Here is a 111022-nt window from a genome sequence, read left to right as displayed (position 1 = left end):
ACTACGCGAAGATGGACTCCGAAGGCCAGCGGCGCATGGCCGCGCTGCATGGCGGCGACCGCAACAAACTGGAAGTGGCGCCGAACCTCTGGGCCGGTGTCGGCCTGGTGCGCGGCGGTGCCGGCACGGCGCTGGTGGGCGATCCGCAGACCGTGGCCGCACGCCTGCTCGAATACGCTGACCTGGGCGTCGACAGCTTTGTGCTGTCCGGCTACCCGCACCTGGAGGAAGCCTACCGCTTTGCCGAGCTGGTGTTTCCGCTGCTGCCGGGTAAAGGCAAGGTCACCGTCGACGGTGCTTTTACCGGCGGTGCATTTGATGTGCGGGCCAACAAGGGCAAGGAGCAGGCGGCATGAAAATCATCGACCTGCGTTGCCGCCCGGCGTTCCTTCATCCGTTCTTCGGCGCGGTGCCGGGTTCGCCCGAGCACACCACCACGCGCTGGCTCAATCGGCGCGTCGGTACCCGTGGTGCGGACAACCACTTCGAGCGCTCACTGACCCAGCAAGGCTTTCTTGACGAAGTCCGTGAGGCGGGCCTGTACAAGGCGGTGGTGGTAGGCCGTCACACGCCTACCCAGCACCTGCCTAACGACCTGATCCACTGCGTGGTGAACGGCCATGCCGAACTGATCGGCGTTGGCGCAGTGGAGCCGGTGTTGCAGGGCGTGGAAGGTGCGCTGGCGGAAATTGACCGGGCGATCGATGTGCTTGGTCTCGCCGCCATCGACCTGGAACCCGGCTTCGCCGAGCCGGCGCGGCATGCCGATGACCCGCTGTACTGGCCGATCTACGCGCATTTGCAAGCGCGAGGCGTGCCGCTGTTCGTCATGAGCGGCCCGACCACCCCGGACCCGGCCTATAACGATCCGGGGCGCCTGGCCGCTGTGGCCCGTGCGTTTCCTGAGCTGAAGATCGTGGTCAGCCATGGTTACTGGCCAAATGTGCAGCAGGCAATTGGCGTGGCCTTTCTGTACCAGAACATCCACCTGTTGCCGGACATGTATCTCTTCCAGGCCGGTAGTGAAGCCTATGTGCAGGCGGCCAACGGTTTTCTCGCTGACCAGCTGCTGTTTGGCTCGTCCTACACCTTCAGGCCGATCCGCCAGAGCATCGAAGATGCGCAGCGGTTGGGCCTGCGTGATGAGGTGCTGGAGAAGTTCTTTTACGGCAATGCGGCGCGGGTCTTGAACATCGAGTGATGCCCTTCGTGGCACCCTGTGGGAGCCGGCAGCGCCGGCGATGGGCAGCGCAGCAGCCCCAAGGCCAATCCGCGCAGCACGACCGCTGCGCGCTCGATCGCCGGCTGCGCCAGCTCCTACCGCCTTCGGCCAGAAGCATGAATGACGTGTACCGAAACCTGTGGGAGCCTGGCTTGCCGGCGATCGGGCGCGCAGCGGCCGCAACACCGGCGACCCCGGCTGGCCTGACACACAGCATCAGCCGCCACTGCTGGCGCTGCGCACTCGATCGCAGGCTGCGCCAGCTCCTACGGCCTTCGGCCAGAAGCATGAATGGCGTGTACCGAAACCTGTGGGAGCCTGGCTTGCCGGCGATCGGGCGCGCAGCGGCCGCAACACCGGCGACCCCGGCTGGACTGACACACAGCATCAGCCGCCACTGCTGGCGCTGCGCACCAGATCGCAGGCTGCGCCAGCTCCTATAACAGCAGCGACACACCAGGCTAGCGAACCCGCTCCACCCGGTCAGCCAGGCCTTCTACCCGCTGCAAATCCCCACCCCGCACTGCCAGGCGCAAGCGGCCCAGGGCCCGGCCTTGAATCCGTTCTACCCCGCCTTGCACCAGGCGCAACCCCGGCAGCAACGCCGACAGCGCGGCCAGGTCAGGCTCCAGGCCGCGCTCACCGGTAAAGTGCAGATCCACCAGCGCTTCATCCTCAGCTACCGACCCCGCCTCCTGCACATGCGCCGACCCCGCCAGCAATAGCCGGCTCACTTCATGACGCGGATCCCCAAACACCCGCCACACCTCACCCTGCTCGACCACCCGCCCGCGCTCGAGCACCGCCACGCGGTGGCAAAGGTCGCGGATCACTTCCATCTCATGGGTGATCAAGACAATGGTCAGGCCCAGCCGCCGGTTGATGTCGCGCAGCAACTGCAGGATCGCCTGGGTGCTTTCCGGGTCCAGCGCCGAGGTGGCTTCGTCGCACAGCAGAATCTGTGGCTCCAGCACCAGCGCACGGGCAATGCCGACCCGCTGCTTCTGCCCGCCGGACAACTGCGCCGGATACGCCGCGCGGCGCTCTACCAGGCCCACCAGTTGCAGCAGTTCATCTACCCGCCGCGCCCGCTCCGCTGCTGGCACACCGGCCATGCGCAGCGGCAGTTCGATGTTCTCGGCCACTGTGCGGGTGGCCATCAGGTTGAAGTGCTGGAAGATCATCGCCACCGGACGACGCAACGGTTGCAGTTGCGCCCCGGTCAGGGCGCCGATGTCCGCACCATTGATCAGTACCTGGCCTTCAGTCGGGGTTTCCAGGCGGTTGATCAGGCGCAACAGCGACGACTTGCCCGCGCCGCTGCGACCGATGATGCCGAAGATTTCGCCGCGCTGAACCTGCAGGTCAATGCCCTGCAGCGCGGTCAGTTCGCCATAGCGTTTGCCAATGCCGCGCAGTTGCAGGGGCACGGCACTGGCAAGGAGTTGCTGGGAAAAGTGCGTCACGTTTGCAATGCCCCGTCAGCTGGAAATAACAAAGATCAGAACCCGGGCGCAATCTGCCCTTTGTAACGGGTCAGGATGAAGTTGCGCACTTCAGGCGTATTCAGCGCCTTGGCCAGTTTCTGGATGCCCGGATCCTGAAGGTTGTCCGGCCGCGCCACGAGGTACTCGACGTAGAGGTCTTTGCCTTTCTCGACGATCAGTGCGCTGTTGGTATCGATACCGGCTTCCAGCGCGTAGTTGGCGAAGACGAAGGCCAGGTCAACCTGGTTCACCGCACGGGCCAGCAGCGCGCCTTCCAGTTCGCGGATTTTCAGGCGCTTGGGGTTTTCGGCGATGTCGCGCTGGGTCGCCAGGGTGTTGCTCGGGTCCTTGAGCTTGATCAGCCCGGCTTCGTGCAGCAGCACCAGGGCCCGACCGGTGTTCACCGGGTCGTTGGGAATGGCGACGCTGGCGCCATCGGGCAGGTCCTTCAGGTCCTTGATCCTGGTGGAGTAGGCACCGAAAGGCTCGATGTGCACGCCCACCACCGGCACCAGGTCGGTGTGGCGGGTCTTGTTGTAGTCATCGAGGAACGGCCGGTACTGGTAGTAGTTGGCGTCGAGGTTTTTCTCTGCCAGTTGCTGGTTGGGCTGGATGAAGTCGGTGAAGACTTTGATGTCGAGGTCCACGCCTTCCTTGGCCAGCACGGGTTTGACGAACTCGAGGATTTCCGCGTGTGGCACCGGGGTGGCGCCGACGGTGAGCTTTTCGTTGGCATGCGCCGAGAGGCTGATGATCGCGGCGGCCAACACCGCCAGAGACTGCTTGAACATGGTCTGACTCCTGAGCAAAAAGGTGGGCCGTCGTCTGGCGAACGTGGGGCCGGTGCGGCAGCGAATCCCGGCTGCCGCAGGCGGGTAACGGAACATTCAGCGGCGGGTGAAATACCGCACCAGGCGGTCGCCGCTCATCTGCAGGGCCTGCACCAGCACGATCAGCAGCAGCACGGTGACCACCATCACATCGGTCTGGAAGCGCTGGTAACCAAAGCGGATCGCCAGGTCGCCGAGGCCTCCGCCACCAATCACCCCGGCCATGGCGGTGTAATCCACCAGCACGATGGCCGTCACGGTAACGGCAGCAATCAGCCCGGTGCGCGACTCCGGCAACAGCGTGTAGCGGATGATCTGCCAGGTGCTGCCGCCCATGGCCTGGCTGGCTTCGACCAGCCCGCGGTCGACTTCACGCAACGCAGCTTCCACCAGCCGCGCAAAGAACGGCGTACAACCCACCACCAGCGGTGGAATGGTGCCGCGTACCCCCAGCGAGGTGCCGGTGAGTAACGTCGTCACTGGAATCAGCACGATCAGCAGAATGATGAACGGCAGCGAGCGCAGCACGTTGGCCACCACCGACAGGCAGCGGTACAGCACCGGGCTGGACAACAGCTGGCGCTGGCCGGTGAGGTACAGCAACACCCCCAGTGGCAGCCCGAGCAGCACGGTGAACGCCAGCGCCGCACCGAGCATGCTCAGGGTTTCCAGGCTGGCCTGGCCGACTTCGAACCAGTCCAGGTTGACCAGCCATTCGTTCATTCGCCGGCCCTCCGTCGCAGGGCAGCCACCGGGTGCGGTGCGCACAGGCGATCGCCCTGGCCAAACAGCTTGTGGCGCAGGGTGCCCTCGGTGTACTCGCGCTTGAACAGGCCGCGTGCCTGCAACTCCGGCACCAGCAGGTCAACCACGGCGACGAAGGTCTCCGGCGCCACCACGCTGGCCAGGTTGAAGCCATCGACGCCGGTTGCCTCGACCCATTCCTGCAACTGGTCGGCCACCGTTTTCGCCGAACCCACCAGCACCGGGCCGTCGCCGCCAATCGCGCAGTAGTCGGCAATTTCGGCGGTGGTCCAGGTACGGGTGGGGTCGGCGCGGGTGAAGGCGTCCACCGCCGACTGAATGGCATCGCTCGGCACTTCTCGCAGCACCTGGTCCGGGTCATAGCGGGAGAAGTCGATACCGGTCCAGCCCGACATCAGGGTCAGCGCGCCACTGGCGCTGGCGTACTCGCGGTATTCGCGCAGCCTGGCAAGCGCAGCCTCATCGGTTTCGGCAACGATCACCGTCAACTGTTCGAGGATGACGATATCGTCCGCCGCGCGCCCGGCGGCGACGGCGGCAGCGCGGAATTCGTCGACCTGCTTTTTCAGCACCGCCTTGCTTGGCGCGGCAACGAACACACACTCCGCATTGGCCGCGGCAAAGGCCCGGCCTCGGCTGGAGGCGCCCGCCTGGTAGAGCACCGGGGTGCGCTGCGGCGACGGCTCGCACAGGTGAAAACCCGGCACCTTGAAGTAAGTGCCTTCATGCTCGATGCCGTGCACCTTGGCCGGGTCGGCGTAGACGCCGCTGTCGCGGTCGGCACGCACCGCGTCCTCGTCCCAGCTGCTTTCCCAGAGCTTGTAGCACACCTGCAGGTATTCCTCGGCCAGGGCATAACGCTGGTCGTGGGACAGCTGCTCGCGCTGCCCGAGGTTGCGCGCACCGCTGCTCAGGTACGAGGTGACGATGTTCCAGCCGGCACGCCCTCCGGTCAGGTGATCGAGGGTCGACATGCGCCGGGCGAACGGAAACGGGTGCTCGAACGACACCGAGGCGGTGACGCCAAACCCCAGGTGTTCAGTGGCGGCGGCCATCGCCGGCACCAGCTGCAGCGGATCGTTGACCGGCACCTGAGCGCCATTGCTCAGGGCCGCATCGGCGTTGCCGCCATACACGTCATACACCCCCAGCACGTCGGCGATGAACAGGCCGTCGATGCGGCCGCGTTCCAGGGTCTTGGCCAGCTCGACCCAGTAATGAATGTCGGTGTAGCGCCGCGACTGGTCGCGCGGGTGCCGCCACAGGCCGGGCGACAGGTGCCCGACGGTGTTCATGGCGAAGGCATTGAGGCGAATGTGTTTGGGCATGGCCACTCCTCAGTTCCAGTCGTGACGTGCCGGCTTGATGCCGTTCAACGCCCAGTTGCCGACCAGGTGGTACTTCCAGCGCACCGGGTCGTGCAGGGTATGCACCCGGGCGTTGCGCCAGTGGCGATCAAAGTTGTGCCGGGCCTGGGAAGAGCGGGTGCCGCCGAGCTCGAACAGGCGGTTGGTGGCTTCGATGGCCGCCTCGGTGGTCAGCACCTTGGCCTTGGCCACTGCCACCGACGCAGCGGCGACGTTGTCTTCATCCGGTGCCGGCTTGGCCGCATCCAGTACCCACCCCGCACGCTCGAGCAGCGCTTCGGCGGCTTCCTGGCGGATCTCCAGGGAGCCGATCTGGATGATGGTCAGCGGGTCGTCACCGGCCTTGTCGACCTTGGCATCCACCCACGGGCGGGCGTACTCGCGAACAAAGGCGATGGTGTCGTCCAGCGCCGCGCGACCGATGCCGGCATCGATGGCGGCAGTGGTCAGCTGGGCGAATGGCCCGGCCAGGGTCGGGCTTTCATAGGAGCGGTAGCTGGCGAACAGGTGGAAGGCCGGCACGCGCAGGCCATCGGCGATCACTGTGCCGCTGGAAGTGGTGCGCTGGCCGATGCTGTCCCAGTCGTCCACCACCACCAGCCCCGGCGTGCCGCGCTCAACAAAGGCCAGTTGCCCGCGGCCCTGCTCGTCCAGCGCCAGCACGCCGATCCAGTGGGCGTACAGCGAGCCGGTGCAATAGCCCTTGCGCCCGTCGATGCGGTAGCCATCGCCTTCGGCCACCAGGCGGGTGCTGATGTCTTGCACGGTCTTGCCACCGGTTTCCGAAAGCGCATTGGCGAAGCGATGGCCCTTGAGTACCAGGACAAAGAAGAAGCGTTGCTGTGCGTCGCTGCCTTGCAGGCGAATGTCTTCCAGCAGGCAGTAATGGTTTTGCGGGATCTGCCCCAGCGACGGGTCGGCGGCAGAAACGATGGCAATGACCTTGGCCAGGGTGGCGAAAGACACTTCGGCGCCGCCGTAGCTGCGCGGCACGGTGATGCCCCACAGGCCACTGTTGGAATAGGCATCGACTACATCGGCCGGCACCTGACGATTGCGGTCGCGTTCACTGGCGCCCTCGCGCAGCAGCGCAGCGACGCGATGGGCTACGGCGATGGCTTCGGCGTCATCGCGAATGATGTGGGCATCCGGTTGGCGGATATCGTAATGGGCACTGACAGCGGGCGTAGACATGGACGTTCCTTGGATCTGGGTACAGAGATGCCAAGGACTAAGGCACAAGCCATGCCAACGAATAAAATCCTTTAATTTCAATTAGTTGAAGGATTCATCCAACAATCCTACAACCCTGCAGAACAGCAAAGTGTTGCCCTGCTGTTGCTGGGCAAACAGTTCCATGTTCAACAGCCAGTCAGCTTGCGTGCACCATCGCAGCGCATCCGCCCGCTCCATGACGCTGCACGATCCGCCGCGATGATGAACATCGACACATCAATGAATGGGCCCAGCGGCTCTGGCCTGCGGCTCGGCCAATAATCTGACCAATTGGCCATGTTTTTGCTTACAGCCCAGTACCGCAAGCCATTACCGAGCCGCCTCATGTCCCATTCCGCCTCTTCGCTGCGCCTGGAACTGCGCGCCATCACCAAGCGCTACCCGGGCACCCTGGCCAACGACCGTATCGACCTGCGCATCCAGGCGGGTGAAATTCACGCCCTGCTGGGCGAGAACGGTGCCGGCAAAAGTACCCTGATGAAGATCATCTACGGCGTTACCGCCGCCGACAGCGGCGAGGTGCTCTGGCAAGGCCAGCGCGTGCAGGTCCGCGATCCTGCCCAGGCCCGGGCGCTGGGCATCGGCATGGTCTTCCAGCATTTCTCGTTGTTCGAAACCCTCACCGTGGCCGAGAACATCGCCCTGGCGCTGGGCCGCGACGCCGGCACACCGAAGCAGCTGGAGGCGAAAATCCGCGAGGTGTCACAGCGCTACGGCATGGGCCTGGAGCCGCAACGCCTGGTGCACAGCCTGTCGATTGGCGAGCGCCAGCGGGTGGAGATCGTGCGCTGCCTGATGCAGGACATTCGCCTGCTGATTCTCGATGAGCCGACCTCGGTACTCACCCCGCAAGAGGTCGACGAGCTGTTTGTCACCTTGCGCGCGCTGGCCGCCGAGGGCTGCAGCATCCTCTTCATCAGCCACAAGCTTGGCGAAGTGCGCGCCCTGTGCGACAGCGCCACGGTGCTGCGTGGCGGGCGCGTTGCCGGTGCCTGCGTGCCGCGCGAGTGCAGCGACCTGCAGCTGGCACGGCTGATGGTCGGCGATGCCGAGGGCCTGGAAGCCAGCTACCCGAAAGTCGGCGGCGGGCTGACGCGCCTGCGCGTGGACGACCTCAGCTGGCGCAACCTCGACCCGTTCGGTACCTCGCTCAGCCGCCTGCGCCTGGAAGTGCGCAGTGGCGAGATCGTCGGTATTGCCGGTGTGGCAGGCAACGGCCAGGACGAGTTGCTGGCCCTGCTGTCTGGCGAAACCCGCCTGCCGCGCGGCGAGCGCGAGCGCATCACCCTCGACCAGCAGCCCATTGCCAACCTGCACCCGGATGCGCGCCGACGCCTGGGCATGGCCTTCGTGCCCGCCGAGCGCCTGGGCCACGGTGCGGTGCCGGACATGAGCCTGGCCGACAACGCCCTGCTGTCATCCTTTCACCAGGGCCTGGTCGGCCACGGCATGGTCCGTCGCGGCCGTGTCGAGGCCCTGGCCGAAAACATCGTGTGCCGCTTCGGGGTGAAGACCCCGGACATCCACACCCTGGCCCGCAGCCTGTCCGGCGGCAACCTGCAGAAGTTCATCCTCGGCCGTGAAGTGATGCAGCAACCGACGCTTCTGGTCGCGGCGCACCCGACCTGGGGCGTGGATGTCGGTGCGGCGGCGACCATCCACCGCGAGCTGATCGCCCTGCGCGATGCCGGCGCAGCAATCCTGGTGATTTCCGAAGACCTCGATGAACTGTTCCAGATCAGCGACCGCCTAGGCGCCCTGTGCAGCGGCCGCCTGTCGCCGCTGAAGGCCACCGCGCACACCACCCTCACCGAAGTCGGCCGCTGGATGGCCGGTGAGTTCGACAACCCTGCTGCCGCCTGAAGAGAATCCCATGCTACTGACCCTCGAACCCCGCCTGCAGCAGTCACGTCGTCATCTGTTGCTGTCACCCCTGCTGGCCGCGCTGCTGACATTGCTGTGCGGTGCCCTGCTGTTTGCTGCCCTCGGCCACGATCCGCTGGCGACCTTCCACACCCTGCTGATCGAGCCGGTACAGGATTTTTACGGTGTCTCGGAGCTGTTGATCAAGGCCATCCCCATCCTGCTCTGCGCACTGGGCCTGGCAGTGGCCTACCAGGCGCGCATCTGGAACATCGGCGCCGAAGGCCAGTTGCTGATCGGCGCGCTGGCGGGCAGTGCGCTGGCGATCAACCTCCTCGATTGCGACTCAGTGCTGGCGTTGCCGGCGGTGATCCTCACCGGCGTACTCGCCGGTGCGTTGTGGGCAGCGCTGGCGGCGTGGCTGCGCACGCACTTCAATGCCAACGAAATCCTCACCACGATCATGCTCAATTACATCGCCCTGAACCTGCTGCTGTACTTCGTCCACGGGCCGCTGAAAGACCCCGAGGGCTTCAGCTTTCCGCAATCGGCAATGTTTGCCGATGCCAGCCGCCTGCCGACCCTGTTCGACGATGTGCGCCTGCACGCCGGTTTCTACCTGGTGCTGCTGGCGGCAGTAGCGGTGTGGGTGCTGCTGTCGCGCAGTTTCCTCGGCTTTCAGGTGCGTGTGCTCGGGCTCGACAGCCGCGCCGCCGGGCTGATGGGCTTTCGTGAAAAGCGCCTGGTGTGGCTGGCCCTGCTGATCAGCGGTGGCCTGGCCGGGCTCGCCGGGGTCAGCGAAGTCACCGGGCCGATTGGCCAGCTGGTGCCGCAGGTGTCGCCGGGTTACGGCTACGCCGCGATCACCGTGGCCTTTCTCGGCCGCCTCAACCCGCTCGGCATCATCGTCGCCGGGCTGCTGATGGCGCTGCTGTACCTCGGTGGCGAGAACGCCCAGATGACCCTCAACCTGCCGCAGTCACTGACCGAGCTGTTCCAGGGAATGATGCTGTTCTTCCTGCTTGCCTGCGACCTGCTGATTCTCTACCGCGTGCGCCTTGGCAGCTGGTTCAGGCCGACCGCCCGCCAACACACCGAACACGCCCCGGCCTGAGCGCACCCGCCTTACTTGGAGTCATCCCATGGACCTCGATCTGATCAGTAACATCCTCTACGCCATGGTGCGCTGCGGCACACCGCTGTTGCTGGTGGCCCTCGGCGAGCTGGTGTGTGAAAAAACCGGCGTACTCAACCTCGGCCAGGAAGGCATGATGCTGTTCGGCGCGGTGATTGGTTTCATCGTTGCCTTCTCTACCGGCAGCCTGTGGCTTGGGGTACTGCTGGCGTGCCTGGCGGGCATGCTGCTGGCCGCATTGTTCGCGCTGGTCGCCCTCGGTTGCCAGGCTAACCAGGTGGCCACGGGCCTGGCCCTGACGATCTTCGGCATCGGCCTCTCGGCCTTCGTCGGTTCGGCCTGGGTCGGCAAGCCGCTGACCGGTTTTGAACCGCTGGCCATCCCGTTGCTCAGCGACATTCCACTGATCGGCCACATGCTGTTCAACCAGGATGTGCTGGTTTACCTGTCGTTCGCGCTGTTCGCGCTGATCACCTGGGCGCGGCTCAAAAGCCGCCTCGGCCTGATCCTGCCGGCCGTCGGCGAGAACCCGAACGCGGCCAGCGCCATGGGCCTGCCGGTGATGCGCGTGCGCACCCTGGCGGTGCTGTTCGGCGGCGCCATGGCCGGCATGGCCGGGGCTTACCTGTCGCTGGCCTACACACCGATGTGGGCCCAGAACATGAGCGCCGGACGTGGCTGGATCGCCCTGGCCCTGGTGGTATTCGCCAGCTGGCGGGTGCTGCGCGTGCTGCTCGGCGCCTACCTGTTCGGCCTGGCGAGCATCCTCCACCTGGTGGCCCAAGGCATCGGCATCAGCATTCCGGCCAACTTGCTGGCCATGCTGCCGTATGTGGCAACCATCGTGGTGCTGGTGCTGCTGTCGCGCGATGCCGTGCGTACCCGCCTGTACGCGCCCGTGTCCCTCGGCCAGCCATGGCGCGGCGGGCACTGAGGCCTGCACCAGATTCATCCGCGCACGGCGTTGCGTGCTCGTTTATTGACCACTTCGACAACTTATTGCCCCGGCAGCCCGCAGGTTTCATGCGGGTTGCAGCAAATTTTCGACTTGTTGTCCTGTTGGTCAATTTTTTGCAACACGGCTATCGCCACCTTCGGCCCAGAAGAACAACACGACCCACACGGAGCCCCACCCTTATGTCCATCCCTTCCCTCAAGCGTCTGGTACTCGGTGTCGCCGCGGCCATTGGCCTGACCGCCACCCTTGGCGCTCACGCCGCCGACCCGCTCAAGGTCGGTTTCGTCTACATCGGCCCGATCGGCGACCACGGCTGGACCTACCAGCACGAGCAAGGCCGCCAGGCGCTGATCAAGCAGTTCGGTGACAAGGTCCAGACCAGCTTCGTCGAGAACGTGGCCGAGGGCGCCGACGCCGAACGGGTGATCCGCAACATGGCCAAGGGCGGCTACGACCTGGTGTTCACCACCTCATTCGGCTACATGAACCCGACTGCCAAGGTCGCCAAGCAATTCCCCAAAGCCACCTTCGAGCACGCCACCGGCTACAAGCAGGACAAGAACCTCGGCACCTACCTGTCGACCTCCTATGAAGGCCGCTACGTCGGTGGCTTCCTGGCCGCCAAAATGACCAAGAGCAAGAAGATCGGCTACATCGCCTCCTTCCCGATTCCGGAAGTGATCCGCGACATCAACGCCATCCAGCTGGCCCTGGACAAGTACAACCCGGGCACTGAAATCAAGGTGGTGTGGGTCAACTCCTGGTTCGATCCGGGCAAAGAAGCCGACGCGGCCAACGCCCTCATCGACCAGGGTGTCGACGTGGTGTTCCAGCACACCGACAGCCCGGCGCCGATCCAGACCGCCGAACGTCGTGGCGTCTACGCCATCGGCTATGCCTCGGACATGGCGCACTTCGGTCCGAAGGCGGTGCTGACCTCCATCGTCAACAACTGGGGCCCGCACTACATCCGCAGCACCCAGGCAGTGATCGACGGCACCTGGAAATCCCAGGACTACTGGGGCGGCCTGGCTGAAGGCACCATCGAGCTGCCGATCAGCCCGCTGGTACCGGCGGACGTCAAAACCGAAGCCGAGCAGATCATCGCGGGCATCAAGGATGGCTCGTTCCACCCCTTCGCCGGCCCGATCCTCGACCAGAAAGGCGAGGTGCGCATTGCCGCTGGCAGCGTGGCCAGCAACGCCGAACTGGCAGGCATGAACTACTACGTCAAAGGCATCACCGCGCAAATGCCGCAGTAAACCCCGTTACCCGGGCGTCCTTCGGCGCCCGTTCCGCTGCCCTGGGTACGAGAAGACTCGCAGCACCTGCCCCCACCAGGAGCAACCATGAAGACACTGCCGATCATCGATATCGCCCCGCTCTATGCCAACGACCCCGACGCCTGGATGGTCGTTGCCCAGCAGATTGACCATGCCTGCCGTGAGTGGGGGTTTTACTACATCAAGGGCCATCCGATTTCGCCGTCGCGCATCGCCGAGCTGAAGGCCGCCGCCGAGGACTTTTTCGCCCGCCCGGCCGAAGAAAAGCTGCGCATCGACATTACCCGCACGGTCCACCACCGGGGTTACGGCGCCGTTGCCACCGAACAACTGGACCCGAGCAAACCGAGCGACCTGAAAGAAACCTTCGACATGGGCTTTCACCTCGCCGCCGAGCACCCTGACGTACAGGCCGGTAAACCCCTGCGCGGGCCCAACCTGCACCCGGCCATTCCCGGCTGGGAAGCGTTGATGCAGCGTCATTACGAAGATATGCACGCGATGTCGCTGACCCTGTTGCGTGCCATGGCGCTGGCCCTGGGGATCGAAGAAGACTTCTTCGACCGGCGCTTCGCCGACCCGATCAGTGTGCTGCGCATGATCCACTACCCGCCCCGCCAGACCGCCAGCAGCGCCGAGCAACAGGGGGCCGGCGCGCACACCGACTATGGCTGCATCACCCTGCTGTACCAGGACGCCACCGGCGGCCTGCAGGTGCAGGATGTGCGTGGCGAATGGATCGACGCGCCGCCGATTGCCGACACCTACGTGGTGAACATCGGCGACATGATGGCGCGCTGGAGCAACGATCGCTACAAGTCCACCCCGCACCGGGTAGTCAGCCCGTTGGGGCTCGACCGCTACTCCATGCCGTTTTTCGCCGAACCGCACCCGGACACCGAGATCAGCTGCCTGCCCGGCTGCCAGAGCCCTGAATACCCCGCCAAGTACGCGCCGATTTCCTGCAGCGACTACATGCTCTCGCGCTTTGCCGAGACCTACGCCTACCGCCGCGAAGAAGTAGATGCCTGAGTCAAGGCACGCCACAGATTGGCGCAGCACTGCGCCAATTGACCAACACGACAGGTTCAGAGAAACCTACCCCCATGATTAGGAGCGCGTTAATGAAGTGCACCACCCCCTCGCTACTGCTGCTCGGCAGCCTGTTTGCCGCCCAGCACAGCCAAGCCGGCGACCTGCTGCAATGGCAGGACAACAGCCTGACCTACCTGAACGGCGTCGACTTCACCGTCGATCCTCCCAAGCAGCAAACCGTGACCTTCGAGCATGCCAGCGGCTGGAGCTTTGGTGACCTGTTCATGTTCGTCGACGGCATCAAATACAACACCGACGCCACCAACGGCGCTGGCGATGGCCATACCTTCTACGGCGAGTTCAGCCCGCGGTTTTCCCTGAGCAAGCTGACCGGCACCAATTTCTCCTACGGGCCGATCAAGGACGTGCTGCTGTCCACCACCTATGAGTTTGGCGAGGACGATGTCGAGGCGTACCTGATCGGCCCGGCGGTTGACCTGAACATTCCGGGCTTCGACTACTTCCAGCTCAACACCTACCTGCGCACGCCGGACGGCAAACGCGACGGCAACAACGTCTGGCAGATTACCCCGGTGTGGAGCTACACCATCCCGGTCGGCAATTCGGACCTGGTGATCGACGGCTTCATGGACTGGGTGGTGGACAACGACAAGAGCTACCACGCCAACCTGCACTTCAACCCGCAGATCAAGTACGACGTAGCCAAGGCGTTCGGCTACGGCAAGAAGGTGTATGTCGGGGTCGAGTACGACTACTGGAGCAACAAGTACGGGATCGATGACGATGGCTTCGTGGGCTCGGAAATTCTCGGTGGCACCGACCAGAGCGCCATCAGCCTGCTGATCAAAGCTCACTTCTGATGCATTCGCGGGTAAACCCGCTCCCACAAGGATTGCATTTGTCCCCTGTGGGAGCGGGTTTACCCGCGAAAGCGACTAACGCGTCACTCTCAGGCGTTTGGCTTTTACCCTTCTGAGCATGTCCATGAGCGGGCGCAGGAACATCAGCCGGTCGAGGATGGACAGGTCGTGCAGGTCGGTGCGCGACGGGCGCTGGTAGCCCAGGTTCCAGGTGAAGTAATACGCCGCGATATCCTTGTTCTTGTGAATCAGGGTATTGAGCGCAGCGTCAAAATGCATCGAACCACCGTCAGGATGCCCCGGCGGACGCTCCTTCACCTGCACCAGAAAATCCCTCAGGGTCTCGAAGCATCGGGCATTGATCGCATAGAAATGGGTCAGGTGAATCGGCCGGTCGACCTGTTTCCAGCCGGGTGAATTCGAATCGACATCAAACGGATGCCCAAAATACAGGACATCCCACTCCATCCCCTGCAACGACTCGACAGCCTTGCGGCCATGCTCGGCGATGGCCCTGGAAAACTGGATGTCGTCTTCCATGACCAGGACGTTTTTCGCGTTCAGGCGCATGGCTTCTTCCAGCACCCCCAGGTGACTTAAAAAGCAGCCCCGAACACCAATGCTCGGGAAGCCTTTGCCTTCACTGACCGTAATCGCCTTGAAGAAGCCGGTTTTTTCGCCGTCAATGCCAAAGCCGTTGCGCGCGAACTCTTCTTCGGTTTCCAACCGGCGGTCCTTGCGTGACGCCATGTTGATGATTCTTGCCCGATCAAAATACTCGATCACATTCATGTGCCAGGTCCTCAGACGCCCATTAGCCTGCATTCAGGCAAAAAGTCGGGTTACAAAAGCCCCGGCCAAGGCACCGAGCACCATAAAGGGCAGCACCACCAGTTCACGTTTGATGCTCAGCATGCCCAGCTGGTGGCTGACCTTGAAGATCAGGAACAGCGTGAAGTAGGTATGCAGGGCCACGCCCCAAAGCCCCCAGGTCACCCCGCCGATGGCCAGCAGCAACGGCAACAGGGTGAACAGCGCCACCACCCGGATGATGTTGTCCATGGCCATGTACTTGGTCAGCCCGAGGGCCATCCAGATCTGGTGCGTAAGGCTGTAGCGCAAGGTAAAGAACGACAGCGAGAGGATCGCCATCATCTCGCCGGCGCCGGCATAGCGCGCGTCGTACAGCCAGCCGATGATCAACGGGCTGGCGGTCAGCAAGAAGCCGCAGGCGAACAGCGAAACGAAGTCGAACAGCAGGCGGAAGCGAAAGTACAGCTTGCGCAGCCGGTCCATGTCGCCACTGCGCGCCGCCTCACTGAAGGCCGGCAAGGCGACCGCCCCGGCCAGGCGCAACAGGCTGGTCTGGATCGCCAGCAGAATGCCCACGGCGATGGAGTACACCCCGAGCTCGGCCACGGTCATGGTGCCGCCGAACCAGATCCGGTCACCCTGCATGGCCAGCACCCCTACCGCCGACGACAGCAGGATCCAGCGGCCGTAGTTGAAGATCTCGCGAAAGGCCTCGGGGTCCCACTGTATGCGGTTTCTCGGGCCCTGGAACATGGTGTGGCTGAGCACGGTCAGCACCAGGGTACTGACAAGCCCCGAGGCCACCATCGACCAGATCGAGCGGGTCAGGTAGCCGGCCACCAGCATCACCACCAGGCCGGCAATCTGCGAAATCAGCTCGGCGAGCACCACCCGTTTTTGCTGGAACAACCGGATGGCCACGTCGATGTTCGTCGACTGGAAGGCATACAGAATGGCGAAGAACCCGGTAACGGCCAGCACCAGCGGCAGCTGCGGGTCGGCATAGGTGGAATGGGCGGGCCACAGTTCCATCTGCTGGGTGACCCAGGAGGTCAGCGCCACCAGTTGCATCACCACAAACAGGGTAAAGCCGCGAATGATCTGCACGGTCCAGATGGTGTTGAGGAACGCCGGATCGTCGCCACGCGCACTCTGGATGACGTTCTGTCGCAAACCGACATCGGACAGCAGCAACAACAGCACCGACACGGCGGTGGCGATGGCCATCAGGCCGAACATCTCCGGTATCAGCAAACGGGTGACGACCAGGTTACCACCCAGGCGTATCACCTGAGAGGCCAGGATAGACCCGATATTCAACGCCCCGGCCCAGATAACACGCCTGCGAAGGCTCTGCGGTGACGACAACTCTATCGTAGACATAGCAGCATCCCTGACCCCGTTTTTTAGACGTTACTATAGTCTCGATCTGCCATGCTGCTAGGGCGTCTGGACGATTCCCCCTTGATCGCCTGGATGAAAAGGGCCAGCAACTCAGACTGGCTGCCGATCTCCAGTTTTTCATAAAGATTCTTGCGGTGAACCTTGACCGTCGCCGGGCTGATCCGCAGTTTCTGCGCAATCGATTGGCTGGAGTGTCCCTGCAGCAACAGCCTGACCACTTCACACTCGCGCTCGGTCAATAAACCCCGGCCGAAGTTGGCAAACGCCTCCTGGACCAGGTGGTCGTGTTCATCCACGGGCCGCTCGGCCGCCAGGCTGTTTGCCTCCCAGGCGGCGCGCACGGCGGCACTGACCACCGGCATGGCACTCTCCAGTTGCCTGATTTCATCCTCGTGAAAGCGCGTGCGCCCGCGGCGGCGCATCAGCGACAGCACGGCATGGGTATCGGCCCGCAGGGTGATGAAAAACCCGACCTCTTCACACAAGCCGAGGTGGTGGTAATAGGTCAGGAAGTATTCGCTGTTGTAGAACTGGTCCGGCGCCAGCTGGCGCATGCTGTACACGCCCTCTGACTGTGCCGGATGACCCGCCAGGTAGAACGGGTCGAGCAGATAGGGGCCGGTCTGGTACTCGTCGATGAAGATGCAGCGCTGTTCGTCGGTAAAGGTGTCGAACAGCGATAACGGGCGATAGCTGCCTTCATAGACGAACAAAACGAAGTGATCGGTAATGCTCAGGCGCCGCAACCAGGCGGCAAGCGCCTGCAGTTGCTGGCGCCCGGCCGGGTGCGCGAGCACATCGACGACGCTGCGGGTCCAGTCAGTCAGGTGCATTTGCATGTCGACAAGCCTCCTTGCGCCCCAGGGCTTATTTCAGGTACCAGCCCCAAGCCTGGTCACTGTCGTAGCGGGTAATCTGCTTGACCTCCAGGTAGTTGTTCAAGCCCCACTCGCCCAGCTCGCGGCCGATACCACTGTGCTTATAGCCGCCCCAGGGCACTTCGGTGAAGGTGGGTTGCGAGCAATTGATCCAGACGATGCCGGCACGCAGCTTGCGGGCAACCCGCTCGGCGCGCGCCAAGTCCTTGGACATCACTGCCGCCGCCAGGCCGAAACGCGAATTGTTGGCAGAGCGCACGGCCTCCAGCTCATCGTCGAACGCGCGGATACACACCACCGGGCCGAAGATTTCTTCACGCCAGATCCAGCTGTCTTGCGGCACATCGGCAAAGATGGTCGGCTGCAGGTAGAAACCCTTGTCAAAGCCGGCCGGACGCGCACCGCCGTACACCAGACGAGCGCCCTCCTCCTGCCCGGCGGTAATCGCGGTGAGTACCTTGTCGTACTGCCCCTTGCTGACCAGCGGCCCGAGCAGCACGCCGGCGTCCATGCCGTGACCGATGTGGACCTTGGCGGCTTCCTCCTTCAGCCGTTCAAGCAACGGCGCATACAGCTCGCGCTGAACCAGCACGCGCGAGGTGGCGGAACACACCTGGCCCTGGTTCCAGAAAATGCCGAACATGATCCATTCGACGGCCGCTTCGATATCGCTGTCGGCAAAGATGATGAACGGCGACTTGCCGCCCAGCTCCAGGCTGATGTTTTTGATGTCGCGGGCGGCCGCCTGCATGATGCGGCTGCCGGTGGGTACGCTGCCGGTGAACGCCAGCTTGTCGATCCCCGGGTGCTCGGCCAGCGCGGCGCCGGCGTCCTGGCCCAAGCCCGGCAACACGTTCAACACCCCGGCCGGCAGCCCGGCGGCATCGGCAATACGTGCCAGTTCCAGCGCGGTCAGCGGCGTCAGCTCGGACGGTTTGAGCACCATGCAGCAACCGGCTGCCAGGGCCGGTGCAACTTTCCAGGCGGCCATCAGCATGGGGAAGTTCCACGGGATGATGGCCCCGGCGACACCCACCGGCTCCTTGCGCACCACCGCACTGAAACGCTCATCGGCCAGCGCGACAGCATGCTCCTGGTTGCTGTCCAGGCCTTCGGCAAGGTCGGCATAAAAATCGAAGCAGCCGGCGGTATCGCCGATGTCCCACAGCGCCTCGGGCAGCGGTTTGCCGTTGTCGCGCACCTCAAGTTCAGCCAGTTCCTGCTGCCGGTCGCGGATGCCTTGCGCCATCCGGCGCAGCACGACAGCACGGGCCGAACCGCTCATCTGCGGCCAGGGCCCTTCATCGAACGCCTCACGGGCAGCCTGCACGGCCAGGTCGACATCGGCGGCGCTGGCAGCGGCGACCCGGGCGATCAGCGTTTCATTGCTCGGGTCGAGGGTGTCGAAGGTCCCGCCCTTGATCGGGTCCACCCAGTGGCCATTGATGTAAAGCTGAGTATCGGCATTCATGCTTGCGCTCCAGATAAACAACGCGGTGGGCCTTATGCACCCACCGCGCCGGGGTCAGGAAATTTTCAACACTTTGCGGCCTACCACCGTCCCTTGGCGAATCCGGTCGAAGATTTCGCCGATCTCTTCCAGGGTGGTCAGGCTCGCCTCGACCTTGACCAGGCCATTGGCAGCAAACTCCACCGCCTCATGCAGGTCCTGGCGGGTGCCGACGTTGGAGCCGCGGATCGACAGCTCCCAGTTAACGATACGGTCGATGGAACTGCGCACTTCATCCGCCGCGCCGCCCGGCTGACCAATGTAGATCGCCGTGCCGCCCGGACGCAGCAATTTCACTGCCAACTCGAACGCCTTGTTCGAGGTCGCCGTCACCAGCACGCCGTGCACGCCACCGAGTTCGGCATGGATGGCACTTTCCGGGTCTTTCAGTACGTTGTACACACGCTCGGCACCCAGGCGATGGGCCAGCTCCAGTTTCTCGTCGCTGACATCACCGGCGACCACCCGCAGCCCCATGGCCTTGGCATACTGCACGGCAACGTGGCCCAGGCCGCCAATGCCGATTACGGCCATCCATTGCCCCGGGCGCGCCCCGGAGCGCTTCAGCCCCCGGTAGGTGGTAACCCCGGCGCAGAGGATCGGCGCCAGCGCGTACAAATCAGCGCCTTCCGGCACCTTAGCGACAAACGCCGCCGGCGCGATCATGTACTCGGCATAACCGCCAGGCTTGGTATAGCCGGTGGCCTCGCCTTGCTTGCAGATGGTTTCCATCCCCGCCCGGCAGTACTCGCAGGCGCCACAGGCGCTGTACATCCAGGGCACACCGACGGTATCGCCTACCGCGTAGCCGCTCACCCCTTCGCCTAACGCGGCGATGTGCCCGGTGACTTCATGGCCGGGAATCAGCGGCAGGTTCGGCGGGCTTGGCCAGTCGCCGTCGCAGGCATGCACATCGCTGTGGCACACACCGCAGGCCACCACCTTGATTAGAATTTCGCCGATCCCCGGTACCGGTACCGGCACCTGCTCAAGGTTCAGCGGCCCGCCCAGCTCACGGAGTACGGCGGCGGTCATGGTTTGCTTGTTCGATTCCAGCATGGCGACATCCTCATGAAGTCATTTTTTGGCAACACAGGTCCCTCACGCACAGGCCGCAGCCTGTGCACGGTTGACCGATTGATTGCGACGCTCAGCTTGCGAGTGCTATTGCACTGTTGGCTTGGAGAATCAAAGAAATTTCGTGAATCAGCAGCACCGTGCTGTCCACCTCTGCGGGGGTCGGCTGGCGCCCGTATTTAACCGGCGGTATGAGCATCCACACGAAGTCGCCGTAGTTGGGACGCAGCACCACCTCGCAGCAGTGCTCGGCGGCGTGGTAATGGATACTCAATTCCCCGAGTTCCATGGCCATGCACAGTGGCAGCAGCACCTCACTGGCGTTCAGCTGCTCGCACAAGGCACTGCTGTGCGCCGGCCCGACAAACCCGGCGGTTCGGTTCGACGGTTTCCAGCCGCGGTAACGCAGGCGGATCACCGTCGACGTGGTGCCCAGGTCCACCGCCACCTTCCAGCGCCAGCGGCAGGTGTAGATGCGGCCAATCAGCTTGCTGGACAGCCGATGCTCAAGCACCAGGTCATCCGCTGCCAGGCGATGGTCAAGGCCCGCCACCTCGCGTTCGCCTTCGGTAGCCTCAGGCCCGATGTAGGCGTCAAAGCGTGAAACCGTATCGCGCAGCATCTGTTGCGCGCGGCGGTCGATGATCGAATAGAGATCCATGTGCACTCCGGCGTCGGCTTACTGGCGTTTCAACTGGGCGAGCAAGGCATTCTCGGCGCCATCACCTGGCTCATCGATCGACTCCGAACGATGCACAATGCGGCGCAGTACCTCTTCCAGCGGCACCGGCTGGAACAGGGCCTGCCCGGTCTTCTTCAGGTAAATGACCCCAAACGCCAGGATCAACGCCGAGCACACCACGGCGATGCCGAGGACCTGGGTGTCTGCCACCAGCGAACCGATCATGTACAGGCACGCGGCGATACCGACCAGTTGCGGCAGCGGGTAAAGCGGCGTTTTGAACGGACGGTGGGCATTGGGGTATTTGGCGCGCAGCACCAGCACGTTCACTTGCGCAATCAGGTACGACATCAACCAGGTGGTGCAGGCAACGCTGATCATCATGGTGATCAGGGCGATGTCGGCATGGTTGGCCATGGCATACAGCAACACGATGAGGATCAACGCCACCACGAAGAAAATGCTGAACCAGGGCGTTCTGGCCGTCGGGTGCAGCCAGGAGAAAATCTTTGGCAGCATGCCTTCGCGCGACAGGCCGTAGAGCATGCGCGGCACTGCAATCAGGTAGGTGTCGCAAGTGGTCACCGCTGCCAGGATCGAGATGCTGCCCATCAGGATCAGACCGGGTTGCCCGAGCATCGCCGCTGCGCCGTCGACATGCGGGATGGTCGATGCGGCCAGCTCTTCCAGCGACAGGTAGCGGGTGATGCTCAAGCCGAACAGCAGGTCGACCAGCCAGATACTGGCGCAGCCGAAAATCATCGCCAGGGGGATGGTGCGCCCCGGGTTCTTGACCTCTTCGGCCAGGGGGGCGACGAATTCCATGCCGATGAACAGCCAGATCGCCAGGCTCAGGTGGCCAAGCTGGTCTTGCCAGGAAATCACCGAGAACGCCGGTTGCTCGGCCAGTTGCGGCGCGGTTTGAAAGCCGGACAAGCCCCAGACGCCCACCAGGCCCAGCATCAGCATCATGGCGATGGCCAGCGTCGTTTGCACCCGCCCGAACAGGTCCACGCCCTTGAGGTTGATGGCCACCAGCACCGCAAGGATACCCAGGGAAAACAGGTACCAGGGCATGCCGGTCAAGCGTTCCAGCGACTGGCCGCCGATGATCATGTTGGTACCGCCGTCGGTGCCGACCAGCACGATGTAGCCGGCGAGCACCGCAAACAGCGCCGGCAGTTTGCCCAGTGCCGGCAGCGTGTACTCCCCCACCATGCCGGCGCCCGGCAGCATCGCGGCCAGCTCGGAATAGGACATGGCGATGCACAGGATCACCACCAGCGCCAACAGCGCCACCACACTGAAAGCGGGCCCGGACACCCCGTAGCCGTTACCCAGCGCTACCATGGCCGTCCCTGAAACCACCAGGCCCACCGACGTGGAGTAGGCCGCCCAGAACCCCAGGCTTCGGCTCAACTTCAAACTACTCATAACGCACCCCTCCACTGTTGTTTTTTTAATGAAAAGCGGTGTGACGTAAACAGTACGTGGGGGTAACGCTATCAATGCGGGCTTGCGGCTGTACATACACCGCTGGGGGTAGATGGGAAACTGTCTTTCTGGACGTTGTCCAAGTGAGCGCTGCGCGCTCAATCGCAGGCTGTCGCCAGCTCCCACCATGTGTGTGTTTGTAGGAGCTGGCGACAGCCTGCGATCGAGCGCGAAGCGGTCGCCAGCGCTACAACACGCTGCCCGCCAGCCTCACATCCAGCGGCGCCGGCTGCGATTCGGTAGCACTGTGGCAGGCAACAAAGTCCTCCTTGCGCAACACCACCAGGGCAATCAGCGACACCACGCCGGTACCGATATAGAAGTACCAGGGCGAGGAAATATCCCCGGTCTGCTGAATCAGCCAGGTCGAAATCAACGGCGCACTGCCGCCAAACACCGCCACCGGAATGTTGTACGCCACGGCAATACCCGTGGAACGAATGCGCGTCGGCAGCAGTTCACTCATGGTCGCGTAGGTAGACGACGCGTACAGCCCGAACAGGATCGCCACCGCCATCAGCGGGAAAAAGAACGAGCCCGCCGTGGCCGTGGGGGCGGCCTTGAAGAACCAGTACATCGCCAGCGTCGCCAGCACGCCCACCACCATCAGGAACGGCTTGCGCCCATAGCGGTCGGTGAACATGCCGCCAAAGGGCATGACGAACGCCGCCGTCAGGCTGGCAATGAACACGTAGAGCAGCGTAGTACCACTGTCGAACTTGAGGATGCGCGACATGTAGGTCGAGGCAAAGGTCAGCACAAGGTAAAAGATCGAGCTGTGCAGGGTGATGATGAAAAACACCAGGGTGATCGCCCGCTTCCACTGCCACACTTCACGCAGCGGCGCCTTGGAGGTTTCCCCGGCTTTTTGCAGGGCGAGAAACTCCGGGCTGTCTTCCAGCTTGAGGCGGATGTACATGGAGATCAGGCCCATCGGCCCGGCAACCAGAAACGGAATGCGCCAGCCCCATTCCTGCATCAGCTCGGCACCCAATGCCCAGGTCATGCCGTTGGCGACCACGCCGCCGAGCACCAGCCCCAACACTGCGGTGACCATCAGCCAGCAAGTGGAAAAGCCCCGGCGCCCCGGCCCCGCGTACTCGGAAATGAAACTGGTAATGGTGCCGATCTCGCCACCGGCAGAGAAGCCCTGCACGCAGCGGATCAGCACCAACAGGATCGGTGCGGCGATGCCGATGGAGGCATAGGTGGGCAGCATGCCCAACAGGCAGGTGGAACCGGCCATCATCACCAGCACGGTGATCAGGGTTTTGCGCCGGCCGATCTTGTCAGCCAGCGGGCCGAAGAACAGCCCGCCCAATGGCCGGATAAAGAAGCTCAAGGCAAAAGCGGCAAAGCTGCTGAGCAAACTGGTGGTCGGGTCATCGGAGACGAAAAACGCCTGGCCGATGTACACCGCCAGAAAGCCGTACACGCCGTAGTCGTACCACTCGATAAGGTGCCCCGAGGTCGCACCGATAAAGGCGCGCCGCCGTTGCCGGGCCGGGTTGTGCTGTTGCGTTGCCATAGCTGTATTCCTGTCTTGTTCTTATTGATGGAAACCAGGTGTGAAGGAGCCTTTCACGAAATCGCGGCAGTGCTTGCGGCCTCCTTGAGCCAGTGACGCAGTTCGGTCTTGAGCACCTTGCCGTAGCTGTTCTTCGGCAGTTCGGTGCGGAACAGGTATTTCTTCGGTTTCTTGAACGAAGCCATGCGTGCGGTGAACCAGGCCGTGAGTACGTGCTCATCCAGCAGTCGCTCATCGCGGGCAACCACAAAGGCCACCACCGACTCGCCCCACTCGGCATCGGCCTCGCCCACCACACACACTTCGAACACGTCGGGGTGCAAGGCCAGCACCTCTTCCACCTCGCGCGGGTACACGTTGCTGCCGCCAGAAATGATCACGTCCTTGCAGCGGTCGGTGAGGGTCAGGTAGCCGCGTTCGTCGAAATAGCCGATGTCGCCGGTCAGCAGCCAGCCATCGACCAGCGTCTCGCGACTGGCGGCTTCGTTGCGCCAGTAGCCGTGCATCACGGTCGGCCCGCGCACCACGATCTGCCCGGGTTGCCCGGCGGCCAGCGGACACAGGTCGGCGTCGACGACGCGTACATCCACGCAGGCATGCGCCAGCCCCACGGACGAGGCGATACGCGCCCAGTCCGGGTGCTGACGATCGGCAACCACCTCGCGGGGCAAGGCGCTGATGGTCATCGGGCTCTCGCCCTGGCCGTAGATCTGCACCAATCGCGGGCCGAAGGTATCGACGGCGTCCTGCAGGTCGGCCAGGTACATCGGCGCGCCACCGTAGACGATGGTCTTGATCCCTTCCCCGCCGTACCCGGTCAGGCGCGCCTGTTCGACCAGGCGCTTGACCATGGTCGGCGCGGCAAACAGCGAAACCTCACCGAGGCCGCTGGCGAGCTCGAACACTTCTTCGGCCTTGAACCCACGGGACTCCGGCACCACATGCCGGGCGCCGCAACGCACATGAATGAAGTTGTACAAGCCCGCGCCATGGGACATCGGCGCGGCGTACACCACCGCCTCATGGCCGCTGAGCACATCGACGTCCAACGAATAGCACAAGGACATCGCCGTCAGATTGCCGTGCGAGAGCATCACCCCTTTCGAGCGCCCGGTGGTGCCCGAGGTGTAGAACAGCCAGGCCAGGTGATCGGCGTCGCAGGTGTACGGCGTGGCCAGTGCAGCGCCGACGCCCTCGACGACGCGCCCGTGACCGGCCTGCTCGCGGCAGTCGCCCGCCAGTTCACCGGGGGCGAACACCTGGCCGTCATCGGTAAAGATCAACCGTGCCTGGGCGTTGTCGGCGATCCAGCCGGCCTCGCTGCGGTGCAGCTTGCAATTGATCGGCACCGTTACCGCGCCGATCCACCACACGGCGTACATCAGCTCCAGGTACTCGCAGCAGTTCTTCATGAACAGCGCCACACGATCACCCGGTTCAACCCCGTGTTCGTGGATCAGCTGATACGCCAGGCCGCGCACGTTGGCGGCAAAGGTCTGGTAATCGGCAATCTGCGTTTGCCCCGCAAACAGCGCCGGGCGTTCTGGCCAGCGCTGGGCGGCGCTGTGCAACCAATTGGCAATGTTCACACTCACGCCCTCCGTGCCTGAAGCACCGAGGCGTAGTTGGCCACCGCCATACCGCCCATGTTGAACAGCAACCCGAACTCGGCATTTGGCGCCGCCAGTCCGATCGGGTTGCCGGTCAGTTGCCCGAACGCCAGGGCATGCATCGATACGCCCGTCGCCCCCACCGGGTGCCCTTTGGCCTTGAGCCCGCCGGAAAGGTTCACCGGCAGCGTGCCGCCGTGCTGGACGATGCCCTCCTCCAGCGCCCGATGGCCCTGCCCATGCGGGGCCAGGCCCATGGCTTCGTAGATCAGCAGTTCGGCGATGGTGAAGCAGTCGTGCACCTCGGCAAAGTCCAGGTCGTTCAAGGTCACCTGCGCCTTGCCCAGGGCGGATTGAATCGCTCGCTGCGGCCCCTCAAAGGCCAGCAGGTTGCGCTGCGACAACGGCAGGAAATCGTTGACCTGCACCAGGCTCCTGATTGCCACTTCGCGGCGGAACTGCCGGGCACGCGCCGGCGAGGCCAGCACAATTGCCGCCGCGCCATCGGTGACCAGCGAACAGTCGGTCAAGCGCAGTGGCCTGGCGATGTAGGGATTGCTTTCAGATACCGTGTTGCAGTGCTCAAAACTCATCGCCTTGTGCATCTGCGCCAGGGGGTTGCTCATGGCATTGGCGTGGTTCTTTGCGGCAATCGCCGCCATGGCCGAAAGCGGGCTCTGGTACTGCTGCTCGTAGCGCGCCGCCGCCAGCCCGAACAGCTGTGGGAAACTCAGCCCGGCTTCTTCCGCATCGTGCTGATAGCCCGCCCCGGCCAGGGCCGTGGTGACGTGCGCGGTGGAGTTGCAGGTCATCTTCTCTGCGCCCACCACCAGCCCCAGCTCAGCGCTGCCGGACAAGATCGCATTGATCCCCGCCTGAATCGCCGCCGAGCCCGAGGCACAGGCATTCTCGCAACGCGTAGCGGGCTTGAAGCGAAGCGCCGGGTCGGCCTGCAACATCAGCGACGCCGCAAAACCGTCCGGCACCAGCCCGGAGTTGAAGTGGCCGAGAAACAGCGCGTCGATTTCCGACGCGTCCACCTGCGCATCCGCCAGGGCGGCACGAGTGCCATCGACAATCAGGTCTTCGAGGGTGGCATCGGTCAAGCGGCCAAAGCGCGAATGCGCGGCGGCGACGATGCTGACGGAATCGCTAGCCATGGTTTTTATCCTTCTGGTTGAACAGGCGCTCCTTACAATGGCCCCAACCTTGAAGCCCTCGCTATTCGTGCAACTACGTATAGGGATGAGTATCCCGACTGGTGGATACTGCAGGGCGAAAACTCACAAGAACGAGGGAGGCCTGCGCCATGACCGACCCAGCCCGACAGTTGCAAGACCTTGAACGCCTGGCCTTCCAGGTATCGCCTGCGCCGCAAGTGATCACCGGCAACCGCCGCATGCTTGACCTCAACGAAGCCTTCCAGACCCTGTTCGGCTACGAGCGCGAGGAACTGCTGGGCGAACTGATCCTCAAGCTCTACCCCTCACAGGCCGACTTCAACATCATTGGCGAGCGCAGCCTGAGCTGGCTGCGCCATGCCAAAAACGGTGCCTACTCGGATGAGCGCTTCATGCAGCACCGCAGCGGCGAAGTGTTCTGGGCGCGAGCCAACGGCTACACCCTGACCCCGGACGACCCGTTCCAGCTGATGGTGTGGCACTTCGAGCGCATGGACCGGGTTTTCCGCCCCACAGTCAACCTTACCCCTCGGGAGCGGGAGATCTCCGCGCACATCGTCAACGGCCTGACCTGCAAGGAGATCGGCCGCAAGCTGGCGATTTCGCATCGCACGGTGGAGGTTCACCGGGCGCGGTTGATGAAGAAACTGCAAGCGAAAAACAGCGCGGAGCTGGTGTCGAAGATCATCGTGCTGAACTGATCACACCCCAGCGATTTGGCGGCTGTGCCGCGGGAACTTCAGGTTGCCGAACCAGTCTATTGGGCCCAGCCGAGCAATGCTTAAGGCCCGTAGCGCAACGGTGCCGCCCGAGATCAGCCGAGTCCGTCCCTGATGCCCACCCTGAATTTTTTGCCAGGCCTGATCCTGGCGTGCTGCGCCGCCACGTCGCTGTGCGCGGTGGCTGCCGAGCGTGGCAGTGCCTCACGCAGCAACACCGCCTCCACCACCCTGATTGAAACCGCCTCGCAGCAGTATGCCGATGGGCAACTGGACCAGGCCGCGGCCACGCTGGAGCGGGCCCTGCAGATCCAGCCGAACAACCCCGCGACGCTGCACTACCTGGGTGTATTGCGCCTGCAGCAGGGCCAGTACGAGCAGGCGCAAACCCTGGCCGCGCGCTCCAACCTGCGGGTGGGTCGCAATGTGCAATTACGCAACCGCAACTTCCAGCTGATCCAGGCCGCGCAAAAGGCCGAAGCAGCGGACGCTACAGCCAATGCCGAAAAGGACCGGGCGACCGTTCAAAGCCTTGCCAGGCGACTGAGTGATGGCGTGCATGCGCGCCCTGGCCTGGCTTACTGATCGCCGTCTGATCATCAACGTTCCGTTCAAGATCCTGTAACGCTGGGGTTTAGTGTGCGATCCCCATGGTGCCAGCCGAGGTCTTGCGGATCAGCGCTACGTCGATATGGTAATTGGAGAAGTCACTCGACCTTGCGTCGGTGCGCAAGGTGGCGCTCAAGACCACGTCGTGCTTGATTTGCAGTTGTTCCAGGGTGCTGGAAAACTGATGTTCATGCACCAGCAGGAGCAACACGCACTCGGCACCTGAGGCCAGCTTCTGCTGCATTTCGGCAACGCTGAACACCAGCTCGACGCCGCGCTGGTAGGCGGCGACAAGGTCGCGGGTAGGCTCGGTATCCAGGTTCAGGACTCCGCTGACCCGGCGCAGGTTGGCCACACGCGACTGCGTGAGGACATGGCCGCAAGCCTGCAAAAACAACGATTCATACCACTCCACATCGATCTCCTTGAAATTGGCGCGACACCAATACCGCACTTCAAGGATTCATGCCAGCCCGTCGCACCTGTAGGCGCCAGGCTTGCCGGCTCGATACGTCTGGTGCAACGTGTGCATAGGGTTTGCTGCCGCTGTGCGGCAGATCGCAGGCTGTCGCCAGCGCCTACAGGTTCGGCAGGGATTTTGAGAACGGTGATGTACCTGTGGGAGCTGGCGATAGCCTGCGATTGAGCGCGAAGCGCTCACCGGCCTAGTCGCGTTTGAGTACCCGGCGGGCGGCGGCGATGACGGGGGCGTCGATCATTTTGCCTTCGAGCCTGAATGCACCCGGTGCGCCCTCTGCCGCCTGCAGCACCTTGCGCGCCCACTCGATCTCCTGCGCCGACGGTTGAAACACCGCCGCCGCCACCGGCACCTGCGCCGGATGGATGCACAGCATGCCGCCAAAGCCCATGTGCAGGGCATCCCGAGCAAAGGCTGCCAACCCCTCGCTATCGGAAAAATCGGGGAACACCGTATCAAGCGGCCTGGCCAATCTGGCCAGCCGGGTGTTGAGCAGGATGCTGTAGCGCACCTGATCGAAGATCCGCACCGCAGCGGTGCTGGTGGCCTGCAAACCCAGGTCCAGGCCAAGGTCCAGTGCACCAAACGCCAGGCGTTCAACGCCGTTGGCGAAGGCTATTTCAGCGAGGTTGCGCAGGCCCTCTGCGCTTTCGATCAAGGGCCAGATGCGCTTGCCACTCAGGGCGGCATGGTTCACCTGTTCGGCCGACTCGGCTTTGGGCAACAGAATCGCCGAGACCTGAGCGAAGCCCCTGCAGAACGCCAGGTCTGCCTCATGCTCCGGGTGGCCGCAGGCGTTGACCCTGACCACCACCGTCACCTCAGGGTTGGCGGCAAGGAAGGCCGCAAGGTTCGCCCGCGCCTGCTGCTTCAGCGCTTCTTCAACAGCATCTTCAAAGTCAACGATCACCCGGTCGGCACCCGTGGCGAGTGCTTTGGCAAACCGGTCAGGACGACTGCCCGGCACGAACAGCGCGGTCTTGACCGAGGGTTCCAGCGCCATGCTCATATCACCCCCGCCGTTTTCAACTGCTCGATGTCGTTCACCGAATACCCCAGCTCGGCGAGTACCGCTTCACTGTGCTCACCCAGCCCGGGGATGGCATCCATGCGCGGGGTGAATGCGCTGTTGACACCCGGCGGCAACAACGCCGGCAGCTCGCCCTTGGGGCTACTGACATCCACCCAACGCTTGCGCGCCTGCAATTGCGGGTGCTTCCACACGCCGTGCATGTCATTGACCTTGGCGTTGGCGATGGGCGCCTGATCGAGGCGGCTGACCACTTCCTGAATGCCGAGGTCGGCAAACACGCTGACGATGATCGCACGCAGCGCCTGACGGTTGGCGGAACGCTTGGCATTGGAGCTGAAACGATCATCAGCCAGCAGTTGCGGTTGGCGCAGCACGCGTTCGCAGAATAGCGCCCATTCACGCTCGTTCTGCAGCCCAAGCATGATCGTATCGCCGTCGCCGACGGGAAATGGACCATACGGATAAATGGTCGCATGCGCGGCACCGGCCCGCGCCGGCGGCTCAGCACCGTCGAATGCGTAGTACATCGGGTAGCCCATCCACTCGACCAGGCTTTCGAGCATGCTGACATCCACGCGGCTGCCAACCCCGGTTTTTTCGCGCAGCATCAATGCCGACAAAATACCGGTGTAGGCGTACATGCCGGCAGCGATGTCGGCAATCGAGCACCCCGCCTTGGCCAGTTCGTTCTCCCCTACGCCACCGGTCACCGAGAGAAACCCGCCCTCGCTCTGGATCAGCAGGTCGTAGGCCTTCTTCTGCTCATACGGCCCGCCCTCGCCGTACCCGGAGATGTCGCAGACAACAAGCCGGGGGAAGCGCTCGCGCAGCGCTTCGAAGGACAGCCCCATACGTGCCGCCGCGCCGGGTGCGAGGTTCTGCACGAGAACGTCGGCCTTGGCCAGCAGCGCTTCGAGAATCGTGTCGGCACCGTCTTTCTTCACATCAAGCGTGAGGCTTTCCTTGGAGCGGTTGGTCCACACGAAATGCGACGCCAGGCCCTTGGTGCGGGTGTCGTAGGCCCTGGCGAAATCACCGCCCGCCGGCCGTTCGATCTTGATCACGCGGGCACCCAGGTCCGCCAGCTGGCGGGTGCAAAAAGGCGCCGCAATGGCGTGTTCAAGGCTCACCACGGTGATGCCGTCCAACGGACGTGGGGAAGCGTTTTGCTCACTCATGGTCGAACTCCGTCAGCGCCGCCAGGTTGCGCGTGTCGTCCAGGGACCACACGCGATTGATCAGGGTGTTTGACTGCACCGGGTCCAGCGCATTCGAGAAGCGCACCAGGCGCGCGAACTTGTCTTCCAGCTCTGGCCGGCTCAGGGTGTTGCCCGGGTCGCCCTTGGGTTCATCGATGGCACCGGCGACTACCCGGCCTTCGTTGGTGGTGATGCTGACCCGCCCCAGCCAACGCTCGGGGTAGGCGCCGTCGACCTCCGGGTCCAGTTGCATGCTGACCCGCTCGCGAAAGGCGACGACCTCAGGGTCGGTGAGCGCCAGCGACTGGAACTCGGTCAGCCCGGCTTTGCCGTGCACGGCAATCAGCGCCAGCACGGTGCCCATGGAGAACTTGGCCTGGTGCACGGTCTGCGGCACCGTCACCCGCCCCAGCACATCGATCGCGCCCTGGTGCACATGGGTGACCACCGAGGCGATGTCGGCCGCCTTGAGGTTTTCCTTTTGCATCACCGCCAGCAGCGCATCGGCGGCCGGGTGGGTATGCCGGCACGAGGCGTGGAACTTGAAGGAGGTCTCGGCCAGGGCCCAGCGCTCGCCGAGGCGATCGGCGAGCTTCGAAGGGTCGGCGTCAGTGGACATCCCGGCGGCCATGCCCTGCTCGCCCTCAAGAATATTCCTCGCGCCAGTCAGGCCGTCTTCGGTCAGGTACGCGGCGAGCAAACCGTCGGCCGCCGCTTTGGCGGTGTGCAATTGCTTGGAGTCTGCGGCATCGCGGAGGAACTCCCAAAGACCGGCGGCTTGCGTGCCGGCGTTGCCGAACAGGTTGATGAACTGTTCCTTGTTGAAGCCCAGCAGCTTGCCGACCGCGACTGCAGCGGCCAGGGTGCCCACCGTCGCCGTGGTGTGGAAAATCCGATAGTGCGAGCGCCCGAGGAATTCGCCGATGCGAATGCCCGCTTCGTAGCCTGCCACCGAGGCCACCAGCAGCTCCCGCCCGGATTTGTTCAGCTCCTGGGCCGCCGCCAGCACCGCCGGGAACACCACCGTCGCCGGGTGCAGCACCGAGCTGTTATGCAGGTCGTCCTGCTCCACCAAATGCGAGGACGCACCGTTCACTAGCGCGGCGAAATACGAGGAGGTTGTCTTGCCGCTGACGATAATCGTCGAGGCGCCGCGATCAGGGCCCATCAGTGCCGCATAGCGCTCGAACAACGGCACCGGGTGCGAGCCTTTGCTGGCCAGCGCAGAGCCGAGCCAGTCGAGAAACAGGTCCTCGGCGCGGCGCATCACCGATGACGGGATGGCCTCGAATTGCAGGTCCGCCAGAAAGCCAGCCAAAGCGTGGGTATTGTTCATGGCCGTCTCCTTAGAAGCTGCGGGGCAGCTCAAGCAGGTGCTCGGCTACGTAGGCAAGAATGAGGTTGGTGGAAATCGGCGCGACCTGGTACAGCCGGGTTTCACGGAACTTGCGCTCAACGTCGTATTCACAGGCAAAGCCGAAGCCGCCATGGGTTTGCAGGCAGGCATTCGCCGCCTCCCACGAGGCCTTCGCCGCCAGGTACTTGGCCATGTTGGCGCTGGCGCCCGCCGCCTGGCCGCTGTCGTATTCTTCGCAGGCACGCCAGCGCATCAGGTCGGCCGCTTCGACCTCGATGTGCGCCTCGGCAATGGGAAACTGGATGCCCTGGTTCTGGCCGATCGGCCGGCCGAACACCACACGTTCCTTGGCGTAGTTACGCGCCTTTTCGATGAACCAGCGGCCATCGCCGATGCACTCGGCGGCGATCAGGGTGCGCTCGGCATTCAAACCGTCGAGGATGTAGCGAAAGCCTTTGCCCTCTTCGCCGATCAGGGTGGATTCATGCAGCTCGAGGTTGTCGAAGAACAGCTCGTTGGTCTCGTGGTTGACCATGTTGGCGATCGGCTGAACCGACAGGCCATTGCCGATGGCCTCGCGCAGGTCGACGAGGAAGATCGACATGCCGTCCGACTTCTTCTGCACCTCGGCCAGCGGTGTGGTGCGGGCCAGCAGAATCATCAGGTCGGAATGCTGGATGCGCGAAATCCACACCTTCTGGCCATTGATGACGTATTTGTCGCCGCGCTTGACCGCCGTGGTTTTGATCTTGGTGGTGTCGGTACCCGTGGTCGGCTCTGTCACCCCCATCGACTGCAGGCGCAGTTCACCGCTGGCGAGTTTCGGTAGGTAGTAGTGCTTCTGCGCTTCGCTGCCATGACGCAGCAAGGTGAACATGTTGTACATCTGCCCGTGGACGGTGCCGGAGTTGCCCCCGCAGGCATTGACCTCTTCGAGGATCACCGATGCTTCGGTCAGGCCCAGGCCCGAGCCGCCGTACTCGGCGGGGATCATCGCCGCCAGCCAGCCGGCTTCGGTGAGCGCGGTGACGAACGCCTCGGGAAAGCCTTTGTCTTCGTCGATTTTGCGCCAGTACGCGGCATCAAAGCCTGCACACAGGCTTCTGACGCCTTCACGGATCGCATTGATTTCTTCGTTGTTCTTGTAGTTCATCGGTAACGGCTCTCGTGTGTTCGACCCGAAGGTGCGGCTCATTCAAATTCCACGTCGGCGACCTGCGCCATGCCCGCCTGATTGCCGGCCCACAGCTGCGCAGTGCCGGGCGCATCGATCCGCCCACCGACCTCGAAAGGCTCGGGCGAAAACAGCGGACGGACGCCGCGATAGGCAAACTTGCGCACCACGCGGGTGGGGTTGGCGCGCAAGAAAGCGCGCAGGTTCAGCGTGGCGATCAGCGGGCCGTGCACAACCAGGCCGGGGTAGCCTTCCACCTCGGTGGCATAGGGGAAGTCGTAGTGAATACGGTGCCCGTTGAAGGTCACGGCGGAGTAGCGGAACAGCATTGTTGCCGAGGCTGTTACCTGCTCGGCCCACTGCCCTGCGGGCACTGCTTCGGAGGAACGCAGCTTTGGCGCTGCGGGCTCGCGGAAGACGATGTCTTGTTCTTCACGCACCCGCACATCACCGTGCTGGACGTACTCGTGACAGACCGTCACGAACAGCAGCTTGCCGGCCTGGCCGGTCTTTTCTTCGATGCACAGGATGGTGGAGTTACGGCTTGCCGGCTCACCCGCGATGAGCGGCGCGAAGAACTCCACCCGGCCGCCCGCCCACATGCGCACACGGTGCTCGGCCGGGGGCAGGAAACCACCTCTGGCCGGGTGACCGTCGGCGCCCAGCACGGCCTCATCGACCGGCGCCTGAAAGAAGCACCAGTGCCACAGCGCGGGCAGCGGCTCACCTGGCGCCGGGGGCACTTCACCCAGGGTCGCGGCGATGCGCTTGAGCTGCGCCTCGTCCAGCAGATCGGCGACCGTTTCGGTACGCCCGATCCATGCAGTGAAATTCGAGTGGGACATCAAATCTCTTCCTGACGGTTGTTGTTATGTGTCGATCATGAGAGCCTTGTATCGTTCTGAGAAGTAGCGTTTCTTAAACCCGGCGTTCTGCTTTGATTAACGCTAGCGCCACGTTGGAATGACCTCATGCACCTGGATCTCACCGACCTTCGCCTGTTCATTCACATCGCCGAGGCCCCCAGCCTGACGCAGGGCGCCAAGCGCGCATTCATCTCGCCTGCCGCTGCCAGCGTGCGCATCAAGGCCATGGAAACCCAGCTCAACTGCCACCTGCTGTACCGCGACAGCCGCGGCGTGGAACTGACCGATGCCGGGCAGCGCCTGCTCAAGCACGCGCGCCTGATCATGCGGCAGTTTGGCTACCTGAAAACCGAATTCGCCGAGTACGGCACCGACGCCTCCGGCCACATCCGCATCTTTGCCAACACCACGGCGGTGACCGAGTTTTTGCCGGAAGTGCTTGCCGGTTTTCTCGCGCAAAACCCGGGCGTGACGGTTGACCTGCAAGAGAAGCTGTCCAGGGATATCGTGCGCGGCGTGCTGGAAGGCTCTACCGACATGGGCATCATTGCCGGGCCGGTTGTCGCCAAGGACCTACAGGTGCTGCACTTCAGCACCGACAGGCTGGTGCTGGTCGTGCCCAAAGGGCACCCGCTGGACACCGGCAAGGCGCTGAAGCTCAGTGCTGCCCTTGGCTACCACCACGTTGGCCTGCAGCAAGGCAGTACCCTGCAGGCGTTCATGCAGGAGCAGGCTGAAAAGCTCGGCGTGCAGCTGTCGTGGCGCATTCAGGTTTCAAGCTTCGAATCCATTTGCCGCATGGTGGAAGTCGGGGTGGGCATCGGGGTGATCCCCGAGTCGGCTGCCATCCGCCACAGCAAAACGATGGCGCTGGCCATCGTCCAGCTTGACGAAGCCTGGGCCGTGCGCGAGCGCAGCATTCTGGTACGGCAACTGGATGCGCTGCCTGGCTGCATCCGGGCACTGATCGCGCTGATGAAGCCCGGCGAACAATAAAGCGAGCACCCCAAGGCGCCCTGTCGTGGGTAGGCGCCTTGGGGTGTCGGTGTGTTACACCACGCGACCGCCGTCGACCGGCAATTCCACGCCGTTCAGGAATGCCGCAGCGTCAGTGGCCAGGAACACCGCAACCGCAGCAATATCATCCGGCTTGGCCAGGCGCCCCAGGGGAATGGTGGCGAGGAACTTCTTGCGGTTTTCCGGGGTGTCCGGCATCCCCATGAAGTCCTCCAGCAGGGCCGTCTCGCCCATCACCGGGCAAATGTTGTTGACCCGGATGCCATCCGGGCCCAGCTCCACCGCCAGGGACTTGGACAGCAGGTTGACCGCACCTTTCGAGCCGTTGTACCAGGTCAGCCCCGGACGCGGACGAATCCCCGCCACCGAACCGACGTTGATGATCGAACCGCTTTTGCGCGCACGCATCAGCGGCACCACGGACTTGGTCATGTGGAAGATGGATTTGACGTTCACCGCAAACACGCGGTCGAAGGTCTTTTCGTCAACGTCCATCAGCGGCTGGTTGCGGTGGGTGGTACCGGCGTTGTTGACCACCACGTCCGGCACACCGAACGTGCTGACGCACAGGTCTACTGCCGCCTGGACCTGGTCGGCCTGGGTGACATCGCAGGCCGCAGCAATGGCGTTGGCACCGAGTTCATCGGCAAGCCTGGCGGCCGCTTCAAAATTGATATCGGCGAGCACGACTTTCGCGCCCTCCTCCACGTAGCGACGAGCAATACAAGCGCCGAATCCGCTGGCGGCGCCGGTGACGATGGCGACTTTATTATTGAGCTGTGCCATTTTTCTCTCCGTTGTGGGTAAAACCGTCGTGTGTTGAAAATGCCGGGCCTAGCCGTGATGGCTGACGACCGTTTTGGTGATGCTGAATTCTTCGAGTGCCAGCAGGCCTTTCTCCCGGCCATGGCCGCTCTTGCGGATACCGCCGAAGGGCAGCTCCACACCGCCGCCTGCGCCGTAGCAGTTAATGAATACCTGGCCGCCTTCAAGGCGCTTGGCCATGCGCTGCTGGCGCGCACCGTTCTCGCTCCAGATCGACGCCACCAGACCATAATCGGTACCGTTGGCCAGGGCTACCGCATCGTCTTCGTCATCGAATGGCAACGCCGCCAGCACCGGGCCGAACACCTCTTCCAGCGCCAGCTTGTGATCCCGTGGCACCGGGCCGAACAGCGTCGGCCGCACGTAATAGCCGGTCGGCGGCAGGTCGCTGTCCATCTTGCCTTCGGCGATCACCGGCAGGTCGGAGTCGATGCAGTCCTTGATGAACTGCTTGACCCGGCCGAACTGGGCCTTGGTGATGATCGGGCCACAATCGGGTGAGGTCTCCGGCAGCCCGACGCGCACCTCACGGAACTTGGCCGCGACGCGGGCGATCACCTCGTCGAACACTTCACGCTGGATGAGGACGCGACTGCCTGCCGAGCAGGTTTGCCCGGCGTTCTGAATGATCGCGCCGACGATCACCGGCACGGCCTTGTCGAGGTCGGCATCGGCGAAGACCACCTGCGGGCACTTGCCGCCCAGCTCGAGCACGCATTTGACATGATTGGCGGCGGCCGCCGTCTGGATGGCAACGCCCACCTCGGGCGAGCCGGTAAAGGTGATGAGGTTGATCCCCGGGTGGCCTGCCAGCGCCGCGCCGGCTTCACGGCCATAGCCGGTGACGATGTTCAATGCGCCAGCGGGCAGCCCGGCCTCGGCGGCAATTTCGGCAAAGCGCAGCGAGGTCATGCAGGCATCTTCGGCCGGCTTGACGATCGAGGCATTGCCCATCGCCAGGGCTGGTGCCAGGGTGCGGCCGAGCATCTGCGCGGGGTAGTTCCAGGGGATGATGTGGCCAACCACGCCGCAGGCTTCGCGCACGACGCTGACGCTGTAGCCGGAGAGGTACGGGATGACCTCGCCATGCACCTTGTCGGCAGCACCGCCGTAGAACTCGAAGTAACGCGCCAGGGCTTCGATGTCTTTGCGCGCCAGGGCAATCGGCTTGCCGGTGTCTTGTGCCTCGATGGCGGCAAGCTCGTCGATGTGTGCCAGCACGCCATTACCGATGCGCACCAGGACACGCCCACGCTCGGTGGCGCTGAATTTGCCCCAGGGGCCATTCACTGCCGCACGGGCGGCCTTTACAGCGCGATCGATGTCTTCAGGCGTACCCCGGGCAATTTCGGCATAGGCTTCGCCCGTTACCGGCGAATACACGGGAATGCTCTGCCCGCCAGACGCGGGTACGTGCTGGCCGTCGATGTAAAGCGTACTCATGAATGTGCCTCCAAAGGCAGGTATGAAGGGGTGTCGGGACCCACCGCACTGGCGAACTTCGTCACCGCTGAAAGCTCGCCGCGCTCGATGTGCAGCACGTGGTCGGGCACGTCCTTGAGCAGGCTGCCGTTCGATTCGGTGACCACGATGCACAGGTCGGGCATGCGCAGTTGCAGGTTCTTCAGGGCGTTGCTGTATTCCGTGGCCAGTGCCGGGGCCAGGCCCTGGAACGGCTCGTCGAGCAGGATCAGCTTGCTGCCGATCATCAGCGCACGCCCCAAGGCCGCCATCTTGCCCTGGCCGCCGGACAGCGCCGCACCGGAACGGCCCAGCATCGGCTTGAGCTGGGCGACGACATCGAGGGTCATCTCCAGGCGCTCATCCACCTGCGCCTTCGACATGCCGGCCACCTGGCACGGCAGGCGCAGGTTCTCTTCAATCGACAGGGTGGGAAACATCACCCGCTCTTGCGGCGCGTAGCCGATGCCCAGGCGTGCCCGGCTGTGCGCGGCCACCCGCTGCAGGTCGCGGCCTTCGAACAGGATCTGGCCCTCCTTGAGCTTGACCAGGCCCATGATGGTGCGCAGCAGCGTGGTTTTGCCGGCGCCATTGCGCCCGACAACGGCAATGATGTGGCCGCTGCGCAGCTCGGCATGCACCCGGCGCAGGATAGGCGCGCGGACAATGTCGACGCTGACGTGGTCAAGCTGGAGCAAAATGTCGTTGTTCATTCGCCGAGTACCTCACGCTGGATCAGCGGGTTGGCCAGCACCTGCGCCGGCGTGCCGTCGGCGGCGATGGCGCCGCTGATCCAGGCCGCTACGCGGGTGGCATAACGCTTGACGATGTCGACGTCGTGCTCGACGAAAATCGCCGTGACCTGTTGCTCGTCGAGCGCACGCATGAGGATCTCCATCACGCCATGCTTCTCTTCGGTGGACACACCACTGGTGGGCTCATCGAGGATCAGCAGCTTGGGTTCGAGCATCAGCGACATGCCCACGTCCAGCAGCTTGCGCTGCCCCTCGGGCAAGTTGATGCACAGCTCGTGCTGGCGCTCGCGCAGGCTGATCAGGTCGAGCATGCGGTCGATCTCTTTGCGGGTGCTGCCCGCCGCCAAGGGGTTCCAGGACGACAGCTTGCCGCCGCGCGCCACCGCCGACAGCTCCAGGCACTCGCGCACCGTTTGCTCCAGGAACAGCTGCGGCAGCTGGAACGAGCGGGCCATGCCCCGGCGCACGATGTTGCGCGGCGAACGGCCGGTGATGTCGTTGCCGGCAAAGCTCACCGTGCCCTTGCTGGGTTTGAGCAAGCCGGTGCAGATGTTGATGAAGGTGGTTTTACCGGCGCCGTTCTGGCCGATTACGGCCAGGCGCTCGCCCTGCTCCAGGCTGAAGTTGATGCCGTTGGCGACGACCAGGCCGCCAAAGGCCAGGGTCAGGTCAGTGGTTTGCAACAGCGCGGTCATGCGGCACCTCCTTCGGCGCCCTTGCGCTTGCCAAACAGGCCGGTGAGGCCCTTGGGCAGGAAGTAGATGATCACGATAAGAATCGCCCCGAGGATCAACTGCCACGAGCCGCTGACCAGCACCGCCGCGTACATCTTCAGGAACTCGTACAGCAGTGCCCCGACGAAGGCGCCGACGGCATGCCCGGCACCGCCCAGGATGGCGATGAAGACAAACTCGCCGGAGCGCAGCCAGTAGCCCATTTCCGGCGTGACCAGCCCTTGGGACAGCCCGAACAGCGCGCCGGACAAACCACACAGCGAGGCCGACAGCACATAGCCCTTCCACAGTACTTTCTTCGCCGAGATGCCGAGGTATTCCAGGCGGGTTTCGTTGGTTTTGATCGCGGCCAGCGCCTGCCCGCCGCTGGAGCGGAAATAGCGCTGCACACCGAAGGTGGCGATCAGCGACAACGCCAGCACCACCAGCAGCAGGCCGATTTCGTACGGGTCGCGGGTCAGCTCGAAACCGAACAGGGTCGGCCGGTTGATGCGCACGCCATCGGTGCCCCCGGTCAGCTCGTAGAACTTGCCGAGCACGGTGAACAGCACCATGGAGATGGCGAGGTTGAGCATGCCAAAGAAGATCTCCCGGTAGCGCACCACAAACGCCCCGATCAGCATGCCGGCGACAACACTCGCCAGGGTGCCAAGGGCGATGAGGACGATGCCGTCCAGCGCCGGGTAGTGTTTGCCCACGAAGGCCACCACATAGCCGGAGATGCAGGCATACATCGCATGGCCGAAGGAGATTTGCCCGGCCTTGAGCAGCACGACGATACCGAGTGCGGCCAGGCCATAGCAGAGCGAGAGGATCAGCGGGATTTTCAGCCAGGGGAACGTCAGCGCGACGCCCAGGATGACAACAGCGGCCGCAAGGGCAAGCAACAGTGAGCGCATCAGATTTTCCTCGCCTGGACGACAGTGAACAGGCCCTGCGGGCGAATCAGCAACACCAGCACCATGATCAGGTACGGCATCACCACTTCGAACTCGGGCGCCAGGTACACACAGAAGGAACGCGACAGGCCGATCAGCAGCGCGGTGATCAGCGCCCCGGTGATTTGCCCAAGGCCGGCACTGGCCACCACCGCGAACGACAGCACGATCATGTCGGCACCGATGCCGGGCACCAGCGAGGTCGTCGGTGACGCCAGCGCGCCGCCCAGCGACCCCAGCACCGCCCCGACCACGAACGTCAGGTAACCGATGCGCCGGGCGTTGATGCCGAGCGCCGTCGCCACTTCGCGGTCATGGGTGACGGCGACAATCTGCCGGCCCGCCAGGGTGCTGTTGAGGAACCACTTCAACAGGAAGTACACCGCCAGCGCGGCACCCGGTACGAACAGCAGCTGGTAGTTCATGTACACCACCCCCATCAACTCGGAGGTGCCCAGCTGGTTGACCACATCGGCGACAAAGTAAGGCTGCGTGCCCCAGATCATGCGCTGCAGGTCTTCAAAAATCATGAACGCACCGAAGGTCACCAGCAGCTGCAGGATCGGGTCGCGGTCCTGGAACTTTTTCAGCAGCAGCATCAGCACCGTACCCAGCACCACCCCCATGGCGATGGCACCGCTGATCAGCAGCGCCACCGACACCAGCGCAGAGTCCGAACCCTGGCCCCACCACAGGCCCAGCGAGGCGGCGCCATAGCCGCCGAACGCGTAGAGGCTGCCATGCGCCACGTTCAGAATCTTCACCACGCCGAAAATGAAGGTGAGCCCCAAGGCGACGAGGAACAACAGCCCGGCGTAGGAAATACCGTCGAGCATCGCCAGGATCAGGATATCGCTGCTCATTGAGCTGCACTCAGCGGCTGAACCTGATCAAGCAGCGCCGGGGTTACGGTCTTCACCCACTCGTGCGACTTCTCGCCGGGCGGTGTGGTGACCTGGTCGGCCTGCACCAGCATGATGTCTTTGAGCACCTTGAACTTGTAATCCGGGCTGACGGTGGTGATCCCGAACAGCTGGGTTTCAAGGCCCTGCCCGTCTTCCGGGCGGATGTGCACCGGGCTGGTCAGGCCACGGAAATCCAGGCCCTTGAAGGCACCCGCCAGTTGCTCTTCGTTCGGCCACTGGCCGCCGTTGGCCTGAATGGCCTTCTTGTACGCCGCCGTCATGCCATCAAGCGCCTGCACCATGTGGTACACCGAGTAGATCGGGTAGCTGCCGGTACGCTCATGGAACTTGGTAACGAAGGCTTTGTGGCGGGGGTCGTTGGCGTATTGCGGGCTGAGGAAGTAATGGTCGCCGCGGGCACCGATCAGCACGCCCTCTGGCAAAGTGTTGCCGAGCCGCTCCAGCGAGGTTTCGCCGAGCGCGAGGAAGAACTGCGAGTTCTTCAGCAGGCCACGTTGGCTGGCCTGGCGTACAAAGGTGTCGAGGTCGCCACCCCACGAGGTGGAGAGCACCACATCAGGACGCAGCACCTGCAGACGGCTGACTTCTGCGGAGAAATCCGACGCGCCGAATTTGGGGAACAGCTCGGCGACGATTTTTACGTCCGGCTTGAGCTGCTTGAGCACCGCACTGAAGATGTCCCACGAGTCACGGCCCCAGGCGTAGTCCTGGTTGACCACGGCGAGGGTTTTGAAATCCGGGTTTACTTTCAACAGATAGAGAACGCTGGCAACCATCTCGGTGACGGCGTTGGCCTGGGTGCGGAACACATAGTTGTAGGTGTGCCCTTCCAGCGCCTTTTCGGTACCGCAGTCCCAGAGGATGTTCACCACCTTCAGGTCTTCGGCGACCGGCGCCAGGGTGTTGCAGTTGCCGCTGGAGATAGACGCGACCATCACCTTGGCGCCCTGCTCCTGCACCACCCGGCGGTACTCGGAGAGCAACCGGTCACCGCCCACCCCTTCATCGACATAGATCGGCTCGACCTTGACGCCGTCGATACCGCCCGCTGCGTTCAGCTCCTCGATGTAGATTTCGGCAGCGGCCTTGGCCGGCATCCCGAACACCGAAGCCGAACCCGACATAAAGGTGGTGATGCCAATTTTCAGGGTGTCGGGCTTAGCGGCGTCTGCATAGGCTGGCAAGGTCGATAACCCGATTGCTGCCGTGGTGAGGAGCCGCGCGCACAGGGGGAAAAGCTTGGATTTGACCATTAGGAAGTTCTCTCGGCTTTTGTTTTTGTTATGACGCTGTGTGCCGAGAATGCCCCCGAGGCCCCGTTTATGGAATTTGCATTTCTGTAACCCGGCGTTAAGCAAAGCGGAACACCGAATACACCAGGCTACTGATCAGGCGAATGGGCTTTTGCATTCGCCTGGGCTTAAGGGTGGCTTACACAAATGTTGATTCGATAATTTTTCGTGCCTCGGTACTGTGAGCCCGCACCGCCAGCAACTTGATTCCTAAGCACAACAAAAACAAAACAGGAAACATCAATGAAGCATTCCTTCTTTACAGGACGCGTCGCGTTTTTACTGTGCGCGGCCAGTGCCTCCCATGCCGTTCATGCCGAAGGCTTTTTTGACGACGCAAAAGTTAACCTCAACTTGCGTAACTTCTATATGAACCGCGACTTCGTCGACAACGGCCGCTCGGTGGTTGTGCCGGGGCCGACGGATCGCGGTATGGCCGAGGAATGGACGCAGAGCTTTATTCTCGACGTGAAGTCGGGCTACACCCCTGGCGTAGTCGGCTTTGGTGTCGACGCCATCGGCATGCTGGCGATCAAACTGGACGGCGGGCGTGGCACCTACGGTACGCAGCTGCTGCCAACCCATGATGACAACCGCCCTGCCGACGACTTCGGGCGCCTGGCCGTGGCCGGTAAGGTCAAACTTTCCAATACCGAACTTAAAATTGGTGAGTGGGCGCCGATCATTCCGCTGCTGCGATCGGATGATGCGCGCTCACTGCCGCAGACCTTCGAGGGCGGCATGATCACCTCGAAAGAAATCACCAATACCACCTTGTATGCAGGGCGCTTTACCGGCAATAGCCAACGCAACGATGCGAGCATGCAAAAGCTTTCGTTCAACAACGCCGGCACGGTTGTGCACGGGCGCAATACCATTGAATCGGATCGCTTTAACTTTGGCGGCGCCGAATACACCTTCAACCAACAAAACACTTTAGTTGGCGCCTGGTACGGGCAACTGGAAGACATCTATACCCAGACTTACCTGCAACTCAATCACACCCAACCGGTCACGGATAACCTGAGCCTGGGTGCCAACATCGGCTACTTCTTCGGCAATGAAGATGGCGAGGCACTTGCCGGCACGCAAGACAACAAAACCTTCTCCGGGCTGTTTTCACTGAAAACCGGTGCCCATACCTTTTATATCGGGCTGCAGAAAGTAGCCGGCGATGCCGGGGTGCAACGGATCAATGGCACCAGTGGCACCAGCCTTGCCAACGACAGTTTTGCCTGGAGCTATGACGGCAAGCACGAGAAGTCGTGGCAGGTGCGCTACGACTACAACTTTGTGGGCCTGGGCATCCCGGGGTTGACCATGATGAACAGGTTTATCAAGGGCACAGACGTGCACGCTGGTGCGATTACCGACGGCGAAGACCGCGGCCGGGAAACCGAAGTGGGTTATGTGGTGCAGAGCGGCGCGCTGAAGGCGTTCAACGTGCGCCTACGCCAGTCCACATTGCGTCGCGACTATGGCAACACCAACAGCTTCAACGAGACGCGGATCATCGTCCAATACCCGATCTCGATCTTTTAAGCCCTTTGCTCACGCTTGCGCGCCACGAAAGCACGGCAGTGCCGACTGTGGCGCGAGCGCTTGAGCATGCCAGCGAATGGCTTACTTGAGCTGCAACCGCAGGTTGTTCAGGTGCTCAAGTGCAGCCTCCTTTTCTGCGGTGTCGGGCGGGCCCTCGCTGCCCATGATCGAGGCGTAGGCATCCTCGTAGACCGTCGCGACAATCTGGGCACTCTCAGAGCGTTTCAGGAAAGCCATTAGCAGGTGTTCTACTGCGTCAACTTGCGCTTGATTCAAGCTCACTACGACCTCCTGATCCGGCACCATGCCGGTACCTCCGTAATACCCCATCCCACCCGGAATTGCCACTGTGCCCCCGATTCGGGGTGACATGGGTCAAGCCACCCGGGTCACCCGCCGCCGCGATACAGGTAGATGGCTACCAGGTCCACTGCCAGGGCAATCACCACCGCGGCTGTATCGACATAGATCTCCATATCCACCATGAACCTGCCCCCAGTGCGATCAAGTCTGGAGACCGGAGCAATATCCATTCCAGTTCTTATGCTCTCGTCTTTGTAGGAGATTCGCGGGCAAGCCCGCTCCCACAGAACCCCTGCAGGACCTGTGGGAGCGGGCTTGCCCGCGAAGGCGGCGGCCTTTTTGCTGCCCTGTCATGCGCCTGTCACAGCGCTGGCGGACTATGACCAGGCCAAAGGGACTTGGCCCCATCTGCAAAAACACCCGCCAAGTGCGGGTGTTTTCATTTCGACTCGCTTACGTCGCCCAAACAATCCCGCGCCACCTGGCGAAGCTTGTCACCGGACAGAAAGCTGCCTTTGTAAAACGTCGCGCGGCTGCCCTCTTTGTACTCGACCACCTCCAGCACCTCATCAGACGCCACGGCACTCGGCGCAATGATCCGGTAGCCCTTGCTGATCGATTTTTGCGTGGTTTGCGGGGCGATGGCCTGCCACCTCGGCAGCACGCACGCGGCGTACTCCTCCGGGGTTTTGGCCGTTTCCTTGCTGCCGGTGGGGTTGCCGGGTGAAGCGCACGCGGCCAGGTTTGCGACCAGCGCGCAAAGGAGCAGAATCCGGTAAGTAGGCATAGGGAAGTAACCGAGGGGGGACTGAGCTGATTTTAGCAACCAATACAAAGGCTGCACTAATCAACCAAAGTCGAGCCCGGGGCGCTCTTCGCTTAGCGCACGCGTGGCTGCTTGTGCGTTTCCAGTTGCCGGGCAACCCTGGCAAACCAGATCCCCACGCCGATCACCATCAGGCAGATGATCACGATATCCCAAGCCTTGTGCTCAACCGCCGAGTAGATCGCAAAAAACTGCAAGGCTGCAGCCCACCACAAAAACGGTGTGATCTTTGAGTAGCGCATAACCCACCTCACTACCCCCACTATTTGCAGTTTAGCAACGCTTGCCGCGCCACGGTGCTGCCGGCGCTCAAGCGCGCATGTGCGGCTGCAACGTCGCTTCCATCGACACAAACCTGCGCGCCTGGGCAACACCCCACGCCAGCGCCTGGGTCACGGTTTCGGGGCGGGAGTCATACGCGATTTCCAATACCCCGACCCCCTCGGATGAATACACACCAATGAACAGCTGAGTGACACCGGCAGGGGAACGTCGAGCTTTCACCTCGATCATGCTGCCGCCGTCAGCCGTTTCTTCATGGGTGATGTAATCGAGCTCGGGATCCTCCCAATCACGATACATGCTGCCTCTGATTCGCATTTTCAGCCTCCACCGATTTGCATTCAGTAAGGCACACGACCGGGAGAACGGCCACACCACTCCTCCGGTTCTTTGAACTACTTCGAAATCTGGATATGAAAATTGGGCGCTACAGCCGGGCCTATATTGATCAGGACTCTGCTTGCGCAGGTAGATTGCGCCACTCAAGTGCGACAGCAATACAGGCCATCACGATGGCCAGCGTGTACGCAAACAGCCCGAGGTTGATCCCCAGGATCATCTTTTCGGAACCGTCGGTGAGCACCATCGACCCGCCATAGCCGTCGCGCAGCCAGTACGCCATCAAGAACCCGCCTGTGACGAACACCGTGAGCAGGCTCGCCAGCTTGAGGTTGTCTTTGCCCCACACCAGCCAGACACTGAAGGCGCCAAGCGCCGTGTTGGTAAACAGCTGCCAGGTTTCATGCAGCCGGGCGTGAGGCTCCCATGCCGGGTTGAACACATGGGAGTCGTTGATCTCGAAGACCGGTACGACCACGGCGTAAAAAATGATTCCGACTGTCACCAGCAGCTTGGCGAGCATCAGCAACCTCCTTGTCTGTAATGTGGGCGCTACCTGCCCTTCGTTGCACTGTAACGTGGTGCCGGGAGGTGATCCAGAAGGCTGACTCACTCAGCTTGGGCCTTCGAGCACAGTAACCCTTACGCCCGTGGCCACGATCACGTACTCCGTCTCGGAAAGCTTTTTCACGTCGCCACCAAATTGCATTTCGAAATGCTTCAGGCCTTCATGACGAATCATGCCGCTTGACGAGCGCTCAACGGTCTCGTCCTGATAAATGTTAATCACGTACTTCAGGCTGTCCGTGCCAACGCCCACTATTTTTCCAACATATTTATCTGCCATGCGGAAACTCCTTACGTGGAAATTCAACGTACTGCATACCGACTGAAACCCAGACACCAGCACCTAGGGCTTCGATCAATCGAGGCAATGGCACTCGATGCCACCGGTCGCCTCGGTGAGTGCTCGCTTGCGACCTTCAAAGCAGGTGACTACTACTAAAGTCTATATCTGCCTGGGGAGGTACGAAAAATGCAGAAGCGATTCGTCACTGTGCCGGCCGTTCCCATCGAAGAAACCTCTTTCCGATCAGGCGCCCGCTTCTACGCCAACACCGTGCCGGGCGGCTACGACATCTACGACAACCAGGAGAAGCTTCGCCTCAAGCCAAGCTACCCCGTCAAGGCGACGGCAGATGCCGTATGCGCAAAGATGAACATGGAGTCACGTAACCCTGACGAGCTCTTCATGCCCCTGCGTACGTGTTGACCCACTGAGGCGACCGCGCCGTACGTTGACGGTCGCCATGACGAAAAAGCCCGACACAATGGCCGGGCTTTCATAACGTTAGAGCACAGGACCCTTTAACGTTGCCGTGAACTTAAAACAGTAAGTCATGGCTTGGTAGACTACCGATCGCGCCGCTTGGGCGATGGCGCCCTCTCGAAACTGAATCGTTCTGCGTTTGAGGCAGCGATGTAAGTGATGCGGTCAGGTTCACGCGTCGTTTCAGTTTCATCAGGCGTGTAGCCGAGGTTATCGTCCTGCTCGTCAGGTTGGTATTGTGATTGATGGCCTTTGGCACCTGATGAGAGCTCCTTCTCATCCTGTTTTTCAGTGCCTGGAGGAACAGTTCCTTTTCCATTCTTTTCACTGGTCATACTTACCTCTCAATTGCCCAGAAGCTCTGAGCTGACTGGAGTATGCGCGTCATGAATTTGAATAAGGTTTATACCGGACCACCGGTGCAGTTATTTTTCCAGAATATAAAATCGGCATTAACGCTCCCCTTCATTTTTAGTATGCGGTGTTCAACTGCAGTGCTGGAGCCGCTATAAAACGCCTCCACCACCACCGTAACCGTCTTACTGTTTTGCCGGCAGCCCAAACGCCAGATCCTCGACCAGCGCCTTGGCCATCCCCGCCAAATAGTGAGCGGCCCATGCGGACGTACCGTCCTGCTCAATACCGGCCTGCAAGGTCAGCTTGTGCACACAGTCGATCAGCACTGACGCCTGCTCCAGCACATAGCCCGCACTGTGCCCGGCCTCAACACGAAACAACCGCACAGCACCTGCCCCGCCCTCGCCTTCACCGAATGTGCCGACGCCAGACGTCTTGAACCCCGAAACACCGCCCACCCGAAAATTCTCACCCATCCCAACCTCCCGGCCAGCACCAAAGCTACGGCCAACACCAATCCCTGTAGGAGCGGATTCATCCGCGATCGAGCGCATAGCTCTCGCCAAGCCCCCAACCACGAACAACCCGCCATAACTTGCCACCCAATCAGTGCAACGCCTGCACCTTGCTCAACGCCACCTCAACCAACGCCCGCGCATTGTCGATTTCATGCATCGTCGACAACGTCAGCACCTGGCCTGAGGAAGAGGAATGAAGCAGGACGGTCTGCTGTGCCACGGTCAGGGCGCAGACCAGGTATTCGGAGATCTGGACGAGGATATCTTCGAGGGATTGGTTGGGGTAATGCGGTGGGTCTGGGACGATTTTTAACATAGCGAGCTCCTTTGCTTTAGGGAGCCACCACACACCTGCTGTCAAACAAAAGGTGGCGGCCATACATGGGTTGACAGACCGAGAAAGCAAAGGAAACCCGGCGCACACGAAGGTGCCCCATGTACAGCCGCCATAACGCGAGCACATGCGGAGTTAGCTTTGAATTCGGCCTGTCACAACCGGTCGTTGCATTAGCAACGACTGGGGGAGACTAGAGCGCTATCGGAAGCACCGCAATGGCTTGAAAGCCGCGGGAGTATGATTCGGAAATGGACTACAGGGTATCGGGAAATTCTGAAAATTCGCATGTCACGGATTGCAAATCCGTCGACAAACGAGACTGAAGGCCCATCACCATGCAATGTGGCGGGTACTGGTTCCTGCGCTGCAAGAACACGAACAACTTGACGTAGGAATAGCCCTTCAGTTTTGTAGGATCTCGCGCTATCTTCGCTGGCAATAGGCCACGAATTTAGGGACACGAGATGCAGTTTTTCTGGGTAAACCTGGGTACGACTCACAAGGAAGTGAAAGAAGGAAAATTTCTCTGGGCCCCGCTGAGCTCGCGTTCACAAACAGGTAAGGAAACAACCCGCCGTCATTGGGACAACGTTGGTAAGGTTGAAGCTGGAGACTTGATCTTCTGCTACCACGACAACTACCTGCGTGCCATTGCAAAGGCCGAGCGAAATGCGTATCGCGCAGAGCGCCCCCCTACCCGCTCGTTCAACGAGTGGAAAAACGAAGGGTACCGTGTCGACATTACACTCACCAACCTCAAGCACCCGATACGCAGCAGCGACATTGCACCAACCTATCAAGCGCAATTCGACCTCCGCACAGAGCCCGCTTTGTTCAACAGCAAAGGCAGTGTTAATCAGATCTACATGGCGCAGGTGCCTGCTGATGCCGCACTGTACTTGTTGGAGCAAGCCGAAGTTATTGCTGACTACGAAGACCTGCTCATTGATGCTGGATCGCCGGGAGACACTCCTTCCGCTACAACTCGAGAAACGCTCGTAAAGGCTCGAGTTGGCCAAGGCGCATTTCGAACAGGGCTGTTCAAACGCTGGGAGAAAAAGTGTGCGTTGACCGGGCTGAAAAATCCCAATCTGTTAGTCGCGTCGCACATTCACGCGTGGGCCTTAGCCGACAACCACGCCCGTCTGGATACAGACAATGGATTGCTGCTGGCCACCCACATTGATCGACTTTTTGACTGCGGGTTGATTTCTTTTGGTGAGAATGGGCAACTGCTGGTCAGTGACGACTTGGCAGCAGAGGAGCAAAAAATCCTAGGGCTGGATCAGTACACATCGATTCTTACTTTGAGCGAAGGCAATCGACGTTATCTTGAGGAGCATCGGAAGCGATTTAATTTTTCATAGGGGAAATTTTCCAGTTCGGATAAGAATCCAGAATGGTGAATGAGTCATAGCGCTTAAGGTCAAATGCGAAGCCGCGAAAGGCAGACAAGCTGCAGGAAGAACATCTGCGCTTGAAGTTTCGACCGGAGACTAAGCAGGTTGCCGGTATTGAGGAACAGGGCGAGGCGATGACGCTGATGATTCATCATTTGCATGGGCTTGGCTCCGCCGGCACGCTTCCGCTGCTTGAACCGCCGCGCCACGAAATCACGGTATCACCGTCTGTGGCGCGGAAGCTTGAGAGTTTCCGGGCGCGTGAAGAACTACGTATATGCGTCGACCATTAAGCAGAGCACTAGCCTTTCCTCTACTCTGAAAAGCCCTCGATTACCCAGACAATCATCCAGGCGGTGCCATGCACTGCCACAAAGGCCAACATACTCGCCGCCAGAAATAGCAGGCCCATTGCGAACAAGTCCTTACGACTACTGTAATGCTCCGTTAGCTCCGTTAAACCGGCAACAATGCAGGCCAGGCCGAACAGTGCCAGCGGGACGAATGCCGCTAGGCGAACGATTTGCAAGATTCGCCAGTAGCCTTCGTTTGGAATCCAGCGTGGTTTTTGCTTAGCCAATGCGAATACCTGCTTCATGAATCTGTGCCCTTTGCCGATTAATCGCCTGTAATACCCCATCCACTACCAAATTGCCACCATGCCGCATCCGGCCTCGGAGGGCGGCGCTTACTCGGTGTTGATTTGCACGCCAGGTACAGACTGCATTGTCGGGCGAACTAACTCGGGGTCGCCTGAATCAAGGCAACGGAACTGTAATTCTGCATTCGCGGGGATGCTACTGACCGAGGTGGCGTAGCCTGAGATACCGTCCTTTGATCTCTCATTCACCGGCATTAGCTGCTTTCCTTTGGACTCGCAAAAGGCATTAGCTCTCCGATAAAGATCAGCTTTAACGGCACTACCAGAGGTGCTGAATTTGTCTTGTTTCGTGATCATGTAGGTGTCGAGCCCCATTGGCACTACATCTGAAAATGTAGGTGGCGATGTCAGCTCAGCACACCCGGTAATGAGCAGTGCAATCATTGAAACCAGCAAAGGCCGCATTCGTGCTCTCCCTACCTGAGTGATAGCGAACCTTAGAACTATAGCTTCACTGCTTGACCAACTTCCTTTTCAGGGTCCGCAAAGTGCTGCCAACCAGCGCCTTCCCCTATTTAGCGATAACGAATACTTGTGAGGACGCTCATAGGTGGACAGAGGCTATTGACCTGTTACCGTTTTGAAAAAATAGTAGGCCGCAAATAAAAAGACACCGAGAAACGCAAATCTCACAATCTGCCTCAGAACAGTACATAACCAGTCCAGGCGCGTCAGCAGCCAAGTTGTTGCGCATCCTGCCGCGATGGGAGCAATGACGTACCAGTCATTTCCCAGAACCCCAGCGACGTACATCTGCCAACACACATAGCCCGCAACGATCAGTCCAAGCAGCGCAGAAAATGCGTGATTGCTAGAGAGTAAGCCTCCGCTACCACCGCCACCGCCACCGCCACCGCCACCGCCACCAATATTAAGATCAGCGACCCACCGCGTTCCATGCCCGAAGCAGCGAGGACACTCAACATCCCCCCTTGGAGTCGGTTTCACGCATCGCCCATGACATTCGTCACATATTACCTCTGGCATGGCAGCCTCCTATATTTGACTGATCTAGAAGCCCGCTGCACCTGACAGGAAAAGTTGCAAATACCAAAAGCGATCCGGTGCCGTTCGCTTAACTCTTTATTTTAGATCTCGATCCCAGTTTCAACGAGATAACCCATGTCCAGCAATTGACCTACTCGCCGATCTCGGCGGATGGAACACCGGCGCGCGCGCCGCTGGCGTCCAGGTTCTCTGGGCGGCAAACCACTGGCCTGAGGCCGTGAAATGACACGCAGCCAACCACTAAAAAACTGAGCACGTCTATCAGGACCTGCACCTGGCCAGATGGGAGCAGGTGCCAAAAATTGCCCGCCTCATGGTAGCCGCTCATCGCATCAACAGCTTGACTCTCCCGCCTTCATCTGTTCTTTCAGGGTCATACTGCACTCGTTGCGACAAAATGAATCAATCCCTAACTTCGAATCGAAAACATGAGGGCTTGCCAACGGCAATATTCGACCACAATCGGTCAAAAATGTGTGCCAACCGACCGGCCTGGTTAAGCGTGTATCGATGAAAGTAAGCTACGACGACCTAATAAACTCGCATCGACACATAATCCTTCATAACGACCGTGGGAATCTGCCACTTGATATCGCATCAAAATGCGCTGAAGCCTGTGACAATTAATCCCCCTTGCATTCGAAACTAAATGTTCCAATTATTCGAACGGGGTCATGACCATGATTCCAAAGATTAATAAAGAGGCCAGCAGGAAGATAAAATTCATTTCGTACATTACGCATCAAAGTTACGCTGGCGCCATGTGCGCTGTACCATTCCACTATCTCACGATGGAGATTGTCTTCAACGAAAATTTTATTAGGTTTTACTCTATTAGGCAGATTAAAGTCACGACTAGAATAACTAAAATCAGGAGCATTATAATTATGCAAGCTAACGTTCACCGTACTATCCCAATTCCCAAATGAAAAACTGCCTATAACGACGCACTCAGCACCCGGCGGCAATTTTATTTCTGGATCCAGAGTCAACGGCTTCGGACTGAGATAGCCAATTGCACCTGAACCATTTATAACCTCGTTTATCTCCACGGTTGTTAATGATGTCTGATTCACGTCAAACCAAATGTAAGGCTGCTCTATATCGAAGACTGGCTCTGACATTTTTTTTACTTCTTGAGAGTTAAGCCATAAATCCGCCCCCAGCATAACGGCTGCCACCAAACAAAATACCAAATTTTTACGCCCTACACCTGTCCGCTCGGTAGATTCCTGTGAGCTAGATGAATTCTGGATTTCGCTGAAGGGGAAACTCCGATTCGCCGCAATCCATTCAGCACATGCCGTAATTAGGCCATCATCAGCGTAAAACATCGAATGACGAAGACCTCGTAAATTTTTTGGAGGTAAACACCCTATTTGTTGATGATTCTGAGAATTCGCCCACAAAGGAATAGCCACAGGTTTGATTCGTAGTGTGGCAGCACTAATTACCCCCTCAAAACCAAATGCCAAACGTGAGCCTCGGATAACGGAAACTAGCGGCGCTACCACCAGCGGCGCAACCAAAACAATAAACGAGACCCATAAAGGTGCAGAGAGCAACAGCTGGTCTGCATTCAAGTTTGATATGGTATCGCCATAAATATAATCTCTTACAGACATAGTTACTATGCACCAGACTGCAAAAAAACCCACAGTCTGCACTGCAATTCCGTACAAGCTCCACGGCGCTTGCGCCATACTGTCGATAGCTCTCAATAAGAAGCCCGCCTCATCCCAACGCACAAATGCTATAACAGATGGGCATTTAGGTTCCGGTTGCCCGAGGCGTTCCCTCGTGTTTTGTTGAAGCCGTTGTAAAATTGCGGTAAGTTGCCGATGCAACGCGCTCCGAAGACGCGGCCGAATTATTAAGTAACTAATCACTAGCACTTGGTTGCCCACAAACAACATAAATGCGAACGCTAGCGGACCAAAAATTGACCCAATCAAATCCATTAGCCCCATCATGCCGAATGGCAAAAAAACAGGGAATAGTAATAACCAAGATAGCGTTTGTGTAAAAATTGCTGAGAACTTTTCAACTGATCGATTGAAAATCGTGAGGAATGGAGTGCCGAGAAACCAGATCCCCGAAACCATCTTAAGCATTTGTAGATTTCGAAGTGAATACAGTGCGACATTACCTCCGTGACTATGAGCCACAAGAAAGATTTTACGACACCCTTGTTTATTGAGTTTCTCTCCAACAGCAGCAAGATCATAACCCGCCTTGATCCGAGCGGTAGGTGAGTTAATACCCGACCATCGAAAGGGAATTACTTGAATATCTTTAGATTTTTCGCGAATGGTTGCTGCTAACACACCATCATCATCGATCCAACTGGCGTCTCGCGCAAATGTACCATGAATTAATATAACAACTTCAGATGAGCAAAGACCCACACTTTTCTCAGCTGCTGCCGATTCAGTACCCATTCCTAGCCTCATGCATTACAAGCAACATCGACCAATGGAGAACGATATAAACTACCAAATCAAACAAATCCAGCATATTTAAACATTTTAACCAACTTAACCAACTTAACCAACTTAACCAACTTAACCAACTCTTATTTTCAAGCAGATCGCGCTACAGCCTCATGGCGGCACCCCGTATTTATTATCCCCAACAGTTCCAGGCTTCATATGAATAACCGCCAATGTAAACAATCCGAATACAGGTATTATCAACAACAGGAACCACCACGGACTGTAATTTATATCGTGCATTCGTCTTATGCTAACGGCCAACGTTGGGAATATCATTAGCGCAAGAAGCAACTTAAACGGACGTAGTATCTCTCCCAGCCCGAACAATATGAAAAGGAAGGCAATCCAAAACCAAAACTCAGATCGGCTAGCACGCCCATCGTAGTCCAACCATTTTACTAAGCAGGTGTAGATTGCTGCTGCTGGGTTCATCACCTATGTCCTGATAGTCATTAAAGTTAACCAAGACTTTTTTCACATGCTTGGAAGTATAGCCAGATTTTTAATAACCGCCGTTCAGCAGCAGCGGATGCCGTAAGGGCGAGCCACAGCCAAGCCATCGGTCTCATCGACCTGGGTACAGACTGATTTTGGTCGACTTTCGTTAGCTGCCCTTGGAGGGTCCCTCAATGCGGCCTCATTTTAAGGGCTGGAGGTGTCTACGAAACCCGGGGCGATTCAGAACACGCTCTGGACCATGTCGCAGCGATGCGACTTCAAGTTCGTGCCGGGCGTGCAAGGCGGCCGTGATTCGCCCTACACCGACGCCTCGGAAGACGCCAAGCTGGCCGATCGCATCACCGCGCTACGGGACGTAGGCCTGAGTCGGTACCAGGTGCAGAAGCAAATGACCATCTGCAACCGGACGCTCCTGCGGATCATCAAGGCGTTCGACATCGACTTCCCAAGGGCGAAAGGCAAGCGCTGCGACGGGCCGATCTGAGGATGAGTCATGAGCAAACGCGACGATATCCCGCAGACCTATTACGAAGGTCGGGAATGCCGCCAGCGCGGCAGCAACAAGCTGGCCAACCCATTCAGCGCCATCAGCATCAAAGCGCCTGGTGGCTTGCAGGCTTCAACGACATGGACATGGAACTCACCCATGAAACTCAAACGAATGGCCCTGCAGCGCCACCAGCGCCGGGCACAGGTTCACTTGCCGCCTAGCGGATTTAAGGGGGTGCCGAATGGCGATGACGTAAACACAGCGCGACGAGCGTCGCCGAGAGAAAGCAGCCAAGTTGCAGGAGGAAGACCTGCGCTTGAAGGTTCGACCAGGTACTAAGCAGGCCCTGCTGGAGCTGATGAAGTGGGCCGGTATCGAGGAACAGGGCGAGGCGATGACGCTGATGATTCATCACGTGCATGGGCTGGGCCCGGGCGGCGCGCTACCGCTGCTTGAACCGCCGCGCCACGAAATCACGGTGTCACCGGCCGTGGCGCGGAAGCTTGAAAACTTCAGGGTCCGAGAGAGCCTAAGAATCAGTTCCGGCAATTAAGGTTTCAGACCTCCAGGCCAATAGGCATCAGATCTCCGAAGCCCCATATACCTGTCGCGACCAGCCCTAGAAGCACCGCTAACTTCTTGAACAAACTGATTTGATTTCCATACCTTTCTAGCAAATCTCCAAAGGTTTGACCTACGTATCCGTTTGGCTGGAAGACATCGCTCATCACCTGCGTAGCAAAAAGAGCCAAGAAAGCAAAACCAGTGCTTACTGCTCCTGATCGAGAAATCCAAGAGACTGGTGTGCCGTACCAAAAACATATGGCAATAGCGGCGATAGGGGTGATGACAGCCAGGCACCCACAAATTAAGAAGCCAAGCCTAGCCCTGCGTAACGGACGCTCATAAATATCGAGGTTTAACTCTTCCGACAATTCGCTTCATCCTTAGCAAAACCAATATCAATAGCTGATCTAAAGCCAAATTGCCACCATGCCGCATCCGGCAACGGAGGGCGGCGCATGCACGGAGAAAGCCATGGACAAGCACACCAAGATCCTCATCGCTGAGATACCTGGCGAATGGATCGAACGCACCCGCTCCGGCCACACCAACATCTGGAACGGCAAGAATCACGACCGGCCGCACCGAAACGGCCTCCCGGAAGTGAAACTTGAACCGCCGGAAAAGGGCCTGTACGCCGAGCGTATCGACGGCGCCTGGTACTGGGTTTCGGGCTGCAACAAGTGCAACGGCACAACGGGAAAGTGGAGCTACATCGTCTGCGACAAGCACAACGCCTGTCACCACTGCGGGACCCATCGTTCGAAGCTTACCGAGACGCCCTGGGGGCACTCCGAAGGCTTTACCTGTAAGCCTTGCCAAGACCGCATCGACGCCGCCGCCAAGGCTGAGGCCCTGGCCAAGTTTGCCGAAGCAGAATTCGACGGCTCGGACTTCGAGTATCAGGACGAGTGCAAGTGCCCCCACTGTGCAACCACCACCCACCTGGAGTCGGAAGACCACAAGGACCAGGAGATGGAGTGCGACGTATGCGGCGGCGGCTTCGAGCTGACCCTGAACTCGAGGTCACCTACAGTACCAAGGTGATCGGCGAGCGAGTCACTGCCTGACCCTCCGGCGCTGCCCGCCAGCGCCTTCCCTCATGCCGTTTTCGAAACGATAAGAAGGATGGCACCTATCGCCGCAGCAATTGCAGCAGCACTGTTCCATCGAGCTTGAGCTCGCAATGTCTTAATGAGATCAGCTCCATTTACGACTATTCCGTCCCAGTAGTCGCCGTCCGGTTTCCCCCTCAGGTTTTCCGGTGGGTCGACCTTCACAATCGCAGCGGCCAGCCAGCAGAACGCCGAGATGGCACCAAAAGCGACCGACCCGTAATCAGCAAGCATCACCAAATTCATATCGCGCTCCTTCATTTGCGCGCCAGGAATACCCCACTTCAACGAATCACGCCACCCCGGCGAGGAATGGGCCCTCACACTTCGCAGAGAGCCCATTGCCACCTTCGTCTTCCGCCCTCCTTGTTAGCTAAGGAGTTGGTAGAGCTGGAGGAGTTGGTTGATCAACTCGGTGATCGCGGCGATCAGTTCCAGCCAGTTAGTCAGTCTTGCCATCGGCATCTCCATTGGTCTTGGGGAATTTCCCTCTTGGAGATGCGTAACGCACACCTATAAATCGCGAGCGGATCTACTCGCCAACATCGACCACGAAGGATCACTCATGACCACAGCAATCGACCTGTTCGCCGGCCTCGGCGGATGGAGCACAGGCGCGCGCGCCGCAGGCGTCCAGGTTCTCTGGGCGGCAAACCACTGGCCTGAAGCCGTGAAATGGTATTCAGCCAACCATCCTCATGCTGAGCATGTATTCCAGGACCTGGGTACCTACCTCCGTTAGCTACCCCGCGCATCTACTCTACGGCCAGATAGTGGGGAGGCACCCGTCACGGTTAACAACTCGCAAAAATCACACATATACAGGAATAAATTTGGCATCTGTCAATGGCTCCATAAGATCAAACTTTAAAGTTGAAGCCCTTACACCAACATCATCCCTGCAGATCATCATAGTATGCTTCTTCAAACCAACACCGTGATGCACGAGCCATTTCAAAATAACATCCGAACCCGACTTTACGAGAAACTGGTCATCTAGCGATCGTGACTTAGACGTAAAATAGTTTTCAATAGCCCCACCCACCAGGTCGGGAATACTAAGCAAATCGAGAAAGCTACTATCCTTTTCTTCAAAAGGAACGGCCCCTCCGACCAAGGCATACCTCTTATCCGAATAATGCCCAAGCACCCGACAAAAGTACGATAAGGCATCAGCGAATCGCTCTGGATTTGCTGCAATCGAGTCATGATCAGTCATCCAAAATACTTTCTGATCTTCTTTTGAAAGCAGCGTGACAAGGAAGGATAGATAATGGATGACTCGAAAAAGCTTTTCCGCAACAGCAGGTTTCAAATAGGACATCCCTATCTGGGCCAGCGCGTCACTCATTACCTGCGAGTGGCTCAGCTTTCCTTCAACAAATAATGACTCTATATCTTTTTCAACCACCACCGTTAAAACCAATCCATTTATCAAGTTTTGCGCCATCACCAAATACGGCTCAAGAATCCTTCTTGTAGGGCCATGATCAAGTCTCTTATATGCAATTTCTTTAAATGGCGAATCCAAGCCAAACTGCCGCCTAAGCTCCAGCATCTTGTCTTGAAAGCTCTGCAATTGACTATAAGCAACAATCAAAAAACTGTAAGTGTGATATTTACTTGCCGAATGCTCCCCACCATAATCACTAAAAATCGCAATAGTTTCATTGCGATCCTGAAGATTAGGTAGCAAAAGTTCCTTTCTACCCTCGCTTGCTTGCAAATGTCGTTGAAACTCACGAATAAACCAAGGATAGCTGTCATTATCCGAAACAACATTCAAATCAGGATTGCGAAGAATCAAACTCTCAGCATATTTCCGTAGCGCTTTATTTTGATTCATGACAGCTCCTATATTTTGATAGCCGCAAAGCTTACTTTAATCAACTAAATTTTTGTATCACCCCTGAAAAATAACAACCTCGTTATGACCTGGTTGTCTACTGAGCTTGATGAGTACATCTGTACTCTTTCTGCTGTAACCCCTCTTCCCCTCTATTCATTGCCGCGATATGGCGGCGAGGTATCCCCATGCCCACAGAAAACCGATCCAGCAACACCGAACAGATGGTCAGCGTACCGGCCAGCAAGCTGAAAAAGATCCATCGTGACTTGGACGCCTGTCAGAAGGTGATCTGGCTACGCGGCGGGTTCGACCCAGCCTACTGCAAGGACGCCCAGGATTCGCTCAAAGACATCGACGCACTTCTCATCCAGCCGCCCGACCAGGGCGAGCCGGTGGCATGGCTGAACATAGTCAGCGGCAATACCTTCGACAATGCGGAAGCAATTGAGACAGCAGGCAGAAAGGCCTTTCCACTGTACAGTCACCCAGCAACCTCCGACGGCTACAGCGCCGGTGATATGGCTGACCAGGGTGCCAAGGCATTCTGGGAGGGGCAGCAAACACGCGCCACAGAAGACGATCGTCGATTGATCGAGGCCATGGCTGAAGCAATCTACAACCAGTGGAAAAGCCAAGCCGGGTTTGTCCGCTGGGTGCCTGGTGGGAACTCGGAGAAACAAGAGGATGCACGCTGCATCGCCCGGCGCGCACTCACTGAATCTCGCCAAGAATGACCAAGGAGTACAAATGTACTCCACACCGATTTAACCCCTCTCCCCTCTATTGAATAGCCGCTATATGGCGGTACCTATTGTCATGGGATGAGCAGTCGATACTCTTCGGGGAGTTGCCGGACCACCTGCACAAAATGGCCCTGTTCAAAGTGAACACAGTCTGTCGAGAGCAGGAAGTCTGCAAGCTGAGGTGGGAATGGGAGATTTCGGTACCCGAACTGGGAACCAGCGTGTTCCTGATCCCGGCTGAGTTTGGTGGTCGACACGAGAACTCTGGCGTGAAGAACCGGGACGAGCGCCTGGTTGTGCTGAACAAGGTCGCCAGCCTGATCATCGAGAAGCAACGTGGCATCAGTAAGGAATGGGGTTTCCCTTACAACGGTACCGGGATGCACAGGATGAACGACTCGGCCTGGAAGAAAGCGAGGGTGCGCGCGGCAAAGCTCTGGCAGGAGCAACACTTGCGGCCGGCACACCCTGGATTCGCTTCCATCAGGATTCACGACCTGAAACACACCTTTGGCCGACGACTCAAAGCAGCTGGCGTGACAGAGGAGAATCGGAAGTCGCTGCTTGGTCACAAGAACGGAAGTGTGACCAGCCACTATTCTGGCGCTGAGTTGGGTCAGTTGATAGAGGCGGCAAACAAAGTTTCAGCAATGGACTCGCGTGGGCCGGTGCTGACAATCCTGAAGAGGAGGCAGGCGTAAAAAACTGAGAAGTCACGCAAAAGTCACGCACATGAAAAAGGCCACTCCTTGCGGACATGGCCTAAGTCATTGGGATTATTGGTCGGGACGGAGTGATTCGAACACTCGACCCCTTGCACCCCATGCAAGTGCGCTACCGGGCTGCGCTACGCCCCGACTGGGCTTGAAGCATGTTCCCCTAGTTGCTGAGAACGTTGAAGAATGTACCCTAACCTTTTGAATTATGGAAGCATTTTTTCCAAAATTCCGGGCCCGATAAGGGCTACTTCTTCAGCACCACCAACACGTCTTCCAACTCGACAATCATCTGCCGGATCAGCTGTTTGTACTGGGTGGTGTCGTCCTTGGCTTCATCGCCAGAGAGGCGCAAACGCGCCCCGCCGATGGTGAAGCCCTGGTCGTACAGCAGCGCGCGGATCTGGCGGATCATCAGCACGTCCTGGCGCTGATAGTACCGTCGGTTACCGCGGCGTTTAACCGGGTTGAGTTGGGGGAATTCCTGCTCCCAGTAGCGGAGCACATGCGGTTTTACCGCACAAAGCTCGCTCACTTCACCAATGGTGAAGTAGCGTTTGCCTGGAATCGGCGGAAGCTCGTCGTTATGACTTGGTTCCAGCATAGGCCTCAACTCGGGCTTTCAACTTCTGCCCTGGACGAAAGGTGACGACTCGACGCGCCGTGATCGGGATCTCTTCCCCCGTCTTGGGGTTGCGGCCCGGCCGCTGGCGTTTGTCCCGCAGGTCGAAATTGCCGAATCCGGACAATTTGACCTGCTCGTTGTCTTCTAGAGCGTGCCTGATTTCCTCAAAGAACAGCTCAACCAATTCCTTGGCTTCACGCTTGTTCAGGCCCAGCTCCTCGTACAGCCGTTCGGCCATCTCAGCTTTCGTCAGAGCACCCATACGCTATTTCCTTAACGTGGTGTTCAACCTTTGTTCGAGCGAGGTGAGGATGTTTTGTGTCGCGGTATTCACCTCTTCATCATTAAGAGTGCGCGACGGATGCTGCCAGGTCAAGCCTACGGCGAGGCTTTTTCTATCAGGATCAATGCCTTTACCCTGATAAACATCAAACAGCCTGAGGTCTGTCAGCCATTCGCCTGCATTGTCACGAATTACTTCAAGCACCGAGCTCGAAGCAACATCACGTCCTGCCACCAAGGCCAGGTCACGACGCACTTCAGGGAATTTCGACAGCTCGCTGAACTTCGGCAGGCGGCCATCGGCCACTTCACCCAGTACCAGCTCGAAGACGAACACCGGACGGTCCAGGCCCAGGGCTTTGGACAGCTCCGGGTGAATGGCGCCCAGGTAGCCGACTTCGCGACCGTCACGCTCGATGCGTGCGGTTTGGCCCGGGTGCAGCGCCGGGTGTTTGCCCGGTACGAAGCTGAACTCGGCCAGCGAGCCGGAGAAGCCCAGTACGGCCTCTACGTCGGCTTTCACGTCGAAGAAGTCGATGGTGTCACGGCCGTTGGCCCAGCCTTCCGGCAGGCGGCTGCCACACACGACACCGGCCAGCATCGGCTCTTGCTTGAGGTCGCCCAGCTGGCCGACAAAGCGCAGGCCGCTTTCGAACAGGCGCACGCGGTCTTGCTGACGGTTGAGGTTGTGCTGCAGCGACTTGACCAGGCCAGGCCACAGGGAGGCACGCATGGCCGCCATGTCGCTGGAGATCGGGTTGGCCAGCAGCAGCGGCTCTACGCCAGGGCTGAACAGCTCGAACAGTTTCGGGTCGATGAAGCTGTAGGTGATCGCTTCCTGGTAGCCACGGGCAACCAGCAGACGGCGTAGGGCCGGCAGTTCGCCACGGGCTTCGGCCTTGGCCTGCGGGGCCAGGCGCGCTTGCGGGTAACGCACTGGCAGGCGGTTGTAGCCGTACAGGCGCGCCAGTTCTTCGATCAGGTCGACTTCCAGGCTGATGTCGAAGCGATGGCTAGGTACTTCAACCTGCCACTGGCCTTCACCAGCGGTGGTTTTCAGGCCCAGGCCGTTGAGCAGCTGTTCGACTTCGGCGCTGGCCATTTCCATGCCCAGCATCTGGGTCAGGCGCTCGGCACGCAGGGTGATCGGCGCTACCTGTGGCAGGTCTGCCTCGCTGGTGACGTCGATGACCGGGCCGGCTTCGCCGCCGACGATGTCCAGCAGCAGGCCGGTGGCGCGCTCGATGGCTTCGCGGGCCAGCTGCGAGTCGACGCCGCGCTCGTAGCGGTGCGAGGCATCGGTGTGCAGGCCGTAGGAACGGGCCTTGCCAGCGACGGAGATCGGCTCGAAGAAAGCGCTTTCAAGGAAAATGTCGCGGGTGGTGGCGGAAACACCGCTGTGCTCGCCACCCATGACACCGGCGATGGCCAGGGCGCGGGAGTGGTCGGCGATGACCAGGGTGTCGCTACGCAGGGCGACCTCCTGACCGTCGAGCAGGACGAGCTTCTCGCCCTCCTCGGCCATACGCACACGGACGCCACCGTTGATCTCGGCGAGATCGAAGGCGTGCATCGGCTGGCCCAGCTCGAGCATCACGTAGTTGGTGATGTCGACGGCAGCGTCGATGCTGCGCACGTCGGAGCGACGCAGGCGCTCGACCATCCACAGCGGGGTCGGGCGCGACAGGTCGACGTTACGGATGACGCGGCCCAGGTAACGCGGGCAAGCGGCCGGGGCCAGTACTTCTACCGGGCGCACTTCGTCGTGGGCGGCAGCAACGGCCGGCACCTGCAGGCGGGTGACCGGTACGTCGTACAGGGCGCCTACGTCGCGTGCCAGGCCCGCCACCGACAGGCAGTCGCCACGGTTCGGGGTCAGGCCGATTTCGATGCTGGCGTCGTCCAGGTCGAGGTAGACGCGAACGTCTTCACCCACCGGCGCGTCGGCTGCCAGTTCCCGCAGGCCGTCGTTCTCTTCGCTGATCTGCAGTTCTGCAGCCGAGCACAGCATGCCGTTGGACTCAACGCCACGCAGCTTGGCTTTCTTGATTTTGAAGTCGCCTGGCAGTTCGGCGCCGATCATCGCGAACGGGATCTTCAGGCCGGGGCGCACGTTGGGCGCGCCGCACACTACCTGGAAGGTCTCGCTGCCGTTGCTGACCTGGCACACGCGCAGTTTGTCGGCGTCCGGGTGCTGTTCGGTGCTCAGCACCTCACCGACGACGATACCACTGAACTGGCCGGCAGCCGGGGTTACGCTGTCGACTTCAAGGCCGGCCATCGAAAGACGGGCAACCAGCTCGTCTCGGGATACCTGCGGGTTGACCCAACCGCGCAGCCAATTTTCACTGAATTTCATCCTGCTCTCCTGAAAGATTCGTTACGGGTGCGCGACCTAGCGAAATTGCGCAAGGAACCGCAAGTCGTTGTCGAAGAACAGGCGCAAATCGTTGACGCCGTAACGCAGCATGGCCAGGCGCTCGGCACCCATGCCGAAGGCGAAGCCCTGGAACTCTTCAGGGTCGATGCCCGACATGCGCAGCACGTTCGGATGAACCATGCCGCAGCCCATGACTTCCAGCCAGCCGGTCTGCTTGCACACACGGCAACCTTTGCCGGTGCAGATGACGCACTGGATGTCGACTTCAGCCGAAGGCTCGGTGAAGGGGAAGAAGGACGGACGGAAACGCACCGCCAGTTCCTTTTCGAAGAACACCCGCAGGAATTCTTCGATGGTGCCTTTGAGGTCGGCAAAATTGATGTCGCGATCGATCAGCAGGCCTTCGACCTGGTGGAACATCGGCGAGTGGGTCAGGTCCGAGTCGCAGCGGTATACGCGGCCCGGGCACACAATGCGGATTGGCGGCTGGCTGGACTCCATGGTCCGCACCTGCACCGGCGAGGTGTGGGTACGCAGCAGCATGTTGGCATTGAAGTAGAAGGTGTCATGCATTGCCCGGGCCGGGTGGTGGCCGGGAATGTTGAGGGCTTCGAAGTTGTGGTAGTCGTCTTCGACCTCTGGGCCTTCGGCGATGCCGTAGCCGATGTGGGTGAAGAACTGCTCGATGCGCTCCAGGGTACGGGTGATCGGATGCAGACCACCGGAGGTCTGGCCACGGCCCGGCAGGGTCACATCAATGCACTCGGCCGCCAGACGGGCGCTGAGTTCGGCTTCTTCGAAGGCCGCCTTGCGCGCGTTGAGCACCTCGGTGACGCGTTCCTTGGCGTCGTTGATCAGCGCGCCAACTTTTGGCCGCTCTTCGGCAGGCATGTTGCCCAGGGTCTTCATCACCTGGGTCAGTTCGCCTTTCTTGCCAAGGAATTGAACCCGGATCTGTTCCAGGGCATTGATGTCTTCAGCGCGTTCCACGGCCTCCAGGGCTTGGGAGACCAGCGCGTCCAGGTTTTCCATGTACAGACTCCAGATACAAAATAGGGGAAGAGCGCAGGCTCTTCCCCTATTAAGACGTTAACACCTGGCGCCGGAAATGACGCCGGGTGATTGTCGGGGTACTTAAGCCAGCGAGGCTTTAGCTTTCTCGACAATCGCAGCAAACGCCGCTTTTTCGTTCACTGCCAGATCAGCCAGAACCTTACGGTCGATTTCGATCGACGCTTTTTTCAGGCCAGCGATCAGGCGGCTGTAAGACAGACCGTTGATACGCGCACCAGCGTTGATACGAGCGATCCACAGAGCGCGGAACTGACGTTTTTTCTGACGACGGTCGCGGTAGGCGTATTGGCCTGCCTTGATGACCGCTTGCTTGGCAACACGGAAAACGCGCGAGCGAGCGCCGTAGTAACCTTTAGCCAGTTTCAGAATTTTCTTGTGACGCTTACGAGCGATGACGCCACGCTTTACACGAGCCATGAGTAACTTCCTCTATCTAGAACCAAAAATTAACGAAGGCGCAGCATGCGCTCGACTTTTGCAACGTCCGACGCGTGCAGCATGCTGCTACCGCGAAGTTGACGCTTACGCTTGGTCGACATTTTGGTCAGGATGTGGCTCTTGAAAGCGTGCTTGTGCTTGATGCCGTTAGCCGTTTTCAAGAAACGCTTGGCTGCACCGCTTTTGGTTTTCATTTTTGGCATGTTCGGATACTCCGCATTCAGTTGATAAACATAACCGCAAGGCCTGCCGTGCCCTGGTGGTTATTTCTTTTTCTTGGGGGCGATGACCATCAAAAGCTGGCGTCCTTCCATCTTCGGATGCTGTTCAACGGTCCCGTATTCGGCGAGATCAGCTTCGATCCGCTTCAACAGTTCCATACCCAGCTCCTGGTGGGCCATCTCACGACCACGGAATCTCAGAGAGATTTTGGTCTTGTCCCCATCTGTAAGGAAACGTACCAGGTTGCGTAGTTTTACCTGGTAATCCCCTTCCTCCGTCCCTGGACGAAACTTGATTTCTTTAATCTGGATTACTTTCTGGTTCTTCTTAGCTGCAGCCTGCTGCTTTTTCTTCTCGAACAGGCTCTTGCCGTAGTCCAGTACTTTACAGACCGGTGGAACGGCGTCAGCAGAGATCTCTACCAGATCCAGCTTCGCTTCTTCAGCGATACGAAGCGCTTCTTCGATCGAGACGATGCCCAACTGCTCACCGTCAGCGCCAATTAACCGAACCTCGCGTGCCGAGATATTCTCGTTGATCGGGGCTTTCGGTACAGCTCGTTTATCGTTTCTCATATCACGCTTAATAGTAATTACTCCGAATCTTGGCGACCACGCCGGGAAACCGCTTGCGCGAGCAGCTCCGCGAACTGGGCGACGGGCATCGAGCCCAGGTCAGCACCTTCACGGGTACGCACAGCGACAGTTTGCGTTTCGACTTCCCGATCCCCGATAACCAGGAGATAAGGAACCTTGAGCAAGGTATGCTCGCGGATCTTAAAGCCAATTTTCTCATTTCTCAAGTCGGACTTGGCACGGAAACCGCTTTCGGCCAGAGTTTTTTCCACTTGTTGAGCAAATTCGGCCTGTTTGTCGGTGATGTTCATCACCACAGCCTGAGTAGGCGCCAGCCAGGCCGGGAACGCACCTTCGTAGTGCTCGATCAGGATTCCGACGAAACGCTCGAACGATCCGAGGATCGCGCGGTGCAGCATGACCGGGTGCTTGCGACCGTTGTCTTCGGACACAAATTCTGCGCCCAGACGGATCGGCAGGTTGAAGTCGAGCTGCAGGGTACCACACTGCCACACACGACCCAGGCAATCTTTCAGGGAGAATTCGATCTTCGGACCGTAGAACGCGCCCTCGCCCGGCTGCAGGTCGTACGGCAGGCCGGCGCTATCGAGTGCGGAAGCCAGTGCGGCTTCGGCGCGATCCCACAGTTCATCGGAGCCCACACGCTTTTCAGGACGGGTCGACAGCTTCATTTCGATGTCTTTGAAGCCGAAGTCGGCGTAGACATCCATGGTCAGCTTGATGAACGCGGCCGATTCGGACTGCATCTGCTCTTCGGTGCAGAAGATGTGCGCGTCGTCCTGGGTAAAGCCACGTACCCGCATGATGCCGTGCAGCGCGCCCGACGGCTCGTTACGGTGGCAGGCACCGAACTCGGCCAGACGCAGCGGCAGCTCGCGGTAGCTCTTCAGGCCCTGGTTGAACACCTGCACGTGGCACGGGCAGTTCATCGGCTTGATGGCGTAGTCGCGGTTTTCCGACTGGGTGGTGAACATGTTGTCGGCATAGTTGGCCCAGTGACCAGACTTTTCCCACAACGAACGGTCAACAACCTGCGGCGTCTTGATCTCGAGGTAGCCGTTCTCACGCTGCACCTTGCGCATGTACTGCTCGAGTACCTGGTACAGGGTCCAGCCGTTCGGGTGCCAGAACACCATGCCCGGCGCTTCTTCCTGGAGGTGGAACAGGCCCAGGCGCTTGCCGATTTTACGGTGATCGCGTTTTTCAGCTTCTTCAATGCGCTGAATGTAGGCAGCCAGCTGCTTCTTGTCGGCCCAGGCGGTGCCGTAGACGCGCTGCAGCTGCTCGTTCTTGGCATCGCCGCGCCAGTAGGCACCGGAGAGCTTGGTAAGCTTGAAGGATTTCAGGAAACGGGTGTTCGGCACGTGGGGACCGCGGCACATGTCGACGTATTCTTCGTGGTAGTACAGGCCCATGGCCTGTTCATCCGGCATGTCTTCGACCAGGCGCAGCTTGTAGTCTTCGCCACGGGCCTTGAACACTTCGATTACCTCGGCGCGCGGGGTAACCTTTTTGATCACGTCGTACTCGGTCTCGATCAGCTGGTGCATGCGCTGCTCGATGGCAGCCATGTCGTCCGGCGTGAAAGGACGCTCGTAGGCGATGTCGTAGTAAAAGCCTTCGTCGATGACCGGACCGATAACCATTTTGGCGGTCGGGTACAGCTGCTTGACGGCATGACCCACCAAGTGAGCGCACGAGTGACGGATGATCTCCAGCCCCTCTTCGTCCTTTGGCGTGATGATTTGCAGGCGGGCGTCGTGATCGATCAGGTCGCTGGCGTCAACCAGCTTGCCGTCGACCTTGCCGGCCACGGTGGCCTTGGCCAGGCCTGCGCCAATGGATGCAGCGACCTGGGCAACGGTTACGGCGTCATCGAACGAACGTTGACTGCCATCGGGAAGAGTAATGATGGGCATGGCGCCTCCTCTCCTAGTGGTGACCCCTACCAAAGGTCACGTGGGTTGGGATGAGCCAGTACGCGATCCGCCCCTGTCTTTGCCTGCGCAAAGCCTGCCTCACAGTGGCAGAAGCCCGAAAGCCTGCCAGGGAACGAACCAGAGTGACTGGAATAGGTGAATAGTATTGGGAGCTACAAGCCGCGAGCAGCAAGAAAAAACGCTGCGGCGAGCTCAAGCTGGGCATGCTAGCACAAAGCGTTGTGGCGATTGCGGGGAACTTGAGCGGAAATTTCCCCGTCAGAGTGCGTGAAGCGTCCTACTCTTGATGAGAAACCGACAACCCAAGGAGTGTTTGGTTATGCGACTTCAGTCTTTACTGGCCCTGGCGGCAGCTTCTGCCCTGTTGATCCCGCTCAGCGCTACGGCCGCCAAGCTACCTGCCGACTATCAGATGTCTTGTATGACGCAGGCGCAAAAGCAGGGCCTGACCAAGGATAAAGCCGAAGGCTACTGCAGCTGCGCCGGCAAGGTGTTGGAAAAAAACCTGACCGACGCGCAGATCAAAGACCTCAATACCCTTGAGGATGGCGTGGATGCGGCGGTAATGAAGAGCGCGCAAGAAAAGGTTGCAGCCGCCTGCGCCCCGAAAAAATAGGCCTTTGGGCCAGTAATCCATCGCTATTTTGCTCCAGATCAGCAATCTGCGAAGGTAATAGGGGCTACAAGCCCATAATTAGACTATGATGGTCGGCGTGCACCCTGTTGGCCTCGGCAACACCGCACTACTGAAAATCATGTTTCTTGGAGATACACCCATGTCTAATCGCCAAACCGGCACCGTAAAATGGTTCAACGATGAGAAAGGCTTCGGCTTCATCACTCCACAAGGTGGCGGCGACGACCTGTTCGTTCACTTCAAGGCTATCGAAACCGACGGTTTCAAAAGCCTGAAGGAAGGCCAGACCGTTTCCTTCGTTGCCGAAAAAGGCCAGAAGGGCATGCAGGCTGCACAAGTTCGTCCAGAGTAAGCTCTGACCGAATAAAAAAACCCGTCCATGTGACGGGTTTTTTTGTGCCTGCGGTTTGGGTTTTGCGCTGTTACTCGGTCAACTGTGGGAGCTGGCGCTAGCCGGCGATGGGGCGCAACGCGGCCCCAAAAGATGGGCCTGCTGCGCAGGCCATCGCCGGCTAGCGCCAGCTCCCACAGTTTGATCCAGGTGACAGACAGTTCCTGCAGGGGGAGATGTCAGCCGCAGTTGACGCTCTTGACGATGCCTTGGGCATCGGTGTGCAGGTTCAGGCGCTCGGAGCGGTAGTCCATGGTCATGACATCATTTGGCCCGAGGGCATGGGCCATCTGCGAACCGCTGGCCTTGCGCGCCTGCTCGACCAGTGCCGGGGTGGCCTGCTTGCCAATGGCAAACTGGGCGCCGCTGGCTTCGCAACGACCGTCAGTGTTGGCCGCCGCGGCCTCGGGCGCTTTCGACGACGAACCGTCGGTGCTGCAACCTGCCAGAACGGCAACCGCCAACAGGCTCATCAATGATGCACGGAACATGAATCCTCCTTTGAATACACAAAAACTGCTGTCCATGTGACAGCGTCGCTGGTTTTTCGTTGCAAAACCCGTCAAGTCTGCCTGAGCCAGCGCACCCAGGTAAAAACGCAATCGTCACGGGATTTTGCACAATGTGAGCGGTCGCTCAGTACAGGTCGATGTAGTCGCTGACCGGTTTCGGCCAGTTGGCCTTGAGCACGTTGAACACCTGCATGACCCAGCGCTCGTCCTGCGCAGCCTGTTCACCCACGCAGCCAGAGCCGGCCGACCAGGTTTCCAGACGAAAGGCCAAGCCCTCCAACTCGCGCCCGCCCACCACCTGAGACAACCAGGCAATACCGCTGCGGTTGACGCGCAGCTGGTTATGCACCGCGTTGTTGCCAGCGGCAAGCAGGTTGCGCACGGCCTCAAGGGTGAACTGTTCGGGGTTGTTCAAATCGATCTGCACAGCACTGTTCCGACACGCTGGAAACCGTTAGTTTGCCACGCCCTTGCGCTTATGCCTAAGTCGCAGTGCCTTGAAGGCCGCCGGCATGATTTACTTCAGCCTGGGCGCAGTGTGTTCTCCCCTGCCCCGTCAAACGCCAGGGCCCGGCATTTGAACCCCACAACGCAGACAGTTTTCATTCGGAACAGCTCATGACAAGCCACATCATCGATGCCGACATCAAAGTCAAATGGCCCGAAGGCCAAAGCGCCTACAGCCCTGCCAGCGCTGAAGAACTGATGCTGATTGCGGTCGACCTGCTGGTCAAAGACCTCGGCCACGTGGCTGCCAAAAGCTTCGTCGAACAGGTTTTTGAACGCTATTCGCACACTACTGCAGACGCGCAAGCCGCGTACTGAGCAGGTCAAAAAAGCCCTGGGCGTCTGCACTGGCGATCCACGTGACGTTGCCCGGCTGCCCAAGGGCGTTGTGCCAATCGGCAATAGTCTGGCCATAGGTCGGACCTTCGCGACTGTCGACCTGCAGGTAAATCTGCCGCCCTGCGAACAGCTCCGGCTTGAGCAGGTAGGCGATCACGCTGGCATCGTGCACCGGGCCGCCGGGCAGGCTGTAGCGCTGCATGTCGGTGGCGACGTAGGCATTGAGAATATCCACCACCACCCTGCCCGCCTGGTTGCCCAGCGCCGCCAGTTGCTGAATGCGCGCGTCACTGGTCAGCAGCGTGTGGGTGAGGTCCAGCGGCAGGTAGGTCAGTTTGACCCCACTGCTGAGCACCACCTCGGCGGCTTCCGGGTCGGCGAACAGGTTGAACTCGGCCACCGGGGTGATATTGCCACCGTTGAAGTGCGCACCGCCCATCACCACCACTTCCTTGATGCCCAGGGCAATGTGCGGCGCCTGGATCATCGCCAGGGCCAGGTTGGTTTGCGGGCCCAGCATGGCGACGGTAATGCTGTGGGGCTCGGCCGCGCCCAGGGTGTCGATCAGGTAGCTGACTGCGCCGCCCTGGGCCAGGCCTTGCCGGGGCTCATGCACCGCGACACCGGGCAAGCCCTCTTCACCGTGAATGTCGGCGGCATAGACGGGTGCGCGCAGCAGCGGCCGCGACGCGCCGGCATACACCGGTATTTCTTCGCGCCCGCCCCATTCCCTGGCCAGCCGCGCATTGCGCGAGGTTTTGTCCAGCCGAACGTTACCGGCCACGGTGGTGATGGCGAGGATGTTCAGGGTTTCCGGCGATGCCATGGCCAGCAGCAAGGCCACTACGTCATCAGCGCCCGGGTCGGTGTCGATGATCAGGTCGACCGAAGGCCGCAGCATCAGAAAGTAACCCCGGCGATCAGCACGATGTTGCTGTAGGGCTGGCATTCACCGGTACGCACCACCGCGCGGGCGCCGCGGCTCAATTGCTTGAATTCGGTATGACTGAGCAGGTTGCGCTTGCCCAGCTGGCCATGGGCAAAACATTGCTCGACCACGGTCAAGGCCGGCGGGTTGGCCTTGAACATTTCGTCGGCGAGCACATGGCTTTCCACCTGCATCTCGCTGAGTACTGCGCGCAGGGTGCTGGCAAAGTCCGGCACGCCCGGGGTCAACGCCAGGTCGATCAGCTCGACGCCCGGCGGCACGGGCAAGCCCGCATCGCCAATGACGAGGATGTCGCCGTGCCCCAGCGAGGCAATGACCCGCGACAGGGCGATATTGAGCAACGGGGTCTTTTTCATGGCTGCAACTCGGCCAGGTAGGGAATTGAAGGCTGGGCACCGGCACGGGTGACCGACAAGGCTGCCGCACGCTGACCAAAGGCCATGGCTTGCTCCTGCGATTCACCACGTGCCAAGGCTGCCGCGAACCCGCCGACAAAGGTGTCGCCGGCAGCGGTGGTGTCCAGCGGCTGTACCACGGGCGCTGCAAAGTGACGCATGCCCTGCGGGCCGGCCAGCAACGCGCCCTGGGCGCCGAGGGTGATGATCACGTTGTTGGCGCCAAGCTGGCGCAGCTGGCTGGCCGCCACTTCGGCGCTGGTCAGGTCGGTTACCGGTTGCCCGGTAAGGGCCTGGGCTTCGCTTTCGTTGGGGATCAGGTAATCGATGGCGCTGTACCAGTCGGCCGGCAGAGGACCGGTGCAAGGCGCCGGGTTGAGGATCACCGTCTTGCCCAGGGCACGGCCACGGGCCAGGGTGTAGGCCACGGTTTCGTGGGGTACTTCGAGCTGACAGATGATCACCTCGGCGCCTTGCAGCAAGGCATCGAACGCCTGCACCGACTCCGGCCGCAACAGGCCGTTGCCACCGGGGATGATCACGATCGCATTCTGGCTGCTGGCATCCACCACGATCAACGCCAGGCCGCTTGATACGCCGGGGCACACCGCCACGCCCTGGCAATCGATCTGCTCGTCGAGCAAGGCCTGGCGCAGCTGCTGGCCGTAGGCGTCGTCGCCGACATTGCCGATCATTGCCACGGACGCCCCAAGGCGCGCCACCGCCACGGCCTGGTTGGCGCCCTTGCCACCCGGCACGGTGGCAAACGATTCGCCAGCCAATGTTTCACCAGCACGCGGCAGCCGCTGGGCGCGGGCCACCAGGTCCATGTTCAGGCTACCTACCACTATCACCTTGGCGCTCATGGTCGTCGGCTCTCAGCGGTAATCATTGAAAAGGTCCGGACGCGGCGCGGTGGATTCGCGCAGCACGATTTTCGGCGCGACGATGCGCTGCTCCGGCGCACCTTGCAGCGGCTGGGCGATGCGCGACAGCAACAGCGCTGCAGCACTTTCGCCCAGCTCGCGAATCGACTGGCCAACGGTGGTCAGCGCCGGGAACACATAACGGCTCAGCTGGATGTCATCGAAGCCGATCACCGACAGCTCGCTCGGTACGCAGATATTGCGCTCGGCCGCCGCACGCAGCACGCCAATGCCGATCATGTCGTTGCCGGCGAAAATTGCCGTGGGCCGCTTTCCTTCGAGCAACTGCGCAGCGGCGGCGTAACCACCCAGGCTGGTGAAGTCGCTGTTGACGATCCACTCACGGGCGACCGGCACGCCTGCTTCGTCCAGCGCACGCCGGTAACCGGCCTCGCGCAGCTGGGCAACGCTGGTGCTGGCCGGGCCGCCAATGTAGGCGATGGCCTGATGGCCCAGATGGAGCAGGTGCTGGGTGGCGAGGTAGGCGCCCAGCTCGTGGTCGATGCGTACCAGGTCGGCCTCTACGCCTTCGAGTGCGCGGTCGACGATCACCATCGGCGTGCGCACGCTGGCCAGGCTGCCCTGCAGGTCGGCGTCCTCACCTACCGAGGCGACGATCAGGCCGTCGATGCGCTTTTCCAGCAACACGCGCAGGTAGCTGCGCTGCTTTTGTGGATCGTCGTCGGAGTTGCACAGGATCACGCAGTAGCCCTTACGCTCGCAGCCATCCTCGATGCCACGGGCCAGCTCGGCGAAGTACGGGTTGACGCTGTTGGGCACCAGCAGGCCGATGGTGGCAGTGCTGCGCGCCTTCAGCGAGCGGGCCACGGCGCTGGGCACGTAGTCGAGTTCGGCAATCGCCGCCTCGACCTTGATGCGCACCTGCTCGCTGACCGGTCGGGTCTTGTTCAGTACATGGGACACGGTGGTATAGGAAATCCCCGCCAGTGCTGCGACGTCTTTAATGGTTGCCATTGTTCAGTTCCGCCGACTCGCACGTCGGCTACGGTAGGTGTCGAGAACCACGGCGATCACAATGACCGCCCCGGTAATAATGCGTTTGGTCGGCTCGGACGCGCCGATCTGTGCCAGGCCTGCAGCCAGCACGGAAATAATCAGTACGCCGAAGAAGGTGCTGATGACCGAGCCGCGCCCGCCCATCAGGCTGGTGCCGCCGATCACCACGGCGGCAATCACCTGCAGCTCAAGGCCGGAGCCGGCGTTGGGGTCGGCCGCTTCCAGGCGGGAAATCTGGAACAGCGCGGCAAGGCCGGCCAGCAGCCCCATCAGGGAGAACACCAGAATCTTGTAGGGGCGCGGATCGATACCGGCCAGGCGCACCGCTTCTTCGTTGGTGCCGATGCCGATCAGGTAGCGGCCGAACACGGTGCGGGTAAGTACCAGCTGGGCGAGGATGATCACCAGCAAGGCGATGATGAACGACGGGGATACGCCGAATGCCAACGGGTCGGAGAGCCAGGCAAAGGCGTCGCCGATGTAGGCCGTGCGCGAATCGGTGAGCTGGTAAGCCAGGCCACGGGCCATTTCCAGCACACCGAGGGAGACGATGAACGACGGAATGCGCCAGGCCACGGTGATCGCGCCGGTGACGCTACCGGCCAGCGCCGCCACGCCCATGCCGAGCAAGGCTGCCGGCAACACGCTCCAGCCCCAGCCGAGAATCGCCACGCTGACCGCCGACGCCGCCAGGGCCAGCACCGAGCCCACCGACAGGTCGATACCGCCGATGATCAGGACGAAGGTCATGCCCACCGCCAGCACCATCAAGTCGGGGATCTGGTTGGCCAGGGTGCTGAAGGTGGCGTACGACCAGAAATGACTGCTCAGCAGCGAGAACAGCACGATCATCGCCAGCAAGGCACCGGCAAGGCCGAGGTAGGTGCCCAGGCCGTAGTAGCTTGCGCCGCGTTTCGCAGTCGCCGAGGTGGTGTCCAGCGGTGAGGTTTTCATGGGAGTGTCCTGGGGGCTGCCTCATGCAGCATCGCGTCACGGTTCTGATAGCCGGCGAAGGCCGCGGCCAGTAGCTGGTCCTGGGACCAGGTTTCACGCTCGAAGGTGTCGATCAATTGCCCGGCGCTGAGCACACCGATACGGTCGCAGATCAGCATCAGTTCGCGCAGGTCGCTGGACACCACCACCAGCGCCTTGCCCTGGCGCGCCAGGTCGGCGAGCAGGCCGTAGATGTCGAACTTGGCGCCGACGTCGATGCCACGGGTGGGCTCATCGAACAGCAGCACGCTGCAGTCGCGCTCCAGCCAGCGACCGATCACCACCTTCTGCTGGTTGCCACCCGACAGCTCGCCAACCACTTGCTCAGGGCCTGAGCTGCGAATGCGCATGGCGCCGATCTGACGCTGGGCCAGGGCCCGTTCGGCGCCGCGATCGAGCACCCCGGCGCGGGAAATCGCCGGCAAATTGCCCAGGGCGATGTTGGCGCTGATCGATTGCGACAGCAGCAGGCCCTCGCCTTTGCGGTCTTCGGTGATCAAGGCAATGCCTTCACGCACGGCGGCCACGGGCGAATCGACCTGCACGCTGCGCAGCGGGCTGCCCAGTTCGACGGTGCCACGGTCGGCGCGGTCGGCGCCATAGATCAAACGGAGCAATTCGGTGCGCCCGGCACCGATCAGCCCGGACAGGCCGAAGATTTCCCCGCTGCGTACCTCGAACGAGACGTCGCGCACCTTGTCGCCACGGCTCAGGCCACTGACCTTGAGGATCGATGCACCGATCTCGCGCTGACCCAGGTCGATATGTTCGGCCAGCTCGCGCCCCACCATCAGGTTGACCAGCTGCGTGCTGGTGTAGCGTGCCATGGGCTCGACACACACCAGCTTGCCGTCACGCAGCACGGCAATGCGCTGGGCAATGCGCTTGAGTTCTTCCAGGCGATGGGAGATGTAGACGATGGCCACGTCGCGCTGCTGCAAGCGCTCGATCTGGGTGAACAGCAGCTCGACCTCGCGCGCGGTGAGCATGGCCGTGGGCTCATCGAAGATCAGCACCCGGCAGTCGCCGATCAGGTTGCGGGCGATTTCGACCATCTGCTGATGGCCGATGCCCAGCTCGCCGACCGGGGTATCCGGGTCGATGGTGTCCAGGCCCACCTGGGCCATGGCAGCCTGTGCCAGTTGGCGCAGGCGCTTGCGGTTGATCCAGCCTGCACGGCTGGGCAAATTGTCGAGAAACAGGTTTTCGGCCACGGTCAGGGTCGGCAACAGGTTGAGTTCCTGCATGACCATGCGCACGCCTAGGCGCTCGGCCGCCGCACGGCTGCCGGGCTGGTAGGGCTGCCCCTGAAAGTGCATGTGGCCGGTGGTCGCCACTTCAAGACCGCCGATGATTTTCGACAAGGTGCTTTTGCCCGCGCCGTTCTCGCCGGTCAGGGCCAACACCTCGCCCGCGTGCAGGCTCAGGCTGATATCGCCGAGCACCGGCTGGGCGTAGGTCTTGCCGATTGCGCTGACGGTGAGCACGCCTTCGCTGGTCGCGGTCATTGCCTGTTCTCCTGGCGCGTGTGCACTTAGGGCTGGGTAACCAGTTCGACCGGGGTCTGGATGACGTTGTCGGCATCCACGTTAGGCTTCTCACCCTTGAGCACTTTGAGCGCCGCTTCGATACCGAACACCGCCTGCTTGGCGGCGTACTGGTCGGCGGTGGCGAGCACGCGACCGTCCTTGAGCATCGGTTTGATGGCGTTGATGTTGTCGTAGCCCACCACCTGCACCTGACCGGCCTTGCCCGCCGCACGCACCGCCGACACAGCGCCCAGGGCCATGCTGTCGTTGCCGGCCAGCAGCGCCTTGATGTCCGGGTTGGCATTGAGCATGGAGGCGGCGACGGCATTGCCCTTGGCAATTTCCCAGTCGCCGGACTGCACCGAAACCACCTTCATCTGCGCCGCTTCCATCGCATCCTTGAAGCCGGCGGTACGCTGCTGGGCGTTGGTGGTGGTCGACACGCCTTCGATGATGCCGACCTCGTCACCGGCCTTGAGCTTCTCCTTGGCCAGGTACTCGCCCACCAGGCGCGCGCCTTTACGGTTGTCGGGACCTACGAACGGCACGTTGAGGTTCTTGCTCTTGAGCACCTCAGGGTCCAGGCGGTTGTCGATGTTGATCACGGTGATGCCCGCGTCCACGGCTTTTTTCACCACCGGGACCAGGGCCTTCGAGTCTGCAGGCGCAATCACCAGGGCGTTGACCTTGGAGACGATCATCTGCTCGACGATGCGAATCTGATTGGCCGAGTCGGTCTCGTCCTTGATGCCGTTGGAAACCAGGTCGAATTCGCTGGCGTGTTCTTTCTGGTAAGCCTTGGCGCCGTCTTCCATGGTCAGGAAGAATTCGTTGGCGAGGGACTTCATCACCAGGGCAACTTTGGGCTTTTCATCTGCCTGGGCCTGGGACAGCGGCATTGCGAGGGAAAGGGAGGAAAGTACGGCGACCGCCAAAAGGCGTCCTGCGAACGGCAGCTTCATCGATTTACTCCGGTTTTTGTGATTTTTGTCGGATCGCAAACGTTTGCGTTAAGCAACTATGCAAATGCAACCCGGCTTTGTCAAATACAGCCCTAAGCACCAGTGTAAGTTGCACTCAGGAATTATCCTCAAAATCACCGGAAAACCGAACAACCCAACTAATAATAATCGGGATTCCGAGCCCAACCATTGCGCTGTTGTTTTAACGTGACAAAAAGACCTTACAAATCAGCGGCTTAAAATAGAATACGACGAACGGTCATGCTGGCCCGTTTTCTGCTCTTTCAGGGACGCTGCAACGAAGTCCATCAATAAGAGAGAAAACAATGAAAGCTGCGTTTACTTCCTTCGTTCCGGGCACATTGGCCCTGCTGCTGTTGCTGCCTGTCGGCGTCAACGCCAAAGAAGCCGAGACCCAACAGAAACTCGCCAACGTGGTGATCCTCGCCACCGGCGGCACCATTGCCGGCGCGGGCGCCAGCGCTGCCAACAGCGCCACCTACCAGGCGGCCAAGGTCGGCGTCGACAAACTGATCGCCGGCGTGCCGGAGCTGGCAAGCATTGCCAACGTCCGCGGCGAGCAGGTGATGCAGATCGCCTCCGAAAGCATCAGCAACGACAACCTGCTGCAACTGGGCAAACGTGTCGCCGAGCTGGCCGACAGCAAGGACGTCGACGGCATCGTCATCACCCACGGCACCGACACCCTGGAAGAAACCGCCTACTTCCTCAACCTGGTGGAAAAAACCGACAAGCCGATCGTGGTGGTGGGCTCGATGCGCCCCGGTACCGCCATGTCGGCCGATGGCATGCTCAACCTGTACAACGCCGTGGCGGTTGCCGGCGACAAGTCGGCGCGCGGCAAAGGCGTGCTGGTGACCATGAACGACGAGATCCAGTCGGGTCGCGACGTGAGCAAAACCATCAACATCAAGACCGAAGCCTTCAAGAGCCCGTGGGGCGCACTGGGCATGGTGGTCGAGGGCAAATCCTACTGGTTCCGCCTGCCCGCCAAGCGCCACACCCTGGATTCGGAATTCGACATCAAGCAGATCAGCAGTCTGCCGCAGGTGGACATCGCCTATGGCTATGGCAATGTCACCGACACCGCCTACAAAGCACTGGCTCAGGGTGGCGCCAAAGCGATCATCCACGCCGGTACCGGCAACGGTTCGGTGTCGTCGCGGGTAGTGCCTGCCCTGCAGGAACTGCGCAAGGAAGGCGTGCAGATCATTCGCTCGTCCCACGTCAATGCCGGCGGCTTTGTGCTGCGCAACGCCGAGCAGCCTGACGACAAGAACGACTGGGTTGTAGCCCACGACCTGAACCCGCAAAAAGCCCGCATCCTGGCCATGGTCGCGCTGACCAAGACCCAGGACAGCAAAGAGCTGCAGCGGATCTTCTGGGAATACTGATTCCTGTCGCTTAGGGTCACATGCGTTCTTTCACCGACGAGCTGTTGCGAAAATGCCTACAGTAAAATACTGTATGCGCATACAGCTAACAAAGGAACGCATCGTGGCCACCACTTCCGCCCCTACCAGCAGTTACGAGCAACTGGGCATCCGCATCCAGAAGATCATCAACGCCCCTACCGCACAAAAAGCCCGGGCTGCGCTGATCTTCCGCCTTGAGCATGAATCCCCTGACGACTGGGCGACCCTGCTTGAAGAAATTGCCGAGAACGACAACGTCACCCTCGCCTATCGCGACGACGGTGGCGTGCAGATTTTCTGGGTGGTGCCGAAGGAAGACTGACTGCGCATGAGAGTTCCGTTTTTTGCAGTCGCCTGCCTGCTGTTCAGCGTCACCGCCCACGCCGATGCACCGCGCACGTTCAGCGAAGCCAAGAAAGTTGCCTGGCGCCTGTACGCGCCGCAGTCCACCGAGTTTTACTGCGGCTGCAAGTACAACGGCAACAAGGTGGACCTCGCCGGCTGCGGTTACGTGCCGCGCAAGAACGCCAGCCGCGCCAAGCGTATTGAATGGGAGCATATCGTTCCGGCCTGGCAGATCGGTCATCAGCGCCAGTGCTGGCAGAACGGCGGGCGCCAGAACTGCTCGCGCAACGACGCGACTTACCAGCGCGCCGAAGCCGACCTGCACAACCTGGTGCCGAGCATTGGCGAGGTGAATGGCGACCGCAGCAACTTCAGTTTCGGCTGGCTGCCCGAGCAACGCGGGCAGTATGGCTCGTGCCTGACGCAGGTGGATTTCAAAGCCAAGAAGGTCATGCCGCGCCCGTCGATTCGCGGCATGATCGCGCGCACCTACTTCTATATGAGCAAGCAGTACAACCTCAAGCTCTCCAGGCAGGACCGCCAGCTTTACGAAGCCTGGAACAAGACCTACCCGCCGCAACCCTGGGAACGCCAGCGCAATCAGCGGGTAGCCTGTGTGATGGGGCACGGCAACCCGTTTGTCGGCCCGGTGAACCTCAGCGCTTGTGGTTGAGGGTCAGGGTTTAGCGACTTTCCCGGGCAAGCCGAACACGCTATCGATTTCTTCCCTGAACGCTTGAATTAACGGCTCTCTTGACCGCCCATTTTTGACAATCAGTGAAAATTCCGCCGAATAACCAAACTCCTCCGGCAAGATCCGAAGCAACCGCCCCTCTTCCTCCCAACGCCTGGCGAGGTGATCGGGCAGATAGCCAATGTAATTGCCGGACAGTATCAGTATGAGTTCCGCCTCCATGCTGTCGATGGTGGCCGAATAACGCGTAAAGCCGTGACGCAGGCCCTCTGCATTGGACCAGTAGCCGCGCTTGATCAAGGCATGGGCGGTGACACTCTCCACCGTACGATCGGCCAGCGCGTAAAGCGGATGGTGATCACTGCAGTAAAGCCAGTGCTGCTCAATGTACAACGGAATATATTTCAACCCGCTCATCTTCGTCGGCAGCGAGCCAATAGCAAGATCGATTTTGCCTTCAAGCACTTCTTTCTGAAGCTCAAAGGGGCTCAAGATCTTCAGGTTCACATGAATTTTATCGCTGCGCTTGCTAAAGCGACCCAGCAGGTCTGGAATATTGAACTTTTCATCGGTCAGCATCGAATCGAGAATTCCGAACGTTATCGTACCTCGCAGTTCGCCTTTTAACTCTGCAACATAATATTCAAAACTATCAATCTGGCCAATTAGCTTTTTAGCTTCTTCATAGACAAGCGCGCCTTTACTTGTCAGCCCGAACCCTGCCCGCCCGCGATTACACAACTGCATACCCAGCTGGGTTTCAAGTTGATTCATATGGGTGCTGATGGCCGAGGTCGACATATTCAAATCTTGTTGCGCCGCAGAGAACCCCTGATTATCTACAACCGTGAGAAATATCCTCAGCAGGCGGAGATTATATTGCGACTCTTTCATCAGCTTCCCCGTTTTCATTGTTTTAGGGCACACTAAAAGCCCGTCACTATAGTCGAGCAACGTTCCCCGGGTACAGCAGCATGCACTCGCTATGCGTGAACAGGCATAGTTAAAGAAACCTTGAACAATCAGATTGAATACACAGGATTTTACAGCTCACCCACTTGGGTTTGAATCGGTCGAAACAACACCAAGGGGAAGCACATGCCTGAGACAACCATGAAGAAAAACGCTATCGACGGTTCGTTCTACGACCCACAAAAGCGACCACGCTTCAATGAGATTGCCTCCTTTATGCGTGCCCCCGTCGCGGAGTCACTGAACGGTGTCGACATCGGCCTGATCGGTGTCCCCTTTGATGGCGGGACCTCGTTTAAACCCGGCGCCCGTCTTGGGCCACGCGGCGTGCGCCAGCAATCGTGCCTGATGCGCACCAAAAGCCATTTTTCTGAAGTTGCGCCCTTTGAGCTGTGCCAGGTCAGGGACCTTGGCGATGTGTTCATTGACCACATGTACAACATCGAAGACGCCCACGCCTGTATCGAGCGTTACTACCAGGAGATCTGCGCGCACAACATCATGCCCCTGACCGTAGGCGGCGATCACTCCATTACCTACCCGATATTCAAGGCCCTGGCCAAAGACGGCCCCATCGGCATGGTGCACTTCGACGCCCACACCGACACCTGGGATAGCCTGTACGGTTCCAAGTTCTTCCACGGCGCGCCCTTCAGACGCGCAGTTGAAGACGGGTTGCTGGACCCGCATCGCACCATCCAGATCGGTATCCGCGGATCAGAACATGCAGGAACCCCCAACTTCAGCATTGAATCCGGCATGCGCGTGATTTTCATCGATGAGTTTGATGAACTGGGCGTTGACGGTGTACTGAAAGAGATAAGGCGTGTAGTGGGCGATGGCAAAACCTACATTTCGTTTGACGTAGACGGCCTGGACCCCGCCTACGCGCCAGGTACCGGAACGCCAGAGTCGGGGGGCATCACCATGCGCGAGGCACTAAGAATGATCAGGGGCCTGCGCGGCCTTAACCTGATCGGCGGCGACGTGGTTGAAGTCGCGCCTGATCTCGACCCCTCGGGCATTACAGCGCTCAACGCGGCAACCTTGATGTTTGACATGCTATGCATTCTTGCTGAAGCCCGCACTCAACACGCGAGATAACAACGCCCTGACCCTTGCACACCCAGGCACCCACCGCAGCCGAAATGATTCCGACTTCTACTCTGCCAAACCAACAATTCCAGAGGTAGACATGAACACTCACGTCATCAGCGCACTGCTCCTGAGCACAGCCGCTTCAATTGCCACGGCGAACGAAATTACCGTTGTTTCATTTGGCGGTGCGGGCAAGGATGTCCAGACCACCGCGTTCTACAAACCCTTCGAAAAAATTACCGGCAATAAAATTCTGGCCGGCGAATACAACGGCGAAATGGGCCGCATCAAAGTCATGGTAGACACCCAAAGTGTCAACTGGGACGTCGTTCAGGTAGGTGGCGCTGAACTGAAGAGCGGCTGCGAGGAAGGCTTGTTCGAACAGCTGGACACGGCAAAGATAGGCCAGCCCGGTGACTTTATGCCGGGCACACTTTCAGATTGCGGTGCCGGTGTACTGGTATGGTCGACAGCCATGGCGTACAACGCCGACAAACTCACTACTGCACCGACCGGATGGGCCGATTTTTGGGATACGCAGAAGTTTCCCGGCAAACGCAGCTTGCACAAAGGCGCCAAGTACACGCTGGAAATTGCCTTGATGGCCGACGGGGTGCCCTACTCAGACATCTACACCGTGCTGTCGAGCAAGGAAGGCGTCGACCGGGCCTTTCGCAAGCTTGACCAGATCAAGGGCAACCTGCAGTGGTGGGAAGCTGGCGCGCAACCCATGCAGTTTCTCGCCAGCGGCGATGTCACCATGACCAGCGCCTTCAATGGCCGCGTGTTCGCCGCCCAAGCGGCGGGCACCAACGTACACGCCATCTGGCAGGGCAGTATTTACGATATAGACTCGTGGGCCATTCCCAAAGGCAGCAAGAACAAGGCGGCCGCAGAACAATTCATCGCCTTTTCCCTGCGCCCGGAACAGCAAAAGGTTCATACCGAAAAGCTTGGCTACGGTTCAACCAACCTGCACACCGAATCGCTGCTGGACCCTGCAGTGGCGGAACGGCTGAACACCTCGCCGGACAATCTGAAGCAGGCAATGCCCATCGACAATGGCTTCTGGGTCGATCACGGCGAAGAGCTTGAGCAGCGCTTCAACGCCTGGGCAGCCAAGTAATCAAACCGCAATCGGAGCCCTCGATACCACTGGCGCGGTCAATCGAGGGCAGCCAGATTCAGGCCAGTGCCTGCAAGTAGGCGCTGGCCTGCTGGTAACGCGCCAGGCGTGCCATGTCGTCGGGGCCGGGCATCGCGATGCGCGACAGGTCGCTGTTGTCGGCCAGGTCAGCCAGCTTGACCACCCGCGCCAGCGGATCGTCGCCCAGGCGGATGACGAAGGCCTCGTAGCTTTCCTTGTCACGCCGGCTGAGGGCCTGCACCGCCGCCAGGATCTTCAGCGCAAAGCCTTCGCGCGCCAGGTCCGAGAGGGTCATGGGGGAATCTTCAAGTACATCGTGCAGCACTGCGACGATGCGTTGTTCAACGGTCGAAACCCGCAGCATCACCCGCAACGGGTGCAGGATGTAGGCGGCGCCGCCCTTGTCCCGCTGCCCTTCGTGTGCCCTGGCCGCCACCGCAATGGCCCGCTCCAGCGTAGACATAAGGCCCTCCTGCTCAACGTTCGCGCTGTGTCAGACGCGCCATGCTGCATACGTCGGTCAACCGGCCGTCATGCACAGCATAGCCAAGCAATTGTCCTTCGACTTCAACGCCATGGCGCTTGTATGCAGATATTTGTAACGCCCGACGGGTTACTGGCGAATGACCGTGCAGCGCAGGCTGCAGGCAAATGGCGGGGGATGATTCCTTCATCACGGCTCTCCTTGCGTTGAGCCGTGAGTGTACGGGGCCGGGAACCGTGCTGGCTAGCGCGTTGCGCCATGCTGGATGACGATCGAGTCGGTGCCCAGTGCTGCCATGACATCTGCCTGCCGGGCTTCGGCGTCGGCCTTGGTCGGGAACGGGCCCAGCAACACCACCGGCTTGCCGTCGCGGTACTCCACTGACGACGGGATCTGCTTCTCGATCAGGCGTGCGGTCATGTCGCTGAGCGCGCCCATGTTCGCGCCCTGGACGATCTCCACGTCCCAGCCCTCAGGCGCCGGCTGGTCGGCCAAAGCGTCGGCGCGGCGCTGCAGGTCGGCGCCACCGCAAATCTCGCGGATCTGCAGGTTGCTGCCCTTGTCGGCGAGGATGATCTGGTAACCGTCGGCCCCTTTGATCGCGACATAGCTGCGGTACGGCAGAAACTTCCCGGCGTCGTCCTTGCTGCGGACCTGACCACAGATGGCGCCCTGCTTGTCGATCCGCACGTTGCCGAACTTGGCTGTCTTGGGGTTGGGCAACTGCTCGGCAATTTGCTTGTGCACGCCTTCGACTTCATTTTCGCAGCCGGCCAGAGCCAATACCGCCATTACCATCGCCACTTTGCGCACGCGTCTATCTCCTGAATACAAGCGCAGGATTTTAGCATTGGTGGCGAGGGCAAAGGTTACAAACGGCGATGGCTGAACAGCAGAATGCAAAAGGGCGATCCTTTCGGATCGCCCTTTCTGTCGAGATTTGGTAGGCACAATTGGACTCGAACCAACGACCCCCACCATGTCAAGGTGGTGCTCTAACCAACTGAGCTATGTGCCTGCTGTGGGGCGCATATTACGCAGGTATGCACTACTCGTAAAGCGAAATTTTATAAAAAAACCAAAAAAATCAGCAGCTTTAGTCGCCGCTGAAAACACCGTGCCTGAGCATTGGGCACGCACGACTCGAGCACGGGCGCAACAATCTGGCAGCCACACACAAACAGATGGCAAGCAGGCACAAGGGCGGCCTGAAGCGACGACTTAGTATCCGGACCAGCTCAAACGAGTTACTCGCCGACACTAATAAGAACGGAACCCCGTCCATGCTCAAGTCGCCCTTGCTTCGCCTCTCCACGCTCGCCCTGCTGGTCGCCGCTACCGCCCAGGCCAACGCCTATGAGCTGTATGCCGATGACGACAGCCACCTGAACGCCAACCTCGAAGCCGTGTTCGGTGTATTCCACAGCGAAGAAAACTACGCCATCAGCGGCCGTCTGCAACAGGGCTCGTCTTCCTGGCGCGAGGGCTACATCAAATATGGCCTGAGTGGCGAACAGGGCCTGGCCGGCGTCGGCACGGCCTATGGCGCTTTCTCGCTGCTCAGCTCCGGCACCTGGGGTGACGGCGATGCCGCCGGTTTCAGTGATGGCTCCGAGCGCACCACCAAGTTCGAAGACGCTTACCTCGGCTGGCGCTCGGGCAAACTGATCGAGGCCCTGGGCGAAGACGGCATCGACCTGTCGTTTGGCCGCCAGAACATCGCCGTCGGTGACGGCTTTCTGATTCAGGGTGACTCGCTCAACGTCGGCAAGGGCCTGGCCGATGGCGAGTTCAACCGCGGCGGCGCCTACTACCTGGCCGCGCGCAAGGCGTTTGACCAGACCGCCGTGCTGCGTCTGGGCGGCAAGGAAGGCTGGCGCAGTGACCTGATGTGGCTGAAGTCGGACAACCGCGCCCAGGCCAAGACCGAAATGTACGTGGCGACCCTGGAGCACGTGGCCGATGCCGGCACCGTTGGCCTGACCTACATCGACACCACTGACGTGGATGAGCAGTACGCCTCGCCGGCACAGCTCGAGCGCGACGGCATGAAGACCTACAGCCTGCGCGCCGCCGGCAACGCCGGGGTAGAAAACCTGTTCCTCTCCGGCGAATACGCCACCCAGGACAAACCCCACACCAGCACTGAAAACGCCTGGTACCTGGAAGCCGGCTGGACCTTCGCCGATGTCGCCTGGTCGCCAAACGTCAGCTACCGCTACAGCCGTTTTTCGGAAGCATTCGACCCGCTGTTCTACGGCCTCAGCCGCGGCTTCGGCACCTGGTTCCAGGGCGAGGTCGCCGGCAACTATGCCGGCCCGTTCAACAACAACTCGCGCATCCAGAAAGTCGAGTTCAAGGTATCGCCGCTGGAAAACCTGAACATCGGCCTGCTGGCGTTCAACTACGACACCATCGACCGCAACCTGGGCAACACCGACGGCAAGGAATTCGATCTGTATGCCGAATGGGCCGTCAACGAGCACCTGATGGTGATGCCGCTGGTTGGCCTGTACCAGCCGGACAAGAGCGCAGAACAGGGCGGCACTCAGCTGGGCAGCAACAGCAACAACCTGTACAGCCAACTGGTGTTCGCCACTTTCTTCTGAGGCCCTGCGGGTGGCGGCGGCGCCGTCACCCGCACAGGTTTCACCCTGATCTGAGTCTCTGTCATGCGCGCAAGCCTTTTGACGATCCAAAGCAAGATCACCCTCCTCGCCAGCCTCTGCCTTTTATTGATTGTCGCCCTGTTGGTCGGGCTGTCGCTGTACCAGGCCGGGCAAAGCAGCGAGCAGGTCAAGCACTCCAGCAGCACCATGCTCGCCAGCGCCGCCGAACGCCACATGCAGGCACTGGCCCAGGTGCAGGCCTTGCAGGTGCAACGCACGTTCATGCAAACCCATGAATACGGCCTGGGCCTGTCCCGCTACCTGATGTATCTGCGCCAACGTGCGCAACAGGGCGAACTGACGCCGCAGCAATTGCGCCAGGAACTGACCCAACAACTGCGTCAGGCCTTGACCGACAAACCCGACCTGCTCGGGCTTTTTGTCATTTTCGAAGCCAATGCCCTCGACGGTGTGGATAGCCACTTTGCCGGCCAGGCCGAGCTGGGCAGTAACGAAGCCGGCCGTTTCGCCCTGTATTGGGTGCAAGGCACGCCGGGCGAGCTGCAACCGGTGATCGGCGACGAGGGCCTGCTGGCCAACACCCAGCCCGGCCCCAGCGGCAGCCCGTACAACGCGTTCTACACCTGCGCCCGCGACAGCCAGGCAGCCTGCGTACTCGAGCCTTACTTCGACGAGGCCTCCGGCACGCGCAAGCTGGTGACCAGCATTGCTTTTCCGCTGATGGAAAAGGGCAAGGTCATCGCCGTGATCGGCCTCGACATCAACCTCGCTGCCCTGCAACAGAGCAGCGAGGCCAGCAGCCGTGGCTTGTTCGACGGCAACGGCAGCATCAGCATCATCAGCCCCAGCGGCGTGATCGCTGCACACAGCCAGGATGCCAAACGCCTCGGCCAGCGCCTGAATCAGGTGCTGGAACACGAAGCCGACGGCGTGCTGGGCGCACTGCAGCAAAAGCAGGCCAAAGTGTTCGCCGACCAGCAACAGATCAACGTGATCGAACCGCTGGCGCCCATTGCCGGCGCCAAGCCCTGGGGCGTGCTGGTGGGCGTGCCGCAGAACATCCTGCTGGCACCGGCAGAAGCCCTGCAACAGGAACTGGACCAGCAACGCGAGCAGACCACCACCCTGGAGCTGCTGCTCGGTGGCGGCGCGGCCCTGCTCGGCGTGCTGCTGATCTGGCTGGCAGCGCTGCGCATCACCCGCCCGCTGCAGAGCCTGACGCACATGCTCGAAGACATTGCCGAGGGTGAAGGCGACCTCACCCGCCGCCTGACCGTGCAATCGCGCGACGAGATCGGCCAGCTGGCCAAGGCCTTCAACCGCTTTGTCGAACGCATCCACACCTCGATCAGCGAGGTGTCGTCGACCACCCGCCAGCTCAACGAAGTGGCGACACGGGTGGTCAACGCCTCCAACTCGTCCATGAGCAACTCCGACGAACAGGCCAGCCGCACCAGCAGCGTCGCCGCCGCGATCAACCAGCTGGGTGCCGCCGCCCAGGAAATCGCCCGTAACGCTGCAGATGCTTCGCAGCAGGCTACAGACGTGCGCCACCTTGCCGAAGAGGGCAGCCAGGTGCTGGAAAAGACTATCGCCGCGATGCATCAGCTGTCGGGCAAGATCAGCGCCTCGAGCAGCAACATAGAGACGCTCAACAGCAAAACGGTGGATATCGGTCAGATCCTCGAAGTGATCAAGAGCATCTCCGAGCAGACCAACCTGCTGGCGCTTAACGCTGCCATTGAGGCGGCGCGCGCCGGGGAAGCCGGGCGCGGCTTTGCCGTGGTCGCCGACGAGGTGCGCAACCTGGCGCACCGCACCCAGGTTTCGGCGCAGGAGATCCAGCGCATGATCGAGGGCCTGCAAGTGGATGCCCGTGATTCGGTCACGACCATGAGCGAAAGCCAGTGCCACAGCGCCGAAAGCGTGACCATCGCCAATCAGGCCGGCCAGCGCCTGGGCAGCGTGACCCAGCGTATCGGCGAGATCGACGGCATGAACCAGTCGGTGGCCACCGCCACCGAAGAGCAGACCTCGGTGATCGAGGCGCTGAACATGGACATCACCGAGATCAACACCCTCAACCAGCAGGGCGTGGAAAACCTCAACGCCACCCTGCGCGCCTGCGGTGACCTGGAGCAGCAAGCGGCCCGCCTGAAACAACTGGTGGACAGCTTCCGCATCTGATTCACCGCGCCAACCGCCTCAGTGAAAGCGCCCTGCCAGCCCCCGCCGAACTGCGGGAGCCTGGCAGAGGCGCGGACTGGCACAGGCACACAACGGGTTGGCAGGCACAACAATATTCCCGCGCCGCCCTCAGGGCAGACTAGACCTGCACAACCCTGCCGATGCCTTCGCGATCCGCTAAATCCAATAATTAAGGGAGCCCCCCTGATGCGAATAACCAGGATCCTTGCTCAAACCACCCTGGCACTTGGCGTGTCGCTAGCCGGCGCGCACTCCGCCCTCGCCGAGCTGCCCGCCGACACCGGTATCGGCCAGACGGTGTTGCCGTTCCCGCCTTCGCCGCACCGCGCTTACATGGTCGATGTGGAATTCGACAACTTTGTCACCGGCCGCGTGGTCGTGGTCGACCCGGACCAGAAGCGCTTCCTCGGCATGGTCAGCACCGGCTTTGCCGCGCCTTCGACCCTGAGTCGTGACGGCAAGCTGCTGTACACCGCCGACCTGTTCTATTCGCGCGGTACCCGCGGCACCCGTACTGACGTACTGACCGCCTGGGACACCTCCAAGCTCGCGCCCGAGTGGGAAGTGGTCATTCCTTCCAAGCGTGCCGAGTCGCTGACCCAGCGCTTTGGCCTGTCCACCAGCGCCGACGACCGCTTTGTCTACGTCTACAACTTCACCCCGTCGACCTCGATCACTGTGGTCGACACCCAGGCCAAGGCTGTCACCAGCGAGATCGCCATTCCCGGCTGTGTGCTCAGCTACCCGGTGGGCAAGCGCCGCATCGCTTCGCTGTGCGGTGACGGCAGCATCCAGCTGCTGACCCTGGGCGACGACGGCAAGGAAACTGCGCGCACCCAGACCAAGTTCTTCGACCCTAACGCGGAGAAGCTGGTGGAGCGTGGCGTGAACGTCGGCGACACCTTCTACTTCACCACCACCACCGGCACCGTCTACACCCTGGACCTGTCCGGCAAGGAAGCGAAGATCCTGCCGACCTGGTCGCTGGTCAACGACGAAGAGAAAAAAGCCGGCTGGGCGCCGGGTGGCTGGCAGCTGCTGGCTGTAGCACCGAAGCTCAACCGCCTGTACGTGCTGATGCACGACGCCCACGAAGCGATGAAGTGGGAAGACCCGAGCAACACCATCTGGGCATTCGACCTGAAGACCCAGAAGAAGGTCGGCACCCTGAGCACCGAAGGCGCGCCGATCTGGAGCCTGCAGGCCACCAGCGACGACAACCCGCTGCTGCTCGGCATCAACGTTGGCGGCGGCATGGACATCTTCGACCTGAAGAGCGGCAAGTACACCGGCACCATGGAAAAGCTGCACAAAACCGCCACGCAGATTCTCAGCCACTGAGCGAGGTGAGTTCATGCACACCGATCCGATCTTCATCATTGCCGGCGCGATCACCATTGCGGTGATCCTCGCCAGCGCCGCGACGCACAAGCTTCGCGCGCCGGCACGTTTCACCAAGCAACTGGAAGACTACCAGCTGCTGCCACAGGCACTGCTGAAACTGGTTGCCCGCGGCCTGCCGTGGCTGGAAATCGGCGTGGCCTTCGCCCTGCTGGTACCCGCCAGCCGGCCGAGCGCCGCGCTGCTGGCTGCGGCCTTGCTGGCGCTGTACGCGGCGGCCATCGGCATCAACCTGTGGCGCGGCCGCGCCGACATCGACTGCGGCTGCTCGGGCCCCGACCAGGCGCAACCGCTGCGCCCGGTACTGCTCGCCCGCAACGGCGTGCTGGTGGCGCTGGCGCTGGCCGCCGGTATCGCCCCGCAGGCCCGCGAACTCGGCTTTTTCGACGGTTTCGTGGTGATCGCCGCGAGCGCCGTTGCGCTGCTCATTTACGCCGCTGCCGAAGGCCTGCTGGCCAACGGTCCTCGTCTGTTCAAACTGATTGGAAGGTAAATTATGGAAGGCTTGATCGTCTCCAACATCCTGCTCTGGGCACTGCTGATCGCCCTCGCCTTCGCCGTGATGGGTCTGGTTCGCCAGATCGGCGTACTGCACTCGCGCCTGGCTCCGGCCGGTGCCCTGATGGTCGACAAAGGCGTTGCGGTCAACGAGCCGGCGCCACAAGTCACCGCCGCCGACCGCAACGGCCGCCCGGTCAACTTCGGCTATGCCGGGGAAAAAGCCCAGCTGCTGTTCTTCCTCTCGCCGACCTGCCCGATCTGCAAATCGCTGCTGCCGGCAATCAAGTCGATCGCCAAGGAACAGGCCAATCGCCTCGAGGTGGTGTTCGTCAGCGACGGCGACATGGACGCCCAGCAGAAGCTGATCCAGGAGCACAAGCTCGAAGACGCCACCTACGTGGTCGGCCCGCAAGTCGGCATGACCTACCAGATCGGCAAGCTGCCCTACGCAGCACTGATCGACCAGAGCGGCGTGCTGCGTGCCAAGGGCCTGGTCAACTCGCGCGAACACCTCGACAGCCTGTTCGAAGCCGAGCACCTGGGCAGCGCGACCCTGCAGCAGTACCTGCACGGCAACAGCCCTGCGCATGACCATGCGCACGACCACAGCACCCCACACTCCCACGCCTAACAAAAACAAAAGGACAGGCCCATGAAACTCCTCGACCTCCTGTTCGAGCGCTCCGCCCGCCACGTCGCCGACACCACGTCGCGACGCAAGCTACTCGGCCGTCTCGGTTCGCTGATGATCGCCGGCGCGGCCCTGCCTGTACTGCTGCCGATCGACCGCACCAGCAAGGCGCTGGCCGCCGACAAGCCAATGGCTGGCGACCCGGGTGACCCGAACAGCTGCGACTACTGGCGCTACTGCTCGATCGACGGTTTCCTCTGCTCGTGCTGCGGCGGTAGCGTGAACGCCTGCCCGCCCGGCACCGAGGCCTCGCAGGTCACCTGGATCGGCACCTGCCGCAACCCGGCCGACGGCAAGGACTACATCATCTCCTACAACGACTGCTGCGGTAAGCACAGCTGCAACCAGTGCGCCTGTACCCGCAACGACAGTGAGGAGCCAGCCTATCGTCCGTTCAACAACAACGACGTGAACTGGTGCCTGGCGGCCAAGTCGCACATCTACCACTGCACCGTGTCGATCATCCGCGGCGTCGCGATCTGAGGTGGCCACGATCATGCGCCCTATGCTGATCATCGGCCTGACCTGCGCCCTGGCAGCCCCGCTGGCCATGGCGCGGGCCATCCCCGACCCGCACCAGAAACACGCACCCGGCAACGAGGCGGTACAAACCCCGATCGCCCAGGCTGGCTACAGCACCGCGGTGAATTACCAGCTGCAGTGCGCGGGTTGCCACCTTGGCGACGGCAGTGGCTCCAAGGCCAACGACGTACCGCGCATGAAGGACTTTGTCGGCAACTTCCTCAAGGTCGATGGCGGCCGCGAGTTCCTCGTACGGGTACCGGGCATGGCCCAGTCGGCGCTCAACGACGAACAACTGGCCGACCTGATCAACTGGCTGATGCGCAAGGACGGCATTGCCGGCACCAGCCTGCCGGAGCACTACCAGCCCTACACCGGCGAGGAAGTGTCGGCAGTCAGGCACAGGTCGGTGCTCAATGTGCCGAACGCCCGTGCCGGGCTGATCAGCCAGATGCGGGACAAGGGAATCGCGATAGAAGATGGCATGAGTTATTGAGTATGTGCCAAGACAAAGCCCGCCTGATTGGCGGGTTTTTTTATGGGCAGTGACGGCCAATGGGGCCGCGGTGCGCCCCATCGCAGGCTCTCGCCAGCTCCCACAAGATCAAGTCAGTCACAATCCTCTGCAGGAGCTGGCGAGAGCCTGCGATGGGCTGCACAGCAGCCCCAAGATCTCACAAGCCCAGGCAAAAAAAAGGCAGGCCTGAGGCCTGCCTGAAAGGAGCACGAAACGATCAGTGTGCGATGCACACCGATTTGATCTCGGTATAGGCCTCAACCACTGCACGGCCAAACTCACGGCCCATGCCCGATTGCTTGAGTCCACCAAACGGCATGTTCGGGTCGAGCAACACGTGAGCGTTGACCCACACGGTACCGGCCTCGATGCGCGGCACCAGGTTCATCGCCTTGGTCAGGTCATTGGTCCACAAGCTCGCCGCCAGTCCGTAAACACTGTCGTTGGCCATGGCAATGGCCTGCTCTTCGTCGTCGAACGGAATCACCGACAGCACCGGGCCGAACACTTCAGCGCGGGCCACCGCCATCTCATGGTTGACGTCGGCAAGCACGGTCGGCTGCACGTAGAAGCCAGCGCTGTCGATCAGCTCGCCACCGGTGACCACGCGGGCACCTTCCTGCTTGGCCGTCTCGATGTGCTGGAGCACGCTCTGCTGCTGCTTGCGCGACACCAGCGGGTTGACCGCTGCAGTGGTGTCCATCCCGGCACCGATCGGCATGCCGGAAACCGCTGCCGCCAGGCCGGCAACAAAGTCGTCGTAGCGCGAGCGGTGCACATAGAAGCGCGAGGCCGCGGCACACACCTGGCCGTTGTTGAGCAAACCGCCCAGCAGCGCGCCCTGCACGGCTTTGTCGATGTCGGCATCGGCGAGGATGATCATCGGGTTCTTGCCGCCCAACTCCAGCGCGAAGCGGGTCATGTTCTGCACGGCGACGCTACCGACGATCTTGCCGACGGCGGTCGAACCGGTGAACGACACCTTGTCGATCTTCTGGTGCGAAGCCAGCGCCTGGCCGACATTGCCGCCGCCAGTCACTAGGTTGAAGACGCCGGCGGGAATGCCCGCCGCGATCGCCAGCTCGGCCAGGCGCAGGGCCGTCAGCGGGGTTTCCGGCGACGGCTTGATCACCACCGTGCAACCGGTGGCCAGTGCCGGCATCACCTTCCAGGTGGTGATCATCAGCGGGAAGTTCCACGGCACGATACCGGCCACCACACCCACCGGCTCGCGGCGGGCAAACGCGGTATAACGCGCACCCTCCGGCAACGGGATGGAGACGTCGAGGGCCTGCCCTTCAATCTTCGTTGCCCAGCCGGACATGTAGCGCATGAACTCGACCGTGGCGTTGACATCCAGCATCCGCGCCATGTTGATCGACTTGCCCTGGCACAGGGTTTCCAGTTGCGCCAGTTCCTCGCCGTGCTCTTCTACCAGCGCAGTAAAGCGCAGCAGGATGCGCTCGCGATCGGCCGGGCGCAGGCCCGACCACACCCGCGATTCGTGCGCCTTGCGCGACGACAGTACGGCACGCTCGACCAGCTCCAGGCTGGCGTCCGCCACCTGGGCAATGGTTTCACCGGTGGCCGGGTTCAACACCGGCGACGCGGCGCCTTCCGGCACCACCCACTGGCCATCGATGAAGCAGCCGTGCCGACGCTGCAGAAAAGCGGCTACCTGTGGCAGTACATCAACCTTGCTCATTCGCATTCCTCATCATTGATTGAGTCGACCCGGGCTCACTGCTGGGTCAGGAAACAGGCAACCGCGGCGCTGTCATCTGCAGCCGCCATCCCCGTGTAGGGCATGTAGGTGCCAGGCACGAAGGCCTGCGGCTGGGTAATGAAGGCCTGCAGGCTCTCGGCCTTCCAGTCGACGGCCTTGTCCTTCATCGCCTGGGAGTAGCTGAAGCCCGGGAACGTGCCCGAGGTGCGGCCAGCGACGCCATTGAGGTTGACCCCCATCATGCCGGTCACGCCTTTTTGCACGGCGTGGCACACCGAGCACTCCTGGGCGAACAGCTGGCTACCCTTCTGCACCGCAGCAGGTGCGCAGGCGGCGGCCGCCTGCACTTGAGAAACCTGAAACAGCGCCAGCACGGTGAGGCCGGCCAGGCACCGGCGAATCTTGTTGTTATGCATGAAACTGAAACCTCTGACCTGAGCATCCGACTGCCCGTTAAAACTCCTGCCATGGGGAAGCCATCGGCCTTACAGGCGGACGATGGTCTTTGACCTGTCGATTTAAACCGCAGTGGCCAAACAAGGTTTTTTTCTGCATGCCAGTCGTATTGGCTGCAGTGCCAACCTGACGGTGATGAGGGCAGCGCGCTAATGGCGGCTCAGGGGACGCCACCCTGCATGTCGGTGCAGGGTTGCGGTAGGCGGGAGGTCAGTGCTGGTAACGCTTGCGGTATTCACCCGGCGATACGCCAAAGCGGGCTTTGAAGGCGGTAGAGAAGTAACTGGCGTCGGAGAAGCCCCAGGAATAGCCCAAGGCCGACAGCTTCTGTTCCGCGCCGCCGTGGCGCAGCGACTCGGCGCAGAAGTCCAGGCGCCGGCTCTTGATGTACTGGGCAACCACCAGCCCCTTCTTCGAGAACATCCGGTACAAGCCGCGTACCGACACCCCGACCTCACGTGCAAGCAGCTCCGGGCACAGTTCTTCGCTGCGGATGTGCTCATCGATGAAGGCGATGGTTTTGCGGAACAGCCGCTCATGGGCGTCCGGATCGGCCTCGTTGCTGCCGATGACCGGGCGCAGCAAGCTGATGATCGCCTCCAGGGTGGCTTCGCTCTCCTGCAGGCTGAGCGTGTCCATGTTGCTCGCCTCCAGCACCAGCCGGTTGGCCAGCAACGCAATCGGCGAGCTGGCATCGATGCGCTGGGCGCAGCGAATGCTGCTGAAACGCTGGCTGTGCTCGACCAGGTGACGCGGCAGAATCAACGACAACTGACGTGAGTTGTCGCTGTAGGTGAAGTCGCTGGGCAAGGTGGCATCGATCAGGGTGATGTCGCCAGGTCGCAGCGTTACGCGCTTGCCGTCCTGCTCCATGCCGGCCTGGCCCTGCAGCTGAAACGCGGCGAAAAAGTGCTTGCCCTCGCTTTGTTCCACCTCGCGTCCGGTGCGGTACAGGCGGGCCTGGGCCACATCCACCAGGCTCAGCTTGATCGCGCCGACTTTGTGCTCTTTGACCGAGCCGGAAAATTCGGGCCCCAGGGGGGTGGCGCAAAAGCGGCCACAGGCCTGGTTGATTTTTTGCAGCCATTCATCAAAACGGTCTGCCCTGAGTGCACTTGCAGTCATCATGATGTTACAGGCCTCGCTGATATTTTTATTATTGGCCAGGCGCCGACCTCATCGCGCCTGGGTTACCTCATCATCTGGCAACGCTCGCACGCTCCGGCGTGCTTATTTAAGCCCACCGAAACGCAGATAAAAACTTTCGCCAACTTCCGGCAACGGACCGTCGGCGGTTTCCAGTGCGCTGCTCAGGAACTCCTCGCCTTTGGCCTGGACCAGGCGGTAGATGTTGCGACACAGCTGGCGCGCCGCACGCCCTTCCCAGTCGCCGGGGAGCAGCTCGTCAGGCAGCTGCGGATCACGCAGCAGCAACTTGCGGTATTCGTGAATGAGCAAGGTTCGCGCCAGAAAGCAGTCCATCGGCTGCAATTGGTCCTGCTCGCGCAACGCCTGCCACAAGGGGCGGAACAACTGGATGAACTCGCTGTACTGCGCGGCCAGGGCCTCGATGTTCCAGCTCTCGCGCACCTGCATGCGCAGGGCCTTGGAGGCCAGCACGTCTTGCGCGGTGGTTTCGAACAGAATGGTGTCTTCGAGCACCTCGAGGTCCTGCAGGGTCGCGACGACGTCGGCACGTTCGCAGCGCGGGCAGGCCAGCATCACCGGCGAAATCGCACCAAAACCTTGCCACTCCAGCTCTTCGCGCACCTGTTTGCGCTTGTCCTGCGGCAATTGCGACAACAGCGCCAGGGTCCAGGAACCGTCCCAGGCCGGCAGCGCCGAACTGTAGACCCGCTTGAACGCTTTTTCGAATCGCCGCCGACCGGTTCCCGTCAGGCTGTAGTAGCTGCGCCGCCCGACTTTCTCGGCGCTCAACCAGCCTTCCTTGGTCAGGCGGAAGATCGAGGTTCGGATCAGCCGTTCGTTGATGCCGATGGGTTCGAGCAACTGGATCAGGCTACCGAGCCACACCGTTCCACCGTGCGGTTCGATGGCATCGCCGTAGAGGGTGATGATCAGCGAACTGGCACGCAGCGGCGTCTGCTGCTGGAAACGGGTAATCAACTGATTTAAGGGGGCAAGGGACGTCATGGGAGAACCGGGCATTAAAGTACTGCGAAATATACCCGCTGCACGCCAGTCCTGGCCATTGCCACTGACCTTCGCCGCACTGCTCATTGCCCCTCTCCTTTGGGCCGCAAGGTGCTGGCAGAGATTCGCGGACGGTCCGTCTCGACCTCGCGCAGCGGCTCGCAGGCGACCATGCCCTGCAGGCAACGCTGGGCAAGGCGCTGGTATTCCTCGGTGCCGGCCCGCTTCCAGGCCACTTCCTCGTCACTCAGGCGACGCTTGACCTGCGCTGGCGCACCGAGCACCAGCGACTGTTCGTCGCAACGAAACCCTGCCTTCACGAAGGTCGTCGCCGCCACAAACGAACGCGGACCGATCTCGGCGTTGTCCATCACTACCGCATTCATGCCGACCAGCACGTCTTCGCCGATGCGGCAGCCGTGCAGCACGGCGCCATGACCGATGTGGCCGTTGCGCCCGACCACCGTGTCGCTCTCAGGAAAACCGTGCATCACGCAGGTGTCCTGGATATTGGCGCCCTCCTCCAGGACGATGCGCCCGAAGTCGCCGCGCAGGCTGGCCAACGGGCCGACATAGCAGCCGGCACCGATGATCACGTCGCCGATCAGCACCGCCGTGGGGTGCACATAGGCACTGGGGTGAACCACCGGGGTCAGGCCGTCAAGGCTGTAGCAGGTCATGGCGATGTCCTCATTGGGCCGCGTGGCGGCGGCTCTGAACGATGACAAAGCGTCGGCTGACGAAGGCGCCGTCGCTGATCGAGGCATTCGCCGCCGGGTTGCCGCCAGTGGCATGGAAGTCGCTGAACGCCGCCGACTGGTTGACGAACACGCCACCGTCAAGGTTCACCGACAGCGCCACGGCGACATCCTGGGCCAAGGCTTCCGCCTGCTCGAGGAACGCCTCGTCGGTGGAATACACGCCCAGGGTGATGGCGCCTTTGGCGGCGATCACTTCGCGGGCGACCTGCAGGCTGTGGGCGCTGTCGTCAGTGGCAATGATGAAGGCGATGGGGCCGAAGCGCTCTTGCGTGTAGGCATCGCGCTGCGCGGCGTCGACCTTGAGCAGCAGTGGCGTGTGTACCCGCGCGCCGGGGAACTGCGGATGCTCGCGCACTTCGCTGTCGAGCAGGACCTCGCCGAGCTCGCGGCAGGCGTCGATGCGCGCCACGGTAGCCGGCGCCTGAATGGCACCAAGCACCGCGCACGCACGGTCGTTGTCGGCAAGGAATCCTTTGACGGCAGCGGCCAGTGCCTCGGCGACCTGATCGAAGCTGAGCTGTTCGTCGCCATTGCGGATACCGCCGCGTGGCACATAGATAGCCTGGGTGGTGGTGCACATCTGCCCGGAGTACAGGCTCAGGGAGAACGCCAGGTTCTTCGCCACCGCCTTGAGGTCACGGGTGCTGTCGATGATCACGCTGTTGATGCCGGCCTTCTCGGTGAACACCTGGGCCTGCAGCGCGTTGCGTTCCAGCCACTCGCCAAAGGCATTGGAGCCGGTGAAGTCGACCAGCTTGACCCGTGGGTCGAGTGCCAGTTGCTGCGCAACCGGTGCCTCAGGGGTGTCGACTACCAGACTGACCAGCGCCGGGTCGAAGCCCAGTTCGGCGAGCACGTCCTGGGCCACCTTGACGCTCATCGCCACCGGCAGGATCGCCCCCGGGTGCGCCTTGACCAGCACCGGGTTACCGGTGGCCAGGCTGGCGAACAGGCCCGGGTAGGTGTTCCAGGTCGGAAAGGTTGAACAGGCGACCACCAGCGACAGGCCGCGCGGCACGATGTGCCAGCGCTTGTCCAGTTGCAGCGGGTCGAGTTTGCCCTGCGGCTTGATCCACTGCGCCGCCTGCGGCACCTCGGCCATCGCCCGCCAGGCGTAGGCCAGCGCTTCCAGGCCACGGTCCTGGGCATGCGCGCCGCCCGCCTGGAAGGCCATCATGAAGCCTTGCCCGGTGGTGTGCATTACCGCGTAGGCCAACGTCGGGCTCAGTGCGTTCAGGCGCTGGAGGATTTCCAGGCATGCACCGACCCGCGCCTGCGGACCGGCATCGCGCCAGGCCGGCAGCGCCTGTTGCTGGCGCGCCAGCAGTTGCTCGGCGTCATATTGATCGTAACGAACGCCAAGGTCGAAGCCATAAGGCGACCGCTCGGCACCCGCTTTCGCCACTGCTGCCGGACCGTGCAGGGCGAACGACTTGTTGAGCAGCGCCTCGAATGCTGCTTGCGCACCCTCTACCGCCGCTTGCGGGTACTGCTTGAGCTGTTCGCTGTAGGGCGACCAGTAGCTGCGCTCGGCGATGGCCTGCAGCGCGCGGTCGAGCGTGGCGCGGTGATGGTCGAACAGTTCCAGGGCGGCACGGGTGGCAGTAGACGACATCGCGTAAATCCTCGAAAAACTGGCGGCTTCAGCACAAAGCTACAGAAAGCGATGCGCCTGATGAGATTTTTTGTATCACAACGCTTTTTGACAAATAAGTAAAGCCATCTGTATCGGAATATTATCCGTTCGTCGCGATGTTTCACGCCCTTCAGTGCTGCTAAAACCCGCATTCATACAGCTGCAAGCCGCACCAACCCACTATCCGCCAGCACTCCCGCACTCAAATATAGGACACGAAATTGTAGTTTTGCGTTGTTGTTTTGTATCGCTTTGTGCGTATACTCGAAAAAAGCCGGCCCGGTAGGTGCCCTCGCAGGTACTCGCCACATGGCCGCAACACCCAATAACTAGCCGGCTAACCAAGCCGCGCGCGCAGCCTGAGGAGCGTTTGATGCCTCGCACCCTTGCCGTTCTTGCCCCCGAAGCGGGCGTACGCCTGATCACCCTGCAGCGCCCGGAAGCGCTGAACGCCCTGAACACCGAGCTGCTCGGTGAGCTGGCGGCTGAACTGGAACTCGCCGAACGTGATCCCGACACCCGCGCCGTGGTCATCACCGGCAGCCGCAAGGCCTTCGCCGCCGGTGCCGATATCAAGGAAATGGCCGAGCGCGATCTGGTCGGCATCCTCAACGACCCACGCGTCGGCTACTGGCAGCGCATTGCCGCGTTCTCCAAACCACTGATCGCCGCGGTCAACGGCTTCTGCCTGGGCGGCGGCTGCGAGCTGGCCATGCACGCCGACATTCTTGTTGCCGGCGAAGACGCACGCTTCGGCCAACCGGAAATCAACCTCGGCATCATGCCCGGCGCAGGCGGCACCCAACGCCTGCTGCGCGCAGTCGGCAAATCGCTGGCCATGCAGATGGTGCTCACCGGCGAAGCCATCGATGCGCGCTTCGCCCAGCGCGCCGGCCTGATCAGCGAAGTGACCCAGCCCGAGTTCACCGTCGATCGCGCCATCGCCATCGCTCGCGTGATCGCGCAGAAAGCGCCGCTGGCGGTACGCCTGGCCAAGGAAGCCCTGCTCAAGGCCCAGGACACGGACCTGGCCAGCGGCCTGCGCTTCGAGCGCCATGCTTTCACTGTGCTGGCCGGTACGGCCGACCGCAATGAAGGTATCGCCGCCTTCCAGGCCAAGCGCCGCCCCGAATTCACCGGTCAGTAAGCCTGGCCGCCCCTTCCCTGGTTATCCCTAGAGCACCCCTGCCATGAATTTCCAGCACATCCTGTTTGCCATCGAGGAAGGCGTTGCCACCCTCAGTCTCAATCGCCCGGAGCAACTCAACAGCTTCAACGCGCACATGCACGCTGAAGTGCGCGAAGCCCTCAAGCAGGTACGGCAGAACCCCGAGGTGCGCGTGCTGTTGCTCAGCGGCGAAGGCCGTGGTTTCTGTGCCGGCCAGGACCTGGGTGACCGCAACGTTGCTCCGGGTGCCGCAGCGCCGGACCTGGGCGAGTCCATCGAGCAGTTCTACAACCCGTTGATCCGCACCCTGCGCGACCTGCCGCTGCCGGTGATCTGCGCAGTCAACGGCGTCGCCGCCGGTGCCGGGGCAAACATTCCTCTGGCCTGCGACCTGGTTCTGGCAGCGCGCTCGGCCAGCTTCATCCAGGCCTTCTGCAAGATCGGCCTGATCCCTGACTCGGGCGGTACCTGGACCTTGCCACGCCTGGTCGGCACCGCCCGCGCCAAGGCCTTGATGCTGCTCGGCGACCGACTGAGCGCGGAGCAGGCCGAGCAGTGGGGGCTGATCTACCGCGTGGTCGACGACGCCGAACTGCGCAGCGAAGCGCTCAAGCTGGCACGCCACCTGGCCACCCAGCCGACCTATGGCCTGGCGCTGATCAAGCGCAGCCTGAACGCCAGCCTGAACAACAGCTTCGACGAACCGCTCGAGCTCGAGCGCGACCTGCAGCGCCTGGCCGGGCGCAGCGAGGATTACCGCGAGGGCGTCAGCGCCTTCATGGCCAAACGCACCCCAACCTTCCAGGGACGCTAAGCGATGAGCGCACTTGATAACAGCACCGTCGTTGCCGTGATCGGCGCTGGCGCCATGGGCGCCGGTATCGCCCAGGTGGCAGCGCAGGCCGGTCACCCGGTGAAGCTCCATGACGCCCGCCCCGGCGCTGCCGCCCAGGCCATCGACGGCATCGACCGGCAGCTCGGCAAGCTGGTGGAAAAAGGCCGCCTCAGCGCCGAGGCACGCGCCGCCACTGTGGCGCGCCTGCAGCCGGCCGACGCCATCGAGGCCCTGGCCGATGCCGGCCTGGTGATCGAGGCGATCGTCGAGAACCTTGAGGTCAAACGCGGCCTGCTGCGTCAGCTGGAAGCGCTGTGCAGTGCTGAGTGCATTTTCGCCAGCAACACGTCGTCATTGTCGATCACCAGCCTGGCCGCGGGTCTCGCCCACCCCGAGCGGGTGATCGGCATGCACTTCTTCAACCCGGCACCGCTGATGGCGCTGGTCGAGATCGTCTCCGGCCTGGCTACGCCACGCGCCTTGGCCGAGCAGCTGTACGCCACCGCACGCGCCTGGGGCAAACAGCCGGTACACACCAAATCCACCCCCGGTTTCATCGTCAACCGCGTGGCCCGGCCGTTTTATGCCGAAAGCCTGCGCCTGCTGCAGGAAGGCGCCGCCGATTGCGCCACGCTCGACGCCCTGCTGCGTGACGCCGGTGGCTTTCGCATGGGCGCCTTCGAACTCACCGACCTGATCGGCCACGACGTCAACTACGCCGTGACCTGCTCGGTGTTCGCCGCCTATTACAACGACATGCGCTTCCAGCCGTCGCTGATCCAGAAAGAGCTGGTGGACGCCGGCCGCCTTGGACGCAAAAGCGGCCACGGCTTCTATAACTACGCCGAAGGCGTCGAGCGCCCGCAGCCGGTTGAGCTGACCAGCGCCGCCAGAATCGATTGCTGCGTGGTGGAAGGTCACCTGGGTGTGGCCGAGCCACTGGTCCAGCGCCTGCAGGATGCCGGTGTGCAGGTGGTACGTCGCGACGGCAGCGGCCTGCTGCGCGTCGGCGATGCAGTGCTGGCCCTGTCCGACGGCCGCCTGGCCAGCCAGCGCGCCCGGGAAGACGGCCTGCGCAACCTGGTACTGATTGATTTGGCGCTCGACTACGCCAAGGCCGGCCGCCTGGCCATCGCCTGCGCCGCTGACACCAGCATCGATGCCCGCGACCAGGCTGTGGCCCTGCTGCAACGCGCCGGGATCAAGGTCAGCCAGCTGGCCGACCTGCCGGGGCTCGCCGTGCTGCGCAGCGTGGCGATGCTTGCCAACGAAGGCGCCGATGCGGTGTTGCAGGGTGTCGGCAGTGCCGCCGATATCGACCTGGCGATGCGCGCCGGGGTGAATTACCCGCAAGGCCCGCTGGCCTGGGCCGACGCCATCGGCCTGCCAGCCGTACTGCGCATTCTGGAAAACCTGCAGAACAGCTACGGCGAAGAGCGCTATCGCCCGTCCCTGCTGCTGCGCCGTCTGGTCGCCGAAGGGAGGCGTTTTCATGACTAACCACGAAGCGTTGTCGCTCGCCACCCGCTGCGCCGAGACCATGTTCGAACGCGACAACGCCAGCCAGCGCCTGGGCATGCGCCTGCTGTCGGTCGCCCCGGGCCGCACCATGGTCGGCATGAGCGTGCGCGAAGACATGATCCAGGGCCATGGCACCTGCCATGGCGGCTACCTGTTCGCCCTTGCCGACTCGGCGTTCGCGTTCGCCTGCAACAGCTACAACGATGCCTGCGTGGCGATCGGCTGCAGCATTGACTACGTCGCCCCGGCACACCTGGGCGACACCCTCACCGCACACGCCAGCGAGCTGAGCCGCAGTGGCCGTACCGGCAACTACGACGTGCGCATCGAAAACCAGCACGGCCAGCTGATCGCCCTGTTCCGTGGCAAGTCCTATAAAGTGCGCGGCACCGTGCTGGCGCAGGAGACCCCGAATGAATGACGCCCTGATTATCGACGCCATCCGCACCCCAATCGGCCGTTACGCCGGCGCTCTTTCCAGCGTGCGCGCCGACGACCTCGGCGCGGTTCCGCTCAAGGCCCTGCAAGCGCGCCACCCGCAACTGGACTGGAGCGCCATTGACGATGTGATCTACGGCTGCGCCAACCAGGCCGGCGAAGACAACCGCAACGTCGCGCACATGGCTTCGCTGCTCGCCGGCCTGCCGGTCAGCGTGCCGGGCACCACGCTCAACCGCCTGTGCGGCTCCGGCCTGGACGCCATCGGCAGCGCCGCCCGCGCCATTCGCTGCGGCGAAGCCGGGCTGATGATCGCCGGCGGCGTCGAGTCGATGTCGCGCGCGCCGTTCGTCATGGGCAAGTCCGAGCAGGCCTTCGGCCGCAGCGCGGAAATCTTCGACACCACCATCGGCTGGCGCTTCATCAACCCGCTGATGCAGGAACAGTTCGGCACCGACTCGATGCCGGAAACCGCTGAAAACGTCGCCGCCCATTTCAATGTTTCGCGCGCCGACCAGGACGCCTTCGCCCTGCGCAGCCAGCACAAGGCCGCCGCCGCCCAGGCCAGCGGTCGCCTGGCCAAGGAAATCGTCGCGGTAGAGATTCCCCAGCGCAAAGGCCCGGCCAAGCGCGTCGAGCACGACGAACACCCACGCGGCGACACCACCCTGGAGCAACTGGCCAGGCTCGGTACGCCGTTCCGCCAAGGCGGCAGCGTCACCGCCGGCAACGCCTCGGGGGTCAACGATGGCGCCTGTGCGCTGCTGCGGGCCAGCCCGCAAGCCGCCGCACGCCACGGCCTCACGGCCCGGGGCCGGGTGGTGGCCATGGCCACCGCTGGCGTCGAGCCGCGCCTGATGGGCATCGGCCCGGTGCCGGCCACCCGCAAAGGTCTGGAACTGGCCGGCCGGAGCCTGGCTGACATGGACGTCATCGAACTCAACGAAGCCTTCGCCGCTCAGGGTCTGGCGGTTCTGCGCGAGCTCGGCCTGGCTGACGACGACGCGCGGGTCAACCCGAACGGCGGTGCCATCGCCCTCGGCCACCCGCTGGGCATGAGCGGCGCACGCCTGGTCACCACTGCCCTGCACGAACTGGAAGCGCGCCAGGGCCGCTACGCCCTTTGCACCATGTGCATCGGCGTCGGCCAGGGCATCGCACTGATCATCGAGCGGCTCTGACACGCCGGCCGCCGAAGGTTATTCTGATCAACAGCACTCAAAGGCCCGCGTGCGGGCCAATGCACAAAAACAATTCGAGTGAAGCCATGAATATGTCTGTAAACACATCCCCGCTTGATCCGATGGAAACCGCCAGCATCGATCAATTGCGCCAGCACCAGCTGGACCGTCTGCGCTGGAGCCTGAACCATGCCTACCAGAACGTGCCGCTGTACAAGCAGCGTTTCGACAGCCTGGGCGTGCACCCGGACGACCTGAAGTCGCTGGACGATCTGGCCAGGTTCCCGTTCACCGGCAAGAACGACCTGCGCGACAACTACCCCTACGGCATGTTCGCCGTGCCGATGCATGACGTCGTGCGCCTGCACGCCTCCAGCGGCACCACCGGCAAGCCGACCGTGGTCGGTTACACGCAAAACGACATCAACACCTGGGCCAACGTGGTCGCCCGTTCGATCCGCGCGGCCGGTGGCCGTCGTGGCGATAAGGTGCAGATTTCCTACGGCTACGGCCTGTTCACCGGCGGCCTGGGCGCCCACTACGGTGCCGAGCGCCTGGGCTGCACGGTGATTCCGATGTCGGGCGGGCAGACCGAGAAGCAGGTGCAGCTGATCCGTGATTTCCAGCCGGACATCATCATGGTCACCCCCTCGTACATGCTCAACATCGCTGACGAAATCGAGCGCCAGGGCCTCGACCCGCACAAGCTGGCGCTGCGACTCGGCATCTTTGGCGCCGAACCCTGGACCGCCGAGCTGCGCCGCGCGGTCGAGGAGCGCATGGGCATCACCGCCCTGGACATCTACGGCCTGTCGGAAATCATGGGCCCGGGCGTGGCCATGGAATGCGCCGAGACCAAGGACGGCCCGACCGTCTGGGAAGACCACTTCTACCCGGAGATCATCGACCCGGTGACCGGCGCGGTGCTGCCCGACGGCGAATACGGCGAGCTGGTGTTCACCTCGCTGAGCAAAGAAGCGTTGCCGATGATCCGCTACCGCACCCGCGACCTCACCCGCCTGCTGCCGGGCACCGCACGGCCGATGCGACGCATCGACAAGATCACCGGTCGCAGCGACGACATGCTGATCATCCGCGGGGTCAACGTGTTCCCGACGCAGATCGAGGAGCAGGTACTGAAAATAAAACAACTTTCCGAGTGCTACGAGATACATCTGTATCGCAATGGCAACCTCGACGGCATGGATGTGCACGTGGAGCTCAAGCATGAACTGCAGGGCCTGGACGCCGACCAGCAGAAACTGATCGGCAACGAGCTGAGCAAGCAGATAAAGACCTACATCGGCATCAGCGCACGCGTGCTGATCCAGCCTTCACACAGCCTGAAACGCTCTGAGGGCAAGGCCTGCCACGTTTACGACAAACGCGGCCAGAGCTGATTGCAGCCTGCCCCCAGCCCCGCTTCGGCGGGGCTTTTTTTTGCCCGCGAAAAGCCCCGCAGCCCACTCTGGCGCAGACCACCCCTGCCGCGACCCGACGAAGTGGTACAAAAATCTTATGCGACACACAATTTAATGTTTGATATTTATTTTTGTATCATTTAAAAATACAGCCATGGCCAAGGCCTCCCGACAAACCTTTACAAGGCTGGAGACGCAGCATGTACGCACAACTGGTTGAGACCGGCGTTAAGCGGGTCAAGGCGCTGGACGAAATGTCCCCCGAAGAGCGCGCCTTCCAAGAGAAGATCGACGCCGAGATCAAGATCGAAGCCAAGAACTGGATGCCCGACGCCTACCGGCAGACCCTGATCCGCCAGATCTCCCAGCACGCTCACTCGGAAATCGTCGGCATGCTGCCCGAAGGCAACTGGGTAACCCGCGCACCGACCCTCAAGCGCAAGCTGCAGCTGATGGCCAAGATCCAGGACGAAGCCGGTCACGGCCTGTACCTGTACAGCGCAATGGAAACCCTGGGCGCCGACCGCGACGAAGAGATCGCCAAGCTGCACAGCGGCAAGGCCAAGTACTCGAGCATCTTCAACTACCCGACCTTGAGCTGGGCCGACATGGGCGCAGTGGGCTGGCTGGTTGACGGCGCAGCGATCGTCAACCAGGTGGTGCTGCAGCGCACCTCCTACGGCCCTTACTCGCGGGCGATGATCCGTATCTGCAAGGAAGAGAGCTTCCACCAGCGCCAGGGCTACCAACTGCTGCTGACCATGATGAAAGAAGGCACCCAGGCGCAGAAGGACATGGTCCAGGACGCGATCAACCGCCTGTGGTGGCCAGCACTGATGATGTTCGGCCCAAGCGACGAGCATTCGCCGAACAGCGCCCAGTCGATGGCCTGGAAGATCAAGCGCCAGGGCAACGACGAGCTGCGCCAGCGCTTCGTCGACCAGACCATCCCGCAACTGGAACTGCTCGGCTGCACCGTGCCGGACCCGGACCTGAAGTGGAACGAAGAACGCGGCCACTACGACTTCGGCGACATCCAGTGGGACGAGTTCTACGACGTACTCAAGGGCAACGGCCCGTGCAACACCGAACGCGTCGCCACCCGCCGCAAGGCCATCGAGGACGGCGCCTGGGTGCGCCAGGCCGCGGTCGCCCACGCCAAAAAACAACAAGCCAAGCGCAACGCCGCCTGACAAGCCCCTGATCTGGAGAATCCCGCCATGTCCGAATGGACCCTGTTCGAAGTTTTCGTGCGCAGCAAGCACGGCCTCAACCACAAGCACGTCGGCAGCGTGCATGCCGCCGACGCCGCCATGGCGATCGAGAACGCCCGCGAGCTGTACACCCGCCGCAACGAGGGCGTGAGTTTGTGGGTCGTGCCTTCGGCGCTGATCACCGCCTCTTCGCCGGACGAGAAAGACCCGCTGTTCGTACCGTCGGAAGACAAGGTTTATCGCCATGCCAGCTTCTACGAGCTGCCGGCCGAAGTCGGTCACATGTGAGGCCACTGCCATGACCCAACAACAAGACCTCATCCAATACCTGCTGCGCCTCGGCGACAGCGCCCTGATCCAGGGCCAGCGCCTGTGCGAATGGTGCGGCAAGGCCCCGGCACTGGAAGAAGAGCTGGCGCTGATGAACGTCGGCCTCGACCTGGTCGGCCAGGCGCGCAACTGGCTGGACTATGCCGCCGAGCTGCTGGTCGACGGCCGTGACGCCGACCACCTGGCATTCCGCCGCGACGAACGTGCCTACCGCAACCTGCTGCTGGTTGAACAGCCCAACGGCGATTACGCGGTCACCATCGTCAAACAGTTTCTCTTCGATGCCTGGCACTTCCAGGTGTTAAGCGCCCTGAGCAGCTCCAGCGATGAGCGTGTCGCCGGTATCGCCGCCAAGGCCCTGAAGGAAGTCACCTACCACCTGCGCCGCTCCGGCGAGTGGGTCGAGCGCCTTGGCGACGGCACCGAGGAAAGCCACCGGCGCATGCTGGCGGCGATCGAGCAGGTATGGCGCTTTACCGTCGAGCTGGCCGATGGCGACGAGGTCGAGCAACGCCTGGCCGACGCCGGCGTGATCGCCCAGCCGGAGGCAATCGCCAGTGCCTGGCGCGCCAAGGTCGACGACGTGTTCACCCGTGCCACCCTGCCTGTACCGGCGGCGGCCAGCTACTTCTACCTCAGCGGGCGCCGTGGCGTACACAGCGAGCACCTGGGTGCGCTGCTGGCCGAAATGCAGTTCCTGCCGCGAGCCTATCCCGATGCGACCTGGTGAGCTGATCGCCAGCGACCGCGGCGCCCGCCCGCTCCAGGCCAATGACCTGGAACAGGCCTGGGCCGTGCTCGGCGAGGTGATGGACCCGGAGGTCCCGGTGGTCAGCGTGGTTGATCTGGGTATCGTCCGCGGCCTCGACTGGCAAGGGGGCCACCTGCACGTGGTGGTCACCCCGACCTATTCGGGCTGCCCGGCCACCGAGGTGATCGAGCAGGACATCGCCGACGCCCTGCAACAGGCCGGCTTCGCCGCCCCGCAACTGGAGCGCCGGCTGACCCCGGCGTGGACCACCGACTGGATCAGCGACAGCGGCCGCGAGCGCCTGCGTACCTACGGCATCGCCCCGCCTGCCGGCAGCACCAGCAAGCGCAGCCTGCTCGGCGAGGGAGACGAGGTGTGCTGCCCGCAATGCGGCAGCGCCCACACCGAGCGCCTCAGCGAGTTCGGTTCTACCGCCTGCAAGGCGCTGTACCGCTGCATCGAGTGCCGTGAGCCTTTCGACTACTTCAAGTGCATCTGAGCAGCGCGCTGCCGGAGACAAAAAAAATGAGCAAGTTCCACAGCCTGAAGATTAAAGAAGTGCGCCCGGAGACCCGCGACGCGGTGTCGATCGCCTTCGACGTACCGGCCGAGCTGGCCAACGATTTCACCTTCACCCAGGGCCAGCACCTGGTGATGCGCACGCACCTCGAAGGTCAGGAAGTACGCCGTTCCTACTCGATCTGCACCGGGGTCAACGACGGTGAGCTGCGTGTGGCGATCAAGCGTGTACCCGGCGGGCTGTTCTCTGCCTACGCCAACGACAGCCTCAAGGCCGGCCAGCAACTGGAAGTGATGCCGCCGTCCGGACACTTTTACGTGCCGCTCGACGCCACGCGCCACGGCCACTACCTGGCCGTGGCCGCCGGCAGCGGCATCACGCCGATCCTGTCGATCATCAAGACCACCCTTGAACGCGAACCGCACAGCAGCTTCACCCTGCTCTACGGCAACCGCTCGAGCAACTCCGCGCTGTTTCGCGAACAGCTCGAAGACCTGAAAAACCGCTACCTGCAGCGCCTCAACCTGATCTTCGTGTTCAGCCGCGAGCAACAGGATGTCGACCTCTACAACGGCCGCATCGACGCTGAAAAATGCGCCCAGCTGTTCAGCCGCTGGCTCGACGTCAAGGCCCTGGACGCCGCCTTTATCTGCGGCCCGCAGGCCATGACCGAAACCGTGCGCGACCAGCTCAAGGCCAATGGCATGCCGGCCGAGCGCATCCACTTCGAACTGTTCGCCGCCGTCGGCAGCACGCAGAAGCGCGAAGCACGCCAGGCCGCCGCCCAGGTCGACAGCGCCAAGAGCCAGATCACCGTGATCAGCGACGGTCGCGAGCTGTCGTTCGAGCTGGCACGCAACAGCGCCAGCGTACTGGATGCCGGTAATGAGCACGGCGCCGAACTGCCCTACTCGTGCAAGGCCGGGGTGTGTTCGACCTGCAAGTGCAAGGTGATCGAAGGCGAAGTGGAAATGGACAGCAACTTTGCCCTTGAAGACTACGAGGTCGCGGCCGGCTACGTGCTGTCGTGCCAGGCCTTCCCGATCAGCGACAAGGTCGTACTCGACTTCGACCAGCTCTGACCCGCCCGGTCCGTTGCCGGTGCCACTGCGTTCGCGCAGTGGCACCGGCAACGCCCGGGTTTTGCCGTACCGCAAAAACACTGACTCGACAATCACAACAAGAGAGCGTGAAGCCATGACCCCACAAGACCCTGAACGTCTCCGGCAGCACCCGGACTTCATCCAGCTGGTGCGTCGCAAGCAGCGCCTGACCTGGTCGCTGACCCTGACGATGCTGGCGATTTACTACGGCTTCGTGCTGACGATGGCATTCGCCCCCGGGTTGCTTGGCCAACCGCTCAACGGCGGCGCCACCAGCATCGGCATTCCTGTGGCGGTGACGGTCATTCTGCTCTCGTTCATCCTCACCGCGTTCTACGTGCGCCAGACCAACCAGGTGCTCGACCCGCTCGTGGCAAAACTGCAGCAGGAGGCTCAGCAATGAAAGCCTCCCATTTGTTGTTGCTCGGTGCAGGCCTGTTGGCGAGTGGTGCTGCCGTAGCCGGTGAAACCGCCGCGCGGCCTTTGAACTGGCACGCCATCGGCATGTTCCTGGTGTTCGTGCTGTTCACCCTGGGTATCACCCGCTGGGCCGCATTGCGCACCCGTTCGGCCAGCGACTTCTACACCGCAGGCGGCGGCATCAGCGGCCTGCAGAATGGCCTGGCGATTGCCGGCGACATGATCAGCGCCGCATCGTTTCTGGGCATCTCGGCGATGATATTCATGGCCGGTTACGATGGCCTGCTGTACTCCCTGGGCGTTGTAGCCGCCTGGCCGATCATCCTGTTCCTGATCGCCGAACGCCTGCGCAACCTCGGCAAGTACACCTTCGCCGACGTGGTCTCGTACCGCCTGGAGCAAACCCCGATCCGCATCGTCGCGGCCGTGGGCACCCTGATCGTGGCGCTGATGTACCTGATGGCGCAGATGGTCGGTGCCGGCAAGCTGATCGAACTGCTGTTCGGCATCAGCTACCTGCAGGCAGTGCTGCTGGTGGGCGTGCTGATCGTGTTCTACGTGACTTTCGGCGGCATGCTCGCCACCACCTGGGTACAGATCATCAAGGCCGTGATGCTGCTGTGCGGCGCCACCTTCATGGCGTACGCGGTGCTCAAGCACTTCAACTTCAGCACCGAGGAAATGTTCGCCGGCGCGGCCGCCGTGCATGCCAAGGGTCAGGCGATCATGTCGCCGGGCGGCTTGCTGAGCAACCCCATCGACACCCTGTCGCTCGCCGTCGGCATGATGTTCGGCACCGCCGGCCTGCCGCACATCCTGATGCGCTTCTTCACCGTCAAGGACGCCCGCGAAGCGCGCAAGAGCGTGCTCTATGCCACCGGTTTCATCGGTTACTTCTATGTGCTGCTGATTGCCATCGGCTTCGGCGCCATCGTGATCGTCGGCACTGACGCCTCGTTCCGCGATGCCAGCGGCGCGATTGTCGGCGGCGGCAACATGGTTGCGGTACACCTGGCCCAGGCCGTTGGTGGCAGCCTGTTCCTCGGCTTCATCTCGGCCGTGGCCTTCGCCACCATCCTCGCGGTGGGCGCCGGCCTGGCGTTGTCCGGTGCCTCGGCAGTAGCCCACGACCTGTACGCCTGCGTGATCCGCAAGGGCCAGGCCAGCGAACGCGAAGAAATGCGCATGTCGCGCCTGGCGACGCGGGTAATCGGCGCGCTGGCGGTGATTCTCGGCCTGCTGTTCGAGTCGCAGAACATTGCCTTCCTGTCCGGCCTGGTACTGGCCATTGCCGCCTCGGTCAACTTCCCGGTGCTGTTCCTGTCGATGTTCTGGAAAGGCCTGACCACCCGCGGCGCAGTGGCTGGCAGCCTGGTCGGCCTGGCGTCCGCCGTCATCCTGCTGGTGCTGAGCCCGGTGGTCTGGGTCGGCGTGCTGCACCACGAGAAGGCGTTGTTCCCTTACTCGAACCCGGCGCTGTTCTCGATGACGCTGGCGTTCCTCGGCGCCTGGGTGTTCTCGGTAACTGATCGCTCGGAGCGTGCGCAAACCGAACGTGGTCGTTACCTGGCCCAGTTCATCCGCTCCATGACCGGCATCGGCGCAGCCGCCGCCAATCGCCACTGACTCAACGGAAGCATAATAACAATGACTTATTTCCGTTCTAACGCGCCGCTGCTGGCGGCGCTCGGCCTGGCCATCTCTCCGGTGGCCATGGCGGGCTTCATTGAAGACAGCAAAGGCAGCCTGGAGCTGCGCAACCACTACCTCAACCGCGACTTCCGCCAGAGTGGCGCGCCGCAGGCCAAGGCCGAGGAATGGGGCCAGGGTTTCACTGCGCGCCTGGAATCGGGTTTCACTGAAGGCGCTGTCGGTGTTGGTCTTGATGCCATCGGCGAGCTGGGCATCAAACTCGACTCCAGCCGCGACCGCCGCGGCACCGGCCTGCTGCCGTATGGCCCGACCAGCCATGAACCGGTGGACGACTACAGCGAGCTGGGCCTGACCGCCAAGCTGCGTGCCTCGAAAAGCACCCTGCGCCTGGGCACCCGGCAGCCGACGCTGCCGGTGGCCACCTATAACGACACCCGTCTGCTGTCGGCGACCTTTCAGGGCGGCATGCTGACCTCCCAGGAGATCGACGGCCTGACCTTCAACGGCGGACGCCTGACCCGCGCCAACCTGCGCGACTCGTCCAGCCGCGACGATATCGGTTACGGCGCAGCCACCAGCGACGCCTTCGACTTCGCCGGCGGCAGCTACGCAATCAACCCGCAACTGGCCGTCAGCTACTACTACGGCAAGCTGGAAGACATCTACCGCCAGCAATTCGTCGGCCTGGTGCACAGCCTGCCGCTGGGCGGTGGCTTCAGCCTGCGCAGCGACCTGCGCTACTTCGACAGCCGCGAAGACGGCCAGCGCCGCGCGGGGGTGATCGACAACCGCAACTTCAACGGCATGCTCAGCCTCAGCCATGGCGGCCACCGGGTCAGCACGGCCTGGCAGCGCATGTCCGGCGACAGCGCTTTCCCCTTCCTCAACGGCGGTGACCCTTACTCGGTGAACCTGGTGACCTTCAACACCTTCACCCGCGCCGAGGAAGACGCCTGGCAACTGCGCTACGACTACGACTTCGTCGCCCTCGGCATCCCCGGCCTGAGCTTCATGACCCGCTACGTGGATGGTCGCAACGCCCGCACCGCCACCGGTGACCACGGTGAAGAGTGGGAACGCGACAGCGACCTCGCCTACGTGGTGCAGAGCGGCCCACTCAAAAACCTGAGCCTGCGCTGGCGCAACGTGACCTTCCGTTCCGGTAACGGCCTGACCACCGACGTCGACGAAAACCGCCTGATCCTCGGCTACACCCTGGCCCTCTGGTAAGACTTGCGGCCGGCCCCCCCGGCGCCCGCCCCCCCCCCCCCCCCCCGGCCGCCGCCTGGGTCCGGGTGCTCCCCCCCCCCCCGGGGGGGGCCCCCCCCCCCCCCCCCCCCCACGCCGAACTGATTGCCTGGGTCGACGAAAACGATCAACCGCTGGGGGCCTTGCCTCGCGCCGAATTGCGCGAGAAG

At 61.5% G+C, this 111022-nt stretch carries 119 protein-coding genes, 2 tRNA genes and 5 pseudogenes (1 of these 126 cut by a window edge); 53 read left to right on the top strand and 73 right to left on the bottom strand.

Translation table 11 applies throughout. The features are described from left to right. Together ssuD and I5S59_RS00615 are read left to right on the top strand one after the other, a co-directional pair. Positions 1-356, top strand: the 3' end of a protein-coding gene (gene ssuD / locus I5S59_RS00620) for an FMNH2-dependent alkanesulfonate monooxygenase (protein WP_197874915.1). 781 nt of this gene lie to the left of the window's left edge; only the last 356 of its 1137 coding nucleotides appear in the window; its start codon lies off the left edge, out of view; it ends in the stop codon at positions 354-356. Next, positions 353-1201: an amidohydrolase family protein gene (locus I5S59_RS00615; RefSeq protein ID WP_197874914.1), complete on the top strand. Its 849-nt coding sequence runs from the start codon at positions 353-355 to the stop codon at positions 1199-1201. Before ssuD ends, I5S59_RS00615 begins: the two co-directional genes overlap by 4 nt. A gap of 482 nt (positions 1202-1683) precedes the next feature. On the opposite strand, the gene I5S59_RS00610 is transcribed toward I5S59_RS00615, so the two are convergent. From I5S59_RS00610 to I5S59_RS00590, 5 genes are all read right to left on the bottom strand, one after another. Continuing rightward, entirely contained in the window at positions 1684-2688 is a 1005-nt protein-coding gene (locus tag I5S59_RS00610; RefSeq protein WP_197874913.1) for a methionine ABC transporter ATP-binding protein, read from the bottom strand. 35 nt (positions 2689-2723) lie between these two features. Beyond that, positions 2724-3500, bottom strand: a complete 777-nt coding sequence (locus tag I5S59_RS00605; RefSeq protein WP_197874912.1) for a MetQ/NlpA family ABC transporter substrate-binding protein — start codon at positions 3498-3500, stop codon at positions 2724-2726. 96 nt (positions 3501-3596) lie between these two features. Next, on the bottom strand, positions 3597-4262 hold the full coding sequence (locus I5S59_RS00600) for a methionine ABC transporter permease (protein ID WP_128324980.1): 666 nt from the start codon (positions 4260-4262) through the stop codon (positions 3597-3599). After that, a complete protein-coding gene (locus I5S59_RS00595) occupies positions 4259-5632 on the bottom strand; it encodes an LLM class flavin-dependent oxidoreductase (RefSeq protein ID WP_197874911.1) in 1374 nt (457 codons plus the stop codon). Before I5S59_RS00595 ends, I5S59_RS00600 begins: the two co-directional genes overlap by 4 nt. A gap of 9 nt (positions 5633-5641) precedes the next feature. Then, entirely contained in the window at positions 5642-6865 is a 1224-nt protein-coding gene (locus I5S59_RS00590) for an SfnB family sulfur acquisition oxidoreductase (protein ID WP_197874910.1), read from the bottom strand. Between the two features lie 366 nt (positions 6866-7231). On the opposite strand from I5S59_RS00590, the gene I5S59_RS00585 reads away from it, so the two are divergent. The 6 genes from I5S59_RS00585 (at position 7232) to I5S59_RS00560 (ending at position 14062) form a co-directional block, all read left to right on the top strand. Next, entirely contained in the window at positions 7232-8770 is a 1539-nt protein-coding gene (locus I5S59_RS00585) for an ABC transporter ATP-binding protein (protein WP_197874909.1), read from the top strand. A gap of 10 nt (positions 8771-8780) precedes the next feature. After that, a complete protein-coding gene (locus I5S59_RS00580; protein ID WP_197874908.1) occupies positions 8781-9884 on the top strand; it encodes an ABC transporter permease in 1104 nt (367 codons plus the stop codon). A 28-nt stretch (positions 9885-9912) separates the two neighbouring features. Then, positions 9913-10839, top strand: coding sequence for an ABC transporter permease (locus I5S59_RS00575; RefSeq protein WP_197874907.1), 927 nt, complete (start codon positions 9913-9915; stop codon positions 10837-10839). Between the two features lie 203 nt (positions 10840-11042). Beyond that, the gene (locus tag I5S59_RS00570) at positions 11043-12125 is read left to right on the top strand and encodes a BMP family ABC transporter substrate-binding protein (protein ID WP_197874906.1); all 1083 of its coding nucleotides are present in this window, start codon (positions 11043-11045) and stop codon (positions 12123-12125) included. Between the two features lie 87 nt (positions 12126-12212). Then, positions 12213-13178 carry an isopenicillin N synthase family dioxygenase gene (locus I5S59_RS00565; protein WP_197874905.1) on the top strand — a complete coding sequence of 322 codons (966 nt, stop codon included), beginning with the start codon at positions 12213-12215 and terminating at the stop codon, positions 13176-13178. 92 nt (positions 13179-13270) lie between these two features. After that, entirely contained in the window at positions 13271-14062 is a 792-nt protein-coding gene (locus tag I5S59_RS00560; protein ID WP_197874904.1) for an outer membrane protein OmpK, read from the top strand. Positions 14063-14137: 75 nt separating this feature from the next. Here I5S59_RS00560 and I5S59_RS00555 read toward each other — a convergent pair whose 3' ends face one another. The 10 genes from I5S59_RS00555 to I5S59_RS00510 all read right to left on the bottom strand — a co-directional run bounded on the left by I5S59_RS00555 (position 14138) and on the right by I5S59_RS00510 (position 26218). Further along, positions 14138-14854 (bottom strand): glycosyltransferase family 25 protein, encoded by a 717-nt coding sequence (locus I5S59_RS00555; RefSeq protein WP_197874903.1) that lies wholly within the window; start codon positions 14852-14854, stop codon positions 14138-14140. Between the two features lie 33 nt (positions 14855-14887). Beyond that, a complete protein-coding gene (locus tag I5S59_RS00550) occupies positions 14888-16258 on the bottom strand; it encodes an oligosaccharide flippase family protein (protein ID WP_197874901.1) in 1371 nt (456 codons plus the stop codon). A gap of 23 nt (positions 16259-16281) precedes the next feature. Beyond that, complete coding sequence (locus I5S59_RS00545; protein ID WP_197874900.1) at positions 16282-17118, bottom strand: helix-turn-helix transcriptional regulator; 837 nt, start codon at positions 17116-17118, stop codon at positions 16282-16284. A 28-nt stretch (positions 17119-17146) separates the two neighbouring features. Then, entirely contained in the window at positions 17147-18628 is a 1482-nt protein-coding gene (locus I5S59_RS00540; protein ID WP_197874899.1) for an aldehyde dehydrogenase family protein, read from the bottom strand. A gap of 54 nt (positions 18629-18682) precedes the next feature. Next, positions 18683-19726 (bottom strand): alcohol dehydrogenase catalytic domain-containing protein, encoded by a 1044-nt coding sequence (locus I5S59_RS00535; protein ID WP_197874898.1) that lies wholly within the window; start codon positions 19724-19726, stop codon positions 18683-18685. A 91-nt stretch (positions 19727-19817) separates the two neighbouring features. Next, complete coding sequence (locus tag I5S59_RS00530; RefSeq protein WP_197874897.1) at positions 19818-20405, bottom strand: hypothetical protein; 588 nt, start codon at positions 20403-20405, stop codon at positions 19818-19820. Positions 20406-20423: 18 nt separating this feature from the next. Continuing rightward, entirely contained in the window at positions 20424-21860 is a 1437-nt protein-coding gene (locus I5S59_RS00525; protein WP_197874896.1) for an APC family permease, read from the bottom strand. 247 nt (positions 21861-22107) lie between these two features. Continuing rightward, positions 22108-23448, bottom strand: a complete 1341-nt coding sequence (locus I5S59_RS00520) for an MFS transporter (RefSeq protein ID WP_232239505.1) — start codon at positions 23446-23448, stop codon at positions 22108-22110. Between the two features lie 53 nt (positions 23449-23501). Next, positions 23502-25037 carry a class I adenylate-forming enzyme family protein gene (locus I5S59_RS00515; RefSeq protein WP_197874895.1) on the bottom strand — a complete coding sequence of 512 codons (1536 nt, stop codon included), beginning with the start codon at positions 25035-25037 and terminating at the stop codon, positions 23502-23504. Between the two features lie 2 nt (positions 25038-25039). Then, on the bottom strand, positions 25040-26218 hold the full coding sequence (locus I5S59_RS00510; protein ID WP_197874894.1) for an acetyl-CoA acetyltransferase: 1179 nt from the start codon (positions 26216-26218) through the stop codon (positions 25040-25042). A gap of 149 nt (positions 26219-26367) precedes the next feature. Between I5S59_RS00510 and I5S59_RS00505 the strand changes: the two genes are divergently transcribed. Both I5S59_RS00505 and I5S59_RS00500 read left to right on the top strand, forming a co-directional pair. After that, on the top strand, positions 26368-26940 hold the full coding sequence (locus tag I5S59_RS00505) for a LuxR C-terminal-related transcriptional regulator (protein ID WP_197874893.1): 573 nt from the start codon (positions 26368-26370) through the stop codon (positions 26938-26940). Positions 26941-27072: 132 nt separating this feature from the next. Beyond that, a pseudogene (locus tag I5S59_RS00500) lies at positions 27073-27486 on the top strand (tetratricopeptide repeat protein); the annotation flags it as partial. Between the two features lie 106 nt (positions 27487-27592). Here I5S59_RS00500 and I5S59_RS00495 read toward each other — a convergent pair. From I5S59_RS00495 to I5S59_RS00470, 6 genes are all read right to left on the bottom strand, one after another. Then, the gene (locus I5S59_RS00495) at positions 27593-27982 is read right to left on the bottom strand and encodes a hypothetical protein (RefSeq protein WP_197874891.1); all 390 of its coding nucleotides are present in this window, start codon (positions 27980-27982) and stop codon (positions 27593-27595) included. Positions 27983-28232: 250 nt separating this feature from the next. Continuing rightward, positions 28233-29048 carry an HpcH/HpaI aldolase/citrate lyase family protein gene (locus I5S59_RS00490; protein WP_420066428.1) on the bottom strand — a complete coding sequence of 272 codons (816 nt, stop codon included), beginning with the start codon at positions 29046-29048 and terminating at the stop codon, positions 28233-28235. A gap of 2 nt (positions 29049-29050) precedes the next feature. Further along, the gene (locus I5S59_RS00485) at positions 29051-30256 is read right to left on the bottom strand and encodes a CaiB/BaiF CoA transferase family protein (protein ID WP_197874889.1); all 1206 of its coding nucleotides are present in this window, start codon (positions 30254-30256) and stop codon (positions 29051-29053) included. Further along, positions 30249-31613 (bottom strand): MmgE/PrpD family protein, encoded by a 1365-nt coding sequence (locus I5S59_RS00480; protein WP_197874888.1) that lies wholly within the window; start codon positions 31611-31613, stop codon positions 30249-30251. The genes I5S59_RS00485 and I5S59_RS00480 overlap by 8 nt, the downstream gene beginning before the upstream one ends. Before the next feature lie 10 nt (positions 31614-31623). Beyond that, a complete protein-coding gene (locus tag I5S59_RS00475; protein WP_197875205.1) occupies positions 31624-32787 on the bottom strand; it encodes an acyl-CoA dehydrogenase family protein in 1164 nt (387 codons plus the stop codon). 38 nt (positions 32788-32825) lie between these two features. Next, the gene (locus I5S59_RS00470; protein WP_197874887.1) at positions 32826-33653 is read right to left on the bottom strand and encodes an FAS1-like dehydratase domain-containing protein; all 828 of its coding nucleotides are present in this window, start codon (positions 33651-33653) and stop codon (positions 32826-32828) included. A 126-nt stretch (positions 33654-33779) separates the two neighbouring features. On the opposite strand from I5S59_RS00470, the gene I5S59_RS00465 reads away from it, so the two are divergent. Beyond that, the gene (locus I5S59_RS00465) at positions 33780-34670 is read left to right on the top strand and encodes a LysR family transcriptional regulator (RefSeq protein WP_197874886.1); all 891 of its coding nucleotides are present in this window, start codon (positions 33780-33782) and stop codon (positions 34668-34670) included. Between the two features lie 54 nt (positions 34671-34724). On the opposite strand, the gene I5S59_RS00460 is transcribed toward I5S59_RS00465, so the two are convergent. Genes I5S59_RS00460 through I5S59_RS00430 form a run of 7 tightly spaced genes read right to left on the bottom strand, consistent with a single transcriptional unit; the run spans position 34725 to position 41514 of the window. Continuing rightward, positions 34725-35477 carry an SDR family oxidoreductase gene (locus I5S59_RS00460; RefSeq protein WP_197874885.1) on the bottom strand — a complete coding sequence of 251 codons (753 nt, stop codon included), beginning with the start codon at positions 35475-35477 and terminating at the stop codon, positions 34725-34727. Positions 35478-35525: 48 nt separating this feature from the next. Next, on the bottom strand, positions 35526-36959 hold the full coding sequence (locus tag I5S59_RS00455; protein ID WP_197874884.1) for an aldehyde dehydrogenase family protein: 1434 nt from the start codon (positions 36957-36959) through the stop codon (positions 35526-35528). Further along, positions 36956-37690 carry an ABC transporter ATP-binding protein gene (locus tag I5S59_RS00450; protein WP_197874883.1) on the bottom strand — a complete coding sequence of 245 codons (735 nt, stop codon included), beginning with the start codon at positions 37688-37690 and terminating at the stop codon, positions 36956-36958. Before I5S59_RS00450 ends, I5S59_RS00455 begins: the two co-directional genes overlap by 4 nt. Beyond that, positions 37687-38427 (bottom strand): ABC transporter ATP-binding protein, encoded by a 741-nt coding sequence (locus I5S59_RS00445; RefSeq protein WP_197874882.1) that lies wholly within the window; start codon positions 38425-38427, stop codon positions 37687-37689. Before I5S59_RS00445 ends, I5S59_RS00450 begins: the two co-directional genes overlap by 4 nt. Next, positions 38424-39365, bottom strand: a complete 942-nt coding sequence (locus I5S59_RS00440; RefSeq protein WP_128324945.1) for a branched-chain amino acid ABC transporter permease — start codon at positions 39363-39365, stop codon at positions 38424-38426. The genes I5S59_RS00445 and I5S59_RS00440 overlap by 4 nt, the downstream gene beginning before the upstream one ends. Next, positions 39365-40267: a branched-chain amino acid ABC transporter permease gene (locus I5S59_RS00435; protein WP_128324944.1), complete on the bottom strand. Its 903-nt coding sequence runs from the start codon at positions 40265-40267 to the stop codon at positions 39365-39367. The genes I5S59_RS00440 and I5S59_RS00435 overlap by 1 nt, the downstream gene beginning before the upstream one ends. Next, positions 40264-41514 (bottom strand): ABC transporter substrate-binding protein, encoded by a 1251-nt coding sequence (locus I5S59_RS00430; protein ID WP_197874881.1) that lies wholly within the window; start codon positions 41512-41514, stop codon positions 40264-40266. The genes I5S59_RS00435 and I5S59_RS00430 overlap by 4 nt, the downstream gene beginning before the upstream one ends. Before the next feature lie 351 nt (positions 41515-41865). On the opposite strand from I5S59_RS00430, the gene I5S59_RS00425 reads away from it, so the two are divergent. Next, positions 41866-43164 (top strand): OprD family porin, encoded by a 1299-nt coding sequence (locus tag I5S59_RS00425; RefSeq protein ID WP_197874880.1) that lies wholly within the window; start codon positions 41866-41868, stop codon positions 43162-43164. 81 nt (positions 43165-43245) lie between these two features. Here the strand turns inward: I5S59_RS00425 and I5S59_RS00420 are convergent, their stop codons facing one another. The 6 genes from I5S59_RS00420 to I5S59_RS00395 all read right to left on the bottom strand — a co-directional run bounded on the left by I5S59_RS00420 (position 43246) and on the right by I5S59_RS00395 (position 45761). Next, the gene (locus tag I5S59_RS00420; RefSeq protein WP_232239545.1) at positions 43246-43446 is read right to left on the bottom strand and encodes a hypothetical protein; all 201 of its coding nucleotides are present in this window, start codon (positions 43444-43446) and stop codon (positions 43246-43248) included. 460 nt (positions 43447-43906) lie between these two features. After that, a complete protein-coding gene (locus tag I5S59_RS00415) occupies positions 43907-44254 on the bottom strand; it encodes a hypothetical protein (protein ID WP_197874878.1) in 348 nt (115 codons plus the stop codon). Positions 44255-44346: 92 nt separating this feature from the next. Then, complete coding sequence (locus tag I5S59_RS00410; RefSeq protein WP_197874877.1) at positions 44347-44535, bottom strand: hypothetical protein; 189 nt, start codon at positions 44533-44535, stop codon at positions 44347-44349. 67 nt (positions 44536-44602) lie between these two features. Continuing rightward, positions 44603-44875: a hypothetical protein gene (locus tag I5S59_RS00405; protein ID WP_420066427.1), complete on the bottom strand. Its 273-nt coding sequence runs from the start codon at positions 44873-44875 to the stop codon at positions 44603-44605. A 148-nt stretch (positions 44876-45023) separates the two neighbouring features. After that, the gene (locus tag I5S59_RS00400) at positions 45024-45437 is read right to left on the bottom strand and encodes a hypothetical protein (RefSeq protein ID WP_197874875.1); all 414 of its coding nucleotides are present in this window, start codon (positions 45435-45437) and stop codon (positions 45024-45026) included. A 90-nt stretch (positions 45438-45527) separates the two neighbouring features. Continuing rightward, positions 45528-45761, bottom strand: a complete 234-nt coding sequence (locus I5S59_RS00395; RefSeq protein WP_197874874.1) for a hypothetical protein — start codon at positions 45759-45761, stop codon at positions 45528-45530. A 189-nt stretch (positions 45762-45950) separates the two neighbouring features. Here I5S59_RS00395 and I5S59_RS00390 point away from each other — a divergent pair, with 189 nt between their 5' ends. Next, entirely contained in the window at positions 45951-46187 is a 237-nt protein-coding gene (locus I5S59_RS00390; protein WP_197874873.1) for a hypothetical protein, read from the top strand. A gap of 140 nt (positions 46188-46327) precedes the next feature. On the opposite strand, the gene I5S59_RS00385 is transcribed toward I5S59_RS00390, so the two are convergent. The 3 genes from I5S59_RS00385 to I5S59_RS00375 all read right to left on the bottom strand — a co-directional run bounded on the left by I5S59_RS00385 (position 46328) and on the right by I5S59_RS00375 (position 47435). After that, a complete protein-coding gene (locus I5S59_RS00385) occupies positions 46328-46579 on the bottom strand; it encodes a hypothetical protein (protein WP_197874872.1) in 252 nt (83 codons plus the stop codon). A gap of 204 nt (positions 46580-46783) precedes the next feature. After that, on the bottom strand, positions 46784-47077 hold the full coding sequence (locus I5S59_RS00380; RefSeq protein WP_197874871.1) for a DUF3077 domain-containing protein: 294 nt from the start codon (positions 47075-47077) through the stop codon (positions 46784-46786). 130 nt (positions 47078-47207) lie between these two features. Further along, the gene (locus I5S59_RS00375) at positions 47208-47435 is read right to left on the bottom strand and encodes a hypothetical protein (RefSeq protein WP_197874870.1); all 228 of its coding nucleotides are present in this window, start codon (positions 47433-47435) and stop codon (positions 47208-47210) included. Positions 47436-47920: 485 nt separating this feature from the next. Between I5S59_RS00375 and I5S59_RS00370 the strand changes: the two genes are divergently transcribed. After that, entirely contained in the window at positions 47921-48823 is a 903-nt protein-coding gene (locus I5S59_RS00370; protein ID WP_197874869.1) for an HNH endonuclease, read from the top strand. Positions 48824-48933: 110 nt separating this feature from the next. Beyond that, complete coding sequence (locus I5S59_RS00365; protein ID WP_420066426.1) at positions 48934-49149, top strand: hypothetical protein; 216 nt, start codon at positions 48934-48936, stop codon at positions 49147-49149. Between the two features lie 20 nt (positions 49150-49169). Here the strand turns inward: I5S59_RS00365 and I5S59_RS00360 are convergent, their stop codons facing one another. Further along, entirely contained in the window at positions 49170-49454 is a 285-nt protein-coding gene (locus tag I5S59_RS00360) for a hypothetical protein (RefSeq protein WP_197874868.1), read from the bottom strand. A 90-nt stretch (positions 49455-49544) separates the two neighbouring features. Next, positions 49545-49922 carry a hypothetical protein gene (locus I5S59_RS00355; RefSeq protein ID WP_197874867.1) on the bottom strand — a complete coding sequence of 126 codons (378 nt, stop codon included), beginning with the start codon at positions 49920-49922 and terminating at the stop codon, positions 49545-49547. A gap of 727 nt (positions 49923-50649) precedes the next feature. Here I5S59_RS00355 and I5S59_RS26380 point away from each other — a divergent pair. Continuing rightward, positions 50650-50766: pseudogene (locus I5S59_RS26380) on the top strand (DNA cytosine methyltransferase); the annotation flags it as partial. Positions 50767-51148: 382 nt separating this feature from the next. On the opposite strand, the gene I5S59_RS00350 reads toward I5S59_RS26380, so the two are convergent. Together I5S59_RS00350 and I5S59_RS26610 are read right to left on the bottom strand one after the other, a co-directional pair. After that, positions 51149-52966, bottom strand: coding sequence for an esterase/lipase family protein (locus I5S59_RS00350; protein ID WP_197874866.1), 1818 nt, complete (start codon positions 52964-52966; stop codon positions 51149-51151). Positions 52967-53128: 162 nt separating this feature from the next. Continuing rightward, positions 53129-53296 (bottom strand): DUF805 domain-containing protein, encoded by a 168-nt coding sequence (locus I5S59_RS26610; RefSeq protein ID WP_420066429.1) that lies wholly within the window; start codon positions 53294-53296, stop codon positions 53129-53131. 379 nt (positions 53297-53675) lie between these two features. On the opposite strand from I5S59_RS26610, the gene I5S59_RS00340 reads away from it, so the two are divergent. The 3 genes from I5S59_RS00340 to I5S59_RS00330 are packed head-to-tail and all read left to right on the top strand — an operon-like array spanning position 53676 to position 54522. After that, positions 53676-53963, top strand: coding sequence for a hypothetical protein (locus tag I5S59_RS00340; RefSeq protein WP_197874864.1), 288 nt, complete (start codon positions 53676-53678; stop codon positions 53961-53963). A gap of 9 nt (positions 53964-53972) precedes the next feature. After that, positions 53973-54308: a hypothetical protein gene (locus I5S59_RS00335; protein WP_197875216.1), complete on the top strand. Its 336-nt coding sequence runs from the start codon at positions 53973-53975 to the stop codon at positions 54306-54308. After that, a complete protein-coding gene (locus I5S59_RS00330) occupies positions 54265-54522 on the top strand; it encodes a hypothetical protein (RefSeq protein ID WP_232239504.1) in 258 nt (85 codons plus the stop codon). Before I5S59_RS00335 ends, I5S59_RS00330 begins: the two co-directional genes overlap by 44 nt. 4 nt (positions 54523-54526) lie before the next feature. On the opposite strand, the gene I5S59_RS00325 is transcribed toward I5S59_RS00330, so the two are convergent. Then, on the bottom strand, positions 54527-54904 hold the full coding sequence (locus tag I5S59_RS00325; protein WP_128324682.1) for a hypothetical protein: 378 nt from the start codon (positions 54902-54904) through the stop codon (positions 54527-54529). A 103-nt stretch (positions 54905-55007) separates the two neighbouring features. On the opposite strand from I5S59_RS00325, the gene I5S59_RS00320 reads away from it, so the two are divergent. Beyond that, positions 55008-55580: a hypothetical protein gene (locus I5S59_RS00320; RefSeq protein WP_232239503.1), complete on the top strand. Its 573-nt coding sequence runs from the start codon at positions 55008-55010 to the stop codon at positions 55578-55580. A 53-nt stretch (positions 55581-55633) separates the two neighbouring features. Here I5S59_RS00320 and I5S59_RS00315 read toward each other — a convergent pair whose 3' ends face one another. Beyond that, a complete protein-coding gene (locus I5S59_RS00315; RefSeq protein WP_128324680.1) occupies positions 55634-55894 on the bottom strand; it encodes a hypothetical protein in 261 nt (86 codons plus the stop codon). Positions 55895-56213: 319 nt separating this feature from the next. Between I5S59_RS00315 and I5S59_RS00310 the strand changes: the two are divergent. Beyond that, positions 56214-56372: pseudogene (locus I5S59_RS00310) on the top strand (DNA cytosine methyltransferase); the annotation flags it as partial. A gap of 87 nt (positions 56373-56459) precedes the next feature. Here I5S59_RS00310 and I5S59_RS00305 read toward each other — a convergent pair. Continuing rightward, positions 56460-57494, bottom strand: a complete 1035-nt coding sequence (locus I5S59_RS00305) for a hypothetical protein (RefSeq protein WP_197874863.1) — start codon at positions 57492-57494, stop codon at positions 56460-56462. 188 nt (positions 57495-57682) lie between these two features. Here I5S59_RS00305 and I5S59_RS00300 point away from each other — a divergent pair, with 188 nt between their 5' ends. Both I5S59_RS00300 and I5S59_RS00295 read left to right on the top strand, forming a co-directional pair. Then, positions 57683-58231: a hypothetical protein gene (locus I5S59_RS00300; RefSeq protein WP_197874862.1), complete on the top strand. Its 549-nt coding sequence runs from the start codon at positions 57683-57685 to the stop codon at positions 58229-58231. 71 nt (positions 58232-58302) lie between these two features. Beyond that, positions 58303-58941, top strand: a pseudogene (locus I5S59_RS00295) (tyrosine-type recombinase/integrase); the annotation flags it as partial. A gap of 79 nt (positions 58942-59020) precedes the next feature. Here I5S59_RS00295 and I5S59_RS00290 read toward each other — a convergent pair. The 9 genes from I5S59_RS00290 to thrS all read right to left on the bottom strand — a co-directional run bounded on the left by I5S59_RS00290 (position 59021) and on the right by thrS (position 66492). Continuing rightward, positions 59021-59097 (bottom strand) — tRNA-Pro (locus I5S59_RS00290). 106 nt (positions 59098-59203) lie between these two features. Beyond that, the gene (locus tag I5S59_RS00285) at positions 59204-59560 is read right to left on the bottom strand and encodes a MerR family transcriptional regulator (protein WP_010222411.1); all 357 of its coding nucleotides are present in this window, start codon (positions 59558-59560) and stop codon (positions 59204-59206) included. Then, positions 59541-59843 carry an integration host factor subunit alpha gene (gene ihfA / locus I5S59_RS00280; RefSeq protein WP_002553164.1) on the bottom strand — a complete coding sequence of 101 codons (303 nt, stop codon included), beginning with the start codon at positions 59841-59843 and terminating at the stop codon, positions 59541-59543. Before ihfA ends, I5S59_RS00285 begins: the two co-directional genes overlap by 20 nt. 3 nt (positions 59844-59846) lie before the next feature. After that, on the bottom strand, positions 59847-62222 hold the full coding sequence (pheT, locus tag I5S59_RS00275) for a phenylalanine--tRNA ligase subunit beta (protein ID WP_197874861.1): 2376 nt from the start codon (positions 62220-62222) through the stop codon (positions 59847-59849). Between the two features lie 36 nt (positions 62223-62258). Further along, a complete protein-coding gene (pheS, locus tag I5S59_RS00270; protein ID WP_128324860.1) occupies positions 62259-63275 on the bottom strand; it encodes a phenylalanine--tRNA ligase subunit alpha in 1017 nt (338 codons plus the stop codon). Between the two features lie 102 nt (positions 63276-63377). Beyond that, the gene (gene rplT / locus I5S59_RS00265; RefSeq protein ID WP_010222414.1) at positions 63378-63734 is read right to left on the bottom strand and encodes a 50S ribosomal protein L20; all 357 of its coding nucleotides are present in this window, start codon (positions 63732-63734) and stop codon (positions 63378-63380) included. Between the two features lie 29 nt (positions 63735-63763). Then, positions 63764-63958, bottom strand: coding sequence for a 50S ribosomal protein L35 (gene rpmI / locus I5S59_RS00260; RefSeq protein ID WP_197874860.1), 195 nt, complete (start codon positions 63956-63958; stop codon positions 63764-63766). A gap of 60 nt (positions 63959-64018) precedes the next feature. Continuing rightward, positions 64019-64570, bottom strand: a complete 552-nt coding sequence (infC, locus tag I5S59_RS00255) for a translation initiation factor IF-3 (RefSeq protein WP_197875203.1) — start codon at positions 64568-64570, stop codon at positions 64019-64021. Next, on the bottom strand, positions 64570-66492 hold the full coding sequence (gene thrS, locus I5S59_RS00250; protein WP_128324858.1) for a threonine--tRNA ligase: 1923 nt from the start codon (positions 66490-66492) through the stop codon (positions 64570-64572). Before thrS ends, infC begins: the two co-directional genes overlap by 1 nt. A gap of 307 nt (positions 66493-66799) precedes the next feature. On the opposite strand from thrS, the gene I5S59_RS00245 reads away from it, so the two are divergent. Further along, positions 66800-67129 carry a hypothetical protein gene (locus I5S59_RS00245; protein WP_232239502.1) on the top strand — a complete coding sequence of 110 codons (330 nt, stop codon included), beginning with the start codon at positions 66800-66802 and terminating at the stop codon, positions 67127-67129. Between the two features lie 160 nt (positions 67130-67289). Beyond that, positions 67290-67502, top strand: coding sequence for a cold-shock protein (locus tag I5S59_RS00240; protein WP_007956027.1), 213 nt, complete (start codon positions 67290-67292; stop codon positions 67500-67502). A 218-nt stretch (positions 67503-67720) separates the two neighbouring features. Here the strand turns inward: I5S59_RS00240 and I5S59_RS00235 are convergent, their stop codons facing one another. Continuing rightward, positions 67721-68032, bottom strand: coding sequence for an I78 family peptidase inhibitor (locus I5S59_RS00235; RefSeq protein ID WP_197874859.1), 312 nt, complete (start codon positions 68030-68032; stop codon positions 67721-67723). Between the two features lie 145 nt (positions 68033-68177). Further along, positions 68178-68480: a hypothetical protein gene (locus I5S59_RS00230; RefSeq protein WP_197874858.1), complete on the bottom strand. Its 303-nt coding sequence runs from the start codon at positions 68478-68480 to the stop codon at positions 68178-68180. Positions 68481-68671: 191 nt separating this feature from the next. Between I5S59_RS00230 and I5S59_RS00225 the strand changes: the two genes are divergently transcribed. Next, entirely contained in the window at positions 68672-68878 is a 207-nt protein-coding gene (locus tag I5S59_RS00225; RefSeq protein ID WP_197874857.1) for a hypothetical protein, read from the top strand. On the opposite strand, the gene I5S59_RS00220 is transcribed toward I5S59_RS00225, so the two are convergent. From I5S59_RS00220 to I5S59_RS00190, 7 genes are read right to left on the bottom strand one after another with little or no spacing between them, the layout of a single operon-like run. Then, positions 68850-69800 (bottom strand): nucleoside hydrolase, encoded by a 951-nt coding sequence (locus tag I5S59_RS00220; RefSeq protein WP_232239501.1) that lies wholly within the window; start codon positions 69798-69800, stop codon positions 68850-68852. The two genes, I5S59_RS00225 and I5S59_RS00220, sit on opposite strands and share 29 nt — an antisense overlap. Continuing rightward, complete coding sequence (gene rbsD / locus I5S59_RS00215; RefSeq protein ID WP_197874855.1) at positions 69800-70204, bottom strand: D-ribose pyranase; 405 nt, start codon at positions 70202-70204, stop codon at positions 69800-69802. The genes I5S59_RS00220 and rbsD overlap by 1 nt, the downstream gene beginning before the upstream one ends. Further along, positions 70201-71109, bottom strand: coding sequence for a ribokinase (gene rbsK / locus I5S59_RS00210; protein ID WP_197874854.1), 909 nt, complete (start codon positions 71107-71109; stop codon positions 70201-70203). Before rbsK ends, rbsD begins: the two co-directional genes overlap by 4 nt. A gap of 12 nt (positions 71110-71121) precedes the next feature. Then, positions 71122-72144 (bottom strand): LacI family DNA-binding transcriptional regulator, encoded by a 1023-nt coding sequence (locus I5S59_RS00205; protein WP_197874853.1) that lies wholly within the window; start codon positions 72142-72144, stop codon positions 71122-71124. 3 nt (positions 72145-72147) lie between these two features. Next, on the bottom strand, positions 72148-73140 hold the full coding sequence (locus I5S59_RS00200) for an ABC transporter permease (RefSeq protein WP_197874852.1): 993 nt from the start codon (positions 73138-73140) through the stop codon (positions 72148-72150). Then, positions 73137-74687: a sugar ABC transporter ATP-binding protein gene (locus I5S59_RS00195; protein ID WP_197874851.1), complete on the bottom strand. Its 1551-nt coding sequence runs from the start codon at positions 74685-74687 to the stop codon at positions 73137-73139. The genes I5S59_RS00200 and I5S59_RS00195 overlap by 4 nt, the downstream gene beginning before the upstream one ends. Before the next feature lie 26 nt (positions 74688-74713). Next, on the bottom strand, positions 74714-75670 hold the full coding sequence (locus tag I5S59_RS00190) for a sugar ABC transporter substrate-binding protein (RefSeq protein WP_197874850.1): 957 nt from the start codon (positions 75668-75670) through the stop codon (positions 74714-74716). A gap of 326 nt (positions 75671-75996) precedes the next feature. Here I5S59_RS00190 and I5S59_RS00185 point away from each other — a divergent pair, with 326 nt between their 5' ends. Genes I5S59_RS00185 through I5S59_RS00175 form a run of 3 tightly spaced genes read left to right on the top strand, consistent with a single transcriptional unit; the run spans position 75997 to position 78124 of the window. After that, positions 75997-77085 carry an asparaginase gene (locus tag I5S59_RS00185; RefSeq protein ID WP_197874849.1) on the top strand — a complete coding sequence of 363 codons (1089 nt, stop codon included), beginning with the start codon at positions 75997-75999 and terminating at the stop codon, positions 77083-77085. 52 nt (positions 77086-77137) lie between these two features. Further along, entirely contained in the window at positions 77138-77428 is a 291-nt protein-coding gene (locus I5S59_RS00180) for a DUF1654 domain-containing protein (RefSeq protein ID WP_197874848.1), read from the top strand. Between the two features lie 6 nt (positions 77429-77434). After that, positions 77435-78124: an endonuclease gene (locus tag I5S59_RS00175; protein WP_197874847.1), complete on the top strand. Its 690-nt coding sequence runs from the start codon at positions 77435-77437 to the stop codon at positions 78122-78124. A 3-nt stretch (positions 78125-78127) separates the two neighbouring features. On the opposite strand, the gene I5S59_RS00170 is transcribed toward I5S59_RS00175, so the two are convergent. Further along, on the bottom strand, positions 78128-79039 hold the full coding sequence (locus tag I5S59_RS00170; protein WP_197874846.1) for a LysR family transcriptional regulator: 912 nt from the start codon (positions 79037-79039) through the stop codon (positions 78128-78130). A 219-nt stretch (positions 79040-79258) separates the two neighbouring features. Between I5S59_RS00170 and speB the strand changes: the two genes are divergently transcribed. Both speB and I5S59_RS00160 read left to right on the top strand, forming a co-directional pair. Beyond that, positions 79259-80221, top strand: coding sequence for an agmatinase (gene speB / locus I5S59_RS00165; RefSeq protein ID WP_232239500.1), 963 nt, complete (start codon positions 79259-79261; stop codon positions 80219-80221). A 91-nt stretch (positions 80222-80312) separates the two neighbouring features. Continuing rightward, positions 80313-81341, top strand: a complete 1029-nt coding sequence (locus tag I5S59_RS00160) for an ABC transporter substrate-binding protein (RefSeq protein ID WP_197875201.1) — start codon at positions 80313-80315, stop codon at positions 81339-81341. A 58-nt stretch (positions 81342-81399) separates the two neighbouring features. Here the strand turns inward: I5S59_RS00160 and I5S59_RS00155 are convergent, their stop codons facing one another. The 4 genes from I5S59_RS00155 to I5S59_RS00140 all read right to left on the bottom strand — a co-directional run bounded on the left by I5S59_RS00155 (position 81400) and on the right by I5S59_RS00140 (position 82864). Continuing rightward, positions 81400-81825 (bottom strand): bifunctional (p)ppGpp synthetase/guanosine-3',5'-bis(diphosphate) 3'-pyrophosphohydrolase, encoded by a 426-nt coding sequence (locus I5S59_RS00155; protein WP_128324840.1) that lies wholly within the window; start codon positions 81823-81825, stop codon positions 81400-81402. 13 nt (positions 81826-81838) lie between these two features. After that, on the bottom strand, positions 81839-82036 hold the full coding sequence (locus tag I5S59_RS00150; protein ID WP_128324839.1) for a hypothetical protein: 198 nt from the start codon (positions 82034-82036) through the stop codon (positions 81839-81841). A gap of 53 nt (positions 82037-82089) precedes the next feature. Continuing rightward, positions 82090-82659: an SPOR domain-containing protein gene (locus I5S59_RS00145; RefSeq protein WP_197874844.1), complete on the bottom strand. Its 570-nt coding sequence runs from the start codon at positions 82657-82659 to the stop codon at positions 82090-82092. Between the two features lie 128 nt (positions 82660-82787). Continuing rightward, a tRNA-Val gene (locus I5S59_RS00140) sits at positions 82788-82864 on the bottom strand. 265 nt (positions 82865-83129) lie between these two features. On the opposite strand from I5S59_RS00140, the gene I5S59_RS00135 reads away from it, so the two are divergent. The 7 genes from I5S59_RS00135 to I5S59_RS00105 all read left to right on the top strand — a co-directional run bounded on the left by I5S59_RS00135 (position 83130) and on the right by I5S59_RS00105 (position 90295). Next, positions 83130-84455, top strand: a complete 1326-nt coding sequence (locus I5S59_RS00135) for a hypothetical protein (protein ID WP_197874843.1) — start codon at positions 83130-83132, stop codon at positions 84453-84455. 63 nt (positions 84456-84518) lie between these two features. After that, positions 84519-86663: a methyl-accepting chemotaxis protein gene (locus I5S59_RS00130; protein WP_197874842.1), complete on the top strand. Its 2145-nt coding sequence runs from the start codon at positions 84519-84521 to the stop codon at positions 86661-86663. Between the two features lie 207 nt (positions 86664-86870). Next, a complete protein-coding gene (locus tag I5S59_RS00125; RefSeq protein WP_128324835.1) occupies positions 86871-88025 on the top strand; it encodes an amine dehydrogenase large subunit in 1155 nt (384 codons plus the stop codon). Between the two features lie 13 nt (positions 88026-88038). Next, the gene (locus I5S59_RS00120; protein ID WP_197874841.1) at positions 88039-88578 is read left to right on the top strand and encodes a MauE/DoxX family redox-associated membrane protein; all 540 of its coding nucleotides are present in this window, start codon (positions 88039-88041) and stop codon (positions 88576-88578) included. Positions 88579-88581: 3 nt separating this feature from the next. Beyond that, entirely contained in the window at positions 88582-89217 is a 636-nt protein-coding gene (mauD, locus tag I5S59_RS00115; protein WP_197874840.1) for a methylamine dehydrogenase accessory protein MauD, read from the top strand. A gap of 21 nt (positions 89218-89238) precedes the next feature. Further along, the gene (locus I5S59_RS00110) at positions 89239-89760 is read left to right on the top strand and encodes a methylamine dehydrogenase light chain (RefSeq protein WP_197874839.1); all 522 of its coding nucleotides are present in this window, start codon (positions 89239-89241) and stop codon (positions 89758-89760) included. A gap of 13 nt (positions 89761-89773) precedes the next feature. Beyond that, positions 89774-90295 carry a c-type cytochrome gene (locus tag I5S59_RS00105; protein WP_197874838.1) on the top strand — a complete coding sequence of 174 codons (522 nt, stop codon included), beginning with the start codon at positions 89774-89776 and terminating at the stop codon, positions 90293-90295. Positions 90296-90533: 238 nt separating this feature from the next. Here the strand turns inward: I5S59_RS00105 and I5S59_RS00100 are convergent, their stop codons facing one another. The 6 genes from I5S59_RS00100 to paaN form a co-directional block, all read right to left on the bottom strand. Continuing rightward, positions 90534-92021, bottom strand: coding sequence for an aldehyde dehydrogenase family protein (locus I5S59_RS00100; protein ID WP_197874837.1), 1488 nt, complete (start codon positions 92019-92021; stop codon positions 90534-90536). A 35-nt stretch (positions 92022-92056) separates the two neighbouring features. Then, on the bottom strand, positions 92057-92458 hold the full coding sequence (locus I5S59_RS00095) for a c-type cytochrome (protein ID WP_197874836.1): 402 nt from the start codon (positions 92456-92458) through the stop codon (positions 92057-92059). A 250-nt stretch (positions 92459-92708) separates the two neighbouring features. After that, on the bottom strand, positions 92709-93626 hold the full coding sequence (gene feaR / locus I5S59_RS00090; protein WP_197874835.1) for a transcriptional regulator FeaR: 918 nt from the start codon (positions 93624-93626) through the stop codon (positions 92709-92711). 102 nt (positions 93627-93728) lie between these two features. Then, entirely contained in the window at positions 93729-94652 is a 924-nt protein-coding gene (gene paaX / locus I5S59_RS00085) for a phenylacetic acid degradation operon negative regulatory protein PaaX (RefSeq protein WP_197874834.1), read from the bottom strand. Between the two features lie 83 nt (positions 94653-94735). Then, the gene (paaY, locus tag I5S59_RS00080) at positions 94736-95332 is read right to left on the bottom strand and encodes a phenylacetic acid degradation protein PaaY (protein WP_128324826.1); all 597 of its coding nucleotides are present in this window, start codon (positions 95330-95332) and stop codon (positions 94736-94738) included. A 10-nt stretch (positions 95333-95342) separates the two neighbouring features. Next, a complete protein-coding gene (gene paaN, locus I5S59_RS00075) occupies positions 95343-97028 on the bottom strand; it encodes a phenylacetic acid degradation protein PaaN (RefSeq protein ID WP_197874833.1) in 1686 nt (561 codons plus the stop codon). A 394-nt stretch (positions 97029-97422) separates the two neighbouring features. On the opposite strand from paaN, the gene paaF reads away from it, so the two are divergent. The 15 genes and pseudogenes from paaF to I5S59_RS26565 form a co-directional block, all read left to right on the top strand. Further along, positions 97423-98196 carry a 2,3-dehydroadipyl-CoA hydratase PaaF gene (paaF, locus tag I5S59_RS00070; protein ID WP_197874832.1) on the top strand — a complete coding sequence of 258 codons (774 nt, stop codon included), beginning with the start codon at positions 97423-97425 and terminating at the stop codon, positions 98194-98196. 43 nt (positions 98197-98239) lie between these two features. Next, positions 98240-99031 carry a 2-(1,2-epoxy-1,2-dihydrophenyl)acetyl-CoA isomerase PaaG gene (gene paaG / locus I5S59_RS00065; protein ID WP_197874831.1) on the top strand — a complete coding sequence of 264 codons (792 nt, stop codon included), beginning with the start codon at positions 98240-98242 and terminating at the stop codon, positions 99029-99031. A 3-nt stretch (positions 99032-99034) separates the two neighbouring features. Beyond that, the gene (gene paaH / locus I5S59_RS00060) at positions 99035-100552 is read left to right on the top strand and encodes a 3-hydroxyacyl-CoA dehydrogenase PaaH (protein WP_197874830.1); all 1518 of its coding nucleotides are present in this window, start codon (positions 99035-99037) and stop codon (positions 100550-100552) included. Beyond that, a complete protein-coding gene (gene paaI, locus I5S59_RS00055; RefSeq protein ID WP_197874829.1) occupies positions 100545-100994 on the top strand; it encodes a hydroxyphenylacetyl-CoA thioesterase PaaI in 450 nt (149 codons plus the stop codon). The genes paaH and paaI overlap by 8 nt, the downstream gene beginning before the upstream one ends. After that, a complete protein-coding gene (pcaF, locus tag I5S59_RS00050; protein ID WP_197874828.1) occupies positions 100987-102192 on the top strand; it encodes a 3-oxoadipyl-CoA thiolase in 1206 nt (401 codons plus the stop codon). Before paaI ends, pcaF begins: the two co-directional genes overlap by 8 nt. Before the next feature lie 86 nt (positions 102193-102278). After that, entirely contained in the window at positions 102279-103592 is a 1314-nt protein-coding gene (paaK, locus tag I5S59_RS00045; protein WP_197874827.1) for a phenylacetate--CoA ligase PaaK, read from the top strand. Between the two features lie 221 nt (positions 103593-103813). Continuing rightward, positions 103814-104806 (top strand): 1,2-phenylacetyl-CoA epoxidase subunit PaaA, encoded by a 993-nt coding sequence (gene paaA, locus I5S59_RS00040; RefSeq protein ID WP_128324818.1) that lies wholly within the window; start codon positions 103814-103816, stop codon positions 104804-104806. Between the two features lie 27 nt (positions 104807-104833). Beyond that, on the top strand, positions 104834-105115 hold the full coding sequence (gene paaB / locus I5S59_RS00035; RefSeq protein ID WP_128324817.1) for a 1,2-phenylacetyl-CoA epoxidase subunit PaaB: 282 nt from the start codon (positions 104834-104836) through the stop codon (positions 105113-105115). A 10-nt stretch (positions 105116-105125) separates the two neighbouring features. Next, entirely contained in the window at positions 105126-105887 is a 762-nt protein-coding gene (gene paaC / locus I5S59_RS00030) for a 1,2-phenylacetyl-CoA epoxidase subunit PaaC (RefSeq protein WP_197874826.1), read from the top strand. Beyond that, positions 105874-106407, top strand: a complete 534-nt coding sequence (gene paaD, locus I5S59_RS00025) for a 1,2-phenylacetyl-CoA epoxidase subunit PaaD (RefSeq protein WP_128324815.1) — start codon at positions 105874-105876, stop codon at positions 106405-106407. Before paaC ends, paaD begins: the two co-directional genes overlap by 14 nt. Before the next feature lie 26 nt (positions 106408-106433). Further along, complete coding sequence (gene paaE, locus I5S59_RS00020) at positions 106434-107510, top strand: 1,2-phenylacetyl-CoA epoxidase subunit PaaE (protein ID WP_197874825.1); 1077 nt, start codon at positions 106434-106436, stop codon at positions 107508-107510. Between the two features lie 115 nt (positions 107511-107625). Next, complete coding sequence (locus tag I5S59_RS00015; RefSeq protein ID WP_197874824.1) at positions 107626-107934, top strand: DUF485 domain-containing protein; 309 nt, start codon at positions 107626-107628, stop codon at positions 107932-107934. Further along, entirely contained in the window at positions 107931-109577 is a 1647-nt protein-coding gene (locus I5S59_RS00010) for a cation acetate symporter (RefSeq protein ID WP_197874823.1), read from the top strand. Before I5S59_RS00015 ends, I5S59_RS00010 begins: the two co-directional genes overlap by 4 nt. Before the next feature lie 21 nt (positions 109578-109598). After that, entirely contained in the window at positions 109599-110834 is a 1236-nt protein-coding gene (locus I5S59_RS00005) for an OprD family porin (RefSeq protein ID WP_197874822.1), read from the top strand. A 65-nt stretch (positions 110835-110899) separates the two neighbouring features. Continuing rightward, positions 110900-111022: pseudogene (locus I5S59_RS26565) on the top strand (hypothetical protein); the annotation flags it as partial.

This window comes from Pseudomonas alkylphenolica (assembly GCF_016009175.1).
In the GTDB taxonomy this organism is placed as follows: domain Bacteria; phylum Pseudomonadota; class Gammaproteobacteria; order Pseudomonadales; family Pseudomonadaceae; genus Aquipseudomonas; species Aquipseudomonas alkylphenolica_B.
The sequence above is the reverse complement of the archived record's forward strand: the minus strand, read 5'-3'. Positions and strand labels throughout refer to the sequence as shown.

Coding starts and splice junctions, on each gene's coding strand:
- I5S59_RS00615 (WP_197874914.1), top strand. CDS start 353: ATGAAAATCATCGACCTGCGTTGCCGCCCGGCGTTCCTTCATCCGTTC.
- I5S59_RS00605 (WP_197874912.1), bottom strand. CDS start 3,500: ATGTTCAAGCAGTCTCTGGCGGTGTTGGCCGCCGCGATCATCAGCCTC.
- I5S59_RS00600 (WP_128324980.1), bottom strand. CDS start 4,262: ATGAACGAATGGCTGGTCAACCTGGACTGGTTCGAAGTCGGCCAGGCC.
- I5S59_RS00595 (WP_197874911.1), bottom strand. CDS start 5,632: ATGCCCAAACACATTCGCCTCAATGCCTTCGCCATGAACACCGTCGGG.
- I5S59_RS00590 (WP_197874910.1), bottom strand. CDS start 6,865: ATGTCTACGCCCGCTGTCAGTGCCCATTACGATATCCGCCAACCGGAT.
- I5S59_RS00585 (WP_197874909.1), top strand. CDS start 7,232: ATGTCCCATTCCGCCTCTTCGCTGCGCCTGGAACTGCGCGCCATCACC.
- I5S59_RS00580 (WP_197874908.1), top strand. CDS start 8,781: ATGCTACTGACCCTCGAACCCCGCCTGCAGCAGTCACGTCGTCATCTG.
- I5S59_RS00575 (WP_197874907.1), top strand. CDS start 9,913: ATGGACCTCGATCTGATCAGTAACATCCTCTACGCCATGGTGCGCTGC.
- I5S59_RS00570 (WP_197874906.1), top strand. CDS start 11,043: ATGTCCATCCCTTCCCTCAAGCGTCTGGTACTCGGTGTCGCCGCGGCC.
- I5S59_RS00565 (WP_197874905.1), top strand. CDS start 12,213: ATGAAGACACTGCCGATCATCGATATCGCCCCGCTCTATGCCAACGAC.
- I5S59_RS00560 (WP_197874904.1), top strand. CDS start 13,271: ATGAAGTGCACCACCCCCTCGCTACTGCTGCTCGGCAGCCTGTTTGCC.
- I5S59_RS00555 (WP_197874903.1), bottom strand. CDS start 14,854: ATGAATGTGATCGAGTATTTTGATCGGGCAAGAATCATCAACATGGCG.
- I5S59_RS00550 (WP_197874901.1), bottom strand. CDS start 16,258: ATGTCTACGATAGAGTTGTCGTCACCGCAGAGCCTTCGCAGGCGTGTT.
- I5S59_RS00545 (WP_197874900.1), bottom strand. CDS start 17,118: ATGCAAATGCACCTGACTGACTGGACCCGCAGCGTCGTCGATGTGCTC.
- I5S59_RS00540 (WP_197874899.1), bottom strand. CDS start 18,628: ATGAATGCCGATACTCAGCTTTACATCAATGGCCACTGGGTGGACCCG.
- I5S59_RS00535 (WP_197874898.1), bottom strand. CDS start 19,726: ATGCTGGAATCGAACAAGCAAACCATGACCGCCGCCGTACTCCGTGAG.
- I5S59_RS00530 (WP_197874897.1), bottom strand. CDS start 20,405: ATGGATCTCTATTCGATCATCGACCGCCGCGCGCAACAGATGCTGCGC.
- I5S59_RS00525 (WP_197874896.1), bottom strand. CDS start 21,860: ATGAGTAGTTTGAAGTTGAGCCGAAGCCTGGGGTTCTGGGCGGCCTAC.
- I5S59_RS00520 (WP_232239505.1), bottom strand. CDS start 23,448: ATGGCAACGCAACAGCACAACCCGGCCCGGCAACGGCGGCGCGCCTTT.
- I5S59_RS00510 (WP_197874894.1), bottom strand. CDS start 26,218: ATGGCTAGCGATTCCGTCAGCATCGTCGCCGCCGCGCATTCGCGCTTT.
- I5S59_RS00505 (WP_197874893.1), top strand. CDS start 26,368: ATGACCGACCCAGCCCGACAGTTGCAAGACCTTGAACGCCTGGCCTTC.
- I5S59_RS00490 (WP_420066428.1), bottom strand. CDS start 29,048: ATGGCGCTGGAACCCTCGGTCAAGACCGCGCTGTTCGTGCCGGGCAGT.
- I5S59_RS00485 (WP_197874889.1), bottom strand. CDS start 30,256: ATGAGTGAGCAAAACGCTTCCCCACGTCCGTTGGACGGCATCACCGTG.
- I5S59_RS00480 (WP_197874888.1), bottom strand. CDS start 31,613: ATGAACAATACCCACGCTTTGGCTGGCTTTCTGGCGGACCTGCAATTC.
- I5S59_RS00475 (WP_197875205.1), bottom strand. CDS start 32,787: ATGAACTACAAGAACAACGAAGAAATCAATGCGATCCGTGAAGGCGTC.
- I5S59_RS00470 (WP_197874887.1), bottom strand. CDS start 33,653: ATGTCCCACTCGAATTTCACTGCATGGATCGGGCGTACCGAAACGGTC.
- I5S59_RS00465 (WP_197874886.1), top strand. CDS start 33,780: ATGCACCTGGATCTCACCGACCTTCGCCTGTTCATTCACATCGCCGAG.
- I5S59_RS00460 (WP_197874885.1), bottom strand. CDS start 35,477: ATGGCACAGCTCAATAATAAAGTCGCCATCGTCACCGGCGCCGCCAGC.
- I5S59_RS00455 (WP_197874884.1), bottom strand. CDS start 36,959: ATGAGTACGCTTTACATCGACGGCCAGCACGTACCCGCGTCTGGCGGG.
- I5S59_RS00450 (WP_197874883.1), bottom strand. CDS start 37,690: ATGAACAACGACATTTTGCTCCAGCTTGACCACGTCAGCGTCGACATT.
- I5S59_RS00445 (WP_197874882.1), bottom strand. CDS start 38,427: ATGACCGCGCTGTTGCAAACCACTGACCTGACCCTGGCCTTTGGCGGC.
- I5S59_RS00440 (WP_128324945.1), bottom strand. CDS start 39,365: ATGCGCTCACTGTTGCTTGCCCTTGCGGCCGCTGTTGTCATCCTGGGC.
- I5S59_RS00435 (WP_128324944.1), bottom strand. CDS start 40,267: ATGAGCAGCGATATCCTGATCCTGGCGATGCTCGACGGTATTTCCTAC.
- I5S59_RS00425 (WP_197874880.1), top strand. CDS start 41,866: ATGAAGCATTCCTTCTTTACAGGACGCGTCGCGTTTTTACTGTGCGCG.
- I5S59_RS00415 (WP_197874878.1), bottom strand. CDS start 44,254: ATGCCTACTTACCGGATTCTGCTCCTTTGCGCGCTGGTCGCAAACCTG.
- I5S59_RS00410 (WP_197874877.1), bottom strand. CDS start 44,535: ATGCGCTACTCAAAGATCACACCGTTTTTGTGGTGGGCTGCAGCCTTG.
- I5S59_RS00405 (WP_420066427.1), bottom strand. CDS start 44,875: ATGTATCGTGATTGGGAGGATCCCGAGCTCGATTACATCACCCATGAA.
- I5S59_RS00400 (WP_197874875.1), bottom strand. CDS start 45,437: ATGCTCGCCAAGCTGCTGGTGACAGTCGGAATCATTTTTTACGCCGTG.
- I5S59_RS00395 (WP_197874874.1), bottom strand. CDS start 45,761: ATGGCAGATAAATATGTTGGAAAAATAGTGGGCGTTGGCACGGACAGC.
- I5S59_RS00390 (WP_197874873.1), top strand. CDS start 45,951: ATGCAGAAGCGATTCGTCACTGTGCCGGCCGTTCCCATCGAAGAAACC.
- I5S59_RS00385 (WP_197874872.1), bottom strand. CDS start 46,579: ATGACCAGTGAAAAGAATGGAAAAGGAACTGTTCCTCCAGGCACTGAA.
- I5S59_RS00380 (WP_197874871.1), bottom strand. CDS start 47,077: ATGGGTGAGAATTTTCGGGTGGGCGGTGTTTCGGGGTTCAAGACGTCT.
- I5S59_RS00375 (WP_197874870.1), bottom strand. CDS start 47,435: ATGTTAAAAATCGTCCCAGACCCACCGCATTACCCCAACCAATCCCTC.
- I5S59_RS00370 (WP_197874869.1), top strand. CDS start 47,921: ATGCAGTTTTTCTGGGTAAACCTGGGTACGACTCACAAGGAAGTGAAA.
- I5S59_RS00360 (WP_197874868.1), bottom strand. CDS start 49,454: ATGAAGCAGGTATTCGCATTGGCTAAGCAAAAACCACGCTGGATTCCA.
- I5S59_RS00355 (WP_197874867.1), bottom strand. CDS start 49,922: ATGCGGCCTTTGCTGGTTTCAATGATTGCACTGCTCATTACCGGGTGT.
- I5S59_RS00350 (WP_197874866.1), bottom strand. CDS start 52,966: ATGGGTACTGAATCGGCAGCAGCTGAGAAAAGTGTGGGTCTTTGCTCA.
- I5S59_RS26610 (WP_420066429.1), bottom strand. CDS start 53,296: ATGATATTCCCAACGTTGGCCGTTAGCATAAGACGAATGCACGATATA.
- I5S59_RS00335 (WP_197875216.1), top strand. CDS start 53,973: ATGAGCAAACGCGACGATATCCCGCAGACCTATTACGAAGGTCGGGAA.
- I5S59_RS00320 (WP_232239503.1), top strand. CDS start 55,008: ATGGACAAGCACACCAAGATCCTCATCGCTGAGATACCTGGCGAATGG.
- I5S59_RS00315 (WP_128324680.1), bottom strand. CDS start 55,894: ATGAATTTGGTGATGCTTGCTGATTACGGGTCGGTCGCTTTTGGTGCC.
- I5S59_RS00305 (WP_197874863.1), bottom strand. CDS start 57,494: ATGAATCAAAATAAAGCGCTACGGAAATATGCTGAGAGTTTGATTCTT.
- I5S59_RS00300 (WP_197874862.1), top strand. CDS start 57,683: ATGCCCACAGAAAACCGATCCAGCAACACCGAACAGATGGTCAGCGTA.
- I5S59_RS00285 (WP_010222411.1), bottom strand. CDS start 59,560: ATGCTGGAACCAAGTCATAACGACGAGCTTCCGCCGATTCCAGGCAAA.
- ihfA (WP_002553164.1), bottom strand. CDS start 59,843: ATGGGTGCTCTGACGAAAGCTGAGATGGCCGAACGGCTGTACGAGGAG.
- pheT (WP_197874861.1), bottom strand. CDS start 62,222: ATGAAATTCAGTGAAAATTGGCTGCGCGGTTGGGTCAACCCGCAGGTA.
- pheS (WP_128324860.1), bottom strand. CDS start 63,275: ATGGAAAACCTGGACGCGCTGGTCTCCCAAGCCCTGGAGGCCGTGGAA.
- rplT (WP_010222414.1), bottom strand. CDS start 63,734: ATGGCTCGTGTAAAGCGTGGCGTCATCGCTCGTAAGCGTCACAAGAAA.
- rpmI (WP_197874860.1), bottom strand. CDS start 63,958: ATGCCAAAAATGAAAACCAAAAGCGGTGCAGCCAAGCGTTTCTTGAAA.
- thrS (WP_128324858.1), bottom strand. CDS start 66,492: ATGCCCATCATTACTCTTCCCGATGGCAGTCAACGTTCGTTCGATGAC.
- I5S59_RS00245 (WP_232239502.1), top strand. CDS start 66,800: ATGAGAAACCGACAACCCAAGGAGTGTTTGGTTATGCGACTTCAGTCT.
- I5S59_RS00240 (WP_007956027.1), top strand. CDS start 67,290: ATGTCTAATCGCCAAACCGGCACCGTAAAATGGTTCAACGATGAGAAA.
- I5S59_RS00235 (WP_197874859.1), bottom strand. CDS start 68,032: ATGTTCCGTGCATCATTGATGAGCCTGTTGGCGGTTGCCGTTCTGGCA.
- I5S59_RS00225 (WP_197874857.1), top strand. CDS start 68,672: ATGACAAGCCACATCATCGATGCCGACATCAAAGTCAAATGGCCCGAA.
- I5S59_RS00220 (WP_232239501.1), bottom strand. CDS start 69,800: ATGCTGCGGCCTTCGGTCGACCTGATCATCGACACCGACCCGGGCGCT.
- rbsD (WP_197874855.1), bottom strand. CDS start 70,204: ATGAAAAAGACCCCGTTGCTCAATATCGCCCTGTCGCGGGTCATTGCC.
- rbsK (WP_197874854.1), bottom strand. CDS start 71,109: ATGAGCGCCAAGGTGATAGTGGTAGGTAGCCTGAACATGGACCTGGTG.
- I5S59_RS00205 (WP_197874853.1), bottom strand. CDS start 72,144: ATGGCAACCATTAAAGACGTCGCAGCACTGGCGGGGATTTCCTATACC.
- I5S59_RS00200 (WP_197874852.1), bottom strand. CDS start 73,140: ATGAAAACCTCACCGCTGGACACCACCTCGGCGACTGCGAAACGCGGC.
- I5S59_RS00195 (WP_197874851.1), bottom strand. CDS start 74,687: ATGACCGCGACCAGCGAAGGCGTGCTCACCGTCAGCGCAATCGGCAAG.
- I5S59_RS00190 (WP_197874850.1), bottom strand. CDS start 75,670: ATGAAGCTGCCGTTCGCAGGACGCCTTTTGGCGGTCGCCGTACTTTCC.
- I5S59_RS00185 (WP_197874849.1), top strand. CDS start 75,997: ATGAAAGCTGCGTTTACTTCCTTCGTTCCGGGCACATTGGCCCTGCTG.
- I5S59_RS00180 (WP_197874848.1), top strand. CDS start 77,138: ATGCCTACAGTAAAATACTGTATGCGCATACAGCTAACAAAGGAACGC.
- I5S59_RS00175 (WP_197874847.1), top strand. CDS start 77,435: ATGAGAGTTCCGTTTTTTGCAGTCGCCTGCCTGCTGTTCAGCGTCACC.
- I5S59_RS00170 (WP_197874846.1), bottom strand. CDS start 79,039: ATGAAAGAGTCGCAATATAATCTCCGCCTGCTGAGGATATTTCTCACG.
- speB (WP_232239500.1), top strand. CDS start 79,259: ATGAAGAAAAACGCTATCGACGGTTCGTTCTACGACCCACAAAAGCGA.
- I5S59_RS00160 (WP_197875201.1), top strand. CDS start 80,313: ATGAACACTCACGTCATCAGCGCACTGCTCCTGAGCACAGCCGCTTCA.
- I5S59_RS00155 (WP_128324840.1), bottom strand. CDS start 81,825: ATGTCTACGCTGGAGCGGGCCATTGCGGTGGCGGCCAGGGCACACGAA.
- I5S59_RS00150 (WP_128324839.1), bottom strand. CDS start 82,036: ATGAAGGAATCATCCCCCGCCATTTGCCTGCAGCCTGCGCTGCACGGT.
- I5S59_RS00135 (WP_197874843.1), top strand. CDS start 83,130: ATGCTCAAGTCGCCCTTGCTTCGCCTCTCCACGCTCGCCCTGCTGGTC.
- I5S59_RS00130 (WP_197874842.1), top strand. CDS start 84,519: ATGCGCGCAAGCCTTTTGACGATCCAAAGCAAGATCACCCTCCTCGCC.
- I5S59_RS00125 (WP_128324835.1), top strand. CDS start 86,871: ATGCGAATAACCAGGATCCTTGCTCAAACCACCCTGGCACTTGGCGTG.
- I5S59_RS00120 (WP_197874841.1), top strand. CDS start 88,039: ATGCACACCGATCCGATCTTCATCATTGCCGGCGCGATCACCATTGCG.
- mauD (WP_197874840.1), top strand. CDS start 88,582: ATGGAAGGCTTGATCGTCTCCAACATCCTGCTCTGGGCACTGCTGATC.
- I5S59_RS00110 (WP_197874839.1), top strand. CDS start 89,239: ATGAAACTCCTCGACCTCCTGTTCGAGCGCTCCGCCCGCCACGTCGCC.
- I5S59_RS00105 (WP_197874838.1), top strand. CDS start 89,774: ATGCGCCCTATGCTGATCATCGGCCTGACCTGCGCCCTGGCAGCCCCG.
- I5S59_RS00100 (WP_197874837.1), bottom strand. CDS start 92,021: ATGAGCAAGGTTGATGTACTGCCACAGGTAGCCGCTTTTCTGCAGCGT.
- I5S59_RS00095 (WP_197874836.1), bottom strand. CDS start 92,458: ATGCATAACAACAAGATTCGCCGGTGCCTGGCCGGCCTCACCGTGCTG.
- feaR (WP_197874835.1), bottom strand. CDS start 93,626: ATGATGACTGCAAGTGCACTCAGGGCAGACCGTTTTGATGAATGGCTG.
- paaX (WP_197874834.1), bottom strand. CDS start 94,652: ATGACGTCCCTTGCCCCCTTAAATCAGTTGATTACCCGTTTCCAGCAG.
- paaY (WP_128324826.1), bottom strand. CDS start 95,332: ATGACCTGCTACAGCCTTGACGGCCTGACCCCGGTGGTTCACCCCAGT.
- paaN (WP_197874833.1), bottom strand. CDS start 97,028: ATGTCGTCTACTGCCACCCGTGCCGCCCTGGAACTGTTCGACCATCAC.
- paaF (WP_197874832.1), top strand. CDS start 97,423: ATGCCTCGCACCCTTGCCGTTCTTGCCCCCGAAGCGGGCGTACGCCTG.
- paaG (WP_197874831.1), top strand. CDS start 98,240: ATGAATTTCCAGCACATCCTGTTTGCCATCGAGGAAGGCGTTGCCACC.
- paaH (WP_197874830.1), top strand. CDS start 99,035: ATGAGCGCACTTGATAACAGCACCGTCGTTGCCGTGATCGGCGCTGGC.
- paaI (WP_197874829.1), top strand. CDS start 100,545: ATGACTAACCACGAAGCGTTGTCGCTCGCCACCCGCTGCGCCGAGACC.
- pcaF (WP_197874828.1), top strand. CDS start 100,987: ATGAATGACGCCCTGATTATCGACGCCATCCGCACCCCAATCGGCCGT.
- paaK (WP_197874827.1), top strand. CDS start 102,279: ATGAATATGTCTGTAAACACATCCCCGCTTGATCCGATGGAAACCGCC.
- paaA (WP_128324818.1), top strand. CDS start 103,814: ATGTACGCACAACTGGTTGAGACCGGCGTTAAGCGGGTCAAGGCGCTG.
- paaB (WP_128324817.1), top strand. CDS start 104,834: ATGTCCGAATGGACCCTGTTCGAAGTTTTCGTGCGCAGCAAGCACGGC.
- paaC (WP_197874826.1), top strand. CDS start 105,126: ATGACCCAACAACAAGACCTCATCCAATACCTGCTGCGCCTCGGCGAC.
- paaD (WP_128324815.1), top strand. CDS start 105,874: ATGCGACCTGGTGAGCTGATCGCCAGCGACCGCGGCGCCCGCCCGCTC.
- paaE (WP_197874825.1), top strand. CDS start 106,434: ATGAGCAAGTTCCACAGCCTGAAGATTAAAGAAGTGCGCCCGGAGACC.
- I5S59_RS00015 (WP_197874824.1), top strand. CDS start 107,626: ATGACCCCACAAGACCCTGAACGTCTCCGGCAGCACCCGGACTTCATC.
- I5S59_RS00010 (WP_197874823.1), top strand. CDS start 107,931: ATGAAAGCCTCCCATTTGTTGTTGCTCGGTGCAGGCCTGTTGGCGAGT.
- I5S59_RS00005 (WP_197874822.1), top strand. CDS start 109,599: ATGACTTATTTCCGTTCTAACGCGCCGCTGCTGGCGGCGCTCGGCCTG.